This is a genomic window from Bacillus sp. FSL R9-9492 (assembly GCF_038007365.1).
Taxonomy (GTDB): domain Bacteria; phylum Bacillota; class Bacilli; order Bacillales; family Bacillaceae_G; genus Bacillus_A; species Bacillus_A mycoides.
The window spans coordinates 943,701-1,059,043 of sequence record NZ_JBBOXC010000001.1 but is presented as its reverse complement, the minus strand read 5'-3'; the positions used below and the strand labels follow the sequence as shown (position 1 = coordinate 1,059,043).

The 115,343-nt window shown below is 34.7% G+C and carries 121 protein-coding genes, 6 pseudogenes and 1 riboswitch (2 of these 128 cut by a window edge); of the genes and pseudogenes, 46 read left to right on the top strand and 81 right to left on the bottom strand.

The annotated features are described in order from the left end of the window. On the top strand, positions 1 to 262 hold the 3' end of the coding sequence (locus tag MKY70_RS05325; RefSeq protein WP_341023579.1) for a response regulator. 2,429 nt of this gene lie to the left of the window's left edge; the window shows 262 of its 2,691 coding nt (coding positions 2,430-2,691); the start codon falls outside the window, past its left edge; it ends in the stop codon at positions 260 to 262. A gap of 16 nt (positions 263 to 278) precedes the next feature. After that, positions 279 to 1,136 carry a CheR family methyltransferase gene (locus MKY70_RS05320; RefSeq protein WP_241875470.1) on the top strand — a complete coding sequence of 286 codons (858 nt, stop codon included), beginning with the start codon at positions 279 to 281 and terminating at the stop codon, positions 1,134 to 1,136. 39 nt (positions 1,137 to 1,175) lie between these two features. Here the strand turns inward: MKY70_RS05320 and MKY70_RS05315 are convergent, their stop codons facing one another. From MKY70_RS05315 to rsbV, 5 genes are all read right to left on the bottom strand, one after another. Then, positions 1,176 to 2,318 carry a fused response regulator/phosphatase gene (locus MKY70_RS05315; protein ID WP_341023577.1) on the bottom strand — a complete coding sequence of 381 codons (1,143 nt, stop codon included), beginning with the start codon at positions 2,316 to 2,318 and terminating at the stop codon, positions 1,176 to 1,178. A 173-nt stretch (positions 2,319 to 2,491) separates the two neighbouring features. Then, entirely contained in the window at positions 2,492 to 2,932 is a 441-nt protein-coding gene (locus MKY70_RS05310) for a ferritin-like domain-containing protein (RefSeq protein WP_000017756.1), read from the bottom strand. Between the two features lie 70 nt (positions 2,933 to 3,002). Then, positions 3,003 to 3,779, bottom strand: coding sequence for an RNA polymerase sigma factor SigB (gene sigB, locus MKY70_RS05305; RefSeq protein ID WP_341023576.1), 777 nt, complete (start codon positions 3,777 to 3,779; stop codon positions 3,003 to 3,005). After that, entirely contained in the window at positions 3,742 to 4,224 is a 483-nt protein-coding gene (gene rsbW / locus MKY70_RS05300) for an anti-sigma B factor RsbW (RefSeq protein WP_341023574.1), read from the bottom strand. The genes sigB and rsbW overlap by 38 nt, the downstream gene beginning before the upstream one ends. 6 nt (positions 4,225 to 4,230) lie before the next feature. Next, positions 4,231 to 4,569 carry an anti sigma b factor antagonist RsbV gene (rsbV, locus tag MKY70_RS05295; protein WP_002011067.1) on the bottom strand — a complete coding sequence of 113 codons (339 nt, stop codon included), beginning with the start codon at positions 4,567 to 4,569 and terminating at the stop codon, positions 4,231 to 4,233. A 196-nt stretch (positions 4,570 to 4,765) separates the two neighbouring features. Between rsbV and MKY70_RS05290 the strand changes: the two genes are divergently transcribed. Continuing rightward, positions 4,766 to 4,966 (top strand): methyltransferase, encoded by a 201-nt coding sequence (locus MKY70_RS05290; protein WP_107887136.1) that lies wholly within the window; start codon positions 4,766 to 4,768, stop codon positions 4,964 to 4,966. Positions 4,967 to 5,129: 163 nt separating this feature from the next. Here MKY70_RS05290 and MKY70_RS05285 read toward each other — a convergent pair whose 3' ends face one another. The 3 genes from MKY70_RS05285 to MKY70_RS05275 all read right to left on the bottom strand — a co-directional run bounded on the left by MKY70_RS05285 (position 5,130) and on the right by MKY70_RS05275 (position 6,096). Further along, positions 5,130 to 5,381, bottom strand: a complete 252-nt coding sequence (locus tag MKY70_RS05285) for a GlsB/YeaQ/YmgE family stress response membrane protein (protein ID WP_000522906.1) — start codon at positions 5,379 to 5,381, stop codon at positions 5,130 to 5,132. Positions 5,382 to 5,455: 74 nt separating this feature from the next. Next, on the bottom strand, positions 5,456 to 5,656 hold the full coding sequence (locus MKY70_RS05280) for a CsbD family protein (RefSeq protein WP_000004264.1): 201 nt from the start codon (positions 5,654 to 5,656) through the stop codon (positions 5,456 to 5,458). A gap of 50 nt (positions 5,657 to 5,706) precedes the next feature. Further along, a complete protein-coding gene (locus MKY70_RS05275; RefSeq protein ID WP_000448809.1) occupies positions 5,707 to 6,096 on the bottom strand; it encodes a general stress protein in 390 nt (129 codons plus the stop codon). Between the two features lie 273 nt (positions 6,097 to 6,369). Between MKY70_RS05275 and MKY70_RS05270 the strand changes: the two genes are divergently transcribed. Continuing rightward, positions 6,370 to 6,840 carry a hypothetical protein gene (locus tag MKY70_RS05270; RefSeq protein WP_341023570.1) on the top strand — a complete coding sequence of 157 codons (471 nt, stop codon included), beginning with the start codon at positions 6,370 to 6,372 and terminating at the stop codon, positions 6,838 to 6,840. A gap of 370 nt (positions 6,841 to 7,210) precedes the next feature. Here MKY70_RS05270 and MKY70_RS05265 read toward each other — a convergent pair whose 3' ends face one another. Then, positions 7,211 to 8,437, bottom strand: a complete 1,227-nt coding sequence (locus MKY70_RS05265) for a phospholipase D-like domain-containing protein (RefSeq protein ID WP_341023569.1) — start codon at positions 8,435 to 8,437, stop codon at positions 7,211 to 7,213. Positions 8,438 to 8,646: 209 nt separating this feature from the next. Between MKY70_RS05265 and MKY70_RS05260 the strand changes: the two genes are divergently transcribed. The 5 genes and pseudogenes from MKY70_RS05260 to MKY70_RS05240 all read left to right on the top strand — a co-directional run bounded on the left by MKY70_RS05260 (position 8,647) and on the right by MKY70_RS05240 (position 10,896). Next, positions 8,647 to 8,847 (top strand): DUF1657 domain-containing protein, encoded by a 201-nt coding sequence (locus MKY70_RS05260; protein WP_088030966.1) that lies wholly within the window; start codon positions 8,647 to 8,649, stop codon positions 8,845 to 8,847. Between the two features lie 114 nt (positions 8,848 to 8,961). Beyond that, positions 8,962 to 9,195, top strand: a pseudogene (locus MKY70_RS05255) (DDE-type integrase/transposase/recombinase); the annotation flags it as partial. Between the two features lie 92 nt (positions 9,196 to 9,287). Next, on the top strand, positions 9,288 to 9,497 hold the full coding sequence (locus tag MKY70_RS05250; RefSeq protein ID WP_000764047.1) for a glycine zipper domain-containing protein: 210 nt from the start codon (positions 9,288 to 9,290) through the stop codon (positions 9,495 to 9,497). A gap of 435 nt (positions 9,498 to 9,932) precedes the next feature. Beyond that, positions 9,933 to 10,142: pseudogene (locus tag MKY70_RS05245) on the top strand (hypothetical protein). Between the two features lie 478 nt (positions 10,143 to 10,620). Further along, positions 10,621 to 10,896 carry a hypothetical protein gene (locus tag MKY70_RS05240; RefSeq protein ID WP_113733930.1) on the top strand — a complete coding sequence of 92 codons (276 nt, stop codon included), beginning with the start codon at positions 10,621 to 10,623 and terminating at the stop codon, positions 10,894 to 10,896. A 67-nt stretch (positions 10,897 to 10,963) separates the two neighbouring features. Here the strand turns inward: MKY70_RS05240 and MKY70_RS05235 are convergent, their stop codons facing one another. The 5 genes from MKY70_RS05235 to MKY70_RS05215 form a co-directional block, all read right to left on the bottom strand. Further along, positions 10,964 to 11,197 (bottom strand): YuzF family protein, encoded by a 234-nt coding sequence (locus MKY70_RS05235; RefSeq protein ID WP_088031430.1) that lies wholly within the window; start codon positions 11,195 to 11,197, stop codon positions 10,964 to 10,966. 238 nt (positions 11,198 to 11,435) lie between these two features. Then, positions 11,436 to 11,669, bottom strand: coding sequence for a hypothetical protein (locus MKY70_RS05230; protein ID WP_088031431.1), 234 nt, complete (start codon positions 11,667 to 11,669; stop codon positions 11,436 to 11,438). Positions 11,670 to 11,966: 297 nt separating this feature from the next. Beyond that, positions 11,967 to 12,113, bottom strand: coding sequence for a BC1881 family protein (locus MKY70_RS05225; protein ID WP_000738551.1), 147 nt, complete (start codon positions 12,111 to 12,113; stop codon positions 11,967 to 11,969). 544 nt (positions 12,114 to 12,657) lie between these two features. Then, the gene (locus tag MKY70_RS05220) at positions 12,658 to 13,119 is read right to left on the bottom strand and encodes a CarD family transcriptional regulator (protein ID WP_002166152.1); all 462 of its coding nucleotides are present in this window, start codon (positions 13,117 to 13,119) and stop codon (positions 12,658 to 12,660) included. Positions 13,120 to 13,336: 217 nt separating this feature from the next. After that, entirely contained in the window at positions 13,337 to 14,245 is a 909-nt protein-coding gene (locus MKY70_RS05215; protein WP_088030760.1) for an acyl-ACP desaturase, read from the bottom strand. A 575-nt stretch (positions 14,246 to 14,820) separates the two neighbouring features. On the opposite strand from MKY70_RS05215, the gene MKY70_RS05210 reads away from it, so the two are divergent. From MKY70_RS05210 to MKY70_RS05190, 5 genes are all read left to right on the top strand, one after another. Then, on the top strand, positions 14,821 to 15,120 hold the full coding sequence (locus MKY70_RS05210; protein WP_341023564.1) for a hypothetical protein: 300 nt from the start codon (positions 14,821 to 14,823) through the stop codon (positions 15,118 to 15,120). Positions 15,121 to 15,762: 642 nt separating this feature from the next. Then, complete coding sequence (locus MKY70_RS05205; RefSeq protein ID WP_088032069.1) at positions 15,763 to 16,530, top strand: polysaccharide deacetylase family protein; 768 nt, start codon at positions 15,763 to 15,765, stop codon at positions 16,528 to 16,530. Positions 16,531 to 17,019: 489 nt separating this feature from the next. Further along, positions 17,020 to 17,496, top strand: coding sequence for a YsnF/AvaK domain-containing protein (locus MKY70_RS05200; protein WP_088035509.1), 477 nt, complete (start codon positions 17,020 to 17,022; stop codon positions 17,494 to 17,496). 78 nt (positions 17,497 to 17,574) lie between these two features. Next, complete coding sequence (locus MKY70_RS05195; protein ID WP_088035507.1) at positions 17,575 to 18,105, top strand: YsnF/AvaK domain-containing protein; 531 nt, start codon at positions 17,575 to 17,577, stop codon at positions 18,103 to 18,105. A gap of 427 nt (positions 18,106 to 18,532) precedes the next feature. Beyond that, positions 18,533 to 19,963 (top strand): IS4 family transposase, encoded by a 1,431-nt coding sequence (locus tag MKY70_RS05190; RefSeq protein ID WP_341023561.1) that lies wholly within the window; start codon positions 18,533 to 18,535, stop codon positions 19,961 to 19,963. Between the two features lie 222 nt (positions 19,964 to 20,185). Here MKY70_RS05190 and MKY70_RS05185 read toward each other — a convergent pair whose 3' ends face one another. The 4 genes from MKY70_RS05185 to MKY70_RS05170 form a co-directional block, all read right to left on the bottom strand. Continuing rightward, the gene (locus tag MKY70_RS05185) at positions 20,186 to 20,797 is read right to left on the bottom strand and encodes a DUF2812 domain-containing protein (RefSeq protein ID WP_341023559.1); all 612 of its coding nucleotides are present in this window, start codon (positions 20,795 to 20,797) and stop codon (positions 20,186 to 20,188) included. A 16-nt stretch (positions 20,798 to 20,813) separates the two neighbouring features. Continuing rightward, positions 20,814 to 21,128: a PadR family transcriptional regulator gene (locus tag MKY70_RS05180; protein ID WP_001078071.1), complete on the bottom strand. Its 315-nt coding sequence runs from the start codon at positions 21,126 to 21,128 to the stop codon at positions 20,814 to 20,816. 159 nt (positions 21,129 to 21,287) lie between these two features. Then, positions 21,288 to 21,932 carry a hypothetical protein gene (locus MKY70_RS05175; protein ID WP_341023557.1) on the bottom strand — a complete coding sequence of 215 codons (645 nt, stop codon included), beginning with the start codon at positions 21,930 to 21,932 and terminating at the stop codon, positions 21,288 to 21,290. Between the two features lie 122 nt (positions 21,933 to 22,054). Next, positions 22,055 to 23,794: an S-layer homology domain-containing protein gene (locus MKY70_RS05170; protein ID WP_341023555.1), complete on the bottom strand. Its 1,740-nt coding sequence runs from the start codon at positions 23,792 to 23,794 to the stop codon at positions 22,055 to 22,057. Positions 23,795 to 24,484: 690 nt separating this feature from the next. On the opposite strand from MKY70_RS05170, the pseudogene MKY70_RS30765 reads away from it, so the two are divergent. Both MKY70_RS30765 and MKY70_RS05160 read left to right on the top strand, forming a co-directional pair. Then, positions 24,485 to 24,688: pseudogene (locus MKY70_RS30765) on the top strand (hypothetical protein); the annotation flags it as partial. 88 nt (positions 24,689 to 24,776) lie between these two features. Further along, positions 24,777 to 25,607: a VanW family protein gene (locus MKY70_RS05160; protein ID WP_002087231.1), complete on the top strand. Its 831-nt coding sequence runs from the start codon at positions 24,777 to 24,779 to the stop codon at positions 25,605 to 25,607. A gap of 638 nt (positions 25,608 to 26,245) precedes the next feature. Here MKY70_RS05160 and MKY70_RS05155 read toward each other — a convergent pair. Next, a complete protein-coding gene (locus tag MKY70_RS05155) occupies positions 26,246 to 28,630 on the bottom strand; it encodes an immune inhibitor A domain-containing protein (RefSeq protein ID WP_341023553.1) in 2,385 nt (794 codons plus the stop codon). Positions 28,631 to 29,243: 613 nt separating this feature from the next. Between MKY70_RS05155 and MKY70_RS05150 the strand changes: the two genes are divergently transcribed. Both MKY70_RS05150 and MKY70_RS05145 read left to right on the top strand, forming a co-directional pair. Continuing rightward, positions 29,244 to 30,338 carry a response regulator aspartate phosphatase gene (locus tag MKY70_RS05150; RefSeq protein ID WP_341074472.1) on the top strand — a complete coding sequence of 365 codons (1,095 nt, stop codon included), beginning with the start codon at positions 29,244 to 29,246 and terminating at the stop codon, positions 30,336 to 30,338. Then, a complete protein-coding gene (locus tag MKY70_RS05145; protein ID WP_002087237.1) occupies positions 30,338 to 30,496 on the top strand; it encodes a hypothetical protein in 159 nt (52 codons plus the stop codon). The genes MKY70_RS05150 and MKY70_RS05145 overlap by 1 nt, the downstream gene beginning before the upstream one ends. Before the next feature lie 380 nt (positions 30,497 to 30,876). On the opposite strand, the gene MKY70_RS05140 is transcribed toward MKY70_RS05145, so the two are convergent. Next, positions 30,877 to 31,833, bottom strand: a complete 957-nt coding sequence (locus tag MKY70_RS05140) for an ATP-grasp domain-containing protein (protein WP_341023549.1) — start codon at positions 31,831 to 31,833, stop codon at positions 30,877 to 30,879. Continuing rightward, complete coding sequence (locus MKY70_RS05135) at positions 31,826 to 32,884, bottom strand: LLM class flavin-dependent oxidoreductase (protein WP_085309524.1); 1,059 nt, start codon at positions 32,882 to 32,884, stop codon at positions 31,826 to 31,828. The genes MKY70_RS05140 and MKY70_RS05135 overlap by 8 nt, the downstream gene beginning before the upstream one ends. Before the next feature lie 82 nt (positions 32,885 to 32,966). Continuing rightward, a riboswitch (SAM riboswitch) is annotated at positions 32,967 to 33,074 on the bottom strand. A 256-nt stretch (positions 33,075 to 33,330) separates the two neighbouring features. On the opposite strand from MKY70_RS05135, the gene MKY70_RS05130 reads away from it, so the two are divergent. Next, positions 33,331 to 33,537: a hypothetical protein gene (locus MKY70_RS05130; RefSeq protein ID WP_088031155.1), complete on the top strand. Its 207-nt coding sequence runs from the start codon at positions 33,331 to 33,333 to the stop codon at positions 33,535 to 33,537. 35 nt (positions 33,538 to 33,572) lie between these two features. Further along, positions 33,573 to 33,803: pseudogene (locus MKY70_RS05125) on the top strand (hypothetical protein); the annotation flags it as partial. Between the two features lie 137 nt (positions 33,804 to 33,940). Here the strand turns inward: MKY70_RS05125 and MKY70_RS05120 are convergent. After that, positions 33,941 to 34,330 carry a hypothetical protein gene (locus MKY70_RS05120; RefSeq protein WP_289403218.1) on the bottom strand — a complete coding sequence of 130 codons (390 nt, stop codon included), beginning with the start codon at positions 34,328 to 34,330 and terminating at the stop codon, positions 33,941 to 33,943. 292 nt (positions 34,331 to 34,622) lie between these two features. Between MKY70_RS05120 and MKY70_RS05115 the strand changes: the two genes are divergently transcribed. Further along, on the top strand, positions 34,623 to 35,174 hold the full coding sequence (locus MKY70_RS05115) for a DUF4352 domain-containing protein (protein WP_341023540.1): 552 nt from the start codon (positions 34,623 to 34,625) through the stop codon (positions 35,172 to 35,174). A 128-nt stretch (positions 35,175 to 35,302) separates the two neighbouring features. Here MKY70_RS05115 and dhaK read toward each other — a convergent pair whose 3' ends face one another. Next, positions 35,303 to 37,054 (bottom strand): dihydroxyacetone kinase subunit DhaK, encoded by a 1,752-nt coding sequence (dhaK, locus tag MKY70_RS05110; protein ID WP_341023539.1) that lies wholly within the window; start codon positions 37,052 to 37,054, stop codon positions 35,303 to 35,305. Between the two features lie 178 nt (positions 37,055 to 37,232). On the opposite strand from dhaK, the gene dhaS reads away from it, so the two are divergent. The 3 genes from dhaS (at position 37,233) to MKY70_RS05095 (ending at position 39,219) form a co-directional block, all read left to right on the top strand. Then, the gene (gene dhaS, locus MKY70_RS05105; RefSeq protein ID WP_002166228.1) at positions 37,233 to 37,799 is read left to right on the top strand and encodes a dihydroxyacetone kinase transcriptional activator DhaS; all 567 of its coding nucleotides are present in this window, start codon (positions 37,233 to 37,235) and stop codon (positions 37,797 to 37,799) included. Between the two features lie 19 nt (positions 37,800 to 37,818). Beyond that, complete coding sequence (gene dhaQ, locus MKY70_RS05100; RefSeq protein ID WP_341023537.1) at positions 37,819 to 38,817, top strand: DhaKLM operon coactivator DhaQ; 999 nt, start codon at positions 37,819 to 37,821, stop codon at positions 38,815 to 38,817. A 294-nt stretch (positions 38,818 to 39,111) separates the two neighbouring features. Next, the gene (locus MKY70_RS05095; protein ID WP_000505673.1) at positions 39,112 to 39,219 is read left to right on the top strand and encodes a YjcZ family sporulation protein; all 108 of its coding nucleotides are present in this window, start codon (positions 39,112 to 39,114) and stop codon (positions 39,217 to 39,219) included. 126 nt (positions 39,220 to 39,345) lie between these two features. Here the strand turns inward: MKY70_RS05095 and MKY70_RS05090 are convergent, their stop codons facing one another. The 10 genes from MKY70_RS05090 to MKY70_RS05045 all read right to left on the bottom strand — a co-directional run bounded on the left by MKY70_RS05090 (position 39,346) and on the right by MKY70_RS05045 (position 48,537). Then, the gene (locus MKY70_RS05090) at positions 39,346 to 39,474 is read right to left on the bottom strand and encodes a hypothetical protein (protein WP_265114235.1); all 129 of its coding nucleotides are present in this window, start codon (positions 39,472 to 39,474) and stop codon (positions 39,346 to 39,348) included. A gap of 132 nt (positions 39,475 to 39,606) precedes the next feature. Then, positions 39,607 to 40,245, bottom strand: coding sequence for a VanZ family protein (locus tag MKY70_RS05085; protein WP_341023536.1), 639 nt, complete (start codon positions 40,243 to 40,245; stop codon positions 39,607 to 39,609). A gap of 449 nt (positions 40,246 to 40,694) precedes the next feature. Further along, positions 40,695 to 41,066: an ATP synthase subunit I gene (locus tag MKY70_RS05080; RefSeq protein ID WP_088031149.1), complete on the bottom strand. Its 372-nt coding sequence runs from the start codon at positions 41,064 to 41,066 to the stop codon at positions 40,695 to 40,697. Between the two features lie 38 nt (positions 41,067 to 41,104). Further along, positions 41,105 to 41,689 (bottom strand): CDP-diacylglycerol--serine O-phosphatidyltransferase, encoded by a 585-nt coding sequence (gene pssA, locus MKY70_RS05075; RefSeq protein ID WP_060750942.1) that lies wholly within the window; start codon positions 41,687 to 41,689, stop codon positions 41,105 to 41,107. Beyond that, positions 41,682 to 42,140 (bottom strand): MarR family winged helix-turn-helix transcriptional regulator, encoded by a 459-nt coding sequence (locus MKY70_RS05070; protein WP_060750941.1) that lies wholly within the window; start codon positions 42,138 to 42,140, stop codon positions 41,682 to 41,684. Before MKY70_RS05070 ends, pssA begins: the two co-directional genes overlap by 8 nt. Positions 42,141 to 42,304: 164 nt before the next feature. Further along, positions 42,305 to 43,744 carry a 6-phospho-beta-glucosidase gene (locus MKY70_RS05065; protein ID WP_341023533.1) on the bottom strand — a complete coding sequence of 480 codons (1,440 nt, stop codon included), beginning with the start codon at positions 43,742 to 43,744 and terminating at the stop codon, positions 42,305 to 42,307. Between the two features lie 95 nt (positions 43,745 to 43,839). Beyond that, positions 43,840 to 45,732, bottom strand: coding sequence for a beta-glucoside-specific PTS transporter subunit IIABC (locus tag MKY70_RS05060; RefSeq protein WP_341074471.1), 1,893 nt, complete (start codon positions 45,730 to 45,732; stop codon positions 43,840 to 43,842). Positions 45,733 to 45,877: 145 nt separating this feature from the next. Beyond that, the gene (gene licT / locus MKY70_RS05055; RefSeq protein WP_341023531.1) at positions 45,878 to 46,726 is read right to left on the bottom strand and encodes a BglG family transcription antiterminator LicT; all 849 of its coding nucleotides are present in this window, start codon (positions 46,724 to 46,726) and stop codon (positions 45,878 to 45,880) included. Positions 46,727 to 47,240: 514 nt separating this feature from the next. Continuing rightward, positions 47,241 to 47,795: an HPP family protein gene (locus tag MKY70_RS05050; RefSeq protein ID WP_033709658.1), complete on the bottom strand. Its 555-nt coding sequence runs from the start codon at positions 47,793 to 47,795 to the stop codon at positions 47,241 to 47,243. 166 nt (positions 47,796 to 47,961) lie between these two features. Next, the gene (locus MKY70_RS05045) at positions 47,962 to 48,537 is read right to left on the bottom strand and encodes a CGNR zinc finger domain-containing protein (RefSeq protein ID WP_002140624.1); all 576 of its coding nucleotides are present in this window, start codon (positions 48,535 to 48,537) and stop codon (positions 47,962 to 47,964) included. A gap of 194 nt (positions 48,538 to 48,731) precedes the next feature. Between MKY70_RS05045 and MKY70_RS05040 the strand changes: the two genes are divergently transcribed. Together MKY70_RS05040 and MKY70_RS05035 are read left to right on the top strand one after the other, a co-directional pair. Then, the gene (locus MKY70_RS05040; protein WP_002087249.1) at positions 48,732 to 49,043 is read left to right on the top strand and encodes an ArsR/SmtB family transcription factor; all 312 of its coding nucleotides are present in this window, start codon (positions 48,732 to 48,734) and stop codon (positions 49,041 to 49,043) included. A gap of 288 nt (positions 49,044 to 49,331) precedes the next feature. Next, entirely contained in the window at positions 49,332 to 50,507 is a 1,176-nt protein-coding gene (locus MKY70_RS05035) for an MFS transporter (protein WP_341074470.1), read from the top strand. 1,113 nt (positions 50,508 to 51,620) lie between these two features. Here MKY70_RS05035 and MKY70_RS05030 read toward each other — a convergent pair. Next, the gene (locus tag MKY70_RS05030) at positions 51,621 to 51,884 is read right to left on the bottom strand and encodes a DUF3937 family protein (protein WP_341023526.1); all 264 of its coding nucleotides are present in this window, start codon (positions 51,882 to 51,884) and stop codon (positions 51,621 to 51,623) included. Positions 51,885 to 52,504: 620 nt separating this feature from the next. On the opposite strand from MKY70_RS05030, the gene MKY70_RS05025 reads away from it, so the two are divergent. Then, positions 52,505 to 52,828: a hypothetical protein gene (locus MKY70_RS05025; RefSeq protein WP_002064068.1), complete on the top strand. Its 324-nt coding sequence runs from the start codon at positions 52,505 to 52,507 to the stop codon at positions 52,826 to 52,828. Positions 52,829 to 52,947: 119 nt separating this feature from the next. Here MKY70_RS05025 and MKY70_RS05020 read toward each other — a convergent pair whose 3' ends face one another. Both MKY70_RS05020 and MKY70_RS05015 read right to left on the bottom strand, forming a co-directional pair. After that, entirely contained in the window at positions 52,948 to 53,406 is a 459-nt protein-coding gene (locus MKY70_RS05020; RefSeq protein WP_149190200.1) for a putative iron-sulfur cluster-binding metallochaperone, read from the bottom strand. A gap of 260 nt (positions 53,407 to 53,666) precedes the next feature. Beyond that, a complete protein-coding gene (locus MKY70_RS05015) occupies positions 53,667 to 53,867 on the bottom strand; it encodes a hypothetical protein (RefSeq protein ID WP_002087259.1) in 201 nt (66 codons plus the stop codon). A 329-nt stretch (positions 53,868 to 54,196) separates the two neighbouring features. Between MKY70_RS05015 and MKY70_RS05010 the strand changes: the two genes are divergently transcribed. Both MKY70_RS05010 and MKY70_RS05005 read left to right on the top strand, forming a co-directional pair. Continuing rightward, entirely contained in the window at positions 54,197 to 54,298 is a 102-nt protein-coding gene (locus MKY70_RS05010; protein ID WP_000505688.1) for a YjcZ family sporulation protein, read from the top strand. Positions 54,299 to 54,847: 549 nt separating this feature from the next. Next, positions 54,848 to 55,396, top strand: a complete 549-nt coding sequence (locus MKY70_RS05005) for a DUF4352 domain-containing protein (RefSeq protein ID WP_341023523.1) — start codon at positions 54,848 to 54,850, stop codon at positions 55,394 to 55,396. Positions 55,397 to 55,510: 114 nt separating this feature from the next. Here MKY70_RS05005 and MKY70_RS05000 read toward each other — a convergent pair whose 3' ends face one another. Continuing rightward, on the bottom strand, positions 55,511 to 55,747 hold the full coding sequence (locus tag MKY70_RS05000) for a preprotein translocase (RefSeq protein WP_113733434.1): 237 nt from the start codon (positions 55,745 to 55,747) through the stop codon (positions 55,511 to 55,513). Between the two features lie 200 nt (positions 55,748 to 55,947). Between MKY70_RS05000 and MKY70_RS04995 the strand changes: the two genes are divergently transcribed. The 6 genes from MKY70_RS04995 to MKY70_RS04970 all read left to right on the top strand — a co-directional run bounded on the left by MKY70_RS04995 (position 55,948) and on the right by MKY70_RS04970 (position 59,338). Further along, positions 55,948 to 56,094 carry a YjcZ family sporulation protein gene (locus MKY70_RS04995; protein ID WP_000540380.1) on the top strand — a complete coding sequence of 49 codons (147 nt, stop codon included), beginning with the start codon at positions 55,948 to 55,950 and terminating at the stop codon, positions 56,092 to 56,094. Positions 56,095 to 56,383: 289 nt separating this feature from the next. After that, the gene (locus tag MKY70_RS04990) at positions 56,384 to 56,725 is read left to right on the top strand and encodes a PadR family transcriptional regulator (protein ID WP_201032578.1); all 342 of its coding nucleotides are present in this window, start codon (positions 56,384 to 56,386) and stop codon (positions 56,723 to 56,725) included. Further along, on the top strand, positions 56,718 to 57,200 hold the full coding sequence (locus MKY70_RS04985; RefSeq protein WP_341023519.1) for a hypothetical protein: 483 nt from the start codon (positions 56,718 to 56,720) through the stop codon (positions 57,198 to 57,200). Before MKY70_RS04990 ends, MKY70_RS04985 begins: the two co-directional genes overlap by 8 nt. Beyond that, entirely contained in the window at positions 57,197 to 57,724 is a 528-nt protein-coding gene (locus tag MKY70_RS04980; protein ID WP_341023518.1) for a permease, read from the top strand. Before MKY70_RS04985 ends, MKY70_RS04980 begins: the two co-directional genes overlap by 4 nt. A gap of 344 nt (positions 57,725 to 58,068) precedes the next feature. Further along, the gene (locus tag MKY70_RS04975) at positions 58,069 to 58,635 is read left to right on the top strand and encodes an excalibur calcium-binding domain-containing protein (RefSeq protein ID WP_341023517.1); all 567 of its coding nucleotides are present in this window, start codon (positions 58,069 to 58,071) and stop codon (positions 58,633 to 58,635) included. Positions 58,636 to 58,690: 55 nt separating this feature from the next. Continuing rightward, positions 58,691 to 59,338 (top strand): class D sortase, encoded by a 648-nt coding sequence (locus MKY70_RS04970; protein WP_341023516.1) that lies wholly within the window; start codon positions 58,691 to 58,693, stop codon positions 59,336 to 59,338. A gap of 120 nt (positions 59,339 to 59,458) precedes the next feature. Here the strand turns inward: MKY70_RS04970 and MKY70_RS04965 are convergent, their stop codons facing one another. Continuing rightward, positions 59,459 to 60,934: an MDR family MFS transporter gene (locus MKY70_RS04965; protein ID WP_341023515.1), complete on the bottom strand. Its 1,476-nt coding sequence runs from the start codon at positions 60,932 to 60,934 to the stop codon at positions 59,459 to 59,461. Between the two features lie 142 nt (positions 60,935 to 61,076). Between MKY70_RS04965 and MKY70_RS04960 the strand changes: the two genes are divergently transcribed. Continuing rightward, positions 61,077 to 61,652 (top strand): TetR/AcrR family transcriptional regulator, encoded by a 576-nt coding sequence (locus MKY70_RS04960; RefSeq protein WP_341023514.1) that lies wholly within the window; start codon positions 61,077 to 61,079, stop codon positions 61,650 to 61,652. A 50-nt stretch (positions 61,653 to 61,702) separates the two neighbouring features. Here the strand turns inward: MKY70_RS04960 and MKY70_RS04955 are convergent, their stop codons facing one another. Continuing rightward, positions 61,703 to 62,167, bottom strand: a complete 465-nt coding sequence (locus tag MKY70_RS04955) for a hypothetical protein (RefSeq protein WP_341074469.1) — start codon at positions 62,165 to 62,167, stop codon at positions 61,703 to 61,705. Positions 62,168 to 62,216: 49 nt separating this feature from the next. On the opposite strand from MKY70_RS04955, the gene MKY70_RS04950 reads away from it, so the two are divergent. Further along, positions 62,217 to 63,104 carry a DMT family transporter gene (locus MKY70_RS04950; RefSeq protein ID WP_341023511.1) on the top strand — a complete coding sequence of 296 codons (888 nt, stop codon included), beginning with the start codon at positions 62,217 to 62,219 and terminating at the stop codon, positions 63,102 to 63,104. Positions 63,105 to 63,248: 144 nt separating this feature from the next. Here the strand turns inward: MKY70_RS04950 and MKY70_RS04945 are convergent, their stop codons facing one another. Then, entirely contained in the window at positions 63,249 to 64,016 is a 768-nt protein-coding gene (locus MKY70_RS04945) for a TSUP family transporter (protein ID WP_341023509.1), read from the bottom strand. 110 nt (positions 64,017 to 64,126) lie between these two features. On the opposite strand from MKY70_RS04945, the gene MKY70_RS04940 reads away from it, so the two are divergent. Continuing rightward, a complete protein-coding gene (locus tag MKY70_RS04940; protein ID WP_002087282.1) occupies positions 64,127 to 64,912 on the top strand; it encodes a TrmB family transcriptional regulator in 786 nt (261 codons plus the stop codon). Positions 64,913 to 65,075: 163 nt separating this feature from the next. On the opposite strand, the gene MKY70_RS04935 is transcribed toward MKY70_RS04940, so the two are convergent. The 4 genes from MKY70_RS04935 to MKY70_RS04920 form a co-directional block, all read right to left on the bottom strand. After that, positions 65,076 to 65,243, bottom strand: coding sequence for a hypothetical protein (locus tag MKY70_RS04935; RefSeq protein WP_000169779.1), 168 nt, complete (start codon positions 65,241 to 65,243; stop codon positions 65,076 to 65,078). 44 nt (positions 65,244 to 65,287) lie between these two features. After that, positions 65,288 to 66,574, bottom strand: a complete 1,287-nt coding sequence (dnaB, locus tag MKY70_RS04930; RefSeq protein ID WP_341023507.1) for a replicative DNA helicase — start codon at positions 66,572 to 66,574, stop codon at positions 65,288 to 65,290. After that, the gene (locus tag MKY70_RS04925) at positions 66,571 to 67,431 is read right to left on the bottom strand and encodes a DnaD domain-containing protein (protein ID WP_341023506.1); all 861 of its coding nucleotides are present in this window, start codon (positions 67,429 to 67,431) and stop codon (positions 66,571 to 66,573) included. The genes dnaB and MKY70_RS04925 overlap by 4 nt, the downstream gene beginning before the upstream one ends. Positions 67,432 to 67,590: 159 nt before the next feature. After that, the gene (locus MKY70_RS04920) at positions 67,591 to 67,953 is read right to left on the bottom strand and encodes a nucleoside triphosphate pyrophosphohydrolase (RefSeq protein ID WP_341023504.1); all 363 of its coding nucleotides are present in this window, start codon (positions 67,951 to 67,953) and stop codon (positions 67,591 to 67,593) included. An 88-nt stretch (positions 67,954 to 68,041) separates the two neighbouring features. On the opposite strand from MKY70_RS04920, the gene MKY70_RS04915 reads away from it, so the two are divergent. Together MKY70_RS04915 and MKY70_RS04910 are read left to right on the top strand one after the other, a co-directional pair. Then, positions 68,042 to 68,395: a tyrosine-type recombinase/integrase gene (locus MKY70_RS04915; protein ID WP_341074468.1), complete on the top strand. Its 354-nt coding sequence runs from the start codon at positions 68,042 to 68,044 to the stop codon at positions 68,393 to 68,395. Positions 68,396 to 69,482: 1,087 nt separating this feature from the next. Next, complete coding sequence (locus tag MKY70_RS04910) at positions 69,483 to 69,995, top strand: hypothetical protein (protein ID WP_341023501.1); 513 nt, start codon at positions 69,483 to 69,485, stop codon at positions 69,993 to 69,995. Between the two features lie 37 nt (positions 69,996 to 70,032). Here the strand turns inward: MKY70_RS04910 and MKY70_RS04905 are convergent, their stop codons facing one another. The 16 genes and pseudogenes from MKY70_RS04905 to MKY70_RS04830 form a co-directional block, all read right to left on the bottom strand. Then, on the bottom strand, positions 70,033 to 70,824 hold the full coding sequence (locus MKY70_RS04905; protein ID WP_341023500.1) for a toll/interleukin-1 receptor domain-containing protein: 792 nt from the start codon (positions 70,822 to 70,824) through the stop codon (positions 70,033 to 70,035). A gap of 9 nt (positions 70,825 to 70,833) precedes the next feature. After that, the gene (locus MKY70_RS04900) at positions 70,834 to 71,469 is read right to left on the bottom strand and encodes a hypothetical protein (protein WP_341023499.1); all 636 of its coding nucleotides are present in this window, start codon (positions 71,467 to 71,469) and stop codon (positions 70,834 to 70,836) included. A 5-nt stretch (positions 71,470 to 71,474) separates the two neighbouring features. Further along, on the bottom strand, positions 71,475 to 72,674 hold the full coding sequence (locus MKY70_RS04895) for a hypothetical protein (protein WP_341023498.1): 1,200 nt from the start codon (positions 72,672 to 72,674) through the stop codon (positions 71,475 to 71,477). 221 nt (positions 72,675 to 72,895) lie between these two features. Beyond that, positions 72,896 to 73,225 (bottom strand): annotated as a pseudogene (locus MKY70_RS30760) (recombinase family protein); the annotation flags it as partial. Positions 73,226 to 73,763: 538 nt separating this feature from the next. Continuing rightward, positions 73,764 to 74,603, bottom strand: a complete 840-nt coding sequence (locus tag MKY70_RS04885; protein WP_341023497.1) for a toll/interleukin-1 receptor domain-containing protein — start codon at positions 74,601 to 74,603, stop codon at positions 73,764 to 73,766. A 96-nt stretch (positions 74,604 to 74,699) separates the two neighbouring features. Continuing rightward, the gene (locus MKY70_RS04880; RefSeq protein WP_341023496.1) at positions 74,700 to 75,539 is read right to left on the bottom strand and encodes a toll/interleukin-1 receptor domain-containing protein; all 840 of its coding nucleotides are present in this window, start codon (positions 75,537 to 75,539) and stop codon (positions 74,700 to 74,702) included. A gap of 573 nt (positions 75,540 to 76,112) precedes the next feature. Next, positions 76,113 to 76,916 (bottom strand): toll/interleukin-1 receptor domain-containing protein, encoded by an 804-nt coding sequence (locus MKY70_RS04875; RefSeq protein WP_341023495.1) that lies wholly within the window; start codon positions 76,914 to 76,916, stop codon positions 76,113 to 76,115. Positions 76,917 to 77,959: 1,043 nt separating this feature from the next. After that, positions 77,960 to 80,404 (bottom strand): restriction endonuclease-like protein, encoded by a 2,445-nt coding sequence (locus MKY70_RS04870; protein ID WP_341026356.1) that lies wholly within the window; start codon positions 80,402 to 80,404, stop codon positions 77,960 to 77,962. Continuing rightward, on the bottom strand, positions 80,379 to 82,910 hold the full coding sequence (locus MKY70_RS04865) for an MrcB family domain-containing protein (RefSeq protein WP_341023493.1): 2,532 nt from the start codon (positions 82,908 to 82,910) through the stop codon (positions 80,379 to 80,381). Before MKY70_RS04865 ends, MKY70_RS04870 begins: the two co-directional genes overlap by 26 nt. 99 nt (positions 82,911 to 83,009) lie before the next feature. Continuing rightward, on the bottom strand, positions 83,010 to 84,215 hold the full coding sequence (locus MKY70_RS04860) for a TerD family protein (protein WP_341023491.1): 1,206 nt from the start codon (positions 84,213 to 84,215) through the stop codon (positions 83,010 to 83,012). Between the two features lie 79 nt (positions 84,216 to 84,294). Next, on the bottom strand, positions 84,295 to 86,061 hold the full coding sequence (locus tag MKY70_RS04855) for a UvrD-helicase domain-containing protein (RefSeq protein ID WP_341023489.1): 1,767 nt from the start codon (positions 86,059 to 86,061) through the stop codon (positions 84,295 to 84,297). Positions 86,062 to 86,317: 256 nt separating this feature from the next. Continuing rightward, on the bottom strand, positions 86,318 to 86,866 hold the full coding sequence (locus MKY70_RS04850) for a restriction endonuclease (RefSeq protein ID WP_341023487.1): 549 nt from the start codon (positions 86,864 to 86,866) through the stop codon (positions 86,318 to 86,320). 37 nt (positions 86,867 to 86,903) lie between these two features. Then, positions 86,904 to 87,101, bottom strand: coding sequence for a hypothetical protein (locus tag MKY70_RS04845; RefSeq protein ID WP_341023486.1), 198 nt, complete (start codon positions 87,099 to 87,101; stop codon positions 86,904 to 86,906). A gap of 125 nt (positions 87,102 to 87,226) precedes the next feature. Next, on the bottom strand, positions 87,227 to 88,204 hold the full coding sequence (locus MKY70_RS04840) for a tripartite tricarboxylate transporter substrate binding protein (protein ID WP_341023484.1): 978 nt from the start codon (positions 88,202 to 88,204) through the stop codon (positions 87,227 to 87,229). Next, positions 88,201 to 88,878 carry a response regulator gene (locus MKY70_RS04835; protein ID WP_088032105.1) on the bottom strand — a complete coding sequence of 226 codons (678 nt, stop codon included), beginning with the start codon at positions 88,876 to 88,878 and terminating at the stop codon, positions 88,201 to 88,203. Before MKY70_RS04835 ends, MKY70_RS04840 begins: the two co-directional genes overlap by 4 nt. A gap of 19 nt (positions 88,879 to 88,897) precedes the next feature. Further along, positions 88,898 to 90,487 (bottom strand): sensor histidine kinase, encoded by a 1,590-nt coding sequence (locus MKY70_RS04830; RefSeq protein ID WP_341023482.1) that lies wholly within the window; start codon positions 90,485 to 90,487, stop codon positions 88,898 to 88,900. Positions 90,488 to 90,711: 224 nt separating this feature from the next. Between MKY70_RS04830 and MKY70_RS04825 the strand changes: the two genes are divergently transcribed. Beyond that, complete coding sequence (locus MKY70_RS04825; RefSeq protein WP_341023481.1) at positions 90,712 to 92,034, top strand: MFS transporter; 1,323 nt, start codon at positions 90,712 to 90,714, stop codon at positions 92,032 to 92,034. A 717-nt stretch (positions 92,035 to 92,751) separates the two neighbouring features. Beyond that, the gene (gene blaIII, locus MKY70_RS04820; RefSeq protein ID WP_341074467.1) at positions 92,752 to 93,699 is read left to right on the top strand and encodes a class A beta-lactamase BlaIII; all 948 of its coding nucleotides are present in this window, start codon (positions 92,752 to 92,754) and stop codon (positions 93,697 to 93,699) included. A gap of 218 nt (positions 93,700 to 93,917) precedes the next feature. Here the strand turns inward: blaIII and MKY70_RS04815 are convergent, their stop codons facing one another. The 8 genes from MKY70_RS04815 to MKY70_RS04780 all read right to left on the bottom strand — a co-directional run bounded on the left by MKY70_RS04815 (position 93,918) and on the right by MKY70_RS04780 (position 101,317). Beyond that, complete coding sequence (locus tag MKY70_RS04815) at positions 93,918 to 94,076, bottom strand: hypothetical protein (protein WP_002087303.1); 159 nt, start codon at positions 94,074 to 94,076, stop codon at positions 93,918 to 93,920. A 150-nt stretch (positions 94,077 to 94,226) separates the two neighbouring features. After that, positions 94,227 to 94,388 carry a hypothetical protein gene (locus MKY70_RS04810; protein ID WP_002150223.1) on the bottom strand — a complete coding sequence of 54 codons (162 nt, stop codon included), beginning with the start codon at positions 94,386 to 94,388 and terminating at the stop codon, positions 94,227 to 94,229. A 288-nt stretch (positions 94,389 to 94,676) separates the two neighbouring features. Continuing rightward, positions 94,677 to 95,081 carry an alpha-ketoglutarate permease gene (locus MKY70_RS04805; RefSeq protein ID WP_341023478.1) on the bottom strand — a complete coding sequence of 135 codons (405 nt, stop codon included), beginning with the start codon at positions 95,079 to 95,081 and terminating at the stop codon, positions 94,677 to 94,679. 647 nt (positions 95,082 to 95,728) lie between these two features. Then, complete coding sequence (locus tag MKY70_RS04800) at positions 95,729 to 96,700, bottom strand: ABC transporter ATP-binding protein (protein WP_002087305.1); 972 nt, start codon at positions 96,698 to 96,700, stop codon at positions 95,729 to 95,731. Then, on the bottom strand, positions 96,693 to 97,685 hold the full coding sequence (locus MKY70_RS04795) for an ABC transporter ATP-binding protein (protein WP_341023475.1): 993 nt from the start codon (positions 97,683 to 97,685) through the stop codon (positions 96,693 to 96,695). The genes MKY70_RS04800 and MKY70_RS04795 overlap by 8 nt, the downstream gene beginning before the upstream one ends. Before the next feature lie 27 nt (positions 97,686 to 97,712). Then, positions 97,713 to 98,564, bottom strand: a complete 852-nt coding sequence (locus MKY70_RS04790) for an ABC transporter permease (protein ID WP_131246783.1) — start codon at positions 98,562 to 98,564, stop codon at positions 97,713 to 97,715. Between the two features lie 6 nt (positions 98,565 to 98,570). Then, positions 98,571 to 99,521: an ABC transporter permease gene (locus tag MKY70_RS04785; RefSeq protein ID WP_002035186.1), complete on the bottom strand. Its 951-nt coding sequence runs from the start codon at positions 99,519 to 99,521 to the stop codon at positions 98,571 to 98,573. A gap of 206 nt (positions 99,522 to 99,727) precedes the next feature. After that, the gene (locus tag MKY70_RS04780; RefSeq protein WP_060750911.1) at positions 99,728 to 101,317 is read right to left on the bottom strand and encodes an ABC transporter substrate-binding protein; all 1,590 of its coding nucleotides are present in this window, start codon (positions 101,315 to 101,317) and stop codon (positions 99,728 to 99,730) included. A 319-nt stretch (positions 101,318 to 101,636) separates the two neighbouring features. Here MKY70_RS04780 and MKY70_RS04775 point away from each other — a divergent pair, with 319 nt between their 5' ends. After that, the gene (locus MKY70_RS04775; RefSeq protein WP_341023470.1) at positions 101,637 to 101,975 is read left to right on the top strand and encodes a hypothetical protein; all 339 of its coding nucleotides are present in this window, start codon (positions 101,637 to 101,639) and stop codon (positions 101,973 to 101,975) included. A 195-nt stretch (positions 101,976 to 102,170) separates the two neighbouring features. Here MKY70_RS04775 and MKY70_RS04770 read toward each other — a convergent pair whose 3' ends face one another. The 8 genes from MKY70_RS04770 to MKY70_RS04735 form a co-directional block, all read right to left on the bottom strand. Beyond that, the gene (locus tag MKY70_RS04770; protein WP_341023469.1) at positions 102,171 to 102,683 is read right to left on the bottom strand and encodes a protein kinase; all 513 of its coding nucleotides are present in this window, start codon (positions 102,681 to 102,683) and stop codon (positions 102,171 to 102,173) included. Positions 102,684 to 102,829: 146 nt separating this feature from the next. After that, entirely contained in the window at positions 102,830 to 103,807 is a 978-nt protein-coding gene (locus MKY70_RS04765; RefSeq protein ID WP_341074466.1) for an ornithine cyclodeaminase family protein, read from the bottom strand. 19 nt (positions 103,808 to 103,826) lie between these two features. Continuing rightward, positions 103,827 to 104,879 (bottom strand): proline racemase family protein, encoded by a 1,053-nt coding sequence (locus tag MKY70_RS04760; RefSeq protein WP_341023466.1) that lies wholly within the window; start codon positions 104,877 to 104,879, stop codon positions 103,827 to 103,829. 254 nt (positions 104,880 to 105,133) lie between these two features. After that, on the bottom strand, positions 105,134 to 105,595 hold the full coding sequence (locus tag MKY70_RS04755) for a VOC family protein (protein WP_002125581.1): 462 nt from the start codon (positions 105,593 to 105,595) through the stop codon (positions 105,134 to 105,136). A 240-nt stretch (positions 105,596 to 105,835) separates the two neighbouring features. Then, positions 105,836 to 107,038 (bottom strand): L-2-hydroxyglutarate oxidase, encoded by a 1,203-nt coding sequence (gene lhgO / locus MKY70_RS04750; protein ID WP_341023463.1) that lies wholly within the window; start codon positions 107,036 to 107,038, stop codon positions 105,836 to 105,838. 58 nt (positions 107,039 to 107,096) lie between these two features. Next, positions 107,097 to 108,035 carry a glutarate dioxygenase GlaH gene (gene glaH / locus MKY70_RS04745; protein WP_341023461.1) on the bottom strand — a complete coding sequence of 313 codons (939 nt, stop codon included), beginning with the start codon at positions 108,033 to 108,035 and terminating at the stop codon, positions 107,097 to 107,099. A 310-nt stretch (positions 108,036 to 108,345) separates the two neighbouring features. Further along, entirely contained in the window at positions 108,346 to 108,474 is a 129-nt protein-coding gene (locus tag MKY70_RS04740) for a hypothetical protein (RefSeq protein ID WP_273539319.1), read from the bottom strand. Between the two features lie 90 nt (positions 108,475 to 108,564). Further along, positions 108,565 to 108,918 carry a DUF3870 domain-containing protein gene (locus tag MKY70_RS04735; protein WP_001225455.1) on the bottom strand — a complete coding sequence of 118 codons (354 nt, stop codon included), beginning with the start codon at positions 108,916 to 108,918 and terminating at the stop codon, positions 108,565 to 108,567. Positions 108,919 to 109,158: 240 nt separating this feature from the next. On the opposite strand from MKY70_RS04735, the gene MKY70_RS04730 reads away from it, so the two are divergent. Next, on the top strand, positions 109,159 to 109,374 hold the full coding sequence (locus MKY70_RS04730) for a YflJ family protein (protein ID WP_002030060.1): 216 nt from the start codon (positions 109,159 to 109,161) through the stop codon (positions 109,372 to 109,374). Positions 109,375 to 109,836: 462 nt separating this feature from the next. Next, positions 109,837 to 110,337, top strand: a complete 501-nt coding sequence (locus MKY70_RS04725) for a DinB family protein (RefSeq protein ID WP_001273686.1) — start codon at positions 109,837 to 109,839, stop codon at positions 110,335 to 110,337. 201 nt (positions 110,338 to 110,538) lie between these two features. Here the strand turns inward: MKY70_RS04725 and MKY70_RS04720 are convergent, their stop codons facing one another. The 4 genes and pseudogenes from MKY70_RS04720 to MKY70_RS04705 all read right to left on the bottom strand — a co-directional run bounded on the left by MKY70_RS04720 (position 110,539) and on the right by MKY70_RS04705 (position 114,843). Next, a complete protein-coding gene (locus MKY70_RS04720) occupies positions 110,539 to 111,492 on the bottom strand; it encodes a TRM11 family SAM-dependent methyltransferase (RefSeq protein WP_012260407.1) in 954 nt (317 codons plus the stop codon). A gap of 173 nt (positions 111,493 to 111,665) precedes the next feature. Then, positions 111,666 to 113,258 carry an N-acetylmuramoyl-L-alanine amidase gene (locus MKY70_RS04715; protein ID WP_113769002.1) on the bottom strand — a complete coding sequence of 531 codons (1,593 nt, stop codon included), beginning with the start codon at positions 113,256 to 113,258 and terminating at the stop codon, positions 111,666 to 111,668. 224 nt (positions 113,259 to 113,482) lie between these two features. Next, a pseudogene (locus tag MKY70_RS04710) lies at positions 113,483 to 113,735 on the bottom strand (hypothetical protein); the annotation flags it as partial. A gap of 58 nt (positions 113,736 to 113,793) precedes the next feature. Continuing rightward, positions 113,794 to 114,843, bottom strand: coding sequence for a M42 family metallopeptidase (locus tag MKY70_RS04705; protein ID WP_012260404.1), 1,050 nt, complete (start codon positions 114,841 to 114,843; stop codon positions 113,794 to 113,796). 127 nt (positions 114,844 to 114,970) lie between these two features. Between MKY70_RS04705 and MKY70_RS04700 the strand changes: the two genes are divergently transcribed. Beyond that, positions 114,971 to 115,150, top strand: coding sequence for a hypothetical protein (locus tag MKY70_RS04700; RefSeq protein WP_341023452.1), 180 nt, complete (start codon positions 114,971 to 114,973; stop codon positions 115,148 to 115,150). Between the two features lie 20 nt (positions 115,151 to 115,170). Here the strand turns inward: MKY70_RS04700 and MKY70_RS04695 are convergent, their stop codons facing one another. Next, positions 115,171 to 115,343, bottom strand: the 3' portion of a protein-coding gene (locus MKY70_RS04695) for a nucleoside triphosphate pyrophosphohydrolase (protein ID WP_002125566.1). 154 nt of this gene lie beyond the right edge of the window; 173 of the gene's 327 nt are visible here — the last part of the coding sequence; the start codon falls outside the window, past its right edge; its stop codon occupies positions 115,171 to 115,173.

Genomic DNA, 115,343 nt, shown 5'->3' with positions numbered 1-115,343 from the left:
GTGTTTAGAAATACTAAAAAGCAATACAAATATTGACCTTATTTTAATGGATATTATGATGCCGAATATGGACGGTTATGAAACGATGGAACATATCCGAATGAATTTAGGGTTACATGAAATACCTATTATCGCATTAACTGCTAAAGCAATGCCAAATGATAAGGAAAAATGTTTATCTGCTGGCGCTTCAGATTATATAAGTAAACCATTAAATTTACATCAACTCTATTCGGTAATGAGTGTATGGTTAATAAAATAAGTGAGGTTTAATTTAAGTGGAAAATAAGTATTATAATTTTGATCCATCCGTAGATATGGATAAGCGCACGAACTTAGAAATTGAATTACTATTGGAAGCGGTATTTAAACTATCTGGCTTCGATTTTCGCCAATATGCTCGCACATCTATTTATAGAAGAATTTGTAATCGAATGCAGCTCTCTAATATCCCAACCATTTCAAAAGTAATTGAAAAAGTAATTCATGAGGAAGGGTTTTTAGAACAGTTATTAAATGATTTCTCCATTAATGTAACTGAAATGTTCCGTAACCCTACTTTTTTTAAAGCGTTAAGAGAGCATGTTATTCCTGAATTAAAAAAGTATCCTGAAATTAGAATTTGGCATGCTGGATGCGCAACCGGTGAAGAAGTATTATCAATGTCCATCTTACTTCACGAAGAAGGATTAAGTGAAAAAGCTGTTATTTACGCAACAGATATGAATACAAATGTTTTAGAAAAAGCAAAACAAGGCATCCTTCCGTTAAATAAAATGCAAACTTATACGAAAAACTATTTACAAGCTGGCGGTACACAAGCATTTTCTAACTATTATTCAACGGATAATCGTTTTGCTTATTTTAATCCATCACTTTTACAAAACATTATTTTTGCACAGCATAATTTAGTAACCGATCAATCTTTTAACGAATTTCATATTATACTTTGTCGTAACGTTTTAATTTACTTTACAAGTAAACTTCAAAACCAAGTACAACAACTATTTTATGAAAGTTTAAGTAACAACGGATTCCTATCTTTAGGTAATAAGGAAACCCTCCGTTTCTCAGATATAATGCCGCATTATATCCAATTTAATCCTAACGAACAAATCTATCAAAAAATACATTAAAAAGGGTATGAAATCCTATGTTTGGATTTCATACCCTTTTTATTTCGCAGTAGTTTGTATCATGATTACACACATATCATCTGATTGTGTTTTTTTCTGTTCTTCCGTATAAAACCCTTCCATTTCCCCTTCTAAATTTCCCCATTTTCTTTCTGTAAAAGTACGCAACTTTTCTTCAGACTCAAATTCATCATTTGCAATTGATTCAAGGACACCATCTGTAAACAATAATATTTGAGCGTTTTTCTCAAAAGGTATGACTGTCTTCTCAACTTTTATTTCATCAAAAAATCCTACCGCACAACTCCCGCGATTTAGTTCCACTACATTCTCTTCATCAACTAAAACGTATCCAGAAGGATGTCCTGCATTTACATATTCAATTGTTCTATTTTCTGTATTCACTACTAAGTATATTGCTGTAAAATAATATGGAATATTATCATTGTCATTATGTAAAAGAGTCATATATTTATTTAAGTCTTTAATGACAAGTTCTGGATCGATTAAACATTTAATCGTTTCACGTAATACAGAAGAAATAAACATACAAACTAATGAAGCAGATATACCATGTCCCATCACATCTAATAATATAATACCGTAGCGGTTTTCATCGATTTTATACCAATAATACATATCTCCAGCTAGTTTGAATGAAGGTAAGTAACTTGCTTCAATTTTTATATGATCTTCTCTTAATGGGCTACTTAATAAGTTTCTTTGTACTTGTGTAGCTAAATCTAATTCATTACGAAGATTTTCCTCTTGTTCTTTATGCCAATTTAATTCCGATTTCAAGCGTAATGCCACACGCATACGAGCTAACAATTCAACTTTATTTATAGGTTTCGTAATATAATCCATTGCGCCTATATCAAGCGCTTCAGCTAATTTATTCGCATCTTCTAAAGCTGTTACAAAAATAATAGGTATATCTTTAAACTTCTCCTCTTTTTGTAATCGCCTACAAACTTCAAGTCCATCAATTTCAGGCATCATGATATCTAATAGGATTAAATCTATTTCATTATGCCTGGAAGAATCTTTTCCAAAATGGATGTATTCGAAAAGCTCTTGTGCAGAATTAAGCGATACAAGATCCTGATATCCGGCTTGTTTTAAAATTTTTTCAATTACAAAGATGTTAACCGGATTATCATCGACAATTAAAATGGACACAAGTTATTTCCCCTTTTCTTATTTAAAATGTAAATCTATTATCATTTTCTATTTTTCTAGTATTGCATACTCAGTTATAAAATAAAAATTTCCTACTCATACGTATTTATACAGCAAAAGAACAAACCCCCTAGAAATGAGAGTTTGTTCTTTCACTCTATAAATTTCCACTTTTAATTTAACACCATTGCTTTGTCATTTAAAAGGCGATCTAATTCTTCCATATGATTTGTTTCATCTGCGATCATATCTTCTAACTTTACAACTAACTCTGTCATATTTAATTTCGCTGCCTGTTCTTTTCTCGTTTCATAACGCTTAATTGTTTCATATTCTGATTGTCTAGCGTATTCTAACATTTCTCTAACATCTTCTACTTGTTTCACTGGTAAAGGGATCGTAGTAGGTGTACCACCTAGCGTCTTAATTTTCTCCGCTAAATATAGGGCATGTCCTTGTTCATCACTAATTTCAGATTCAAAGAAAGGTTTTAACACTTGTCTATATATACCAGAAACCGTAGCTGCATTATGGTTATACATAATAATTGCCGAGTATTCTCCTGCTAAATCTTCATTCAATCCTTCGATTAGTTCTTTCACATCGTGTGACATTTTAATATCTCCTCCTATACTTAATAACTACCCCTTTTCTCATGTTTTAAACATAATTATTTTAAATTTTTTATGTATCTAAAAACGCCGCTTGCTTCAATTTACTTATCGCTTGTCTTTTAATACGAGAAACGTGCATTTGTGAAATACCTAACCGCTCTCCTGTATCCTTTTGATTTAAATTTTCTCCAAATATATAATGAATAACACTCTTTTCCGTATCATTTAATACGTTAAAAATATCATCTAAAACGAGACGTCTTTCTGTCTGTTCATATCCTTGCTCTACTTCACCTACAGATTCAATTCTCGCTACCGAACTTCCATCAGATGAATTTTCAACTACATCATCTAAGGAAGATACTTGATAATTATTTTTAGCATCCATAATTTCTAGAACTTCCTCTTCGGATAGTCCTAAATGATTCGCAATCTCTATAATCTTCGGTGAACGTTTTAGGTGATCTGTTAGCTCCTCTATCGCAAGTTTAATTTTCCCGCCTAAATCTTTAATTCGCCTTGGAACATGAACGCCCCAAGTTTTATCACGTAAATACTTCTTTATTTCCCCTACTATCGTAGGTATTGCAAACGGTTCAAAAGCATTCCCTATCGAATAATCATACCTTCTTATTGCGCCTAAGAGCCCTAACATCCCTACTTGTATAATATCCTCATGCATCGGCCCACCTTTTGAATAGCGGTATGCAATGGAATATACGAGATTTTTATAGTGATTAACCAACCTTTCCTGCGCTTCATCACATTGGTTTTGTTGGAATTCTGCAATTAGTTTAATAACGTCTTCTTTAGTAAGATTTGTAGGTTGAGATTGGATTTCCATCATTCTCCACCTGCTCTCTTTGTATATATTTTGTCATTAAAACTGTCATGCCCTCATCATGCATAATTTGTATATCATCCATTAACGTATTTATTAAATATAAACCTAAACCATTTTCCGGCAAATGTTCTACTGGTTTATTAATATCATACGGACCAACTTTACTTTTTAAGTTATTAAAATTAAAGCTAACCCCATTATCCGCAACCATAATTTCTAATCGATTTTCATATAGACCAAAGACAATTATAATTTCTCCAACGTCTTCTTTATATGCATGTTGTACAATATTTGTACATGCTTCACTAATAGCAATTTTCATATCTTCTATATCGTCATAAGCAAAGCCCATTCGATTCGCAACACCAGCCATTGTTAAGCGAATAATAGCCACATATTCTGCTTTTGCAGGAATTTTCATTTCTATCGTTTCAAATTTCTCCATCATCCCTAGTCACCTTCTTTCTACTTTTTCAAAATCGGAATTCAAATTTAATATTTCTGTTAACCCTGTAATATCAAATAATCTTTTTAGTCTTTTAGATACACCAATAAACTCTAGTTTTCCATCATTTTTCTTAATTGCTTTTAATAGAGCTATAAAAACGCCTAACCCTGTACTATCCATATAATCTACCTTATTAAAATCTACTACTATATAAACCTCTTTCTCACTTGCAATAGGCATTACCTTATTTTTTAAATCTGATGCCGTATACGCATCAATCTCACCATTAAGTTGTACTGTATAACCTAAATCATTTTGCAAAATATTTATTGCCAAATTCATCATTTCCGCCCCCTTATCTCAAACTACTACTATTTAATTACCCATAAAAATTAGTTTTAAACATATTTTTTCATTTTAATTACAAAAAAATTTTCTACACCTTTCTCAGCTTAACACTAAAAAAATACTACCAAATGTTTAAACCTTATAAATTTGTGTATGTATAATGTATAAACATTATTTTTAGGGGGATCTATCTATGGAAGAGCACAACTTTAAAAAGGGAGATTTTGTTCAATTTTCTTATCGACACGATCATGCTACAAAATTAATTGGTTCCATTATTAATATACTAACGAATACAATTGTAGTTGATATAGGTAATAGCGAGGACTTATCTCATATAGAACCAAGGCAGGTCGTAAGAATAAATAATTGTAAAAAAGTAACGATAGCTTAATATGTAATCTCAATCAGTGGGGCCATCCTCACTGATTCCTATGTAAAATACATTAAAAAAGCATCCAAATTATTTTAATTGGATGCTTTTTTATGTATTTTTATCAGTTTATTAACTTTATAGCTACATATAATAAACTTAAGATTACTATTCATTATCATACTTACGCTTTCCGTAGCATTCTAGAAAAGAATGTAACGATTAAAATAAAGACGATTGCACCTAATAAAGCTGGAAGAATAAAGATGCCTCCCCATTCAGGGCCCCAGTGACCAAATAAGGCACTACCTACCCAAGATCCGATTAATCCAGCAATAACATTACCAACTATACCTAAAGGAAAGTCTTTTCCTGTAATCATTCCAGCTAACATACCAATAAGTCCACCTACAATACACGTAATAATAAGTCCCACAATTAGACCTCCTATATATTTTTATAATGGATTTATCAAGCTTTGGCGTTTAACCAAAGCTTGATAAACATGTATTATTCTTTGTTATCCAATCCATCACTTATCTTTTGTTTCACTTTTCCGACTTTTTCTTTTACAGTTCCCTTCGTCTTCTCCCACTTCCCTTCATTTTTCAACTCTCTATCTTCTGTAACTTCACCAATTCCTTCTTTTACTTGCCCCTTTTTCTTTTCAACTTTACCAGTAATTTGTTCTTTTAGCCCGCTCTCACTCATATTTCCAATCTCCTTTTCGTAATAGATTTGTAGATTTAAAGAGTATGAATTTAAATAGAATACGTGCATCTTCTTTCTTGTAACCATTCACCGACTCTTTCTAAATCCTTAACGAATAACAAGATTTTCCCTTCATCCAGTTTTTCTTCATAAAAGTTAGCTTCTTCCTCATTAAGTCCTAATTCTTGCATCTTATTTCTTAACTGATCTCCTGTTTTTTGAAAAACATTAATAATACTTGTCCCAAGTCCCTCTTCTTTTATTCCAATTGTATTCACGTCTGCATTGTCTGCGATTCTATCTGTCCTTTCTTTCTCATGTGTTAATACGTAAATATCTTTTTGGTCGATTCCTTTCTTCACTAGATCATTCGCCGCATTCATGACCTCTTTCTCCGTAATAAATTCATATACAAAAGGTTTACTATACTTCGTTTCCATCTTTAACTTCCTCCTCTAAAATGAATTATTTGTTATATTATATGTAATACACCCATTTTCGAAATGTTAAACATAAAATATGAAAAAAATTATGTGAATTTTGATTTTGATAGAGAATGAACCGCATATTTTTCATATATACGCTTCATATTATTCATACGAACATCATTAAAACTAGTAAACATGTCTCCCTATGATTTACAAAATTATCTCCTTACAATAACTACCTAAAATAACAGAAAATTGTTATAATTAAGCGTAAGGAGGGATACTATGAAAAAAATCATATCTATATGCGCTCTAAGTGTTCTATCTTTCACTTTAATAGGTTGTACAAGCACTTCTACTACAAACAATACTCCAACAACTAAGCAAGAAAATACGAAAAATACCATTCAATTAAACTCTGCAGACATTACCAACATTGAGATGCTTAGTACAACAAGTAATACTAGTTCCAAATCTCAAACAGATAACGAGGAAATGATACAATCAATCGCTTCAGCAGTCCAAAACGGAACACCAAAAACAATCACAATAGATCAAAAAAAGAGAGAATCTGCACATTCTACTATTACCGTTACATATAAAGATGACGCAAAAGAAGAGTTTCTTGTATGGGTTGATAATAAGGAGAAAATTACGATTGCTAAAGATGAGAAGAAAGATAAAGTAGAAGCTGTGACGGTGAATATTAAAGGCGCTAAGATAATGAAGGATTTTTTTAAAAATGATAAAACATAAAAGAATCCCCATCAACTTAAGGATTCAAAATTAGCACAAAATTTTGTTCAGAAACACTATAAAATTTCAGCCTAATAGGTAAGTGGCGAGACCGTATATTATTAAACTTAAAATGTTCCAAGTCGAAGGAAGACACCTTATAAGGTGTCTTTTCTTCATGAAAAAATCCCCGTGCTCAACAAAAAATACAATAAGCTGCCCATATGGACAGCTTATTGTATTTTTGCTTAGCGTGGTTTTTTTGATGCATGTTGATCGTTTTTATCGTTTTGGAGTAACTCGTCCTTGTTAGCTTGATGGATATGGGGTATTTGCATTTCTTATCTTGATGGCAATGTAAAAATATCCCTAATATAAAAATACTTTGTCTTTACAAATAATACTCAAACATTTTTGCAACCTTTTCTTTCATTTTTTCTTTTATAGATAATTGATTGACGTCAGAGGATGTTACTTGCTTTGAATTTTGTAAGTCTGCATTAATCACTGGTTTTATTCTCGAAATATAGATAGGGTCATGAATATAACAGTTCATTTCTTCATTTAAATGAAACGAGCGTGAATCAAAATTCACGGTCCCAACCATCAATACTTTTTCATCAATCAAAAATACTTTACCGTGTAACACCCCATTTTTATAACCATATACTTCCATCCCCTGTTTTAATGCTTTTCGGATATATGGATATGCTGCTTCTTTAACTAATAGTGCATCCGAATGAGGTGAGAATAGAATTTTGACACTGACTCCCCTCTTTCTTGCATCTACTAATGCGTTCCAAATAGTTCTGTCTTTTGGTATAAAATAAGGTGTTAATATAATGATGGATTCTTTTGCTTGTTGAAACAGCATTGCATAATCTTGCCCAAGTTTTTCTCCACTATAATATGCAGTAAATCGTTGCGAGGTTGCTCCCTTTTCCTTTAACGCATTGTGTATCGGAATCGGTTTCTCTGAGTTTTTATTCCAGTCTAATACAAATTGGTGTTCTAAATCTTGAACTCCTTCTCCTCGTATTTGAAGATGATAATCTCTCCAATAACCAAGTTTTTCTTTTTCTCCCAAATACTTCTTTCCGATGTTGAATCCGCCAATGTAACCAACCTTTCCATCAATAACTGAAATACGACGATGATTCCGATGATCCAAAGAAGAAAAAAGATAAGGGAAAACAGGTTTATTGTAATATGTAAAATGAACTCCTTTTTTAACTAATAATTCTCTTTCCTTTTTCTTTAGTAAAATTCCACCTAACCTGTCCACTGCATAGTATACTTCTACACCTTCCTGACTTTTTTTTCGCAATAGCTCTAGAAACTGATGACTTACTTTATCATCAGCAATAGAAAAAAAGTTAATATGCACGTAATGCTTTGCTTTCTCTATATCTGAGAATAATTGATTGTTTAACTGTTTCCCATCTGTATACATAGTAATATCACTTTGACGCATAGGGTATTGACTAGAATTCTGGCTAAATACCCCATTTTTTTCGGCTATTGTTCTGTCAATTTCCCCCCAACCAAACAGAACTAAACATCCACCGATAAATAAAAAGAGGAATACTCGGAAAATTCTTCCTATCTTTTTCAGCATATTTAATCTCCTTTATATATTATCGTTTTATTTCTGTTAGTTTTTGTTATTGGGACAAAACTATTCCATACATCTATTAGCTAAAAATTCTCCTTTGAATGATTAACTATAAAATTTCTCATTCGCACATCCCTAAAATTGGAAATCGTATTATGATAACAAAATAGGCATTCTATATTTTGAAGTACATTTACAAGGAGGAATACTACATGACAGTAAGTACTAAACTTAAACAAACTATCGCTGGATTAAAGGGTGCTCAAGCATGCCTAGAAGGATTTGTTCTTGATACTGATAACAAGCAAGCAAAACAATTATATAAAGGTGCAGCACAACAAACTCAAGAAATTATTGAATCTTTAAATCCTCGTCTTCAACAAATTGAACATGAAGAGCCTCAGTACAAGTAATAACATAATACCTTTCACATAGAATATCGTCCCCATGGAAGAGTGCCCAGCTTAAATAACGATTATCATAATGCTGATTACGATTAAAGGGTATCGCCATATGCCCATCAACTTAAGAAACGGAATACACAATCTGCGTATGCTTTTATGAAACGACTCGTTCAAACTTTTGGAGAACCAACGGTTCTGACAACAGATAAGGCCCTTTCTTTACTTTGTTCACTCAAAAAATTAAAGGTGAATGACTTTTATAAAAGTACTACTCATTCTACAATCAAACATTTCAATAATTACATAGAACAAGATCATCGCTATGTAAAGCGCCGGTTTGCTAAATCCTCAGGGTTCTAACACTTCGCATAAATCTGTCCTTATAGGTCAAAATATGTAAGGTATTGTGCTGGAATGCACTTGCCTATTCTAAATAAGGAGTGAGATGAGTGGCTGATAAAAACGAACGTAACCGTGTTGATAATGATACTGGCGAAGCGGTAGGAACTGGTGTCGGTGCTGTCGCTGGAGCTGCTTTGGGTTCTGTTCTTGGTCCACTTGGTACCGTTGCAGGAGCTGTTGCAGGAGGAGCGATGGGTAACAAAGTCGGCGAAGGTGCCGATGAGGCTAATGACAGTGTTGCGAACCGAGAAGATTAGACTTTAACCAAAGTGACACTAAATGAATTGGATTCCCAAAAAGGGAGTCCTTTTTTTTATTAAGTTAATTCAGCTTTTTTAGGTAAATTCCCAGTAAGATTTTGAATCAATTCACTTAAAGTAACGTGTGCGTTAGTTCAACAAGCTATAAGCAGCAATCATAATCATTTTCTTAGTCTTCCGCAATCGGGCGCTATTGCTGAATAAACCTTAGATTATCAATCGACTTTATTGTTATATTTTTGAGTACAGTGAAGTATCTTATATCGGAAATTAAACAACTATATTTTAACCCCGTCCTAAATTTAGAACGGGGTTATGCTTGTTTTAGCTTTTCAAATTTAATAGCACCACCTAAATGGAAGTTTTATCTCGAAACGAAGAGGTAACTCCAATTCTAAAAGAAGGGCCTGAAGTGTTTTGGAGTTTGTAGAGTTGATAGATGCTTTAAAATATGTTTCACCAAGTCGTGATAAACCTTTTAAAGCTTATAAGCATATTACTGAAAATTGGGATGATAACTGGGATAGTGTAAATTCACAGTGGAAAAATATAATTGGATGATTATCAATTTCTAGTGTCCAAGGTGAAGCATTCAAGGAAGTTACTAGTACCATAGAAGGTTTCTTTAAGGAACAGGAATGACTTAATAGTCATTCCTGTTTGTTTTTTTGCGGTATCAAGTTAAGAAGCACATTCTTCCCCAAAAATCATAAAAATGAACTTCGGTGCTATAAAAAAATTCCATTTAGGGGGTACTTTAAAATCTTAGCTTGATGGCAATGGGGTACCGCCACATCGCTATCAAGCTAACAAAATAAAATACCCCTTAAAATGAAAAAATACGCTTTCTTTCTGTAGACTTATAGGAAAGGATGGCGTTTTTTTTACACTTGGGGGTAAAGCAAATTCTTAAGTTGATGGGCATGGGGTCACCATATCAAAAAAAGAAAATTGTACGTTTAGACATAATTTAGACACATTTTATCCGGTTCCCTGTACGTTAAGGAATTAGTTTGTATATTTGAGGAGATGTACGAGACAGATGTGAATTTAGGGGAATCCAATATTTTCTATTCAAATATGATAGAATGGAAATATATACAAAATGGAGGAAAAACAAATGAACTCAAACACAAAACAGTTTATTAATGATATCCAGCAAAGAAAGAACAATTATTTAGAAAATGTATTAATAGCAATACAACACCCTAAAAAAGAACAATCTGAACAGGTCATTCAAAATATAGTAGAGAAGATGGATATGATGATTAGTCTAGTTACTACGTACATGAGGATTGAATCAGGATCTACGGAAGAATTAACAGAACTTCAGAAAGAAATTATTCATGCTCAAGCATATATTCAAAAACGAAAACTTGAAGAAACACAGAGATAAAACCCTGTGTTTTTATTGGGTCGTCTATGACGCCAATCTGTTATAAATTAAATTAGATGTAATTTAATTATTGTTTTGGCATAATCCATACAATTTGTTGAATGCGTACAATATATGGCACCGTATCTTCAATGAGTAAATGATCTGGTTTCACATCTTTTAACTTTCCTCTTACATTACCTCTTACAGTTTCAATAACCACCTGTTTACCAATTACTGATTGTAATGTCTGATATACGTAGGGATTGGGTGCACTTACCATATGTTGTTCACTCAAGTCATTTCCTTCCGAATAACTCATTCTATAAGACTCCTTTCTAACTTGCATTCTTTCTCCCAATATATGATATAAATCTTATAAATATGCTAGAAGGATAATTCATTATAGGAATGGAAATAACATTTTAATAAGGTACGGTTTCTATTTCTAAATTGCTAAAAAATTATTTATATAAAGTTACTTTTACTAGTTAATAGGTGATGATATATGGATATTTTGAATGTACATTCAGGTTGTTCTTTTCAAGATATGTGTCATTTTAAATACGCCCTTTGTTAGCATACTGCTCATACTTTTTCTGAGATTCTTTCGTAATACGTGCGTTAAGTAAAATTGCTAACAATAAAAACACTCCATATTTTCCTCCTGTAGCTCCTATGATAATCACACTACTACAAACAAGTATAATTAATAGGATAAACGAAACTAAATAAATACGATCATAATTCTTTGACATCTTCTCGTATTTTATGCGTTCTTTCCTTGCATCCATCTAAATTCCTCCTTTACATTATCCATTTCACTCTCAAATAAATCTTGCCCTTAAAAAGGCAACAATCTATCGTTTCAAATAATCAGTTTGTTTTTTTATCAACTAATGTATATAACGTAAAAAGAAATCCTACCAATATTAAGCTTTCCACCATGATAATCCCGACCCTCTCCTTCCTTTTAACCCCAACACATCAGATAAAAGTTATGTATATCCCATATTAGCTGTAGCAAACAAACAGGATCTTCCCTCCTCTTAAAGGTTGATCCTTTTCTTCTTTCATTCAACTATTTTTAGCTATTCTTGATTAATTAGAATAACAGCTGGTCCATCTACACGAATTCCACCAACTTCAATTTTTTCATAAGACTCAACTGTAATAGAAATGACGCCTTCTCGCTTCTTTAATTCATTACTTAATTCTTTTGTTAACATTTTTTTCATTTGTGCACTCCTTCTTACTGCTTAATTTACTATTGTTATGTAAATGAAATTAAAAATGGTTTCCTGGTCTAGAAACCATTTTTGTAGTTGACCATATGGTGTTACCAGTTCGTTTATTAATTTTACGTAAAGAAGATAAATAATTATTATTCACTGTCTCAGTAGATGTAAGGAACTCTTAAAGATAGCAGTGAGATTGATTGTTTTTTCTTCTAGAAATAATGACTTAGATAGTATATTACCTAAAACAATGAAAGCCCTACCTCTCTTTCATCCTTACGGCTCCTTGTCCGTGCCAGTGTGAATCAGGATTGCAAAATCAAGTGACTATTTAATCGAGTTATTTGATGAAACTTCGAACGTTCGTAAAAGAAATTTAAAAATAAAAATGGATTAGATTGAAGTAATAACAAAAGAGGTTCCTACTCTAAAAGTGAGTTAAAGAAGTTGAATGTCTTTGAAATGATTTACTTTTAATAATCATCATATTCCCGAAAAATTCAGGATATTTTCGGGGGATGTAATACATTATCTATAATGAATCTTAACAGAAACTTTTTATTTGATTTTCAGTGATTCCTTTAATTAATCCTAGTTCACTAATCAAAAATTCATGTGCGTTATCCAACATTTTTTTTTCGCTTGTATTAAGTGCCTTTTCTTTCTTCATACGCATTAAATCACGTACAACTTCAGCACCTTCTTGTATTTCACCCGTTTTTATTTTGTCCGTGTTCACTTTATACCTTTGTTTCCACGGCAATAATTTATCTGATTCTCCATGCTGAAAAATTTGTATAATGTGTTTTAATGCAAGTATATCAGTAACTGGGCGTATACTCGAACTTAATATTTTCCCCATAGGAATCATGACTTGCATATTACTGATCGACATTTTTATAACATAATACTGTTGTTTTTTTCCTGAGAATTCTTTTTCTTCTATGGCTTCAATTATACCTGCTCCGTGCATTGGATAAACAATGTTATCGCCAATTTGAAACATATAATCCACCTCCATATATGGTAACTTTCTTAACCTTAACATATATGTTATTTTTTATCAAACTTTTTATAATATCATAAAATCATTTTTATCGTCAACTACTTTTTTAAAAAAAATTAAATTCAGTAAAAAACACCCCAAAAACAATAGGGGGTGTTTCAGATTTCCCATAAAGGGCAGGGGAATTACCCCGCTTATATTCTGAAATCTCCACTCATTAACGTAGATCAGCTTTCCCTTGAAAACGACCAAATCGATCCCGTATTTTTTTCAATCTTGTGTGGTATTCCAAAATCTCAATTCTTGCTTTTTCAGCTAAAGGTGCAATTGGTCGTAAGTCTTTTAACCCCCAATAATCAACCACTACATCAAGTACTTGATCAAAATATTGTAGTGGTCCATAATTCGCTTCTTTTGCAATCACAGCCATCCTATTTTCAAAATCAGGCATGACGGCACCTGGCATTTTAAAATTCTTAATCACATTGGCAATATGATAGCAATAATTGGGTTCCAATTCCAAATGTATTCGAATCACGTCTCGATAAAACGCATAATGAAGAGTTTCATCTTTTGCAAGACGGCGTAATAATGTAGCAAGATCTGGATCATGCTTACTTGCAACCTTAGCAACATTATTGTAAAACACCATCGTTGCAAGCTCTTGTAGCGTCGTATACGTCATGGCTTCGATTGGTGTATGAAAATCTGGCTCAAATCCACCCTCAACGACTGACTTTCTTAATTCATGTATTCGTTTAGGATTCACACTTCGAGTGAGTAGTAAATATGTCTCCAATAAATTCGAATGTTGATCCTCTTCTGAAGTCCATGTGTGAATAAAGTCCGTAATAACAGAAAGGGATCCTTTAAAAGTTGCAGATAAATACGTTGTAAACCATGGTAAATTCACTTCTGTTAATAAAGCTGTTTCAATGGCTGTAATTACACCAGAAGGAAGAGTAACTTGACTTTCATCCCAAGGAACTCTTTTAAAGTCCATTCCCTTATCCCATGGTAAAAACTCATGATAACCCCAGTCTATCTTCTGCGCTCTTATTTTATGTTGTTCATACAGTTCTTTTAAACGTGGTTCTAATCGGAAATCTAAATCATTTGTTAGCATCTATAAGTGCCCCCTTTTCTTATCATATAAATAGTCATTCTATTTTTACTCTTAAAATTTTCTACAAATAAATATTACGTTCCTTTTTTAAAGTCAAACATAATAAATTTGTAACAAAATTCTTTAAGAGCGCTTTATTTCTATATGATTTTTTCATATCAAAAGGGTTTTGAGGCATACGATATGTTGCTTATTAGCCTAAATAAAAAAACTATCCTCAGTAAATAGAGAATAACATTCATGGATGAAGATACTCGTCATGTTGTAAATCTTGGTGATTGTAAAAAGATGCATGCCCATAATGAATCGTTTTATAATAAAGATTGATAAACAATTAATCTTTCATGCATTTTCGCTACTTTCTAATTTTGTTATTTTTAGTAAAAACTGAAAAGAGTAATGATATTTTGTACACACTAACAACTTATTTAGATGTAAAATCCAAGATGTTAGATTAACCGCTTGAAAAATATATACAGTTGATGAGATAGCCCTAACAAGATCACTGTACATTGGCTATGATGGGGTTATTTACACGGTTAGACCGTGCACAAAGGGAAGAGGAGGCGATAAATATGCAGTCAACGGAAGCGCATATGAAGGAAAAACAGCGTAGAGAAAAAATAGAAATAATATTTAGTCACAGGGTAAAAGGAGAAAGTTATTTTCACGGTTCCTCCTATCGATGGAAAAACATTGTATACCAAAATTATAATAGGATACAACAAAAAGAGTTGAAAATTGAACAACTCATTTTAAAAATGGAAAAAGAAGGGATTCATTTTACGCAGCACCGTTCACTCATACACTATCCCGTCATTGATTTTGTAAAATATATAGCTAAGGTTTATAAGGAAACCCTCGAACTACAATAATCATGATTATATGTTCAAAATAAATAATCATATTCAAAGGAAACCTTTATAAAAAGTTTATTTTCGAAACTTTGTTAACAAAAAGCTCAAAACTCATTATAATATTCTTTTTATTCTCAATACTCTTCACCTTTGTTATAATAACCATAACGTATTTTAGTCGTTTGTATATCTTCAGATTTTGTGAATTTTATTACACAAAAAGACAACTCTTAATTAGAGTTGTCTTTTATTTTTTCTCGATATACATAATACTATTCTGGTGCAAAAACTCCAAGATTCTTACAACCAGATAAAAAGTAGGATTTCTCATAGGGGTCACCATATCAAAAAAAGAAAATTGTACGTTTAGACACAATTTTAGATAATCCCCCTGTACGTTAAGTTGTGGCAACCGAGATATGATAAAATGTTTAATCAAAAATGTAGAGGATTTACAATATGAGAAGTGTGCCATTAAAGGAGAGTGTATACGATGAATATCGTCAATATAAAATTGAACCCTCAACTGAGGAGACCATGATATTTCTAACCTTCAACCCATGTCACTTTCCTCTCTCCACTTTTTTAATTTCTTATTAAATAATTTGATAATAACTCCATAAACTAAACGTACTTGTATCTCATAGGAGTGTATTATTCGTGAAAAAAAATTGGATAGTCCTCATTCTTTTAATCATTTCCTTTTGTTCCACACAAACACCCATATATGCTTTTACAGATAGTCGTAAGGCATATGAAAAAACAGGGAAGGTAATTTGGGAAGTAAACACAAAGGAAAAAATAGTTGCAATAACATTTGATGATGGGCCTCATCCTATTTTCACCCCTCAAATACTTGATATTTTAGCTAAATACAATGCGAAAGCAACCTTTTTCGTAGCAGGTAATAAAGTTAAAAGGTTTCCTGCTATTTTAAAAAGGCAAGTAAAAGAAGGACACGAAATTGCTAATCATACTTATAATCATATTTATGACAAAAATATTACCGCCGCTAAATTAACTGCCGAATTAGATCAAACGGATAAAATTATCAAGCAAATCACTGGCTATAAACCAACTCTCTATCGTCCAGTTGGAGGCCTTCACAATGATTTAATTATTAATACAGCTATACAGAATGGGAAACTTGTTATTCTATGGTCATGGCATCAGGATCCTCAGGATTGGAGAAATCCAGCAGCTAGCAAAATTTCTAGATATATAACAAAAGGGGTTAAACCCGGAAATATCATTCTACTCCATGATTGGAATGGGAGCGAATTTTCTCAGACATCTCAGACAGTTGAAGCATTAGAACGTATCATGAGATATTTATACAGAAACGATTATGAATGTGTAACAGTATCTGAAATGCTCTATCGTTCCATAAAAATAATTCCCTCCCCCTTTGATCCTTTTTATCAGTGAATCTAGGCTTATTTACGGAAATTTATGAGAATTTTCTAGAGGGGGTATCGCCACATGCCCATCAAGCTAAGAAAACAAGTCACCCCCAAAACGATAAATAAGCTTTTTCATTACAGGAAAGCCTAAAAATTTCGTTCTGATGGTGTAATAAAACCTTAGCTTGATAGCGATGTGACGGTACCCCTATAGGTAGTTACTTTGAGAAGTCAGCTCATTTTTTTCGTTTTAGGGCGTTTATTTTTCTTAAGTTGATGGGCATGTATGGTGACCCCTTATAGTACGATAGGGCACGTTAATCGAGGATGAAGGCATGAAGGCTAACGACTCTGATTTTTTTTAAATATCCCTAATAAAAAAATTGGATGTAAATACCAAATGGCTAAGTAAAGCCTTTTTAGAAACAAGCACCAAATCAAGCGCATATTTTCACTCACACAGGTAACATTAGTACTTGTAAGATCCAAACACATCCCTTAGGAGGTTTTCATCATGGGCTTTTTTGATTTATTTAACGAAGAAGGAACTCAAAAGGAAACTCGAAAAAAGGTACGTGAAATAGATCGCTCTGCCGATACAGAATTTGCAGCAGAAGACGTACATCTTGATCTTCGTGCTGAAGAATTGGAGATCGACAAACACCGTGTGGAGACTGGTGATGTGACGCTTCATAAGGACATTGTTGAGGAAGAACAATCAGTGAATGTCCCTGTTTTACATGATCAAGTCGTTATTGAACAAAGAGCCGTTGATCACGAACCAACAGATGAACCAATTACAGAAGAAGAAACGATTCACATTCCAGTAACTGCTGAAAAAATTGATGTAGAAAAGCATACGGTCGTCACTGGTGAAGTCTCTGCTCATAAACGTTCGGTTCAAGAAATAGAACAAGTACGCGACGTACTTCGTAAAGAAGTTGCAGATGTTGAATCGCATGGTAATACAGATATTATCAAAGAGGACTAATTGTGCCTACCTACTTAACTTCTAGTTAAGTAGGTTTCTTTCCATCCTCATATATAAAAAAGAACTTCAGGAGGTCCTATGGGAAAGTATATTACTATTGGTGTGATAATCGGTAGCATAATCGGTTGGGTAACAGGTTTTACAATCGTAACAGGACTCGTTATAGGAGCACTCGTAGGCGGTATTAGTTATACAATGAATTCGAGAAGGAACATCGACAAACCGACTAAAAAAACAAATGAAATTAAAGAAAAAACGCTTCAATTACGAGAAGAGCAACTGGAAATAAAAAAAAAACGAGTACAAATAGGGGAGGTAAAGGTTCATAAAGAAGTCGTCGAAGAACAGAAAACGTTCACTGTTCCTATTAAGCGTGAAGTATTAGTAATAGAAGCAGGAAATGAGGAGGAACTTCGAATTCCTCTGAAAGAAGAAGAAATTGAAATAAACAAACACCCCGTGCAAGTAAATAAAGTATTGGTTACAAAACGTCAAATAGAAGAAATAAAACAAATAAAGGAAAAGCTAAAAAAAGAAACAGCACAAGTTTACGTTACAGGTGATGATGCGGATGTCATAAAAAAGCCGCCTTCTGTAACAAAGGACTAAACCATTTCCCGCCTTATTCGGGTAGGATAGGTGAAGGCGCTAACCAATCCCTACTCCTTTTACGTAACCTTCGAGACCACCTTCGCCTCCAACAATCAACAGCGCTGCATTTGATAACACTATTGCAGTCAACTGCATCACAATCGAATGAGGAGGTAACTCATCAAACACAATCGAATGAACTTTTTCATGTTCTAGAGCCTCATCAGCCTACATAAGACCTCAAGATTTTCTGTTTTTTCTCTTTCAAAGAAGTGGTACCGTCTCCCCAATAGGAAGACAAAGATAATTTGTGGTGAAAATTCGCTAAATATCGCTTGATATGAGGTCTCGCCACATCACCATCAAGCTAAAGAGAAATTGTATCCATAAAACGAAAAAACGTTATTCTTTCTGTAGAATCATAGGAAAGGATGGCGTTTTTGATATGAACTTATCTATTTCTAATGAACTAGAATTGTTTTCTAAAGAGTTGCAGCGATATATGTCACCTGATGCTTTAGAGCAATTAGCTAAAAATGTAGGATTTGTGAAACGAAAAAGTAAATACCGCGCACAAGATTTAGTGGCCCTATGTATTTGGTTAAGTCGAAACATAGCCCATACTTCATTGACACAATTATGTAGTCAGTTAGAAGCTAACACAGGCATTTCTATGAGTCCAGAAGGACTCAATCAACGTTTTAATTCCCAGGCTGTTCTGTTTTTACAACAGCTCTTAGCATATTTACTTCACCAACAAGTTGGTTCTTCTAGCAAGATTCCAACTTTGTATACAAACTATTTTCGACGTATTCGTGTATTGGATTCTACACATTTTCAGATTCCAGATAAATTCACTTCTACATATCAAGGTTCAGGTGGTAGTGGTCAAAATGCTGGCGTGAAAATTCAACTAGAGTATGATTTACTAAGTGGTCAGTTTCTACATGTTCATGTAGGATCAGGAAAGCACAATGATAAAACGTATGGTTCTACTTGTTTAACGTCCCTTCAACCGAACGATGTATGTATACGTGATTTAGGATACTTCGATTTAAAAGACTTACATACGATAAAAGAGTGTAATGCTTATTTTATTTCAAGATTAAAGCTCAATACACGTATATATCAGAAGAATAAAGAGCCTGAATACTTTCAAAATGGAACAATAAAAAAGCACTCTGAGTACATCCAATTAGATATGGAGCAATTCATTGACCAATTACAGTCAGGTGAAACATATGAAATTCCTGAGATTTATATTGGAATGTATCAAAAGCTTCCTGCAAGACTAATTTTGTATAAATTAACTGAAACGCAAATGAAACGTAGACAAAAGGATTTAGCATCTAAAGAACACAAAAAGCAAATTACCTATAAAGAACGCAGTAAACTGCTTAGTGCGATTAACTTTTACATTACAAATATCCCTTCGGAATACCTACCAAAAGAACAAGTATACGATTTTTACTCTTTACGGTGGCAAATTGAACTTATCTTTAAAACATGGAAATCATTTTTTCGTATTCATCACTGTAATTCTGTAAAATTAGAACGATTAGAGTGTCATTTATACGGACAGTTAATTAGTATCCTCCTTTGTTCCTCCACTATGTTTCAAATGCGCCAATTACTCCTCACCAAGAAGAAACGAGAGTTGAGTGAATATAAAGCGATTTATATCATCAAAGATTATTTTCCACTTCTTTATCAAGCTTTACAAAAAGACACTCAAGAGATATCAAAGATACTACTTCGTTTGTTCAATCTTCTACAGAAAAATGGGCGAAAATCCCATAGGTATGAGAAGAAAACAGTCTTTGATATATTAGGTGTCGTTTACAATTGTACCATGTCTGATAATCAAGCGGCTTAATTCAAAAAAATGAAACCCGTTAGGGTTTATTTCGTATGCAAATCTTTAAATTCCTTACACATAACCTTTAGAAAAAAGAAACACTCTCTACTATAATTGACGTTGTATGAGCTTAGCTTGATAGCGATGGGGTAGTACCACATCCGCCATCAAGCTAACCAAGTACACCATTTACAAATTCAAAAGAATCCCCCTCAAAGCATCGGCTTTAAGGGGATCCTCTTAGTATTTTCTCTCTTCATACAATCGATTTGCTTTATATGAGAAAAAGAAAAACATACCAATCATAACTGGGATAAATAGCCCTGCAATTCCTCTCATTAATGCAAATGGCGTTTCAAATAAGAATGATCCTAAAAATGCTGCGCCTTGCTTATCCCATAACCCCGGTGTAAAGTACAGTTCTCTTGGATTTATAATCGCTCCTATATTAACCGTATTATTAAACATAAATAGGATTAACAGCGGCAAATAACATATCGCCAATTCTAAAAATGTCTTAGATAGACGCTTGTACTTCCCTGCTCGTGACATTTGATCTGAAAAAATGTCATCTTCACTTTCCTCATCTACCTTTTTAAAATATTGCGTGCCTGACCACCAATTACCGGCTATATGCTTCCAGCCACTATCTTCAAATAACGTACAGTAATTAATAAAATCTTTTCTTCTATTAAATATTCTATGATCTATTTTAATTGTCGCATCTTCCGGTTCTGCGATTCTAAATTTATAACCGAATGTATTACTTTTTAGTTGATGGCCTTTCCAAGCCATCTCTTCTAACCATTTTTCCTCTTTCTCAAAGTCTAAAAAGAATTTCAATCTCCACATCTTCGCTTCCCCCTAACTATACATTTAATAAGCTTTTTGTAACCCCAATAATGTGCTGCATTCTCATAAAGTCTAAATGTAATACTTCTTTCCCGCGTTCAGTAATGACATACACTTTTCTTCGTTTATCTTCACTTTTTACGGATTCTATTAATTGTTGCTTTAATAAATTTTCAACCGCACCATATAATGTACCCGCCGCGATTTTCACTTGATGATTACTCAGTTCCTCCACCTTTTGCATAATTAAATATCCGTGTGCTGGCTCTAATAAAGCTAAAAGAACGTAATACGTTGTTTCCGTTAATGGTAAATTTTTATCTCTATTCATAAAGACCTCCAGTGTAACGATAAATATATAGCCAAACTATATAGTTCAACTGTATAGTTTCATTTTATACAGTTAGACTGTATATGTCAAATGTAGGTAAGTTATTTGATCCACAATAAATAAAAAACGCTACCTTTTTAAAAGATAGCGTTTTTAGTATTACCCCTGCTTATTCTTCGCCTTCATTTGCTCTTCATAAACAAACTTCACTGTCATAAAATCGTTAGGAAAATCTTTCAATGCCTTCTTCATCACATTTAATTCTTCTTGTGATTTGATTTCTACTCCATTTAAGAAGTCAAATGCTTTTGATTGCTCCTCAGCAACAAAGTTTTGCGTCATATAGTCATCTTGGAAGTCTTGCTTCGCCTTTTCTTTCACTTTATTCATTGCCTCTGTTTTATTTATACTTTTCACAGGATTTGCGAATGCATCCGTAGGCTGTTCTGTTTTAGGCTCTTCTTTCGTTTCCGGCTGTGGAGTTGGTGCTGGTTGCTCTGGTTGTTGTTTTGGCTGTTCTTGTTGAACTGGCTGCTGCGCTACTTGTTGCTCTTTTTTCGCTAATTCATCTTTTAACTTCTTAACTTGTGCATCAAGAGATTTATTTTCAGTTTCTAATGCACTCTTATCACCTTTTAACTTTTGCGTTTCTTCAAAATGCTCATCTACTAATTTATTATATTCTTTCTCAGTGTACATTCTTTCACTAGTTGATGCCGTCTTCCCTTTCGTAACAACTACATTAATAATTACAATTAAAACTACGATTCCTATTAACACAGCAAAAATCTTCTTTTTGCCCATTACTAATCCTCCAAAATGTAAAATTTTCAAAGTTATCATAACAGATGCAATTATGTTCCTTTGTCATATTATGTCGAATAAAAATAATAAAAAAGCATCTGAAATAGATGCTTTTTTCACTATCAATACATAAACGTAATCGTCACTAAAGAATATCCTTCTTTCGCATTATACGGCTCAGCTTTATAAGAAACACGGTTCGCTCCTTGCGGATAACCGATTTCTCCAATTACTTTTTTCACATCTTGCAATGCGCCATCCATTGATTGTTTATAAAGAATTTCAATCTTTGCTGACTTTGTGCTATAACGTTGCTGCATTTTATTTTTGAATTCATTATAGTTATTTGCGATATATTCATTTCCTAAATAATTTAACTTTGTATCTTTTAATATTTGCTGATATGCAGGTGTTTTCGTACCACCTGTCGCAATTTTATTTGTTAATGTACTATAATAGTTTGTAGTAGCCTGCGGATAGTCCACGCGGTTCCACTCATGATTTCTTGCGATTTGCTCATCTGATAAGTTGAAATATGAATACGTTACGCGGCCTTGTACATCTGGCACTGGATCATCAAATGTTGTATCAAGATGGTACCATTTGTTATCGATTTTCACTAAATTCCAAGCATGAGGCTGACCGTCTCCAGTTCCTACTACAAAATGATTCTCAATTCCAGCTTCTTTTAATAATTGATAGGTTAATAGTGTGTAACCTTGGCAAACGGCAGAACGATTCGCGAGTGCCTCATATGCTGTATACGCTTTATAAGACGTATCGTAAGAAACATGTTTTACAACATAATCATGAATCGCCTTCACTTTTTCATGATCATCCATCCCGACTTGAATAATAGAAGAAACGATCGCTTTCGCTTGTTTCATCACATATTCTGTTTGTTCTTTCGTTTCACGATATGTAATATTTAGCGTAAACGTATAATTCCCTGGCGATCCAGATAGTGAGTATGAAACATTCGATCTATTATAATTTGTATACTCATTTTTACTTGCGACTTCTTTATATGCGGTGAAAAGTGTATTCATCACTTCTTTTGTATTACTGTTTTTCGTTTTATATGGAAGTGTAATATTCGTTTCATACGTATTAATACGCGTTTGTACTTCATTTTTGAATGCTGCTAATAATGCCGCATCTCCTGTATCTTGCACCGCAACCTCAGGCTTTTTATATTTCAATGCATTATATAAAAACTGTGCATACTGTTCACGCGTTACCGTTTTAGCTGGTTCAAATTTCCCGTCTCCTGTACCAGATGCAATCCCGTTTGACTGCACCGCACTAATCGCATTTTCTGCCCAAAATCCATTTGGAACATCATTAAATGTATGTTTTTGTTTAGCTGAAACTTGGAACGCATTTTTAATAATTTGCGCCATTTCTGCGCGGCTAACAGAATCTTTCGGTCTAAAACCGCCATTTCCATCACCTTTAAAAATCCCCAATTTCGTTAACGTTAAAACCTCTTCCGGAAACATTGTAGAACCTGAGCGAATATCTCCATACGGATTATTTAAAGTAGACCCATCTTGTAATACATAACGAGCACCATGATTACTAAACGTACCGCCTTGCTTATTCGGTACTAACACACGATAAATTAAAGCTGCAACTTGCTCCCTCGTCGCAACATCACCAAAACCAAACTTTCCATTTCCATAGCCTGAAATAATATTTTTGCTCGCTAAGTCTTTAATCGCAGGATAGGACCAGTGCGATGTTGGTACATCAGAAAAAACGCCCGCTTCAGCAGCTTTCACATCACTGCCATTTGTATATAATAAAGCACCTCCAATAAGTGATAATGATGTAATTGATTTTAATAGTTTTATGTACATAATGCATTCTCCCAATACGTCTTCTATTTTTGTTATTTTTTGTCGAAAAATCTAAAAGAATATGACAAAACACATTATACAATTAAAACTTTTCGGAGGATATACTGAATTTCAAAATATGCAAAAATTCATATCACTATAGGGATTCATACTGATATTATGCTATTTTACTTGCGAATATATAAAGTGAAACTTTAATCAGTGGGGGTTTTGTTCATCCCCCACTGATTATTAGCCTTCACCAATCAGGCGTTTACGGGCAGTTGATCTCCCACCTAACTTCTTTGCTCCAGCCGCATTTTAAGGTGGGAGTTTTACTGCCCGTTAATGCGGGATAAATAAAAAGAAAAACACTAATGTAACATTGTAAATATACATATCGCTTTTTGAGCTTTTATTTCGCTAAAATGTAGCCTAAAAAACAATGCTATCTCCATTAAAATCACAATATAATCCTGAGAACATACCTTTTAACATGATTCATTGTAATTAACTTAACTTTTTATTTGCTAAGAAACTTTGCAACAGAACCTAGTAAAGTCTCAAAAAACAACTTATTATCAATCAATATTTAGTAAAAATATATTAATTCTTTAGAATTCCTTTAATTTTCATTATTCTTTGTTTAAGGTTATCCTTTATATTTATAATGTGTTTATTTGAATTTATCATATTGAGGCAGAGTTTCACATGACTATAAGCAATTCGAAAAATGGAAAAAACAAGGTCCCCATTAGATTAATTATACTGTTTTTTTGCGTCTTTTATCTATTTATGTTAATTACTATGCAGCTAAGAAAAGTACATTTCATTGATGGATATACATATAAGAATGTAGTTAAAAAACGAGAGAATGCGACAATTAATATTACAGTTCTGTGCGGGAAAACTTGGGTAAATTCAAAGGCATTAATACGACAATTGATTGGGATCGTAATTACGGAAATGGTAACATATGAAAACGATGGAGAGAGGAAATAAAATGAATTTAGTGAACTTACGTCCTAAACAGCGGTCTAAGTATCGCATTCTACTAGGGACATGGTATTACTCTACAAAGAGGTACATTCAGTGGTTAGCAGATGGAAAAACATATGCAAAAACGTTTCAACAAGAAAAGTTACCCTATACAGCGATTCAGCATCGAACGATACTACTTCGTAAGCTCAAAGATGTAGATATGTGGTATCAACAGAATAAAGTTGTTAATTTGAAGATTGCTATTAAACAACTAAATGGTATCGTCATTAGACCGGGAGAAACATTCTCTTACTGGCGTTTAATAGGTAAGCCTACGAGGAGAAAAGGGTATGTAGAGGGCATGATACTACACTATGGATCTTTTCAAGCAGGCATTGGAGGAGGGCTTTGTCAGCTTTCAAATTTAATATATTGGATGACCTTACATACACCATTGACAGTAACAGAGCGATATCGTCATAGTTTTGATGTCTTTCCTGATTCCAAGCGGACCCAACCATTTGGAAGTGGAGCGACTTGTTCTTATAATTATTTGGATTTACAAATCAAAAATGAAACGGACCAATCGTATCAACTTCACCTTTATATTACAGATAAGCATTTAGTCGGTGAGTGGAGAATTGCCCATCCGCAGCTTTATCAATATGAAGTATATGAAAAAGAACACTCAATCCAATCTGCATACTGGGGTGGTTATATACGACATAATGTTATTCAACGTAAAGTATATACTCAACAGAAACAGTTTATAGAAGACCAATATGTAACGGAGAATCACGCTATAATGATGTACGAACCACTATTAGCTTATAATAATGAGGAGGGTGAGTGAAGGTAACATTGGTGTATCAAGTATTTTTGTCTAGTAACACACTACATGCCTCTCTTCATATAATTAATAGGCACAACCCTTTTTGCAACATAACTTTTTCTTGTTAAAAAACTTTGTAACAGAACCTCTTTTTAGGTTCTAGTGTGAAAATAAAGGGATGTGATAATTAATTTTTTCTGTACATCATAAAAAATCAATTATACTTATCATTTCTTACAATCAAATCTGATAAGTATTTTGTAATTTAATAAAAATTTCGTATGAGAATGTATTTTTGCTCATGCATTTCAATTAATTTGAATCATGCTACATTGTAATTTGCTGATTTATTTCTACTTTTAAAACTAAAGCGACATGCTACATAAATCTATTTTGATTTCTCGATATATAAATCGCTGCTATGCAGAATATAACAGGACCGCTACTGACTTTCTCCCTTTGTTTTATACCTCTCATGTGGAAGGAAAAGGAAATCATCTAACGATATCATTTCTCGTTTTTATTGAAAATGAATTTTATATCTTCCTTTCCAATGAACTGGTTCCTAAACTAAACTGCCACGTTTCTAGAATAAGAAAAGAGCTGTCCATAAGTCAGTTTCACCAACTTATGGACAGCTCTCATAGTTTCACCTTATTCTATCGATGAATCCAAACTGCACCTGCAGATTTGTCTTCAGCTTGACCTACTACCTCAAACTTCAATCCTAGTTTCGGCAACTTACGTCCTGCATCTGGAATAGCGCTGTTGATGTACTGCTTAGAGTCATCAAATTTTGCAACGCCTGGTAATCCTTTATAGTCAAAGATACCGCGAGTTGGCGAATCTACTCTCCATGCTGGCGTTTGATCAAATGAGAATGCCGCATCGGCAATTTGATAACGCGTACTGCTCTTCACAGTCGGTTGTCCGTTTAATGTACCTACGATTGCCTCTGGATGAGAATCTACTACTCCTAAGAATCCTTCACCTGGATGAACACCTACCCAGTTATCTGTAAAGCTTTGATCCGCATACCATACAACCATTCCTGTATTAAAGACTGGACCACGCGCATGTTGTAACGCCGTGTCAGAACCAGCGTAATTTCTCCACTCTACATAGTAGTTATTTTTTTTCTGTTCCAATCCGTTAGATACAGTAAATCCTTTTAACGTCATTGCTGGCCCGCCTTCTGCATCATCTGAGAAAACAACTTTTCCATCTACAGTTAATGCAGCATTATCTAACGCAAATCCTTTATAAGCTACTGCAATATCTGTTAAATACTCAAATTGCAGTTTTACTTTTTTCCCTTTAAATTGGCTTAAATCGTATGATTTATCAACCCACTTACCATCAGTTGTATCCACGCCGCCTTTTACATCTTTTTCGCCCATTCTATCAATACGTGTCTTCGTTCCATCTTCTGCAATCGCATATACGTCAAGGAAATCATACTTCGCTTCAAGTTCGTAGAATGCCTTATAATCGAACTTAGCATCCTTTGCATTTGTTAAGTCAAATACTGGTGTCTCAAGTGTTGTATGAATGTCATTTCCTTTTGTACTGTAATAAAACTTCTTACCAAATGCTGACTCGATATTTTTAATATCTTTGTCTGGTAAGTTAACACGAACGATTCCTGGTCGTTTTGATTTTGTAACACTTTGATCTAAATATGTTGCAACACCGACTCCCGTGCGAAGTTTATCATAATCTACCTCAACGATATTCGCCCAGTTACCCTTCATATTCTTTTGGAAAAACTCTTTATTTTGTGGTGAGAAACTTGTTGGCTCTGTTCCTGCAATTTTTCCAGCCCAGCTGCCGCCGCTCATAATAGACCATGACTCAACAGGTTCACCTTGTCCTGAATACTTTGTATCGTACTCATCTGGTAAGCCTAAATCATGACCATACTCATGCGCAAACACACCAACCGCTCCATCTTCAGGCTCGATTGTATAATCGTATGCAGCCATCTTTCCGCCCCAATTCGAAACAGAAGATTTTGTGCCATCAATCGCATATGGTTTTGATCCAAGTTTTGAACGATGAGACCAAATCGCATCATCTTTCAATTTACCGCCGCCAGCTTCTTGACCAACGCCAGCATGTACAACCATTAAATGATCAATAATGCCATCTGGCTCGTTTTTATTTCCATCACCATTTTGATCGTATTGATCAAATTGATCATAATCAGCTAAGTTAATTCCTTTTGCTACCGCTGCTTTTAATGCTTCTTTCACAAGATCACGCGGCCCTAAAGGACCTTTGTTATCATGGCCAGTTCCCGCATCCGCACCATAATCCGAAGCTTTCCCTGGAACAGTAAGCCATTCCGTTACAGTTCCATCAACTGTGTAGCTGCCGCCAGATTGTTCTTCATAATATTGTTTAAATGTATTAATCTTCGATCCATCAAATAACGTAAATGGTTCATTACCAAATAACATTTTTTGATAATGTTCACGATTGAAGTCCTTAGAATACATGTATCCTGGCTCTTGATCAATATTGTTATGCTTAAAATCGCTAAATTCTACAAGTAAAACAAGTACTTTATCTTTTCGAACAGCACCGTTGTACTCTTCTTGCTTCGCTGGTGCAGTAGGTACTTTTCCATTTAATTTACTAGAATTCAATCCTGCACCTTGTCCAGCTACTGGCCCTACTGTTGGCTGCTGCGCCTGTTCATTTTCCTTCATTTTTGCATCTTTTACTTTTTTCATAAAATCAGAAGCTTCTTGCGTAAGACTATCTCCTGTCAAGATTTCTTTACCAGGGTTTTCCCCTTTCTTTTTCTCAACATATTTCTCGACAGCCTTTGACGTCTCAGCTTGTGATGCAGATTGATCAATTACGCCCCGTTGTTTTAGCGCTTCTGCCAAACGCTCCTCCGGTATTAAATGCTCATCTATTGGTAGAGATGATGGCGAATCAGCATACGCCGCATGACTTCCAAAAGCAAAACTACTACTTAGTACTGCCGCTGTTGCTAAAACTGATAATGGTTTTAACTTCTTATTCTTTTTCAATGCATTTCCTCCCCAGTGTCTGCGAATTATCGTTTTTTTTGCCGATAGCAACATAATATTCTCTTTATAGAGAATATTCAATGTTTTTCAACAATTAAATATTGAGAAATATTTTTTTGTGCAGGGTGGGATGCGTAGGATAAAAAAATACAAAACTTCTACTAGTTTATGTTTTGCACATAACCATAAAGTCGGATCACTCGTTCTTTTGTTTTGATGGCGATAGAGTAGTGCTAGGAAAGGAAATAACAAACAGCCCAAGTTCCTCATTGGAACTTGGGCTGTTTGTTACTTGAATGAATACTTTCCATATGGATTCTTATTAGATTCTGAATCGGTTTATGTAGACTCACTTTACAAAAAGGTTGTTATTTATTTTAAGTGCAATAGTCATATTCGCTCGATTCACTTATTTTTTGGCAATAAATAAATGATCATCACCTAAGGAATCCTATTAAATTCCTTTTCTATTTATATTCTAATTACCTTTTAAATTATCAGAAAATTATTGAAAAAGTTTTTTTCTTGCAATACATCCCTCTATCACACTTAATTTCTTGCTAGTATATACATACCAATATACAAATAAACATAGTAGAAAGCGGGGAGAATTATGGTAAGTCATCTAAAAACAAAAGATATGATCACACAACTTTTAAATAATTGGTATCAAGAGATACGTGCCCAGCACCTAAAAGAAGCAAAATATTTAAAAACAGAGATTGATACACACATAAAAAGTATTAATGAAGATCCAAATTTACTATTCCATTACTCACTTCTTACTTTTCGCTTTAAAGTTCTGCTTGATCATTTAAGCATCACACCAACAAGCTTCCAGACAATTGATTCACTGGATATACCCAAAAATGAATCGTTGTCTTATTATTATCACTTTTTCAAAGGGATTCACGCCACACTAATTTCAAACAACAATGAAGCCTGGGAATACTACGAAAAAGCCGAAACGCTATTACAACATATTCATGACGATCTTGAAATAGGCGAGTTTAGCTATCGTTTTGCTAACTTCTATCTTCATACCTATCAACCTCTATTAGCAATTCAACATGTGACTAAAGCTAAAGAGATTTTCTCCAAACATAATGGTTATGAAAATAATGTTGCCGCTTGTGAGAACTTATACGGTTTAGCATGTATTGATATAAAACAATTCCCTGTAGCAGAAGAAAAATTTAATTCTGCAATAGATATTTTACGTAAAAATAATGAGGATTCCCTAATATTAAGAGTCCGCAATAATTTAGGTTTTTTATATAGTAACCAAAACTTATCCACTTTAGCAATTCGACACTTATCAGAAGTAACAACTAAAACTCCGGAGCATTTTAAAGCCCTTTTCCTTCAAGCTAGAGAACATTTCAAACTCGGTGAAGTTAATCAATCGGCCGAGTTGATCGAACGAGGGTTGGCGATTTGTGAGCAATTAGACAATAAAGAATACCTATATCATTTCAAAATTTTAGATTGTATGAATAAAGGTGTTCCAGCTACTATTCTCGAAGAATTATCTTGGGAAGCTATCTCATTTTTTGATAAGCAACAACTATTTAATTACACACAAGAATACACTGAAAAATTAGCAATCAAGTTTTACGAAGAAAACGACACTGTAAAAGCTAGTAAATACTTTTATATTAGTCATCAAGCTAAAGAAAAAACTTTCGAAAAAGGAGCGTTAAAATAATGAAAAAACTTTTTGGAACGATTTTAGGCTTAGCACTTTCAGCTGCTTTATCTATAGGGTTAGCATTCCCTTCACAATCAGATTCTAAAGAACAGGTTAATTCGACTAAATCTAGTACAATTATGTACATGCAATCCAGCCACGGTGACTCCTGGTAATATAAAGAGATTCTATATCATGAATTACGAAAAGGGCACTCCCTCAATGGAGTGCCCTTTCTTAAACATCATATAGCAGACTACTTATTAACTTCAGCCCATTTAACCTTGAACTCCGCACCGAAATCATTTGCTTCTAAGCCACATTAATATACCATTTCACTAAATTTAAAAACCCCTCCACCTTAAGGTAGAGGGGTTCTTCTAATTTCTATTTCAAACTACCCGAAATCTCCGTAAAGATAACCCCAACCTGCATCAGGGTATCCTAAACTTTTCCCAGCAACTACAGCTCCTCTAACGAACGATCTTTCACCGATAAAATGTGCTATCTCTTCTTTTTCCTATATTTGCACCAAAACCTTATTTTTTAATCAACATTATTTAACTGACTCTACTTGTTTCTCTAATTCTCTTCCAAGGAATTTAGCAAGCTCAAGCATACCAAATTGATTCGCTACAGACTCTGCGTCAGAATTATAGTTTGTGTTTGTATTAATATCATACGTATAAATTGTTCCATCCGAACTGCGAATAAATTCAATACCAGCAACGGTAATTTTATTTTCTTTCAAAAACTCTTTGTACTTTTCAATAATTGGCTCTTGGAAGTCCGATATAATTTCAAATTTTGTTGACGACTCTTTCTTACTCTCTTCTCCTACTGGGCAAAAAGCATCTTGAATAGAGCATACATCTGCCGGGCAAAGCTCAAATCCTTCTGATGTATCTACTTTAACTGCATATACAAACTGACCGCCTACAAACTCACAACGTGTAATATATGGTTCTGGCGCTTCAATATATTGCTGGATTAAAGTAATTCCATCAATAGGTTCTTCAAATGTCGGACCATCCAAATATTGTTCTAAAGCATCAATGGAATGAAACAGTTGAACACCAAGGCCTTTACCTGCACGGTTATGCTTTGTAATGAACGGTACTTCCCCTAACTCCCTTGCTGCTTTTACTATATTATCACGGCCAACAGCACCAATTGTTTTCGGTACTTGTATCCCAAAATTTCTTAATGCTGCATATTGATTCAATTTACTTACTTCAAGGCGTAATGCACGAGACCCATTAAATACTGTTCGTTCGTATCCCTCTAGCCAAGCAAGAACCCCTTCAGTCAATTCAGGTGCATATCGATGCCCTCTCGTATGTGAAGAGGCACTCATACGGCTATAAAAAACACCTTGGGGAGGTTCTTGTTCTAACGAAACAGTTCCTTCATCTAAAAACCACTCCTCATAAGGTAACTCCAGTTCTTCCAATCTTTTCACTAAATGATCCGTCCATTCCTTATTCTCATGTAATATGTAAATTTTACTCATTTGTAATCAATTCCTTTCTTTTTGCTTCAACTAACGGCATCACTTTTTCAGAAAATCGTTTCATCTCTTCAAGCTGTGGCGAAAATTGTAAAAGTAATAACGTAACACCCACTTTTTCAAAAGCAAGTATCCTTTCTGCAATTTGTTCTGGTGTTCCGATTAAATTAGGACGTAACCCGCGATTAGATACGGAATAATCATTGAGCTTCACTTGCTGTTCCAAATGCGATTTACTAATAAAGTCTTGATAACCCGCGTAACCTAAAGCATCGTCTTTCACATCCGTTATACGTCTCCATTCTTCTAACGCCTCTTCTTCTGTATCACGACAAATGACATAAGCCGCGAGCCCGAATGACTGCAATGGCTCCTCTGTGACTTTCTTTCTACGATTCTTCATATCTTCTATTTTCACAAATACTTCTTCCACTGTTCCGCCATGCATTACATATGCATCCGCGTGATTTACAATGACCTCTTTTCCTCGCTCACTCTCACCACCTGCATAGATCTTAATGCCTTGTTTCTGCACAGGTTTTGGACTTAAATGTGTATGATGAAGCTCATAAAAGTTCCCTTTATAAGAAAACTCTTCTTCTTTCCAAAGCTCCTTCAAAATTGTTACAAATTCCTCTGTACGATCATACCGTTCATCATGTGCGGTAAATACCCCGCCGTACTGCCTCGCTTCTTCTTCCCACCATGCTGAAACTACATTCAATGTAAAACGGCCATTACTTAATTGATCGATATTTGCTGCCATTTTCGCTGTAACTGCTGGATTATGGAATCCAGGTCTTACAGCTGTCATAATCTCTAATCGATCCGTTACTGCAGCAAGTGCTGCCGCAGTTGTCCACGCTTCTAAACTTGGTGCCGAAACACCTTTTATATCATTTAAATTTAATTCTGCTATAAGTGTTGTTGAAAAACCTAATTGTTCTGCCGCTTGCGCTGTTTGTTTTGCATACTCAAACGTAGGGGGCATAGATTCATCATCTACATTTCGAAGCCATCCCCCAAAAATCGGCAACCAAAAACCATACTCCACTACCTATTCCCCCTTTATCTTTTAGCCATAAAAAAAGCTACTCTTATCGAAATAAGAGTAGCCTTCTTGACTAAGTGAACTGCTCTTATCTTTCAGGTGTTTTTTTCACCTGCAGGATTTGGCACCTTTCGTCTAAAACGAGGTTGCCGAAGTTTCATAGGGCCCGTCCCTCCACTTCTCAACATAAGAATTGTTTGTTTTTTATTTATTATAATCATCAGAATAATAAAACTCAATACTTTAATACTTATTTTTCCGATAAACATTAAATGATATATGGAAAATCATATTGTTATAGAGATTTATAGGGTATTATGTTGTTTTACTTGCGGATATATAAAGGGGTATGTTGTATCATGTCGAAAACATCATTTATAACTAAGTTACTTTACTTCTATCTTAAAAACACAGCAAAATAAATACCAATCAAATGAGGTGTTAATAGCATGAAAAATAAACGATGCGAGAATTGTGGTTCTACTACATTTAAAGAAGGCAGAGTTGGATCTGCTTATCATGCATATGTTTGTGAGGATGAATCTAGTAGATTCTTTTCAGGAGGGAAGCGTTCCAAACTATTAACCACATTTTGTTTAGAGTGCGGTGAGGTGCAATCATTTAGAGTGGAGAAGCCGGAACTATTTAAAGAATAAAATAGTACTAATTACATATTATGCAGATGTTTATTAATGATACAGTAGGAATGATAACAACGGACGATTTCACTACAACTAGAGTAAATACACCAATCATATTAATAAAAAAACAATGATGGTAGCATTCAAGCATTTCGCCTACCTTTAGAATTGGAATATTGGGTACTTTCATCTATAGGTGCTGCTTCACTAGGAAAAATCCGTTCCTCTGTAAAGTTGTTTTCGGAATAATAGACACTAAATTTCATGTTAAATACAAATAAACAAGGAACCTATTAGTTGGTTCCTTGTTTATTTAGCTAAAGCAGACTTCTTTGGAGAACCCAAATAAAAGTTAAATCGACTCCTATTTAACATTTCCCTTCAGATATATGACAGTAAAGAATACATCATCACGGTGTCAGCAAGCAAAAGTGTATTCTGCATTTCTGAAAACAGTAGATGGCAGATTGTGACCTGCTGAATCTGCTAAGAAAGAATATACAAGAACATCCTTAACATCATCTTTATTTCCACTAACGATGACATCAAGAAAATCTTCTATTTCGAATTCTGGCGTAAACAACACAATCTTAGTTGTTCTGTTTGGTTCTAAAGAAACAAACGTACGAGAGATTTCAACTAATTCATTTTGAGTTGGGAAAAAAGTGTTTCGACTTCTCTTAACAGTTACCGTTACATTACTAGTATGGCAGCGTGAATCATTGTTTAACATAATGTTGAGAGCAGTTGGAATAATCCCATTTTCAGAAACTGGAACTCGAAACACTCCAGTAGATTTATGAGCCATATAATCACATCCTTTCAAAATAAAATATATTTACAATATATTAGATGCAAGAAACGTTCATTTTGATATGGACAAATTATATGATTAATATATCTATAATAACCCTTGGTATTACTAAGACAATGATTTAAAAGATTAAAAAATATCGTGAGAACCAATCGAATGTATATTAAAAGGAAAAAGAATAAGGTGTCTAAAAGATTTCCTATTTTGAGCCAATAATGAGACATTATGTTAATCTTATATGTATAGTTGCACAAAATTGAGAAACTTAAGGAGACAGATCAATTTTATGAGAAAATCATTCATATTACTTACTTTAATTCTAGTATTAGTCAGTGTTACGGCTGCTTGCACACAAGATAAAAAAGATAGTGCCGTTGAAAATGGTCCAATAGAAGAACCAACCGCAAAAAATGAAAATGAAGAATTAATAAATTTTGAAGAAAAAGAAGATATTAGCCGCTTGGAACAAGGTATTTTATTAGTTGGTGAGAGTGTTAAGGGAGGCTATTACTTGGCCACCGTTCAAAGTGCATATTTAAATGCTAACAACGATTCCGTCGTTGTTAATGTCTCTGTAAAAAATGTACGAGGTCAAACGATTGGACTATCAGAATTAAAATATAACTTAAAAGATGAAAAAGACGGAAAGGCCTATGAAGGAAAGGTGCTTGATCAAAACCTTTCTGATATACAAGTTAAACCAAATGAAACGGTAGAATTAAAAATAGCTTTTGAAGTAACAAGTACCGCAGATGAATATATGTTTTATATTGAAAGCTCTTTAGATCCTCTAGGAGCACACTGGAAAATTGATAAGCTGCAATCACAAAAAAACTAAGTCTCAAATACAATTTGATTGAAGAAATCTCTCAAATAAGCAAAAAGCACTGAAAGAAGTCTTCTACATATAATCAACTAACTATATACAAGTCCCTCCGCCTTAAGGCAGAGGGGATCTTTTAATTCCTATTTCAAACTACCCGCAATCTCCGTAAAGATAACCCCAAGCGCATGCGCACCTGCATCAGGATAGCCTAAACTTCTTTCACCAACTGTACCGGCGCGGCCCATGCGAGCTACGATTTCTTTCGTATACTCTGCGCCTTTAACCGCTGCTTCTGCTCCTTTTTCAAAGGCAGTTTTCACGTCTACTTCGTTTGAAGCGCTAGCTAACCAAGAATCTACACATGGAGCAAGTGCATCAACAAGTGTTTTATCACCAACTACCGCTCCTCTACCGAACGATCTTTCACCGATAGATTGTATGCCTTGAAGTGCCGCTTGCAATATTTCAGCGAACTCTTTGGCTGTTAACTCACGTTTTTCGCCTGCTGCTTTACTAGCTGAGCGGAATGCTCCGCCCCAAATTGGACCAGAAGCGCCGCCGCAATGTTCCATAATAATCATTGAACAACCGTCAAGGAATGATCCGATCGTTACATTCTCTTGTCCTAAAATAGAATGCCACTCACGCTTTAATTGCTTAAATCCTTTTGCAACACTCATTCCGAAGTCGCCATCACCAGCATGTGTATCTAACTCACAGAACGGTACTTCATTTTTAATAATAATGTCACTCATTTTATCAACGAGATAAATCATGTTATTTAATGTAATGACACTATCTTTAATAACAGCGTGCTCTTCCGCTGTTTCTATTTCGAAGGAAACTTCCTTCTCTTCTACATCTTCAAGCACATTCACGTACTCTACACTTTCAACTGGTCCATCTACTTTAAACGCTGGTGTATTACACTCTTTCGATAACAACGTTTTTAACTCGTCATCTAACTTCATTACTGTTAAAGACATACCTGCCATATCAATACTCGTCATATAGTTACCGACGAATACTCTATTAATTTTAATGTTTCTATCAGCTAATTCTCTCGTAACTGCATTATTAAATAGATATAGTTCTTGCAGTGGTGTTCCGCCAAAACCATTTACTAGAAGTGCGATTTCCTCACCATCTTTTACTCCTAAATCTTTTATTAAATCATTTGTCATACGGTTAGCTAATTCATCTGCTGACATCGTTTTTTCACGTTTAATACCTGGTTCACCGTGAATACCTACGCCGTATTCCATTTCATCTTCTTCAAGTGTAAAAGTAGGTGATCCGCTTGCTGGTACTGTACAAGAAGTTAACGCTAAACCGATTGTGCGCACGTTAGCCGCTGCTTTTTCCGCTACAGCTTTAACCGCTCCTAAATCCATTCCTGCTTCCGCAGCTGCACCGGCAATTTTATGAACTAAAATAACTCCCGCAACGCCGCGGCGTCCTACTGTATACAGGCTATCTTCTACCGCAATATCATCGTCTACTTTTACGTAGTCGACTTCAATTCCATCTTCAGTCGCTAAATGTGCACCGTTTTTGAAATTCATAATATCGCCGCTATAATTTTTAATAATTAATAACGTACCTTTTTTACTAGCTGTCTCTTTAATCGCCTGATATACCTGAATTTGTGAAGGAGAAGCAAACACATCTCCGCACACTGCCGCATCTAACATTCCTTTTCCGACTAGACCTGCATGCGCTGGCTCATGACCACTACCGCCGCCACTAATTAACGTTACTTTATTTTCATTCATATCTTTCTTCTTAATAACTTTATATTTTTTCAAAAACTCAAGCTCTGGATGAGCCATCACCATTCCGTTGCACATTTCCATTACTAATGTTTCTGGTTTGTTTATAATCTTTTTCATTGTGATTCTCCCTCAATTCCTTTAATATATTGTGATATATTTGAAATCTTCTTCTTACTACTCATGTTAAAATGAAAGCGTTTTATAGTAAACGGACAAAATGGACAATCTGTCTAAAGACGCTTCTTTCGTTTATAGATAGAATTTTTATATTAATAACATTCTAGGGATGATTTAGATGACCTCTTCTATAATTTCTAAAAAGATAATCGCGAATTCATTGAAATATTTAATGGAAACAGAGTCGTTTCATAAAATATCAGTAAGCGATATTATGTTACACTGTCAAATGCGCAGGCAAACTTTTTATTATCATTTTAAAGATAAATTCGAACTATTAAGCTGGATTTATAAAGAAGAAACGAAAGAAAATATTATAGACTTTCTTGATTATGAAACATGGGAAAACATTTTCGATTTATTATTTGATTACTTTTATGAAAATCAAAAATTTTACCGAAATGCCTTTAAAGTCATTGAGCAAAACTCGTTTAATCACTATTTATTTGAGCATACGAAAAACTTATATATGAAGATTATTGATGAATTATCTATGAGCTGTGGATTCAGCCTTTCTGATGAGACAAAAAATACGATTGCCTCTTTTTATAGTCACGGCTTCGTCGGAACGATAAAAGATTGGATTGAAAGCAAATGCGAAGTAGATCCTTCCATTATGTCTTCTCTCATGAAAAATATGATAAACAATCAATTACTACTATTACTGGAGCAATCAGCAAAGTAATTAAAGGGTGGAAAAAGCAATGAAAAAGATTATGAATGATGTAGAAAATATTGTTCAAGATATGCTGCATGGCTTTTATTTTGAACATAACGACAAAGTGAATTACGACGAAACAAATAACATCATTTATGTAAAAGATATCGCAGAAATGGAGCAAAACGTTGTCATTATAAGCGGCGGTGGTAGCGGACATGAACCAGCTGATATTGGTTATGTAGGAAACGGTATGCTTACAGCGGCAGTAAACGGCAGTATCTTCACTCCCCCTACAGTCGAACAAATTGTGGCGGCAACTCGCTTAATGCCAAAAGATAAAAGTATTTTATTCATCATAAAAAACTTTAAAGATGACGTAGAAAACTTTTTAGCGGCAGAACAAATCGCAAAAGAAGAAGGAAGACAAATTGACCACATCATCGTAAATGACGACGTTTCAATTGAAGATGATGCTTCGTTTAATAAAAGAAGACGCGGCGTCGCTGGTACTGTTTTCATTCAAAAAATAGTAGGCGCGGCCGCTGAGAGCGGTCATTCTTTAGAAGAACTAACAGCACTTGGCCATTCTGTCATCCAAAACTTACACACATTAGGAGTCGCTCTTTCACCTGCAAATGATCCAGTGAAAGGAAAAGCTTCATTCACATTAAACGACGATGAAGTCTTTTACGGCGTCGGCATTCACGGAGAAAAAGGATACCGTAAAGAAGCGCTATCCTCTTCTGAAATATTAGCAATCGAACTAATGAACAAACTAAAAAGCATTTATCGCTGGAGAAAAGGTGACAACTTCGCCATTCTCATTAATGGACTCGGTGCAACACCATTAATGGAACAATACATTTTCGCAAATGATATTCGCCGTTTATGTGAGCTAGAAGGCTTACAAATTACATTCGTAAAAGTTGGTACGCTGCTAACTTCTTTAGATATGAAAGGTGTTTCACTGAGTTTGCTTAAGGTGGAGGATTTGGATTGGGTGAAGTGGTTGAAGACGGATGTTGGAGCGAGTGGTTGGTAACAATAAACTAAACATTATGATGATTGAACGTTTAGTAATCAAAAGTACTGACTTATATAAAGAATGTATAAATCTTAGGTATCTGTAAATAAATCGAAGCATACATACTATTTGCAAGTTATCCACCAGTTTCGAAATGCGGTTATCCAGTCGGAGAAAGGCACCTTAATGTGTCTTTTTTTTATTTTCAAAAGGACCTGCTCAATTATTGCGTAAAAAACATAAAGTAAATTGAATCCGTTAAAATACATGAGTGACCCCTTGTTTTCCCCTCTTATTAAAGGAGGAACTATTATGGGATTTGGTGGTAGTTGTGGCGGCTGTGGATTTTCTGGCGGCTTTGCTTTATTAGTAGTATTGTTTATTTTATTAATCATAGTTGGAGCTTCTTGCTTCTGCTAAACAAACTATCGGAAAAGACACTCTTATATGGGTGTCTTTTCTTTGTAATAAAAAAATCTCCATAAAGGAAAGTTTTTAAGTTTATACATTCAAGTCATCCAAATTAGTTATTTACACAACACTTTATCACTTTCGGTCTTTAGTGTGAAATACAAATAATCCTTCATCATTTAACATATACACTCGTTTTCCATCTGTATGAAGAGCAGGTTGAGACTCTTTTAGTAAGTATTGAGATAATTGAACACTTAACACATTTACACCTACCTATCATTTAATACATAAACTGTTTCTATTAAGTTAGAAAAGGAGGATGCGCCATTCACATTTTACCGTGTTTGAGCTTGGAGAACTAGAATCATTTTATCATACAAGGACATAATCACCTCACTGAAGGATTACAGGTCTTCCAAATAAAGCTGGATAATAAATTAACATCGCACCTACAAATGAACACACTAAACAAAAAATAGCCTCGTATTTTATGACTAGAGAAGAATTGTTATCAAGCTTTTCTTCCTCTCTTTTAAATATCATTTTAAATAAAACTCTATATAATAAATACCCAACAATCGCCCCGAGGGTATTCGTAAATAAATCATCAATATCTGTAATTCTATTATTTAGTAATTGATTTAACTCAATTGCCAATGAAAAAAAGAATCCCACACATACGGTGTTTTTCATTTTTCTAAAATGCGGCCAAATAGTCGGTAATAAAAAACCTAACGGCATAAACAGTAAAATGTTCAAAAGATACGTAGTACTACCTGCAGTATCAAATAGAGTCAAGTTGATTTGACTTACACGAATCCACGTTTCATATCTACTTATATCCCATACAGTCGCGATTTGCGTCACCTTATACACTAGCGAAAGGTAGAACAGAAAAACATATACCCATAGAAAATGCCCAATAGATATAGTTCTTTTCGCTTTAAAATAAAATCCAATTTGAAACACAATACAAAAAATAATAGTAAAAAAATAAGTATACAAATAACCCATCAAAACTTCTGTATGCATGCAGAATCCCCTAACTTTACATTTTCATCTATGACTTTTTCGTTTTTAGTCTTCTTCTTGATGTAACTCATTTATAGGATAGGAACAACTTTTAAAATAAAGAGCGGGGTAAACATTAAATTTTTCTTAAATCTTCACATGCAAATCTTGTAGTATTTTCATCAATACAGTATATATAATCATGTGAATCGTTTGTTCAGTTAAAGTCTGACTCATTCAGATATACTTATTCTGACCAGAGGAAAGCAGTAAGCATGAATGAAAAGGTACTTGATGAAATTAGATGCTTCTAATAAAATCGCGAAAGAAACGATTAATGAATTATATTAATTAAGGGATTGCCATATGGCAATCCCTTAATTTTTTTCATACAACACAAAAGCGAGGAAAGTAGCTACTTTCCTCGCTTTTAAAAACGCCGATTGATGTGCGCTGATTAAAGTTTCACTTTATTCCTTCTCATCTCTCATACTGTAATACCCTAAATTAATAATAACTAAGAAATACCCACCCATAATTCCAGCAGCAAATGTCCACATGAAATCATGATGTTCAATTTCATACATAATAATCGCGCCGAGTATTGCAGCTGCAAACCGATTCATCATTCCAAGCATCGGTGCTTTTTCTTTTTTTACAATGCTATCTCCGAACTTTTCAATACGCCTTCCTAAAATCCAGGCGCAGTACATACTCACTAAAAGGCCAATGCTTATCCCTACAAACTGGGCTGAAAAAGGTGTCAGCAACCACCCTAATAACATCACGCCTAGCAAACAATATATTTGTATGTTAAATGATCTTAATGCCATACGAATCATGTTATGCTCCTTATCTTTCTCGTTATATTTCCGTATCATCAATCCCATCTTTCGGACTTCAAACTTTCCGATATATCTTTTTTAAAATGGGGGAATTTGATTTTGCTCACCATTAAATAAGCAAGTACGCATGTGCCAAACGCCACGGAAACTGGATTATTCATGAGGCATAAAATGAGGAGGCACATTGCCGCGAATGGAATTGGCATGCCTATAAATGTCGGGAGTTTGCTTTGCTGCGTGTTAAATCTCGCAAGCCGCAGCATTCCACAAACACTGTAAGCAAGCGCACATATCATCCCGATAGACTGCAAATCTTTTAACACGATACTATATGCAAGAATAGAAGGTGCCACACCAAAGGTAACTAAATCCGCAAATGAATCTAGCTCTCCACCCATTTCCGAAACAGAATCAAGTTTCCGAGCGACCATGCCATCAAAAAAATCAAATAACATACCTGTAATAATAAAAACTGCCCCCAAATACATATCGTGAACGAGGACAGCGTAAATAGCCAAAAGCCCACATACAAAATTTGCTATCGTAATCATATTTGGTATGTAACTCATAACAGGCTTCTCCTCCTTTCTACTAATTGCTTCATCAAGGTTCTTACTCATTACAATCAAGATCCTTCTGTTTTTCTTCCAATATCACTTTATTTATTTTCGTTAGCGTATCGGTCATTTGCTCTAAAGCATTTATGTCGATTTTAGAAAAGTATTTCTCAATTAATACATCATCTAACTCAGACAACCGCTCTATATACTTACTACCGTTTGGACCAAGTGTAAGGAAATACTCCCGTTTATTATTAGGGTTTACTTGTTTCGAAATCATCTTCTGTTTTTCCAATTTCGATAAAACTTGGCTCACAGCACTTTTCGATATATTAAAAGTAGTCGCAATGTGATTTGCTGTCGTATTTTCATTTAAATTAATATGAAATAGCATGCTCTCTTGCTGTCCTGTAAGGCCGTACTCATCTTTCAACTCCTGAAATAGTAAAATGTAGAATTCATTATAGGCTCGGTTCATTTCATTAATTACTTCTTTATATGATCTAGTCATAGTATTCTTCCTCCAGTTATGCTGTTATTTCGTTTCGTTAAATAGTTAAGTTTACTTAACTTAACTATATTATACTGTTATGTTCGTGTAAAGGAAAATATAGCTCCATACTTTATTCACAATGAAAAAAAGAAGACATCTTAATTGATGTCTTCTTTTTTTACTTAAGATTTCAAACTCTCACCATTCGTCTCAATTACTTCTTTATACCAATTGAAACTGTTCTTCTTCGATCTTTTTAATGAGCCTTTTCCTTCATTATCTTTATCAACGTATATATATCCGTAGCGTTTTTTCATTTCTCCAGTAGAGGCACTTACAAGGTCAATTGGGCCCCAGCTTGTATATCCGATAATATCTACTCCATCTTGGATTGCTTCGGACATTTCAATCATATGCTTTTGCAAATAATCAATACGGTATTCATCATTCACTTCGTCTTCACCATTTAATTGATCGATTGCACCGAGACCATTTTCAACAACAAATAAAGGTTTTTGGTAACGATCGTAAAGTTGGTTCGCTGTAATACGGAAGCCTTTCGGATCAATCGTCCATCCCCATTCTGATTTTTCCAGATATGGATTTTCAACAGAACCGAATACATTCCCGCTCGTTATGCTTTTTAATACTTCCGAATCTGTACTTGTTGCTCGGCTTGAATAGTAGCTAAATCCGATATAATCAACTGTATTATCTCTCAAGATTGACTCATCGTCTTTTTCCATTTCAATCGTCAAATTGTTGTCTTTAAAGAAACGTTTCGCATACCCAGGATATGCTCCTCTTGCTTGCACATCAATGAAGAAGAATGATTCACGGTCTTGTTCCATCGCGCGTAAAACATCATCCGGATTGCATGTATATGGATACGTTGCACCAGCAGCAAGCATACAACCGATTTTTGCATCTGGAATAATTTCATGACACGCTTTCACAGCTAACGCACTTGCGACAAGCTGGTGATGCGCTGCTTGATACTGAATTTGTTTTTTATTCTCACCTTCTTTAAATGCTAACCCTGCTCCCATGAAAGGTAAATGTAAAAGCATATTAATTTCGTTAAACGTCATCCAATATTTCACTTTATCTTTATATCTATTAAAAATCGTTTTTGCATACGTCTCAAAGAAATTGACAAGCTTTCTACTTCTCCAGCTTCCGTACTTTTCAACTAAATGAACAGGAACATCAAAATGAGCCATCGTAACTACCGGTTCAATGCCATGCTTCAACAGTTCATCAAATAAATTATCATAAAACTGTAACCCTGCTTCATTCGCCTTTTCATCATCACCATTTGGGAAAATACGTGTCCAAGCAATAGATACGCGTAACGCTTTAAATCCCATTTCTGCAAAAAGAGTAATATCCTCTTTATAACGATGATAAAAATCAATTGCTTCGTGTGATGGATAAAACTCCCCTTCTACCGGTGTAAAGGAATGAATATTCCCCTTCATAATATCCCAACGCTTTTCACCAGTTGGCAATAGATCAACTATCGTCAATCCTTTTCCATCTTCTAAATATGCTCCTTCAGCTTGATTGGCAGCAATCGCGCCGCCCCATAAAAATCCTTTAGGAAAAATAACTTTAGACATATAGAAAAACTCCTTTATATAAGAATTAACGAGGAAAGGCATTACAATTTTTAAAGAATACCTTTCTTCGTTTGAACCTGTATGAAATGTAACTACTATTTAACTGCTAACTCTAGTAATGAATCTCCTGCTTGAATCTTTTCTACTTCCGTTTTTTTAATGCTATATTTATCATAATTTGTAACAACAACTGGTGTTGTCACAATATAACCCGCCTTTTGAATTTCAAATATATTAAACTCCATAAGTAATTGCCCTTTTTCTACTCTCGCTCCTTGTTCAATATGAGAAGAGAAAAATTCGCCATTTAGTTTCACAGTATCCATCCCAATATGGATTAAAATTTCAGCGCCTGAATCCGCCGTAATTCCTACTGCATGATTCGTCGGGAAAAGCGCAGAAATCGTACCTGATACTGGTGAAAACAACTTTCCTTCTGAAGGCTCAATCGCAACTCCTTCACCTAACGCACCTGATGCAAATGCAGCATCATCAATATGTTCGAGAGGCTTAACTACACCATGAAAAGGACTTAAGATTACTTCATCATCGTTTGATGCAGCAATTTTATTAATTGTTTCAACTGTTTCTGTAGAAGCTTTCTTTTTAGTAAAACCAAATAAGTAAGTAAGAACAAAACCTAATATTAAGGAGACAACCATCGCAATAATCGCTCCCCAAAATCCAGCCGTGATGCCTTCTTTCGGACTAATAAATGTTGGAATCGCAAATATCCCAAGACCACCTGTCATATAAGCTTGCGTACCGAATACGCCAAGTATTCCGCCGCCAATTCCTCCCGCAATACAGCTCATAATAAACGGCTTTTTAAGAGGAAGTGTAATACCATAAATCGCTGGTTCTGTAACCCCGAAAATACCCGAAATAAAAGCTGGAATACTAAGTGTTTTTAATTTCTGGTCTTTCGTTTTCATCCAAACTCCAAGAACAGCCCCAATTTGAGCAAATGAAGTAGCGAATATGAGCGCTAATATAGGATCAATACCGTGCACTGCTAAATTATTATAGCCAATCGGGACAATTCCCCAATGAAGTCCGAAAATAACGAGCACTTGCCAGAAAGCACCAAGTACTATCCCTGCTACTAATGGACTTAAATTATAAACCCAAAGTGTAGCCTGTCCTAAAAATTGACCTGCCCACGTCGCAATCGGGCCAATCACAAGAAATGTAACTGGTACAACGATAAGTAATGTGAAAAATGGTACTACAAATGTTTTAACAACATCTGGAATTACTTTCTTTAAATTTCTTTCTACTTTCGATCCAAAATAAGTAGCGAGAATAATTGGAATAACTGATGACGCATAATTCATTAAAATAACTGGTATTCCTAAAAACGTAATATGAATTGGTGATTCAAACATCGTTCCCGCAAATAGCGTATATAATGGCTCGCTTGCTTTTAAACCTGATAAAGCCGGATAAACTAAAGCCCCCCCAATTGCCATACCAATGAATGGTGATCCTCCAAATTTCTTACTTGCTGTATATCCTAGGAAGATTGGGAAGAAATAAAATAACGAATCCCCAACCGCGTTTAATATTTGATACGTCCCTGACTGAGTACTTAACCAACCTAACGCTACAAATAGTGCATTAAATCCTTTAATCATCCCTGTTGCAGCTAACACCCCTAAAATAGGAGTAAAAATGCTAGAAAGAATATCTATAAGACTACTCTTTTTCTTCTCACTCGTAGCTTCCTCTTCTGTTTCTTGAAATCCTCCGGCAACAATAACCGCTTTATACACGTCGGATACATGGTTACCAATAACAACTTGATACTGTCCACCGCTTTTCATAACAGTCACAATATCTTCCATACTTTTCAGTATTTCCGTATTTGCTTTCCCCTCATCCTTTAATTGAAATCTTAAGCGAGTCACACAGTGAACAACACTATGTACATTTTCTTTTCCACCTACGTTTTTCAAAATATCCTTTGCTAATTTTTCATATTTCATAATAGGTTCCCCTCCTTATAATCATCCCATTTATCATTTATAAAAGAAAAAACCTAAACTAACTCTAATGACGTGATACATACGAATCACTCCATTAAAAGTCAATTTAGGTTTTGCCTGCCAACCAGTAACAATCCCGATTTATTCAATTAGATAACTCATTACGCTTCGTTACACGATGAATGTGCAACGTTACATACACTTTTTCATCTTTTGAAAGATGACTATTATGCGCTTTTCGTAAGTATGCTTCAATTTTTTCTGTACAACAATATGCTTCATGATACTTACTTTTCACTTGCTCATATAAAAAATCATCATCTGCCGAATTTAATTCCTTCTGCATTAAACGTTGAGCAAAATATCGTAAATGCGTTACAAACCGACTATAATTAAATGAATTTTCATCTAAGTTCATCTTATAGTGGTACTTAACAACATTTAAAATATCTTGGACGATTTTCGTCATCGCCACCGTTTGCTGCATCGCCGGCTCTCCTTGCTGCGCATTAACGAAATGTAGTGCAATTGACCCTGCTTCATCTTCAGAAAGTCTAAACCCAGTCTCTTCTTCAATAATATGTAAAGCTTGTAGACCGATTTCAAACTCTTTCTGATAGAATCTCTTAACTTCCCAAAGCAAAGTATTTTTGAGATCCATTCCTTCTTTATGCCTAGTTAAGGCGAAACTTAAGTGATCTGTTAATGTAAGATAAATATAATCACTTAACTCCCCCGGCAAAACTGTCTTAGCGAATCGAATAATTCTCTCTGTAATTTCTAAATTCTGCACAGGAATTTCAGTTAACAATCTAGCAAGTTTCTCTAATAATTCTTTTGTTTCTAGCACAAAGGTCTTTTCTATCTTAGATTCATCAATGGTATCGCCTACTTTTTTCTGAAATCCTAAACCTCTGCCCATAAGTACAACTTCTGTCTCATTATCCTTCATCGTACAAACAACATTATTATTTAAGATTTTATGGATTCTCATATTGTTCCGCCTTCTTTTTCTACTAAAGTCACAAAGGGTAATAAAAAAACCTAAACTGATTCCAAAAGCCACACTACACCCGTAGCCTCTAGATCAATTTAGGTTTTGCCTGCCGAACAGTAACAATCCTTTTAATTATTAACTTACCTTTATTATACACAAGCGGTAAGCGTTTGCAACAACGAATTATTGAACATTTTTTTACAAGGAAAAACAAAGGCATAATAATCTTTCAGTTTTTTCAAATTCCATATAGACCCATTATTAGTTAAAATGTTGTAATTAAATTACCCTACATAGTTACTCATAGTCAGACTGAGAAACTAGCGTCTTATTAAGCAATGCGCATAACTCAAATAAAAAAGACACTCTTATATGGGTGTCTTTTCTTTATCAATTAAAAAGGATGCGAACCCAAGCCTTTAGCCATAATTACAACTAAGGCTTTTTCTATATAAAAAATAAAACATAGTAAAAATAGAATACTCACTTAAATTGTCTTTCACTTTACAAATTATATCCAAAAAGTTGGATAGCTTCTTTTACTACTCATATTATTAATGAATAAAGCAATAACCACAATAACCACGGAACCAACTAAAACTGGTGTTACTAAATAACTCCAACTGTTTGCCCCTAAAATAACGATAATTGGATCGGCCCCTGCCGGAGGATGCGTTGTTCTCGTTAACATCATAACGGCTATTGCCATCCCCACTGCTAAAGCAATTGTCCAATATTCATTCCCAAACAAATGATATATTGATAGACCAATGAAAGTTGAAATTAAATGTCCTCCAATAATATTACGCGGCTGAGATAGCGGTGCATTCCAAACTCCAAACGCTAATACACAACTCGCTCCAAATGGAGCCATTAGCAATTCTGTAGAGGTTATACTCGTTAAATATGTTAAGGTGAGAATTGTTAAAAATCCCCCCAGTAGTCCCGTTAAAGAATCCTTTATATTTACTTGTAATGGACTTCTCCCTTTCCCTTTCATTTTTGAAAAATATCGTACACTTATTGGCTGAGCCTCTTTCTGCTTAGCTGCTGTTATATTATCCATCGTTTCCTCCTTTATCCCGCTATTCGCGGGGATGGACACCCCACTAATTAAAGTTTCACTTTATTTACCTACAATTATAACCCGAATTAACTAACCTGTAAATATCAATTTTAGAGGTTAGTTTAAAGGTCAAAAAAAAAAGAATCAACTGTTATAAGTTGATTCCCTAAACCTCTTCAGATTTTCGATCCTGAAATTTTGCCACCTTTTTCCGGTTTCCACATATTTTCATAGAACACCATTTTCGTTTTCCACTTTTATCTATAAATAATAAAACACAGTCGGGGTTTGAACATCTTTTAAGAGAAATAAGCTTATTCTCTGCTATTAACGTTAAAGTATCAAATGCAATTAACGATACGAGAACATCCTCAATTTCTCCAACTGGGATGGGTACGAGACGCTGTTCAATGACTTTATATGTAAATGGCGCCTTCTCAATTTGTTTTTCTAAATACACAATAAAATCATTAGAAATTTCGTGCTGATCAGCAATTGCTTCGAACTGTTTTCTCAGTACCTCTCTTATTTCTAATATGCTAGATGTAACTTGATTCATGCGCTCTTGGAGCACCTTTTCATTGTCAAAAGGAATATTCTCCTTTACTACATGTAGCCATTCTAATACATCTTCATCTGTTATTAATAAATCATAACGTTGTCCACGCCTAACTAACTCTGTATTCACTAAATCTAATGAGAGATTTCCAGATATAAGCGGGAATTGTTTTGTTTCCTGCATGTACTCATCACCTACTCTTTAACCAATCATATTCTAAAGCAATATGACGGTGCAACTTTTTATAAATTCACATCCAGAAAGAAAGCCCCATGGCTAAAGCACCCCATTCACATTTAAAAGGATCACGTATACCTTCTCCCCCTAAAATAACCAAAACCCATTTACAAATCTATAAAAGTAGATATAATATCCTTATGGAACCTTTATTAATTTATAAAGCATTGTCAAATGAAACAAGATGTCAAATTTTATCATGGTTGAAAAATCCAGAAAACCATTTCGATGAAAAACCTTATCTAGAGCAAGGCCTTAGCTTTCAAGTTGGAGTGTGCGTAGGAGATATCCAGCTTAAAACTGGCTTAGCCCAATCGGTTATTTCTAGTTATTTATTAACAATGAAAAAGGCAGGATTACTAGACTCTGACCGAATTGGAAAATGGACATACTATCGCCGAAATGAAAAAACAATACGAGAGTTTTCTGAATACGTTCAAAACGAATTATAAAATGAAAGCTAATAATCAATCTACATATCAATTGATTATTAGCTTTCACACATTCTGCTTTTTTACAGGTATCCAATTACTTTTTTATAAAATTGCACTACCTATAAAAGCAAGAAACATAGAAAGGAGAAAATTTTTTAATATATCATATCTAGTTATTTAGATATCTGTTATTGTATTTAAAATTACATAGTCCAGATAAGATTGGCATCCAATCATACTTGTAATAATGCTTCTTTGTTAATGAATTTACTTTCAAAATACTGATACGAATGGAGAGTTTTATAAATGAAAAAAGTAAATCCTTTACTTATTCTGACACTCGCAATAGGTGTGTTCGGAATTATTACTACCGAGATGGGTATTGTCGGCGTATTACCACAAATCACTCAAAAATTCGGAATTTCAACTACACAAGCTGGATTTTTAGTAAGTATATTTGCACTAGTTGTTGCTATTTCTGGTCCGTTTTTAATTCTGCTCGTCTCTAGTATTGATCGCAAAATAATTTTATTAACAGCAATTTTTGCATTTGTTATTTCAAATATAATCTACGCTTATACAACACAATTTGAAATCATGCTTATTTTTCGTATTTTACCGGCAGCACTTCACCCACTCTTCTTTTCAATTGCTCTTGTAACAGCTGCTAAACTTGTCCCTCCAGAAAAGAGCGGTCAAGCGGTTACAAAAGTTTTCATGGGAATTACTGTTGGCTTTGCTTTAGGTGTACCACTAACCTCTTACCTTGCAGACCAATTTTCACTCGAAATTGCTTTCTTATTCGGAGCGCTTGTTAACACTCTTGCATTCATTGGAATACTAATCCTACTTCCTTCTATGCCTGTTAAAGAAAAAATGTCTTTCGGCAAACAAATTCGTATACTCGGCAAACCAGGATTATGGTTGAATATTTTAACCGTCACATTCCTTTTTGCAGCCATGTTTTCCGTATACAGCTACTTCGCTGAGTACCTTGCCAAAGTAACTTCCATGAATGGATCTCTCATCAGTATCATGCTATTCATATTTGGCATAGTTATGATTTTAGGCAATCATTTATTTGGTAGTCTCCTGCAAAAAAGTATAGTAAATACAGTAATATTATTCCCTATCCTATATTCTATTGTTTACATATTGGTTTATTATTTAGGTTCCTACCTTGTTCCAATGATTTTTATCGTATTCATTTGGGGAATCGTACATGCTGGTGGATTAATTGTTGGTCAAACATGGTTAATAAGCGAAGCAAAGGAAGCGCCTGAATTCGGTAATAGCCTATTCGTTTCATTCTCAAATCTCGGAATTACTTTAGGAACAACTATTGGAGGCTGGTTCATTTCAAACTTAGGTATTCACCAGCTTATTTGGAGCGGATTCATTTTCACACTACTCTCATTTCTGTTAATTATAATAAAACTAAAATTTTTCAATTCTAATAGCCAAGCTTCATTATCAAGCTAGTACATTTTCAGTTTCAAATTTTATAAACTAAAAAGTATAATGATCAAAGCCTTTAGCCATAATTACGACTAAAGGCTTTTTTGTATATAAAGTGAAACTTTACTCAGTGGGGGGTTTTGTTCATCCCCCACTGAGTATTAGCCTTCACCAATCGGGCGTTTACGGGCAGCAGGGCTCCCACCTAACTTCTTTGCTCCAGCTGAGTTTTGAGGTGGGAGTTTTACTGCCCACAAATAGCGGGATAAAAATAAATCTAAAAGGAGCTAATTTTATGGAACATAATCAAAATGGAGTACTTGCTTTAATTGTTTTGTTTTTAGGATTAGTGTTTTTTGTTAGTGGAATGGTTTATCATTTATGGGGTTCTTATTAATTTCAACTTTTAGAAAGATAAATAATTTAAAAACTAAAACGTATATTGTAATTATCGATATGGCATATTTCCAAAAACAACTTAACATGGTAAAATAATATTTGGACGGGAGTCCAATATTATTAAAATTAAGATGGTTCAAGTCGGAGAAAGGCACCTTAGGGTGTCTTTTCTTTTTTGTTAATTAATAGCTTGTTCTCTTCTAGGTAACTCTTTAAAATATAAATTTTAATAAAAAAGACGCTCATGCAGGCGTCTTTTTTCAATAAGTCATAAATATGTTTTTTCTAAAACACTCGTTAATCGTCCATACAGCAAAGCTTCATCTATTAACACCGGTTATGTACTAAACTTTTTATTATTTCGGCATTCTAGACAATCTTATGAATACTCCCAAACCTGCAAAAAAGAAGCCTAAACAGAGCAAACTACCTGGACTTCCCCAAACTATTTCATTAATCATATTATATACCCCCTATAATTTATAAATACTGTACTATTTTACCACATAAATATAAATACAGATAATTGAATTTTCTTTTTAAAGACAGTCATTAATCAACCATATAATGTCTCCTGATACTCATACAAATATCTAAACATCGTAAATCTACATTTCACTGACAAGAATTAAAAGACTGATTTTTCTGCAAAATACCTTGATTAGGGCTTCCTATTCTGCCTTTGCAGCAAGACTCTCCATGAAATTGCTAATTGAAGAAAATTGAAAAAAGACGCATTTAGATTGATACGTCTTTTGGCGATGTCTCTTTTGTGAAATCATATAAAGCTATTGCACCTAAAATAACAAGTATGCTTTCAGGAGCATCTATCAAAATAGTTTTCCAAATTCCTGGTATTATCCATTTAATATCTGCTGCTGTTTCAAGATATGTTTGAAAATAACCGATTGTAAAATCAATTACAGATAAACATACAAATAATGTTAGACAAAATCGAATTAATTTCTTATTTTTAAACATGTAACACCTCTCAAAATTCATTGGATATTCCTACTTTTGGTTTATTATATATTTACATCCTTATATTTGATTTTAACATACAAAAAACCCAAATAAATACAATATGCATATTTACATATCATATTGACAGTATTCAATTAAATAAGAATTCGCTTTTCCATTCAGGATCCTTTCTATCCTCGGAGTTTTACTGCTAATAAAGGAATTTTTTATCAATCATATAACATAGACCCCTGAATAAAATTCAATATTCCGTCAATACTGAAGACAACCGATTAAGTTACTTTCTCCTTGTTCCCCCTTGGAGAACCGAGCAGTTAGCTTTTGCTGACTGTTCTTTTGTTTGAAATTAAAATAGCGTTTTTGTTCCAAATGATGCCCTTATTCATTTGGACACATTTACCATTATTTTTACCGAAAAATTCATGATATCGTTAATTAGTCGAGTACGTCATTACTTGACGATTACCCTTAGGAGCCCCGCAGACAATCGGGGTTTCTTTTATTTAAAGCCATTTTCTCTTTTAGGGTGATATAGTCCTTAAGATCTTGTTAAACCAGTGTAATTACGGTTGGAACTTCATTCTGTTTGACACATATCCCCAGGCTATCTGGACATGATAAAAGATGAGGTGACTGACATGAAGGATAAAATATTAGAATTAGTACCAGGATCGGTAAAAAAATTACTCCAGAAAAAAGTTAAAGATGGAAACCGATGCATCATTGATTTGGTTGTGGATGATGCAACTGCTTATGGATTTGAACCGGAGCAAGTAATCCCCTGTATCATGGCGGGTTATTATGTTTATGAATCTACCACCTATCCCAGTGAAATGGAGGAAGAATTGAAGCTAAACTTGGTTTTTCATGCGGCCAATCGCTCGGCAATGAAGCTTCTGTCTTATGGGAAGTATAAAGCGAAACAATCTGAAAGTGGATGGATGAGATATACAAATCCATAAGGTTTACTTAACATACCCTAACTAGCTTGGTGAGCATGAGGCAACGCCACATGCCCATCGACTTGAGATTTTGAAATACCCCAAAGTATTTTGGTGAAAAAAAGCAACATTTAAGTTCCTTATGACATTTTTCTAATATAAGTTGTAACATTGCCTAAACAACAACTACCTTGTGGATTGTTTACTTCACAACCACATCGATTTTCTCTTATGTTTTCGCGAATATGCTCTACTGGATTAGGAGTAAGTCCATTTTTCACATATTGTTTGATTTTTTCTTTTGTCCAATCAAAACAATAACAAATTGGTGTAGTTGCTGAGTCATCTTTTTGATTTACAGCTACCTTTATGTCAGATACAAAGTATTTTTTATTATTCGTATCAAAATAGACTACATCACAATCTTCGTTTGAACAAAAATAGTGATTTTCTTTAGCATTTAATGTTTCTAATGCCGATGGTTTAAGCAATGATTTTAGTGTAATCAAATTTACATTCTTAGCTTTATTTTTACATGATGGACAATGACCATTATTTTCAATTTTTATTCCTTTAAGGTTACTACAACAATCTTCCATTATTCTCCCACCTTTACAATTTATTATTTTTATAAATATTCTTCTACTTTCTTTTCTGAATCTATTAAAGTTTCGATAATAAGATATTGCATCTGTCTCACCTCATATAAAGTATAAACCCTGTGCCATAGTACAGGGTCAAGGAAAGTATTATTTACTATATTATCGATTTACTTTCTTAAAATAAACTGTCATTATTCAATAAGCCTTTTTCAACAATATACTCCGATTGCGAAATTCTAAAACTACATTTAGGGCGATTAACCTTTATCACCTCGTAACTCTTTACTACAACGTTTTACAAAAAATACTGTTATTAAAATAATAATTCCTATACTCAAAACAAGTAATTGATCGAGTGCAATCACATCACGAAAAATCCAACGAGAAACAAAACCGAAGCTAGACATACACACACATATAAAACCAAAATAATTTAACCATCTATGTACATTTTTCATTCTTCCCCCTCCTTAAACTTGCATTTTATCATTCCCTCCTGTTTTTAGGTGTGAGTGCTGGCTAGTCGTGTGGTGATACCTCTATATAGGGCTTTTTCTTTTTTTCTCAATGACCAATATTACTTAACATGGTAAAATAATATTCGGACGGGAGTCCAATATTATTAAAATTAAGATGGTTCAAGTCGGAGAAAGGCACCTTAGGGTGTCTTTTCTTTATTTTCAAAAGGACCTGCTCAATTATTGCGTAAAAAACATAAAGTAAATTGAATCCGTTAAAATACATGAGTGACCCCTTGTTTTCCCCTCTTATTAAAGGAGGAACTATTATGGGATTTGGTGGTAGTTGTAGTAGTTGTGGCGGCGGCTTTGCTTTACTAGTTGTATTGTTTATTTTATTAATCATTGTTGGAGCTTCTTGCTTCTGCTAAAAAACTATCGGAAAAGACACTCTTATATGGGTGTCTTTTCTTTGTAATAAAAAGCTCTTCATCACTTTCGGTCTTTAGTGTGACATACAAATAATCCAGTTCCCCAAGCGCCCATATTCCACAGCCCCTTCTTTGTGCTTTTCTTTTCATTTATATTTCAATTTCAAATATAGTAGAAACTCATTACAAGGCTAGTTATATATACAATTATTATAGATAATATATACCTTTCACCACATGTATCATTCTGAATAATTAAAAACAACTATTGAGAATTCCATATAGACCCATTACTGGTTAAAATGTTATAATTAAACCATCCTACATAGTTACTCATGTTCAGGATGAGAAACTAACGTCTTATTAAGTAATGCGCATAACTTAAATAAACAAGACACTGCAAAGTGTCTTGTTTATTTGCATCAAGTTTCCTTTTTATTCCAAAAACAATATAATAAGATGTAGCATTTAATACATATAAAGAAAAATATAGATGTACTAAATCATTACAGCACCCATGAAAGTACTTCTATTTTGGAGGAACAAACTATGAACAAAAAGTTATTAACATCATTATTATGTAGCACATTCTTATTTGGATTATCAGCTTGCAGTTCACATGATACATCTAGTAATAACACGAAAAACGAGCATAAGGCGCCTAAAGAAACAAAGAATACTGAACTTAGTAACAAGGATTCGCAAGAAAAGCTTTCCACTCAGGGAGTTTCTTCTGATGTATACATATCAATACCCTATGCAGAGTCATTAGATGCTATAGGTAGTGGAGAGGTTACAGCACAAGGTGTATTTAAAGTATTAGACGTCTCAGTTTATAATAGCCAAAAGGAACCCATTACACTACATAGTAACAACTTTAAATTAATTGACGGACTAGGAAGAGAATATTACATTTCTAATGAGTCTCAATTAGTACTTAAAGCTGCAAATACCTCTACATTTAAATTTGGTGTTCTTAATCCTAATGAAAATTCGGAAGGGAAAATTGTATTCGATGTACCGAAAAACACACAAGGATTAACTTTGAAAATTAATGGAGATATGCTGGATAAAGGGATCGAGTTAAAGGTGGAATAGTCAAAGAAAATATAAACCACCTATCACAACTTATACTAACATAACAAAAAGTACAGCCTCTGTATTAACTACAACAGTAGACTGTACTTGTATAACTCACTATAACAGGATTCCTTAGTTCTTTTGAGAAGATGCTCTCCAATCACGAAAAGATGTTGGAAACCCAGAATGTCCACGTTGCTTTGTAACAACTGGTTTCTCTTGAAGAATAGTTGATTTCTCTTCAGGAATAGTTGGTTTTTCTTCAAGAATACTCAAAGCTGTTTGCATTTTCTCCAGCTGTTCTTTTAAAGCTTGCTGCTCAATCTTTAAATCCGTAAGTAAACGTAATATCATCTCAGAATTAGCCATAACGATCTCCTTTCCCCCAATGCACAGAATAAAATACCATATGTAATAAGCGGAATACTCGTGACAAAAATAAGTTCGTCAACTCTTTTAAAATACCGAGTACTTTTATTTTTTCAAAAGGACCTGCTCAAGTTTATCCGTAAAAACATAAAGTGATATAAATCCATTAATATATGGACTTTATGGAAGGAGGAGTTAATATGGGCTATGGTGGTAGTTGTGGAGGCTATGGTGGTAGTTGTGGTGGAGGCTGTGGTTTTGGCGGTGGATTCGCCTTACTTGTTGTGCTCTTTATCTTATTAATCATCGTTGGAGCTAGCTGTTGGGGCGGCGGATTCGGCTGCTAATAAGAGGCACTCTTGAGAGTGTCTTTTTTTTATTTCTCAATATAGGGCTAACATATATGTGTTACTATCAAAAGGCGAGATTCCCTAAGCGTAATATAGTAGTTTACCAACTATGAAAGCCACTGTCACAAGAAAACAGTAGGCTTTTATTTTGTTATTTAACAAGATTAAAACATGAATTGCCATTTCCCCTCAGTACCATTTTAAAATTGACATAGCACTTCATGCACCATATACTGTTAACAACAGTATACTGTCATTAACAGTATATATTCTAGGAGGTATATTCATGAAACATACAGGAAGACATACAGGTGCATTTCTTTTGTTATTTTTAGCAGAAGGTGATAACTATGGTGGGCAGCTACTTCAGAAATGCGTGGAAGAACTTCCGGTCAATCCAATTGATAGTGCCATCCTTTACCGCACGCTGAAGAAATTAGAAAATGAAGGCGCTATTGAATCTTATGTAAGTACATCAGTTCCAGATAAGCCGAGAAAGATGTACAAAATTACTACAGCCGGAAAAGAACAATTAGCGGATTTTCAAATGGATATTGAGGAAAAAATGAAAAACTTATCATTTTTCTTAGACAAATATAAAGACTTAAAGGAATCTAATCATGATTAATGGCGCTATCCTTTACACTTTGGCCATTATTCTTACGGGGATTTCTTTTATGAAGGATCGGAATAAAACGAAAGCTGCCCTATTAAAATCATGGAAAATATTTCAAAGTCTTCTCCCTGCCATGCTCTCCATTATGCTTTTCGTTGGACTATCACTTTCTATCTTAACGCCGTCCTTCATCTCTTCCATCATTGGAGAACAGTCTGGATTTTTAGGTATTATTTATTCAGCACTACTCGGATCTGTGGCACTTATCCCAAGCTTTGTCGTGTTTCCTCTTGGTAATACGTTAGTACAGCACGGCGCAGGTCTTCCTCAAGTTGCGGCACTCATGTCTACACTAATGTCAGTAGGAATTACAACCTTGCCTATGGAACAAAAGATATTCGGACGAAGCTTTGCTTACGCTCGTAATGCATCTGCATTACTCATGTCACTCCTATTCTCATATATCATTTGGGTGGTGATGGTATGAATGAACTAAAAAGATATCGCTTCTTTTTCATTTTGCTGATTGGACTTATCATACTAACTTTTATAAACCAATCTTTAGGATGGAGCGCATTACAATTAACTGGGAATAGCATTTTAGATATGTTGTTTCTACTCCCCCCTGTCCTAATATTTGTAGGGTTACTTGATCAGTGGGTGAAGAAAGAAACGCTAATGAAATACATGGGAGAAAAGTCCGGCATATATGGAATATTATTCTCCCTATTATTAGGCGGCATTGCAGCTGGTCCCCTCTATGTTGCCTTTCCAATTGCAGCACTACTATTAAAAAAAGGCGCCAGCATTAGGTACATCGTATTTTTCTTAGGCGTTTGGACAACTGCAAAATTACCAATTATCGTGTATGAATTTTCTTCATTTGGGGCTATCTTTACGCTCATTCATATTTGCTTCGGTCTAGTATTCTTCTATGTAATGGGGCTTATTTTCGAGAGATTTTATGATCAGAGGCAGTTGTTGCAGTATGATATAACGAAAGAAATGTAGAAAGGCATCTTTAATCGTAAAGATGTCTTTTTACTATGAACCTACAACTTCTTAAAAAAGCATAAACCCCATTGCTTTTTTAAGAATAACGATAACGATTAATCCTAGTGTAAATGACCCTTGAAAACCGGATGCTAAACCGTTCAACTTCTCTACTGGATTGCTGAACTTTCCGTATAGTTAGTTGTTCCCGGCGGCTAGAGACAATTGTTACCGTATGACGTTACAAAATATAATTTTTTCAAAAAAATCTTACATTTCTTGATTTTCCCTATTGTATTTTCGAATATTAGAATGTAAAATATTTCAATGTACTACATAATATTGGGAAAAGGGAGAAATTCATGAAAAAATTATTAGTTTCAGCAACAGCGTTCACACTTTTAACTGTGGGGTACAGTTCTTCTGCATTTGCAGCAAAAAATCCAAACGATAAGAACTGCGGTCACTTCAACAACAAACAAGAAGTTATGGAGTTCTGGCATAGCAATGGATATAGCGCAACAAATGATCCTCATGATCTAGATCGTGACAACGATGGTTTACCTTGTGAGGTAAAAAAAGGGGATTACGATCAATTTGTAGCTAGTAAACAAGCTACTAAACAAGAAGAAAACAAACCACAAGAACAAACTAAAGAAGAAAATACTAAGCAAGAACCTGCTAAACAGGAGAATACTAAACAGGAACCTGCTAAACAAGAAAACAAAAAACAAGAACAAACTAAGCCTCAAACAACTGCAAAAGAAACAAAGAAAGACACAAATACAGCTGTAAAAACAGACAATAAAAAACAAGGCGAAAAATTGCCAAACACAGCATCAAATGGTGTTACAATGATGTTAGCAAGCTTAGGTTTAGCTGCAATCGGATCTGTATTAATGTTCCGTCGTAAAAAAACAAACGCATAAAATAATTCCTTTAAAGGACAGGTTTCCCCTGTCCTTTTAAAATGGAGTGATATAAATGAAAATAAACCAATGGATAGGCTTATGTTTATTTATAGTTGGAATTTCAATCTTTTCTTATTGTTTTATAGAATGGTATAGTGCTAGAAGCTCAGCGGAATCTTTAGCATCTAATGAAATAAAGAAATACGAGACTCAAACGCCAATCACAACACCTCCTGAAGACAATGACGCTAAAATAGAAACTCCTCAAAACCATGAAGAAATTGTGCAAATTCCGTCTTCAGAAGTAAATCATCAATTAGGTCAAAAAGTAGCGTATTTAATCATTCCTAAAATACAAAAGAAATACTCCATATATTGGGGAGCTGATGATAAAGTACTAAAAAAAGGTGTGGGCATGTTTGTGAGTGAATTAACGACTACCCCATCCGGAAACGGTCATACAGTTTTAAGTGGACATCGAGATACTGTATTTACCGAACTAGGTCAGCTAAAAGAAAATGACCAACTGATTGTAGAATATGAAAATAAAACATACACATACAGCATTGACAAACATTGGATAACAGATGCAGAAGATCGGACTGTTATTGTAGAAACAAACGAACCTACATTAACATTAACAACATGTTATCCTTTCAACTACATCGGCGATGCTCCAGATCGATACATCATTGAAGCATCTTTAGTTGCTAAAACTTAAAAGGAGCTGTCTCATAATTCGATTTTTTTGGACTAGGTGACGGCTCCTTTTTAAAAACAGTACCAATAAAAAAACATCTTCCACTCGTGAAGATGTCTTTTTACATGAACCTACAACTTCTTAATTCTCGTTCTGTAAAACCCTCGCTGCCTTTACTTCCTTTTTCTCTTCTTTTAAGAACAACGATACGATAAAAGCAATAATGATAAAGATTAACCCTAGTGTAAATGCACCTTGGAATCCAGATGTTAAACCATTTAACTTCTCTACTGAATCCATTGGATTTGCTGAGCTTTCCATATACTTAGTTGTTCCTGAAGACATTTTCGAAATAAATATAGCTGTACCAATTGCGCCAGCTACTTGCTGTAACGTATTAAACAGTGCTGTTCCGTGCGGATATAAATCTGGTGTTAATTGATTTAATCCATATGTTTGTGCTGTCATTACAAACATGAGCCCGACCATTAATACGCTATGCATGACAATAATTTGTACCATTGATGTATCAGGAGTAATGCCTTTAAATAAGAACATTGCAATACCTACTAACACAATACCGGGAACGATAACAACTTTCGGACTAAATTTATCAAATAGTTTACCTGCGATTGGTCCCATTATGGCGCTAATAATACTTCCCGGAAGCATTATTAGTCCTGATTTAAATGCTGTAACTAGTAAAACTGTTTGCAGGAACATCGGTAATAAAGTCATCGTTGAAAATAACGACATCATAACAATGACGATTAATCCAACTGATATTGTAAACATCGGAACTTTAAATGTACGTAATTCTAAAATTGGATTCTCGATTTTTAATTGTCGCACTACAAAAATACATAGTGATATAAGCCCAACAATTAAGGCGCCATACACTTTCGGATCGGGCCACCCTAAATCACCTGATGCACTAAAGCTATACACAAGCCCGCCAAATCCTAATGTCGATAAAAGGATAGATGGATAATCTACTTTCGGTCTTGTTAACTCTGTAACATTTTGGATGTATTTCATTCCAATTACAATTGAAATGATCACGATAGGAATAACAATGTAGAATAACCAGCGCCAATTTAATGAATCAACGATTACTCCAGATAATGTAGGACCAATTGCTGGAGCTGACATCATCACAAGTGCGATTAATCCCATCGTGGCACCGCGCTTTTCAGGTGGACAAATAATTAAAATCGTATTCATTAATAACGGTGAAATTAACCCCGTCGCTACTGCTTGGACGATACGGCCGACTAATAAAACAGAAAATGTCGGTGCAAATCCCGCAATTAATGTACCGACTAAAAACGTTACCATAGCGATCAAAAACATTTGTCTCGTTGTGAGCCATTGCTGAAGTAACGCTGTAATCGGGACTAAAACCCCAACCACCAACATGTAAGCTGTAGAAAGCCATTGAATAGTTGAAGCTGTTACGTCAAATTCTTTCATTAATACAGTTAACGCATTACCAAGTAATGTTTCGTTTAATAATGCAACCATTGCCCCTAAAAGTAATGCAATTAAAATCGGGGTATGTTTCATATTAGAAGTATCAACTTTGCCACTTGCAGGGCTCTTAGTTGTTATATTCATTTGCAAATTCTCCTCCTGTTTCTTACTTAAAAAGCTTTAAATACAACGGAACACATGTAATATAATATACATATGTAGATTAAAAAGGGAGAATCAATTTTCAGCCATTGTATATTTAATCTACAAAAAAGGAGAATTGTAGATGAATGATAATGAAAAACAACTTGATTTACGTATTAGACGTACACATAAATTACTATGGGATTCCTTATTTGAATTAATGACGCAATCAAAACAGAAATATAGTACCATCACGATTAACCAAATTTGTGATCGTGCAATGGTACACCGAACAACTTTTTATAAACACTTTGAAGATAAAGATGATTTATTAACATTTGGATTTAAACGATATGGCAAGATGATTGCTGAAATACCGGTTTCAGATCGATTAAGTAAACCATTTCAAGTAATGGAACAATTTCTACACCATGAAGAAATCGGTAAAATATTAGAGACACAAATGTCTGATGAACAATTTATTAGCCGTACACAGTATTTAAGTCACGAAACAAGAAAACAAGAAATAGAAGCGTTAAATCAACTGTGTAAAAATCATACGATGCCGAATGATTTAACCATTGAATTTTATTCAGGGGCAATCACCTCATTAAGTGCGTGGTGGTTTAAAAATGAAAGAAGCGTTTCTGCTGCTGAAATGGACCAATATCTTCACCAACTTATTAACCGGGATATTTTTCAGTTTGAGGAAGAATAACTTCACCATCAAAAAAACGCCTATATGAAATAGGCGTTTTTTACATACTATTACTTACCGATTTTTTTCAAATCCGAACTTTCTATAATTGAACGAGAATATCCATCTTTCCCAACTCGTACCATAGCTCTTCCCAATTGCTCAGAAGTTATCACACTGCCGAATCGCTTCAACAGAGGGTTAAACGGCTTCATCACATCGTACATCAATTGATACGATTTCGTTTTTGATTTCACACCATTTGTCGGGATAATTAATCCTGGTCTAAACATATACGCAGATTTGAAAGGTAAACGTAATAACTCATTTTCCGTTCTTCCCTTCACTCTCGCCCACATCGTACGTCCTGATTCTGTACTATCTGTGCCGCTACCAGATACGTAAATGAACGTCATGTTTGGATTTAACTTCGCTAATGTTTTTGCGGTAGATAACGTTAATTCGTACGTAACTATAGAATAAAACGTCGATAAATTTTCGTTCCAAATATTCAGAATTAATATTAAAATAAACAATGGGGATAGGGGTATGGAATCATAAATTATACATAACGAGGGACTAGAAATGAAAATACAATTAAAAGCTGATTTAATGCTACTACTAGTTACATTTTTTTGGGGTGCATCCATCCTACTTACAAAGCTTGGACTTGATGGCATAGAAGAATATAATTTAATCGCATTACGATTTATTATCGCCTTTCTTTTATCAGGTTTAATATTTTACAAACATTTATTCAAAGTCGATTTTAAAACTGTAAAATATGCCTTTATACTCGCTTCTGTTTTATTTATCGTTTACATTTTCGCGACTTTCGGCACAAAGTATACGAGTGTTTCTAATGCTGGTTTCTTACTATGTCTCACAGTCATTTTCATTCCGATATTATCAGCTATATTTTTAAAACACATTCCTGAAAAGAAAGTTATAGTAGGAATCATTTTAACGATAATAGGAATTGGTTTATTAACATTAACTAGCGAATTCAAGATCGGTAATGGCGATATATTTTGTATACTGTCAGCCTTATTTTATGCCATTCACGTCATCATTACTGGAAGCGTAACAAAACATGTGAACTCCATTGCACTTGGAGTCATACAACTCGGTTTCGTCGGTCTATTTAGTCTTATTTTTTCATTCATTATAGAAACGCCAAAACTTCCTAGCACAATCAACTCATGGCTAATCATCTTAGCCTTAAGCATATTTTGCACTGCAGTCGCATTCATCGTGCAAGTGATTGCCCAGCAATACACAACGCCCACACATACAGGGCTTATCTTCTCATTAGAACCTGTCTTTTCCGCAGGATTTGCTTTCGTTTTCACAGGCGAAACGCTCACAGGGAAAGGCTACTTAGGGGCGACGCTTATATTGTTAAGTGTGTTGATTGCTGAGGTGGATTTTAAGGGGTTGTTGCGGGTTAATTATAAGAAGAATGTGGAGTAAGGCTTTTATTAAGATAGATAAACATACCCCGAAAATAGTCGTTTGTATTATTTTCATTCTCTTAACTTAAATTTCCTTTTAAATGAGCCTTTTTTTAGATGCTATCTTCGAATAAGGTAGCATCTAAAAAATGTTCAAAATTACTTAATGAATATAATCATAAAGATTTTTCGCTAACAATAAACAAGTTACTGTAATGAAAAGAGCACGAACATACCCGCTTCCTTTTTTTATAGCAAATTTGGAGCCAACAATCCCTCCAGCAATTTGAGCAATCCCCATTATAAAACCATACACATAGTTTACTTGCCCTACATACATAAACATCAACAATGCACCAACATTACTTCCTAAATTAAGAAGCTTCGCATTACCTGCTGCTTTTAAAAAATCATACCCAATAAATAAAAGAGAAAACATTAAAAACGAACCTGTACCAGGGCCTAGAAACCCATCATAAAAACCAATAATAAAAATAAAAAAAGTAAAAATAATGAAGTGTCGACCAGACAATTTTTTATGAGTGGAAATACTACCCCAATCCTTTTTGAATATCGTATAAATAGCAACCGCACCAAGCATGATCAGCATCAATGGCTTCAGTACTTCTGGGTTCATTAAATGAACGGTCCATGCTCCTATTATGGAACCTATGAAAGTGAGTGGAAATAATTTAAACGCCGATTTCAAATCAAGATTACCAGAACGATAAAACACAATATTACTAGTTGCACACCCCATTGTCGACGCTAGTTTATTCGTAGCTACTGCACTTGCTGGATTCAGTCCTGTAAATAATAAAGCGGGTAAGGCAATGAGTCCTCCACCACCTACAACTGAATCAATAAATGCAGCTGAAAATCCAAAAGCAATCAAAATAATTAATACTGATGGGTCTAAATAAAAATCCATACTATTAACCTCCCGTTTAGTCACTATCAGAATAGTAACTAATAATTTGCTAAATGTAAACAGTTATTGTAACGTTGAAATATAAAAGCAAACATCGGAGGACGAAAAAAGTGGACTACATAGTGCAACAGCTTAAAAAAATTGGTTTTAATGAATATGAAGCTAAATCTTATGTATCTCTTGTTAAACAGGGGCCTGTCACAGCCTACCAAGTGAGTAAGGATTCGGGTATCCCAAGAGCGCGAATTTATGAGATTTTGGGTAACCTTGTAGAAAAAGGAATTGTCATGAAGGAAGAAATAAATGACACCACTCGCTATTCACCTCTACCTGTTGAAATCTTTTTACAAAAGGCGCAATCAGAATGGCAGTCTACTTATGAAGTAATCAGTGATTCATTAAAAAAACTAGAAACTTTCGAGGAAAAAACAGATAATCGAGTGATTACTTTAAAAGACAATAAAACAATAATTAGCTACTGTCAGGCATTAATAAAAAAAGCCCAAAAACGTATTGTTATTTCAATGTGGGATGAGATGTATGAAGCGTTAAAAGAGGAACTATCTGAGGTAGCTGATAAAGTTACAGTACAAGGTATTACCCTGCATGTTGAAAATCCCATTAAAAATCTAGAAGCCCATCGTATAACACCTTATACAGAAACTCTGTCTACAGAACATTGGTTTATTTTATCGATAGATTCTAAAGAGATGATTTATGGACCATCCCTTGAGGAGCGTAATATTGCTTTTTATACAGATGATCCCGTTCATATATACCTATTAGAGGATTATGTATGGCATGATGTTTTAGTGAATCGACTTGTACAACGTAGCCAAGATGATTTGGAGCAATGGATTACTACAGAGAGAAAATCCTTTTTTATGGAAAAATAAGAAATATATTCAAGAGAAAATCAAAAAATTTCCCTATTAAACCTAACAACTTCTCCGTACAAAAATAGCCGACTATTATATAGTAAATAGTCGGCTATTTTTATATAAATTTATACAGACGCTGCCATTTTCCCTTTGCGGAATATTCCCATTAACCCAGCGATTAATGAGATAAACGCTTCTCCCACTCTTTCACCTTCTCAATTGTTACATCTAATTTCTTAGCCACTTCCTCTATACTCATTCCCTTAAAGAGCATTCCAGCTGCCGAAAGTGCTTTATCTATTTCTTCTTGCTTCTCTTGCTCATATAAACGACCTACTTTCGTCAACCGTAACCACTCCTTTACCTTTTTATATGCCTTCTTCTATTTTATCATCCAATCTCCACAAACCGCCCAAACTCCTTCAAAAATCTCAGCTTAAAACTCCCAACAGGTCCATTCCGATGCTTCGCCACATGAATCTCCGTCATCTCTTTCTGCATCGTTTCCTTATCGTAATAATCCTCTCGATACATAAGCATAATGACATCCGCATCTTGCTCAATTTGTCCTGTCTCTCTTAAATCAGATAAAAGCGGACGCTTATCTTGACGTGACTCTACGGAACGAGACAATTGTGACAACGCTACTACACAAACATTCAAATCACGCGCTAATAACTTAAGCTTACGAGAAATTTCACTAATCTCTTGAAATCGATTACCCTTATGCTTTGGATCACCTGTAATGAGCTGCAAATAATCTACAATAACTAAAAGCTTTTTATCCCCATGCTTCCTCTTTAACTTACGAGTCTGCATCCAAATATCCTGCATTGTAACACCGGCCTTATCATAAATCTCAAGTGGCAACTCACCAATCTCCGCAAACGCCTTACTCACCTTTTCCCAGTCCTCTATCGTAAAACGATGCTTCGGATTTTTCAGTCTACCTCCTGACACTTCGCCCGCACAAGACGCCATCCTTTTTAACAATTGCTTACTACTCATCTCTAATGAAAACAACCCAATCGCCGCTCCAGACTTCGCCGCATGCAGTGCAATATTTAGCGCAAACGCCGTTTTCCCCATAGAAGGACGCGCTCCAAGAACGACAAAATCACCTTCCTGCAATCCGCACGTCATCTTATTTAGCGATGTATAACCAGTCTCAATACCAGTATTCTCTTTCGTATCTTGATGAAGCTCCTCATATAGCCCAACTAAAGCATCCTTCAAATCAAACTCACATACATAGTCCTTTTCCTCTAACTCACAAAGTTCCGTAATCGTCTCACCAATAATTTTCTCATTCTTCTCCGCAATAAGACGCTCTCCCATCTTACGCCCAAGAACGCCAGCCTGATACATTTTCCATGCACCTCGAACAAGCCCCTCATAATAAGAGAAGTTGGCAGTTGTAGGCACACCCTCTATTAATGCTATAAAATACTCCATTCCCCCGATATTCTCCAAAAAATTCGGATTCATCCGAGAAACGAGCGTCACAAGATCAATTGGTTGCCCTTCATCTTCAATTTTTCGCATTAACCGAAATATAGACTTATGCACCGGCATAGAAAAATAATGCTCCGTCAAACGGCACTCCTTAATAAGCTCTCCATCAATTAAAAGAGAACCTAACACCGTCTTTTCTGCCTCCACATTTTGAATACTCATGGACGCCACCCACGTTCAGTTAAGAATCGCTGCAACTCTTCCTCTGACAGCGCATTCTTCTCCCACTCCTCGCACCTCGTCAAAAACTCCTCCGTCTCCCCAGTACTAACAGACGACTCCTTCTTCCGAAACTTCGACGTATCCGCCTCAACCTCAGACACTTTCGTAAATCCTTTCCCGTGCCACCCCCTCAAAATCCCCTTCACATAAGCAACCGTTCGCTTATTATTCTCAAACGCAATTTGAAGAGCCTTCAGCACAAGCTCCTCTGACAAATCAACCATCCATGCACTCAGTTCCTCTACCGCAAACGGAGACAAACTACCAAAATGTTGCTCGTAAAAAGAAAACACGCGACTTCCCGTCTCTTCCTCTATAACCTCTTCTTCCGCCTCTTCACAAACCGGATCTGGATCCACATCAACAGCCAAATCACTCGGCATACCGAAATGCGCTAAAAGCATCGGAACATTCAGCTCCTCCTCTACACACTTCTGAAGAAACATATGTACAAACTCCTTATTCTTCACACCCTTCAGCTCACGAAGCACACACTTCTCCACATTCGTATTCGTCACCGGATTATAACGAAGCCAATTTAAAATAAATAACTCCCTCGTCTCCGCATCATAAAGAATCTTTCCATAATCAATGAAGCGCTGCACTAACTTATCAACAGTCCCCCTGTTATAACCCGTCTCCATCTCAGCTAACCGCTTCGGAAACGGAAAAATCCCGCACTGCGTCGTCTTCGAACAAGTTAACAAATAAACATAAAAATACCGCTCTTCCGGCGTCAAATCCAAAACAAAATCATCCTGCCAAAAATTCACCTGCACTGTACGATACACCGCCATCCCAATTCCTCCCGTCCTCATTCAAAAGTAAAAATTCTTCTTTGTACTATATATAGGAAGGAGGAACGGGTTTTTGGCGTGTTATTTCAAATTTTTTTTGACTACTACTACGGTGTTTGTTGGTGTTTTTGTTTTGTTGTGTTTTTTCTTAGTGATTTATTACTTGGTAGGGGCTTGCAAGGGGTATAGGAGGTGCTTGGTGTCGGTTACTTCGATTAGGAAGACTCGATCTGAGAAGCCGCCTCGTTCTTCTGCTTTCTTTTTACGGATTGTATCGATTTCTTCTAGTGTTGTGCCTTCGTGTTCGGCTAGGGCGTTGATTAGTTCTAAGAGGTCGGATAGTTCTTCTAGTTTATCGGGTTTTGTTTTCGCTTCGATGTATTCTGTTAGTTCTTCTTGTGTTTTCTTGCATAGTTCTTTTATGTATTCATCTTCGGATAGGATTCTTGTTGTTGGTGTTTTTCCGTTAGCTTTTATTATTTGTGGGATTTTGTTTCGGATTAGTTTGTTGTAGGTTGGCATGGGGGTTTCCTCCGTTTGGTTTTTCTTCTATCACGTTAAGGAAAAATACAAATTCGTTGGTGTTTCAGTTTCTTATATAAACACGATCATGAAACATATGAAAGCATTCTACAATTTCCTCATTGAAGAGGAATATGTACAATTAAATCGTTTTACAAAAATTAAGTCATTAAAAGAAGCACAAGATAATATAGAAGCATTATCCGTTAATCAATTAAAAACTTTACTTATAACAGCCAAACTAACAACATACGCAGGATTTAGGGACTGTGTATTAATGAGGTTACTTGCTGATACAGGTATGCGAATTAGTGAAGCGTTAAACCCTCAACAAGAGGATATTGATTTTAAAACGAATGTAATTGAGTTAAAAGGTACTAACACCAAAAAACGTAAAACTCGATATGTACCTATTTGCTACTGTTTATGGGAATACCGTTGATCCTGCACGTTTTAGACAGAGGTTAAAATGTATGGTGATAATGCAGGAATTAAGGGTGTGAGAATCTCTCCTCACACTTTTAGACATACATTTAGTATTATTTACTTAACAATGGCGATGTGATGAACCTTCAAAAAATATTAGGACATTCGTCAATTGAGATGGTTAAAAAATATATTAATATGATAAGTAAAGATATTGTTGCTCAACATAATAAATATAGTCCAATTAATAATTTATAAACAAAAAGTTAGCTGATCGTTCAACCTTTTCAATACATAAATGAGATAATCTTATTTCATTTCTCCCATTATTCAAAATTTGAAAATACGTCTATTAACGCTATTTCCCCCCTATTATATTGTATATATAATAAAGACTTGTATTTATGTTTTCTTGTCTAGAAAGCAAATAAATAGAAACATTACACATTATCTCATATAATGAGGTTATCCATCCGAAAATTGGTAAATAAAAGGCGAGGGAATATTTCGTGAGATATATTGATAAAAATTTAGCACATCCTTGTAACAAATCTATTTTAGAATCGTTCCAAAAATCTGCCTCCTATCAAAAAAACTTGCATTTTTCTTTTACATATAACTGAAAATAAAACAGCAGTTAGCGAGATAAGAAAATATATTCCAAATGCAGGTTTTAATATATACTTAGATATTTACGATGATGAATTACAGAGAGCTATCACAAATGGAAATAATGAAGCCATCACAAAATGTATTGAAAACGGAATAAACGCTTCAACCGATATGTTATTTGTAGTTTCAGAAAAAACAAAAAATATCAGTGGGTCCCTTATGAAATAAGTTCTGGTAAGAGGGCTGAAAATTCAGTCTCTACACATCTTTTAAAAGATGTTAGGGATATTCCATCTTATCTAAACATAGGAAATGTAATAAGTGGAATAAAGAGTCTGAATATCTATATAGCATCCTTACAAAAAAAAGAAAATGATACTATATTATTAGAAAAGTCAGCGATTCTCACAAATTACATACTAGAACATAGCACCCCTTCTCATTCATTAATCCATTATTTAGATTGGAAAAAATAAAAGGAGCTGAAAATTATGTCACTTAAAGATATAACTGTAAGTCTTAATTTACCAATTGGAAGTATAAAAGGTTCTTGGCAACCCAGTACAGCTGAACGAGATGCCTCTTGGGAAATGTATGTTGAATTAATTACTCGTATTACTACAAATGAGTTAAATGATGAGGAAGGAATTTTAAGAGAAGCACTTTCCTCATTTTATTCACTTTTTGACATTACCAGACAAATATTAAAAAAATATGGTCCCAATGTAGCTATATCTAAAACAGGGAATATTTCTTTTGGATATTTGGCAGTTTCTATTTTAAACTCAAGTTTACGTCCCCTTCTTGCTAAGTGGCATCCAATGTTACTCGAGTATGAAAATAAACGAAATGAATCTGTATCTATAGTTGAACATGAAAAACCTTGGGATAAACATGATGAATTAAGAAAAGAAATAGAATTTGTTCATCAGATCCTACTACAGTATGCTCATATTTTAGGACAAGTCGCTGGGGTTCCATCCTTAATAATCAAACCTCTATAAAGAAATAGAAAGCACTGCATGTTCAGTGCTTTCTATTTTATTTCCAATCAACAGTTCCTACTTTAATAGGTAATCCTCTTAAAATATACTTAAGAGCTTCCATATTATTTTTAGGCACTTTCCATAGGGATATTTGAAGTATATCTGGAACTACACCTTTTTTTCCTTCTTCATTTGTAAACTGAAGAGTAATAATACTAAATTTTTCTCCTTTATTCATTTTTTGCTTTTGAGCACAATCAATTTCAAAAGTTAAATAGCGTTCATCTTTAAACTCAGGTGTTATAAAAAAAATACATGCACATGATTCTTGTAGCCCTTTCAAAATCCCTCTATTAGGATCCATACCTGCTGGCATATCCTCATCATCTAGCCAAGGGTCAAAACCTAATTCTTTTAACACTTCATAAAATTTTTTAACAAATTCTTTGTTACTTCCCTTATGACTTAAAAATATCTTCTTAGGGAACGTCAGCTCGATTTGTTCCTTGGTCATTTGATATGTAACAATAGGAACCTCAGTTCTAAGTTCTACATCAAATTGAGGATCCACTTTTACTACACCTTTCATCCAATCACAATTGTAGAATAAATCTTGAAACGCCTCTTTCATTTTACTAAGATCTAGAAATAAGCTTTCGGCATTCCATTTAATCCAGTGAATATCCGATGTAAATGTTCTTACAATTGGTAGCAGTTCTTTTTGAGGTACATTCTGTTTATTAATAAAAAAATCTAGACAAAAGCCATCATCAGTATGTCCTTCCTCTAGGGGCATACAATGAATATGACTTGTATTATTGACTATAGTAATGGATATTTTTCTCATAATCCCCCCCTACTTTGAATCATTCAATAAGTGAGATAAAAATAAAACAAATTCTATTTTCTCTTCATTTGAAGTATTTCTATTGAACTCCACTTGATTCCCATCTCTAATTGTAATAACCGATTGATCAAATAATTGAAATTTGATTTGTTTGATTTCTAATTCTTCATTTTGCATTATTTCATCAAACTCTGATGAAAATTGGATACTACTTCCATATAAAATATAACTATCCAAGTAGTTAAAGTAATTATCCTTAGAAATCTTTATTTCCATAATATTATTTGTAACAGATGTTAATATTTTTTGTATATACAATTTTCTTGTTAGATTTATTTTCGAAAGTATTCTATATAAATCAGTCTTAGAACTTATCCATTGATTATTCTCTTCCTCACTATGAGAGAATACACAAAAAATATTCTTACCTATAATTAACTGCTCTTGTTGATTCATATAAATTAACAAATGATATGGGTTGCTCGTAGATGTATGCTCCCTTTCCATATAGTTAATTTTAGAAATAAACTCATCTTTTTTAAATTGAGTTAAATCATAATTTGTTTTGAATAAAGAAAAGAAATCACTAAAATCTTCATAATAGTATACTCGACATTTGTTTAAATTATTATTTAGTATATTCACATAAATCATAATCCTAATAATTTTTTTATTTTATCTTCATTTCTTAAAGTTGTACTTGAGTTATGTTCAACAAATATAGTTTTTAATTCTTCATAAGCCTTATTAATTACTCGCTTTAAGTTGAAATTGTTATTATGTATATATATTCTTATATAATTATTCGCTTTATTATCTATACCAGCTATAAGGATATGCTTTCTTTCTCTTTCTTCATCTATTTTTTCATTATAGACTAAGCTAAGTTCAACTTTAAGTATTATTCTATTCTGTAGAATATGATTCTTAATATCCTCTTTTTGTAGCAAGTCCCCCCCACCAAATCCTTGCCTCTCAATTTTAGCCTTTAGATCTTCTTTTTTAGAATCCTCATGATCAAAAGTAATATCTATACATTCTAAATCATCAAAATTAAATTTAGTACCATTCATTTCCAGCATTAAGTCTAGCAATTTAATAGTGTTTGGGCTGATATTTTCATAAAGGACTGCCGTATGACCATCATCTTCAAGAGTGAAGGTTAATTTTTGAGACATTTTTGGTGGAAATAACTTAAATTTATCATTTTCAAAAAATATTGACAGTAGCAATTTAATTACTGTTTGTATCTCTCTATACTTTTTAGAGTTAGAAGTTTGAAAGAAAATAATCTTTTTCGAAAAATTTATCTCAACTAACGCTTTTGATTCATCGACAAATCTTGTACTAAACATACTGCGTTTATCATAAGCATATCTTTCATTAAGTCTCGTTACTAATAATTTACACAATCCATTCCTAAAACTTATTATTTCTACATTACTATTTATTCCATTTTCTTGAGACTTAATTTTATTCCAATTATCTACTGTACCCTGAACACACGATCTTGTTATATTTAATTTTTCGTCTAAAAAAGAAAGAAAAAAGCCATCAGATACATCCAATTCTGGATTAAATGCTTTTTCTCTAATATCCTCATATATTTCTCTTTGCAGTAACCCCTGTTCAAATTGTTGAATTAATAATTCTATTAAATCTCCAACCTTTTTTATATTCTTACCAATTTGATATTCATTTTGAGACAGAACATCTATAATTTGTAATTGATTTAAAACCTTAAGAGCATGTCTAAGGGTTACTATTTCTTGTTTACTAGGTATTTGTAATCTTTCAATTCCTTCACCTTGACCACTTTCAATTTTCATTACAGTTTCTTGTCTTATCACGTAAAATCCCCCTTGTCCGATCTTTCAGCTATTATTTCCATATTACCAGTTAATTACAAACATTGTCGATAATTAATATAATTTCTGTCCTCAAGCACAGTGATAAGATTTTAGAAAAGAGTGCAGTAACAGCACACCTCTTATACAAATACCAAATTGAATCAATTCATATGGTGATATGCCTCCCTTTTTCTTCCTACAATACTTTACCCTGTATATAATTATTTCACTCCAGCTTCCTGCTCCCGTACTGCCCTATAAAGAGTATCCTTGCTTACTTTAGTTATTTTTCCATTTTTTAATAGCCAGATTATTAATTGTCCTATTACGGCATAATTCAAGGGCATACTGTAAACCTCTGTTATTCTTTATATACTTCTTAGGTCTTCCCTCTTATTTTCACCCATGTTCAAGACAATAAGAGAAACACCCTTGCTGTTTAAGTATTCATTGATGTTTAAAGCATCTTTTGTACTTCTAGCAAACTTATCTAACTTCGTAGCTTATAGTATCACCTTTTGTACTTTCTCAAGGACCAGGTTGACCTGCTGATGGCAACGTAAGGAATCTTTGGAAATGTATATTAAATTAGTAACTCTTATTTCAGTAAAGGTATCAAAAGAAGAGGATGAAGTTTCAAGGGAATCCTTAACATCGCTACACACTCTCTTTAAAACTATACGTAAAATATTAAAAAAGTATGGGCCTGAAATAGCTATACCAACCAGAAAACGTATATCATTCTGATATTTAGCAATATCTACCTTAAATACCCCCTTACACCTTTACTAGTAAAATGACATCCATTCAAAAATAAACATATCGAGTCTATTGCGATTGCAGAACATGAAAAAATCTGGGAGAAATTCAAGGAATTAAAAAGGACATTAGAAAAATCTTAAATCTCAGCAAATTTCAGTTATTCCTCCATTGATCCTTGAATATTTTGAGGATTAATTCTACTAAAAGCATTTATTATAAATAAAAAGAAGCCAGTATCCTAGAATTAGCTTCTTTTTATCAATTTAATTCATTTACAAATACCTATATCAACTGCAACACACAGGTTTTAAGCAGAGCTTGTTTAGTTTATGTATATTGTAAAGAAATTACCCTTCTTTCCTCATGCCATTCAATCCATTCATCCCATGCACTCTGCCCCTTATCTCCAAATTCAGTCCATTGTCCTGGGTAACTATCACTCGGCAAAGAATACTTTGCTTTTATAGAGTCTATTACATCATCTCGTTCGGAGTCAAAATATACATATTCTTCTAAATGCTCAATATCTTTAAGTTTTTTTCCTTCTACTCTAAATATTTCGTCTAGTTTAACGATATGTGTGGGTTTTGTCCGATATGAATATAGTGAAAACATCCCATTCTCACCATCCACTTTCAGATAATCAATGCCACTCAAATCTTCATAAAATTTTATTTGTGCTTTCTTCGGTTTAAAATACTCCTCTATCTTGTTATGAAAATCCTTTTGTATTAAACAGGTTTCTCCACTTGTCCTTCTATCATCCTGTTCATCGACCTCAAGTGCATTTAGCAATTTAATAAATGCTTCTTCAAATTTCTTTTTCGTTGTAAAATCTGCATAAAACTTTCCACTTAGAAATCCAGGAATTTCGCATTTTTTGTATAACAAAGGAAGTACTTTAACCTTTCTCCCCTGTATCTCACCATTCATTGCCATATCTACTTCCCTATTAACCCAATCTGATTTAATTGAATTTTGGGATAAGATGACTCCCAGATATTCCATTTCATTAATACCCGTTTCTATTTTTTTAATCAGAGATTCGCCTACTTTAATCTCCGCTTCATCTACCCAAACCTTCACCCCATAACTTTCCAAGCGATTTGCTAACCTACGGACAAATTCTTTGTCCTTACTATTATGACTAAGAAATATACTTGACATTATACCTCGTCCCCCAAAGATTAATCTTGTTAACATTACATTACGATACTAAATTATCTCCTATAATACTCACTTTCCCTTGTGGAAACAATGGCTTCATTTTATGCTGTCCATATACCTTTTTAGTGTAGGAATTATCTCTTTAGCTATTATTTCTAAATCTTCATTTGTACGTTTTAAATACTTAATATCATCAAATAAAAAATCTATTTCTTCTATATCAACATCTTGATGAACTACAGCAATAGTTAATATATCCCTTTTTGAAGCATATCTATTTGCAAATTTAGTTAACTCTAAATCACACCAATTAGAATTAATAAAATCATTTGTAATCCAAAAAATAACTCCTGCCGACTGTTTAATTCCTTTTTGAATTGCCTTGACAATCGATTCACCATAATCAATATTTACTTTATCAAACCACACAGGTAATCCAGCCCCATTGATGTAAGGAATCAAATCTTCAACTTCACTCTTATTTTTAGAAGAGTGACTTAAGAAAATAGGCATTTGATTTCCAAGTGGTTTATCTATAATATAACCTAACTTCTCTATTTCACTTTTCTCACTAAACTGGAATAGAAATCCACTTTCCATTGCCCTTTCTACATCACAATCCCTAACTAAAGTTTGACTATTAAACCTTCTATTACCTATCTCTTGTTGTAATTCATGAAATGTAATATCTGGACGATAACGTAAACCTTCTCCTAGCATCAACCTTTTCATAACATCAATATGGTCTTCCTTAGGGTTATCGTAACTTAATACAATATAAAATTCTAAATTATATGGAATTGAATTGGTCAACAAATTCACCATCTGAAGAGATGTCGCATCTTGTTCACTTAACAACTCTTTCAAAGCTGGGATTAATGGTTTTCTTATACCATAATCACATTCCCAAACATAATCTTTGTCTAATTTCTTCATATTCTTCACCCCAATTTTATATAAATTACAGAATTAGTTATTAGCAAATATATTATCAAGTAATTCCGATCTTAGCTTATTATCCTTACAACCACCTGCTACATCAAAATATCTATCATACCTGTTTATTTTATACGCATAAATTAAATTCGAACGGTCATCAGTACCTATAATATAGACTTTTACACATTTACTTGCTAAAATATCCCCTAAGTTTCAGCATTATCATTTGGTGAAGTAATAGCAATTCTCTCCTTTTGGAAATATATTCTTGGCTCAGCATTCTTACCATCAATTCTTGGACGAATCTCAATGTCAACTGATGTAGAAATAATTTTTAGTCTTTCTTCATTATGTCCAGTGTAAATTTCGGATCTAACTTCTTTAATAAGTAAATTAGTGAACAATTATAGAGTCGGATTCACTATGATAACTCTTTAAGCACTCAATCAAAATATACTGAATCCCCTTTATCTCGCATATTTAGTAAAATTAACAAGTAATAAGTCGCCCATTAAATATGAGGACGACTTATTCTTGACTGGCCATATTAGAAATCTAAATTTGTATTATTTATAATAAAGGTTTCCCTAATTTTAATGGTAACGCCTTAATAATCTCTCTTAAAGCCTCTAAATCATTTTTAGGCTCTTTCCAAACATATGATTCTAAGAGCTCTGGAACATTACCTTTTCGCCCATTTGCCTCAAATACTAGGGTAATTATTGAAAATTGCCCCTTTTTCTTTCTCTTTTCTGCTATTGCATAATTTACCTCGGTTCCTAAATAATCTTCATCAACAAAATTAGGCGTGACAAAAAATATAGCAGCACACGATTCATTAAACCCTTGTTTAATACCCCTTTCTAATTCTACTCCGGCATGCATCGCATCCTCATCTAACCATGGATCAAAACCTAGTAATTCTAACGTATTTTTATAATTTCGTACTATCTCTTTATCAATACCTTTGTGACTTAAGAATATTTTCATACCAACAACCCCCATAACTACCTCATGCCGCTTTAATAAATTTTCTAATTCCGATGACAAATTTTCTCCATTCATTTTTAGAATTACAACTGAATCTCTAGGCACAAGCTGAAAATCATTTCGAATCTTTTCTCTCACTTTTTCTATATTTTCATAATTTAACTCTTCAACGCCTAAAGTTATCGGTGTAAAATCTACAACCGATGAAGAAACTAACCCCTTAGTTCCGTTATCTTTAAATATAACAATTATGTGATTTTTATGTTGTCCATTGATAATGTTGTATCCAGATAAAATAGGCCAGTTATGTATATAATTTGGATATTTGGCACGAATAATTCCCTCGTACTTCTCTTGAATAATCTCACTTGCTGTTTTAGACAACTCTCCAACCTCCTTCAAATTCTATACATCTAATTAATATAAATTTTACCATATAAGAACAAGATTTTAATACTTATTTACTTTAACAATTTAACTATTCGTTACTCTGATATATTTTTCTCAATAAATAAAAGGTAGTTATACCAAGAAATTTGTTTGTTTTGTAAAATTATATTATTCAGTATATAAAAAGGGGAAGAATTTTGGATTTCCAAAGTAGCATAGGCAATCTTGTCACTAGTGTAATTTATACTCTACTCGATATTATTGTAGCATGTGCATTTAAAATACGTCCTAGAAGGGACAAAGTAGCTGCCACCACAATAAATCCCATTACAAACATTCAAATTATTAATCCTACCCTAGTAATAATGCAAATGCCAAGTAAAATAATAAATAGTAACACATCAAGCGAATGAATTCCTCTTCCTATAATAGCTGCTATTATTTTAGTTTACTTATATCTAGTTTATAAAACTCAAATAATAGTATTTGATCATGTAACATTTTCTTTCGGTATTATCATATCAGCTTTAATTATTTATGGAGTACAAAATACAATACCAATAACTATCCTAGCCTGATAGAAAACTGTTTTTCAAGTGCAAAACCATTAAAAAACCGGTCAAGATTTTGGTCAAGAATTTTCATTTTCCTACGTTACAGGATTAGCATAAGAAAATATAGGATACCGTTCAAATCATTGATACAACTACCTTTCCGCTCGATATTCCTGAAACATAAAATATATGCTTCTTATCTTGACAGGATGGAGGTCATCATTGAAACTTTCATATCCACTTTATTTACAAATAAAAAGAAGAGCATATACCTAATATGCTCTTCTTCCCATAGCTAACAATACACTTTATCCAACTAATATTTATCTAATATATTTTACAATTGCATCTATAATTTAATAGCATCAACTATTGAACATCCATCATTTTTAACCATTTCTATACTTCGCTTAAGCTCACTTGTTCCATGCAAAAATAAATTTAGTCTCTTATCCATTACTTAATCCCCTTTGTATCTATACACTATTCACCCGCACTTAATACTTCTAGTACTACCTTAAACAACACCGATCCTCTCCCAACAACCAACTCCAAATCAACCTCTTTAACTCGCCCATCTCTCCCCACCATAACAACCCCATTCTCATAATCAACCCAAATCTGAACATCCTGCACATAATAACTCTTAACAGCCGAAGCCTCATCTAAATTACGGTGATCCAGCTCAACCTTAACTTGCTTCGTAAAACGGCGCAGCGTTTTCCAAAGAATTCGTTCTTCTTTTGATTTCATAAATAGTTCTGGGAGTTCTTGTACTTCTTTTAATAACGACATAGTTGTTATTGTGTATGTTTGGATGCCATATCCTACTGGGCGGATGAGGTGGTCTAGTTTTTTCCATGGTTCTAGTTCGAAATGTACATAATCATCGTTTTGTTGCATTTGAATATGCTTGATTTTGGCGACGTATTCAATTCCGCCTTTTTCTCCGTGCCATTTTTTCGGTGCATATAATGCTATGTACTTTGCTTCTTGCCATCCTGGTTTTAGCTGTTTGATTGGTAATTGATATACGCCATTCTTTCGATACGTTTCATAGTCGTTTTCAGTTTTCACGCTGCCCACTAATACTTTTTCTTCTAGCGAAGAGTGCCATTCTTCTTTTGTTCCTCTTGGAAGAATGCCTTCTCTTATAATTTCTTCAGGGCTCTTTTCAATAAGGTGATCTAAAAATTGTTCGACTAGTCTTGTTGCGTTTGGTAAGAACGGGAATCCACCGATATTTACTTTTTCGATACTTTTATAAAATGGATGGTTTTCGTACGCTTCCTCTTGGTTCCATGGGAATAATACGTACGCTCCGTAAGCTGTCCGCTCAAAAGGTCCCTCTTGTTCCACTACTAATGCATCTCTGTAACGGTGCATTGTATTAATGTCTTCTTCCATTGGACCAGGGGTGCCATACTTCCTTTTGTAATGAGCCTTTTCAGCAAAATCAATTCGGTATTTCGCATCAAAAATGTACTGATATTGATAGTTCTTTCCCTTTTTCTCTATAGCGAGCATCGTATCTGGCTTTTGTGTAACTGTTGGCAGTCTACCGTTTCTTTTTTGGAAATAAAGCTCTATTACTTCATCAGTAACTGGATGCTTGAAGGCTCTTTTTGCAGTTTTACTTTCATCAAGCGTTACGTATAAACCATCTTGTTTAACTTGAATAACGTCTTGATGGAGCGGTATATATTTTTTAGATAGAATTTGTCCAAGTTTTAAATACGTCCAGTATTCGTATAACCTTGCGACATCTTTTACCGACATTTTGAAAATTTGTCCTCGTAATGTTAAACCAAGCGATAGCATTAAGAAAATTTGATACGCATCTCTATAGCCAGCCGCCATTTGGATAACGAGTGAAAAAACTGATCGATCTAATTTTCCGATTGCTCTCCAAAATGGATCGTTCAATTCATTTTTCATTCGATACTTCATATTTTTTACACGTTCCAGCAAATCTTCATCAGTTTCACCACGTGTATATCTAGACTTTTTCTCTAGCACCTTAAGTAAATCATCTATTTTATGTACGACTCTTTGAATCATCCATTTAACAAATCGATTTTCCAGCGTATCATATGACACTTCCTTATAAGCTGTAATCCCTTTAGTCGGTATACTAGTTTCTCCTTGCAGTAAGTGTGGTCGCTTTCGCAAATAGTTCATTCCGACAGAATCCAATTTACGAATTTTTTCTCCTCTTACAAGTTGATGCCTAGTCATAAGCGTATGATGCGGTTGTCTTTTAATATGAGAGATCGACTTCATAAATCGCTCAAAGGAATCATTTAAAATACGATAAAATTCACTCTTCGATGGATTTGTAGCGTAAATTGCGGATGCTCCTAAGTAAGTTCTCTTTAGTAAATGAAATGCTAAATTATAAATTTCATCATTTACTTCATCTAATAAGGCTCTATAATCATCCTTATAATCAAGTTTTGCCGGGAAAACTTCAAATGTAACAGTTAATAAAGTATCTTGCTCGTTTTTAATTTCAAACGTTGTATTTCCTACTTCATTTGGAAACGAAAGATTCCCCATTAACACATGAAGTGACCCCATTTGAATAGAACTAACTTGTTTTCGAAAACCCGGATGTTCATGATAAAAGGAAAGCTGTTGGTTCTTTTTCGGAACAACAACAAGCTGATAACTTCTATTTTCAAAAAAGATTGGCGGGTGTTCGTTCCATTCGTCTAACCTCTGCAATCTCGCATCAAATACAGAAACGGACTCCGCCTTCCCATCTACATGAAAATACATCATCTCATCCGCGTTCATAGCGTGATATTCTTTTAAACTCTCGTATTTTTCATGATAAGGATTTCCCTTAATCGTCAATGATAGCTCCTCTGTTTCAATCTTAACTAGCTCTATCTCATTATTAGATCCAGAAAGAGGTGAAACCATCATACTCGAACCTCCTTAACATATGAGACAGCTTGTTAGCAGAACGAGGATACTTAGCATATGAAGCGTCATTATTGCTACTATCATATTCTTCATTTGCACATAATACATACAACTGCTTTAATACCTCTTCTGTTCTTCCATCACTCCCTGCAAGACGCGGTAAAATCTTTTGATATATTTGATAATCAAGCGCTTCATCAAACGATAATAACTTTCCTTGTTCGTTATATGCCATATAGAAACAAATTTCATCTCGTATACGATACCCAACTTGAGCTCCAACTGATTCAAGTATTTTATTTATTTCTATTAAAATAGTTGAGATATTTCTCACAAGATCCTCATTTTCTTTAAAACATTCTTTTAAATGAAGATACTCGGTTTCTAAAGAACGGTTTGAAGCAACTTCAGCTTCCTCCTCTTCCATATCCATTAAGAAATTAAAATAATCTAAGTTAACAGTATTAAACTCAATTGTATTCGCACGATCCAATACTTTCTTACTTAATGGATGTGTCGTTTCATCCATATTTACCGTTCCGATAATATATACATTTGATGGGATCGTAATGTGCTTATTTGTAATTGATTCTGGAAGCACTGGTGACGTAACAATTTTTCCATCTTTCCATTTACGACTCTCAATTACACTTAAGAAATCACTAAAGTAGTATTCCACTCGAGCTAAATTCATTTCATCCAACACTACAAAATAAGGTCTGTTTGGATTTGAATCTGCAGCTTCAAGCACCTTAATTAACGGTCTTTCTTGAAACTCCCCTTGAAGGTTCACATAACCAAGTAAATCAGAGCTATCACTCCAATCAGGTCGAACCGGAATAAGCGTAAATTGTCCATTCTCTTCCGTAGCCCCTAAACTCTCTGCAAACCACTGCACAATTTTCGTTTTTCCTGTACCTGAAATACCTGATAAAATCACAAACGGCTTTGTTTTTAATGAAAGGAAGAAATTAATAAGATCCTTTTTCTCATAATAGAAACCTTTACTTTGAATATAAGAAGACACATGATCGATAATGGATTGCTGATCTAAATACACTTCTTTCCTCTCATAAATCATTTCATATTTCGTTCCTTTCTCTTTATAAGCCATGAATCCCTCATAATAGCAAAGCATTTCTTCTAGATCCTCTACTAACTCTTTTTCACTTGGCATTTTATTAGCATCATACGCAATATAAGCCGCTGTTGAATTCGCATATCCTTTTGCTTTTGAACTTGTTCCTAGGAAAATCTCATCATCTTTTTTCACCTTTTGGGACATATGTATTTGTTCACGAATCTCTTCTTTAATTTTTTGCATCTCTTCTTTAGTCGTTTCTGTTACACCTTGTCCAATGGTCAAATACAATCGTTGCATATCTTCACTAAATAAATAGACGATATAATACCCTCTCTGTGTCGATGTTGTAATATCTCTATGCATTAGCGCAATCCATGGAACTGTTGCCCAATTCCCTTTCCCAACCGACCCTATCACACTGTACTGCTTCTCATTTATAAATGGTAAACGAATGATCTCTGTTGCTATATCATTTCGGACTGTTAATCCTAATTTATGTCCTGCAAATTTTTCTGTTTTTGCATCCAAATATTCTTTCATTATCTTTAAAAAGCCTTCACGTAAACTACTACTCATATTACCGCCCTTTTCTTCACTCTTTTTCATGTATTGTTCGGATGGAATCCATTCAGCATTAATTATTTCCAATTTCTCAGACCACATCAAGAGATTATGCGTACGTTCTTTTGCTAATGATTCTAGCATTAAATTATCCCCTCTAGAGTTCCGGACAATCGTCATCGCTAAATGTACTAAAGCTTCTTTCTTTTCCCTTCTCGAATACGCTCTTAAAAGATTAAGTACAAACATAACAATGTGAAAGTATTCCTGCTTTAAAACTAACTTTCGAATAACATCATTCTTGCTTTTCGCCTCAATATATTCAGTTAATAAAGACGTATTAATATTATGATTATCCTTTAAAAATCCCAGTAATCTTAAATCTTGTCTTCCTTTAGATTTAACCCTATACAAATTACCATTGGTTTGATCACTTAAATTTTTCGGATCGTATGTATTGTTTATTACCTCTTCCAAAAATCCAACAACTTTATGATACTGCTCACATGGCAAATTATCAGTTTGGAACTCTCTAAATGTAATAGCCCCTGATTCCGTTACATTCACAAATGGAAGCTGTGCAAAGAAAACTATCAAGAAATCATTACATTCACTTGCTTGTCCAAAATCCTCACTTTTTATCGTACGCATAGCGATAAACTTTTCCCAAATATTTTTAAGAAGTTCAAAGTTCACTTTAAAATAAGACGCTTTTTCTTCATATTGTCCACGTGAAATTTTCATTTCAACGTCTAATCCTTCATCATCCTTGTTTATAATTAAATAAATTTTATCACCATTTATATCTTCAACCTGCTTCATTGATTTAGCCAATTCAATTATGAGTTGCTCTAACATTTTCATCCCCACCGTTACAATTAATTACAATTACTACTATTTTACCAAACTATGTATAAAAGAAAAATCATACAATATGATGTATGATTTTATACTCTATTATTTAAAATACTTCTGATAATCCTCTTCATTTTTAAATTCAATCGGTCCGACATCCATTTGAAACTTCCCGTTCTCGTACAAGAGTGGTGAAGCCTCTGAATGGTCTTTTGAGTAGCTTTCTACATGTGAAATTTTCATCTCATTTGAATTAGTGAAATCAATATGAGCAATGCACACCCAATAAGCATGGTCATTTATTTCTAATAACGGTGCTGTTACAACGCTTCCCATATGATTATCGACAACAGCTTTAGCCTTCATAGAATAGAAACTACCTATTCCATTTCCGACAGCACTATATGTAGCAAATAAAACATATTTTAAAGCTTCTGGTCGGTAAATACGAATTATTTCTTTTCCTGGCTCTTGTGAATCACCGTCCAACACAATATACGGCGACACTTTAGACGAACCTAGATTTTTATAATAAATCTTTCCTATCTCTCCATTAGTCGTTACGTAAAAACAATATAAGTCTAAATCTTTATTTGTTTCCCACTCTAAAGTAGCTGTTACCATTTTAGATTTTTGTATATTTATAGATTGTTTTTTCTTCAATTCAATCTTCACTACATTAATAGTTTTTTGTACTGGAGGTGGAGTAGGAACTATTTTCTTCTCTACAGGAGGAGCAGTTTGTTTTTCATCATCTGCGATTTCTATCCCAAAATTTTTACACAATGCAGCTAACCCACCAAAATAGCCAGCTCCAATAGGATTGAACTTCCATCCTCCCCCATGTCGATACAGTTCTCCAACAATAATGGCACTCTCATCTGTAAATGGATGTGTGATAGGAAAATGAATAATTTCTAATCCTGATTGTGCGTTGCTTATTTTTAATTGAATATGTGAAACATCTCGTAGCGCCTGTTTCTTCTCTTCGGCATTATGAATTGTAATCGAAAATACAATCTTTTGTACGTCATCTTTTATATGAGTAAAATCTATCGAAAATCTTTGTTTATTTCCATTTGTTTCATTTTGGTCCAATTGAACAGATTGACAACTAGAATAAGGTTGTCCATAGAAAACGAAATCCTCTTCTTTAGTAATTTCCCCATTAAAACCTACTAAAAAAGCTGATGCATCTACATCCATATTCATCGGGGCATTCCAAGTTAAATCTACCAGTAATCCTTTCATCTCTGGATGATTCTTTGTAACATCTATCTTTTGTCCCCTTACTAAAGTATGTATCATCATAATTCCCCCGTCCTACACCTTTAATGTTTTATCATTCAGTTCAATTATACTCCTCTTTAGATTTTCAAGGATACCCTCAAGATATTTCGTTCCTTAATACTTGTCCAAAGGAAGGTTTATCATAACTTCCAGCATGAATGTATAAATGCTCAGATGATCTTGTCATGCCTACATATAATAGCTTACGTAGTTTAATATCATTTTGTTCGAGCTGCATTCTCTCAAACTTGTCTACATCAACTAAAAATACAATTGGTGCCTCAAGACCTTTTGATGAATGATATGTCGTTATAATTAAATGTCCTTCAGTAATATTTTTTGTAACTTTTACTTTTTGACGTATCTCATAATTTAATTTCATCTGTATACTCTCACAATCTTTTCGCTCTCTACACAAAATTAATATATCTTCTGGCTTATAGCCCTTGCGCTTAATAAGTTCGTATACTCTATTACTAATATCTTCATATGATCCTTCAATAAAACTAACTCCATCTTTCATTTCATTCTCAAAAGATAGCTCACTCATTGGACAATAAAATTTATTTACCTCCTCTTCCAATTTCTTTTCTTGCTTCAAGAAATTAAGGGCTAAATCTATATGTTGACTACCGGCACGATATGATTTCTTTAGTAAAGAACTTCGTCCACGCATATCAATACCTAAGCTCTTCCAACTATGATCCGAGTTATTATAAATGCTCTGTAGTCTATCTCCTGCTAAAAATAAATTTATCCCAGTAACAGTTTCCTTTTGATTATTAACATACGTATGCTCTTTACAAGACTTCACACATAATCGAATCCAATCATCTAGAAAGTCTTGATATTCATCCACTAAAACGGCATCATATGACGATTGCGCTCGCTGTATAGCAATTTCGGGCAACTCTTCATTCCACCATTTCACATTAGATTTCTTTGGTACACATATACTCGCTGTATCTAGCGCAAATTTATGAAAAGTGCTAACATCTATATTTTCTAAACGTACATTCATAAAAGTAAGATCAGCTGCTAAGGAATTCAATTTGTTTTCAATTTTCGTTTGTAACGACTTATTATACGTTAATATTTTTATTTTCCATTCTGGATGTTCACGTACCAGATGAATCGCACGAGCTAGCAATAAAACTGTTTTTCCACTACCCGGAACCCCAGTTACCATATAGTGACCGTACGGTACACGCTTTGCGAAACGCTCTTGCTCTGCATCTAGTGCTGTAATTAATTCTTTTGTACTGATTTGATTATCGCTACAACTAACTTTAATTTCCGGGAATAATAGAGTTCGTATTGCAATAATTTCATCTTCTTCTACGAAACTAAATTCATTTTTGAATAATTGATTTATATTTACTTTACTTAACATGTCAGATGAAATATACTGCGCTGGTGGCTGATTAAATACTTGCTCTAATCCACTATCTTCAATCTTATTAGAATGAAGATATGGAAATATAACATTAGTATGTAATTTAAACTTTAATTCGTTCCTTTCACTTTTTAAAATATCTTGCAACCTAAATAACCTCTGTGCTGCAGTATGGTATAAGTTAGCTTTACAAAATGGATTATCTACCTGTTTTCCATCTGCTAAATCTACCTTTCTTCTATCCGCTCTACTAATATAAGAAAGTTCCCAATCTTTCACTTCAAAGATTGTTACACCTCTTTGTGAATCAATTAAAATAAAATCAGGTTCTAAATGTCTAATTCTTGGCTGAATATATAAATACGCTTCTCTTTGCACATCTTTATATAAAGACCGAACCTTTTCCAGTACTTTTCTCTCACCTGGAGTCAAGCTCGGCAAATCATTCGGTATAATATGTAAACCCACAAGAATCCCCTCTTTTTTCATATTATGCGTGTTTTTCATTTATATAAATCGAATATAAATATATATAAATAAATAAATAAGTTACAATAATAAAAATGATCAAAAGTTCTCTTTTACTATTAAAAATATTATTACACGCCATTCTCATTTTAAATTATATACTAAAATATAAGTTTTCTGGATTATTTTTCTATATCCAAAACAAAAAGACACTTTTCATAGTGCCTTTTTCATAAGTCTAGAACCTTTTATATCCCTAATTTCTCTTTTCTCTTTTCCCCTGATTAATTAGCTTAATAAGTTTCTCTCGATTAATTAATACAACCCGATTCACTTTAGCAAGTTTGTATGCAGCGGCTGTAAATTCACTATTTGTAACAACCCATGTTTCATTAGCTTTATAAAATTCTTTTGCACCAACAATCTCCTGAACAGATTTAATTCCAACGTTATTCTTATAGCGTTTTGCCTGTACAATAATTCTTTTATCATTTTTTCTCAAAATTAAATCTGCACCAAAATCGTTAGACGCTTTAGTAACCTCTGTTTTATAACCCAAAGCCTGAAATAGACTTCCTAAATATTTTTCAAACTGGTGTCCGCTCATTTTATCAATATCATAAATTCCTGATTGCCGAAATTCTCGTAGTTTTTTTACATTCACATACATATATAATAATATGATTGCTGCTGATAGCATTACTATCGGTACTAAAAATTCCGGTTTCCACAACACTCCGACAAACGTCATAACTAGTAAAGATCCCAATATTGATTCATCTTGCTTCTTCTTTCGCTTAGCCATCTTAACTCCTTTTCACTCATAAACCATAATAATTACTTTAATAACCTATATAAAATATCCCACCTAAAATAACTAATGCTATAGCACCTTTAATGATAGGTAGCATATCATCTGGTATATAAGATCTAATAATTACTAGCAAGGTACATACAACCAATATGACACCAAGGAGTATCCACCCGTCCCAAAGTACTTCTTTTAGTGATTCTGGTAACTCTACATTATTAACATCCATTTTAGTTCCCTTTCTATCTTAATTTATAGAATTATAATAACGCATTATTTTTATAAAAGGAAACATTTATATAAATGTATATACTAAGAATGATATCGATATTTTATAAATACAAAGCACTAAAATTACTTATCTCCTCTATCTCCACCAACCATCTCTCCATACTTCTCATCACTCTCCTCAAAAACCCCCCTACTCTCCCCACTCCCCTTATAAAAACTCTCCCAACCCCGCTCCCTCAAAATCCCCTTCCAACTATCACTCTCCACCATCCGCTTAATAATGCTATCCCAATAAGCAACCTCTTTCTCCGTCATATCTTTCGGCCCCATAATCCCTTTCCAGTGCTGGAAGACAACGTCGATTCCTTGTTCTTTCCACGTCGGGATTTCTGGTAATCTGTCTAGCCGTTTTTCTGAGGATACGGCTAGTATTTTTATTTTGCCGGCTTTGTATTGTTTTTCGGCTTCGGATAGGGTCATGGTTGCGGCGTTGATTTGTTTGTTCGTTAGGGCGTTTATGATTTTTTCTTTGTTTTCGTAGACGAAGAATTGTAGTTCGGCTGGGTTTATGCCGAATGCTTTGCTTACTTGTACGAAGGATAGGTGATCGTCGTTTCCTAGGCCTGGGGCAACGCCGATTTTGAAGTTTTTCTTGTCTTGTTTTAATTGTTCCATTAGTTCGTTTGCGTTTTCTATGTTTGATTCTTTTGAGACGACAACGACTTCCCAGTCCGATGCGAGTGTCGCGAGCGGAGTAAAGTCTTTATATGTTAGTTTACTGTGGCCTAGTAGGTTGTTCGTTATGAGTAAGCTTGAGTTGATCGCCAGTACGTGACCGCCTTTTTGTTTCGTATATTTCCATCCGACGTCACCGCTGCCACCTACTTTGTTTGTGACAGTGATTGGTTTTGTGAAGATTTTTTCTTCTGTCAGCGTTTTTTGCATCGCCCGTGCTGTTAAGTCCCACCCTGCTCCTTGAACGTTCGGCGCAACGATTTCTACTTTTTCTATGTTTACTGTATTCGTTTGAGATTTTTCTGAAGAACAACCAGCTATTACTCCTGTCATGATCCATATACATAGTAATAATCGTTTTTTCATAGTCCTCGTCCTATTCGATATTTTCGTTCTGGTCGTCCGATAATGCCGTATGTGTACTCTACTGTGCATTCGTTTGTCGCTACTAAATATTCTAAATATCTTCTTGCGGTTGTTCTGGAGGCCCCCATTTGTTCTCCCATCTCTTCTATTGTAATGCCCTCTTCGAATCCTTTTATAATCCCTTTTACCTTTTGCAGTGTTAGCGGATCTACACCTGTCGGTAAGTTTTTTACGTCTTGTGTTTGTGAAATGCCGAAAAAGTTATCGATAAGTGCTTGATTTACTTCATTGTTACTATGTAATAATTGCTTCTTTCTTTTATAGTCTTCAATGGTTCGAACAAATTTTTCTAACGTGACCGGTTTTATAAGGTAGTTGCTTACGCCGTTTCGAATTGCTTTTTCTAGCATATGGTTTTCATTTGCCGCTGTAACCATAATGACGTCAACGTTTGGAAAGTCAGCATGAATTTTCGGCAATAAGTCTGTACCAATTCCATCTGGTAAATAATTATCTAATAGAAGTAAATCGATTTCTTCCTTTTGTAGTAGTTCCATCGTTTCTTTTGCGTTCAATGCTTTTCCGATTACTTTTACGTCCTTTATTTTTGATAAAAACTCCTCTTGAATTTGCGCTACGCGGAAATCATCTTCTGCAATTGCAACCTTCAACATATGCCCATCCCCCTGTTTGTCATGTACTTTCTCTCAATGTTTTCGGAAGGTAAATTGTAAAAATAGCTCCCCCATTTTTCTCGTTTTGAATTTCAATTGTTCCTTCTAGTAGATCTACCATTTCTTTCACGTTTGCTAGTCCGTAACCACGATCATTTCCTTTCGTTGAAAACCCTTTTTGAAAAATTGTCGTGATTTTTTCAGCTGGTATCCCTGTTCCACTATCTATCACTTCAAATACAATGTCATGTCCAATATCCGTAACAAAGAAGGAAACACTCTTTCCCTCTCGTTCACTCACCGCATCAAATGCATTGTCGATTATGTTTCCAAGGATCGTAATAAGGTGCGAAACTTTTATATGGTCTGGTAACGGTTGAAGTGCACTATCTCCTTCAATATGAAAATTGATTTTCTTCTCAGACGCTGTTCCGAGTTTCCCTAATAAAATAGCTTGTACTTTCGCATCATGAATCTGATGAAATAAAATATGGTTTTGGCTTTGATGAACATTAGATTCTTGCTGTATAAATTCAATTGCTTCTTTGTAATGTCCTAACTGAAGTAATCCTGATAAGACGAACAGCTTATTTGTAAATTCATGCGTTTGAGCGCGTAAATCCTCGGAATACTTTCTTACCTCAGATATTGTATTCACTAAGTTTTGTAATTCTGTTTTATCTCTAAAACTACATACAACGCCTACCGTACTTTTATTTTCGAGTATTGGTGTCCTATTTAAAATAAACACTTTATCTTGAAACGCGATTTCTTGATCGTTTTCTAGCACTCTTTCCATATTAAAATCAGGTAAAACTTTTGAAATGTGCTGCTGCATATAGTCATCACTTACATGCAACATTTTTTCTGCCGACGTGTTCATCATTGTAATAAAACCATTTTGATCAATGGCGATAATCCCTTCTTTTATGGATAGTAGTATCGCACTTCGTTCCCGGTATAACGCTGCAATTTCATTCGGTTCTAAACCGAGTGTATCTTTACGAATACTACGCGCTAAAAGAATGCCGCCAACAATTCCAACTAGTAACACCGCTAAAGAAAAGAGTATGATTTCTTTCGTTCTACTCAGTATGTTAGATTCAATACCTTTTATTAAAAACTCTACTGTCACAACGCCTACTACTTGATCGTAGTCTCCGTTATGAACAATAATAGGCGCCTTCGCCATTAAAGCCGGGCCACTTGCACCATTTCCTTCGAGTGTATAATAGCCACCAAAAGTGAGTGCTTCATAGTTATATGGATTGTTACTCTTTGTACCAATCAACTCCGAATTAGAATGTGAATACATAACGCCATAACGATCTTCTATAATTACATAATCTGCACCAGCTTGCTCACGAACTTGTTCCGCAATGGATTGAATGGTACTTTTATGCTCGTTATATTGAAAAGCATCTTTTATAGCTGGCATAAAAGAAAGAGATTTAGCTGTTTGCAGTGCTAACTGCTCCACTTGCCGCTTCGTATCAACGGACTGAATGTAAACAAATATTCCTGCTAACAGAAGAACGACAAATAAAATTAATGTAATAATTAAGCTTACTATTTTCGTTTGTAATGACACTTTGCGTGATTTCTTCATACTCCATATCCTTTGATAAAATATTCAAAACTATCAATCTCCTTTTTCTATTATTATGACAAAACTGAAAATGAATCAACTATAAAAACCTCCATGTACATAAAGTACAAAAAGAATAAAATTGTCATAATATTGAGATTTCATTCTATAGACAGTACAATTCAACTACATTGAACACGCTTTCATAATTATCATTTTATTTATAAGTAAGAGGAGGAATTAATATGGCTCAAGCAAAATCAAGCCGAGTCGCCGGCAATATCTTCAAAGGTTCCGTCGGCAATTTAATTGAATGGTACGACTGGTACGTTTACTCTGCTTTCGCTGTTTACTTCTCAGCAGAGTTCTTTCCTAAAGGAGATCCAACGAGTCAATTACTGAACACAGCCGCTATTTTCGCAGTTGGATTTTTAATGCGCCCTATCGGAAGTTTATTAATGGGACGCTATGCAGATCGGCACGGACGCCGGGCAGCATTAACACTTTCTATTACGGTTATGGCCGGTGGTTCTTTAATTATCGCCTGTACACCTAGTTACGAAAGCATCGGTATTATGGCACCAATTATTTTAGTTCTTGCCCGTTTACTTCAAGGATTATCACTCGGCGGAGAGTATGGAACTTCCGCAACATATTTATCTGAAATGGCTAGTAGTGGACGCCGTGGTTTTTATTCAAGTTTTCAATATGTAACGCTCGTTGCTGGACAGATGGTTGCGTTAGGTGTTCAAATTGTTCTTCAGCAATTACTAAGCGAACCAGATATGAAAGCTTGGGGATGGCGTATTCCATTCATTATTGGAGCAATGGGAGCAGTAGCTGTATTATGGCTTCGACGTACAATGGATGAATCAGAGCAATTCTCAAAAATGGAATCTAAAAACCGTGAAAGCGCAGGAACCGTTCGTGCTCTTATGAAACATCCGAAAGCAGTATTAACAGTAGTCGGCCTAACACTAGGAGGCACTGTTGCATTCTATACGTACACAACATATTTACAAAAGTTCATGGTAAACACAGTCGGTCTCCCAAAAGAAGTTGTAAGCTGGATTAACTTTGTCGCACTACTTATATTCGTTGTACTTCAACCAATTGCTGGACTATTATCCGATAAAATTGGACGCCGCCCACTATTAATGGCTTTCGGTATTCTCGGAACGTTACTAACAGCACCGATCTTCTTCTTTATGGAAAAAACGACAGAACCAATCGTAGCATTTTTACTCATGATGGTCGGCCTTATTATCGTTACTGGTTACACTTCCATTAACGCAATTGTAAAAGCAGAACTCTTCCCAACTGAAATTCGCGCACTAGGCGTAGGTTTACCATATGCTCTAACCGTTGCGATATTCGGCGGAACAGCGGAATTTATCGCATTATGGCTAAAGAGTATCGGGATGGAATCACTATTCTATTTTTACGTAGCTGGATGTATCGCAATAAGCTTTATTACGTATTGGCGTATGGATGAGTCATCGAAGACTTCGCAGATTGAGGCGGAGCTTAATGGTGGAGATAAACTAGCTAATAATAAATCTAGTTAAAATTACGTATTCTATGTTCTTCGTTTACCTGAACTCGATTTTCTTTATCTAAAAAAGCATAATTCATTAATATACAATTTAAAAACCTCTACTTATATGTAGAGGTTTTTGTATGACGAAAAAACACGTAGTTCCATTGTTATTTTACAAACCCCAAATTCTTCCTCATCTTAAAGTGGAACAAATTTATTACTTAGAGTGTCTAATAAGTGTATTTCTAACATTAGTTGTCCAGATTGGATACAACATATCTCGTTTGACATCTATTTTTATGTATTACAAAAAAATGAAAGGACTTATTATTCCCAAAAGTAAAAAATATGTATTGTAAGACTACGGTTAAGTATTACAAGTTTAATACTTTCACAGGTGAAGCATTACAAGTGGAAACAAAAAAGAAACAGCCCAAACCGTGACTTATCAATCATATAAAGTGAAACTTTAATCAGTGGGGTTTTTGTTCATCCCCCGCTGATTATCAGCCCTCACCAATCGGGCTTTTACGGGCAGCCCGCCCCCCACCTAACTTCTTTGCTTCCGCTGAATTTTGAGGTGGGGGTCTTACTGCCCACAAATAGCGGGATAAACGTTTTGGATGTCCTTTAACCTGTGAAATTTTAGCTACAGTAGTATTGTTACCCTATGCCATCTTTAATTGCATTGGTATTTAGAATACCTAGACAAAATCCATATATTCTTGAAAGAGGTTGAAAATTTATGTTCGTTTTAAACAAGTTCTTTAACATTTTACATTACAAAAAGATTGTGCCTGTAGTATTACTTTCATGTGTATCACTTATAGGATGTTCCAATAGTAACACTCAATCTGAACCACCTAAACAAACGAATCAAGCTAATCAAATTAAACAAGAAAATACAGATAACCAATCTTTCGCTAAACTTGAAAAAGAATATGATGCTAAGCTTGGTATTTATGCACTGGACACAGGTACGAATCAAACTGTTGCTTATCATTCAGATGATCGTTTTGCATTTGCATCTACATCTAAATCATTAGCTGTGGGCGCTCTTTTACGCAAGAACTCATTAGAAGCTCTTGATCAAAAGATTACGTATACTCATGAAGATCTTTCTAATTATAATCCAATTACTGAAAAGCATGTTGATACAGGAATGACGTTAAAAGAACTTGCAGATGCTTCTGTTCGATATAGTGACAGCACAGCACATAATTTGATTCTTAAACAGTTAGGGGGGCCCTCTGAATTTGAAAAAATCTTGAGAGAAATGGGAGATACTGTTACTACTTCAGAACGATTTGAACCTGAATTAAATGAAGTGCATCCAGGAGAAACACATGATACCAGTACACCAGAAGCGATAGCTAAGACACTTCAATCATTTACATTAGGAACTGCACTTCCAATAGAAAAACGTGAGCTATTAGTAGATTGGATGAAGAGAAATACAACTGGAGATAATTTGATTCGCGCTGGCGTACCAAAAGGATGGGAAGTAGCTGATAAAACAGGCGCGGGATCTTACGGAACAAGAAATGATATCGCAATTATTTGGCCACCAAATAAAAAGCCGATTGTTCTTGCTATACTTTCTAATCATGATAAAGAAGATGCTAAATACGATGATAAACTTATTGCAGACGCAACCAAAGTCGTGTTAAATACCTTAAAAGCTACGGAATAAATGATAATAGGTTAAAAGTTTTCTATTTTAGGCGGGTGTTTTCATTAACTAAAAATTTAATAGTGTCCCAAAAACGAAATTTGGTGCTAACTTGTAATAAAAAGCTCATTTTTATTGTTTGGGGATAAATCGTTCTTTAAGCTTGATGGCGATTTAGTGCTATCCCTAAAACATCTGAACTTTAATAGCCAATTAAAAAAATGCAAACAAAAAGACCTTTAATCAGTCGTTTTGTTTGCATTTCCTTTTTCTAAAACTACAGAAAAGATAAGTACTATAGTTAACACCATAATAAACCTTACTTCACTTCCATCACTTACAAAAAATGAATACAAAGTATAAATTAAAATTAATATTCCATAAATAACTTTGTGCAATGAACTCCCCCCTTTTTGCCGTATAAATTTTAGTGTAAAAATTTAATTCAAGCCCTATATCAAAGTGAAAATAAAAAGCACCTGTGATATACACAAAGTGCTTTTCTCTTGTCAATTTATCTATTTTCACTATATTTATCTATTTTCTTTTTATAACTCAAATTTCTTCGAATCGTACTTTTCTAGAGTTTGCTGCAATTCATTTTGTTCATATGGAATATGTTTATCTGTCTGTACATCTTCAACATTTTCTCCACCTGTTAATAATCTCCTGTACTTAAAAGAGTGCCCTGTTAATACTGTTGTAATCATTTTGTATTGCCCTCCTTTTGTTTGATTACTTGTATCATAAAACAAGTATCTAAAGTTGATATGTAGTCTATCTAGAGTGTATGTAAATTTAAAAAATCTCTAATAAAATGTTTATGTTGTAACGTTACCACCAAAACTAGTGCTTCAAACACCATGATTTGAAGAGATAGTCCCTCATGTTCTAGCCTCAATTCCTCCTACAGTTCTATATTCAGTAAAACTAGTTAATCCCTATAATATAAAAAGAGCACCACTTTTTGGATGCTCTTCGTTATAACTATATATTATTTAATTTCCTTCTTTTGTTGGTACCATTTTTCCTTCTTGAGAGTCTGTGCCCTCTGTTCTTTCAACAGTTTTTGCATGCTCTGGTTTTTCAGGGGCTCCCATTTCAAATCCAGATTGAGAATCTGCACCTTCTTTTGCTGGTACCATTTTTCCTTCCTGAGAACCTGTACCTTCTGTTCTTTCAACAGTTTTTACGTCTCCTTTAGGAGTTGCTGGCACTGCATCTTTAGGTAAATCAAAGTTTTGTGAGAAAGACGTTGTTCCATCTGCACTCTGTGTAATTACTTGATTGGAACTATTTTCATTTGACTTTAAATTGTCCATTTTCGCATCATCTGCACCTACTGCACCTCCCGCTACCAATCCTGTACTTAAAAGTGCTCCTGCTAATAATGTTTTAATCATTTTTCATTACCTCCTGTTTATTTGTAATATTCATCAAAAAAGTATCTAGAGTTAATGTTTTAGTCATTATCTTTATCTACTTGCTTTTTGATTACATTTAGCATAAGACAAGAATCTATAGTTGATATGGACTGTATCTGGAGATTATGTAAAGAAAAATAGATGATCAATTGTATATCCTAATGGATGCTTAGACAAGATTGAAACTTTATATGAGTTTGAACAATTGAGCTCCCCTTTGTTTTTTGGTGTGAGGTTTTTAGCTGGAGTGAGGTGAGGGACTAACCTTTTCTAATTTGAAAGCAAACTTTTTATTATTACATTCAAAACACTGTAAATAAAGATGTTAAAAATCCGTGAACAAAAAACCACATCTCATTGATGTCCACCCCATCAGAAGTATGGAAGGGAATTAAATATAATCCTTCCTTGTCTTTATGCATTAAGATAGAAAAAATTATAAATATAGACTTAAATATTTTTTTGAAAGGATATTGTTTAACAAACATAAAAAAGAGCTACGGCTGTATGAGAACCTTAGCTCTTTTTTATGTTTATTGTTTATTATATAAATTATTTAACGCTACAAGCGCTATCATATTACCAACTGAAATACCACCAGGTCCCCCCGATGCTTTTCCTCAAATCTAAAACAAATGACAAGCCACCTCATGTCCCTTCGCAATCTCAACCATCTTCGGTACTTCCTGTGCGCATTTTTCAGTGGCGAATTTGCAGCGCGTTCTGAATTTGCAGCCGGATGGTGAGTTGAGTGGGCTTGGTACTTCCCCTTGCAGAATGATCCGTTCTTTGCCTGTGTTTGTTGGATCTGGTTCTGGCATGGATGAGAGTAGTGCTTGTGTGTATGGATGTGCCGGTTTTGTGTATAGGTCTTCGCTGTCGGCAATTTCTACTATGTTTCCTAAGTACATGACTCCGATTCTATCTGATATGTGTCTTACCATGGATAGATCATGTGCGATGAATAAGTATGTGACGCCTGTTTCTTCTTGAATATCTTGCAGCATGTTTACGACTTGTGCTTGGACTGAGACGTCTAGTGCTGAGATTGGTTCGTCACATAGGATGAAGTCTGGTTTTACAGATAGTGCGCGCGCTATGCTAATGCGCTGGCGCTGGCCTCCGCTAAATTCGTGCGGGTAGCGATATAGGTGTTCTTCTTTTAGTCCTACTTTTTTGAGCAGGTCTAGAATGATTTCTTTTCTTTCTTCGGCTGTGTAAGAGCCATGAATGTTCATCGGTTCGCTAATAATTTGGAATACGTTCATTGTCGGGTTTAATGATGCGTATGGGTCTTGGAAAATGATTTGCATTCGTTTTCTGTATTCTTTTAGTTCACTTTCCTTTAGATCCGCAATATCTTTTCCATCGAATAGGATGTTACCTGAAGTCACGTCGTGTAAACGAATGATGCTTCTTCCTGTCGTTGATTTCCCGCAGCCGGATTCCCCTACTAGTCCGAATGTTTCACCCTTTTTAATTGTGAAGCTTAGGTCATCGACTGCTTTTAATTGCTCTGTTTTTCTGCCGAATAGTCCTTTTTTGATAGGAAAATACTTTTTTAAGTTCCGAACTTCAATTAAGTTTTCTTCATGCATGTGAATCACCTACCGCCCTATCGTTTAGCCAGCACATGGAGCGTCTTCCGTTTCCGATTTCAAAATATGGTGGACGTTCTTTTTCACAAATGTCCATTTTATGTGGGCAACGCTCTGCGAATGGGCAACCTTTCGGCGGGTGTAGTAAGTTGGGCGTTACACCTTGAATTGGTGCTAGTCTTTCTTTTACTCCGTTCGATATTTTTGGCAGAGAGTTTAATAGCCCTTTCGTATATGGATGGTTCGGCGATTGGAATATATCAAGTACATGCCCTTCTTCCATAATAAGCCCGCCGTACATAACGATGACGCGTGTACAGTTTTGCGCAACAATTCCAAGATCGTGCGTAATAAGAAGTAACGACATATTCGTTTCGTTTTTTAAGTTTTTCATTAAATCTAGTATTTGCGCTTGTATCGTTACATCAAGTGCTGTCGTCGGTTCGTCCGCAATGAGAAGGTCTAGGTTACAAGACATTGCCATTGCGATCATAACCCGCTGCTTCATACCGCCGCTTAGTTCATGTGGATATTGTTTTACCCTTTCTTCCGGTGAAGAAAGACCCACTTGTTTTAACAAGTTGACCGCAATATTTTGCGCTTCTCTCTTTTTCACTTTTTGATGCCGTATAATTACTTCCGTCATTTGCTTCCCAATTTTCACAACTGGATTTAATGCCGACATTGGATCTTGAGATATGAGTGAAATTTGATTTCCTCTAATAGAACGCAATTCTTTCTCCGATTTAGAAAGCACGTTTTCGTTTTGAAAAAGAATCTCTCCTTCTTTCACTTTCCCTGGCGACGTAACGAGGGCCATAACGGATTTCGCCATAACGCTCTTTCCGCTTCCCGATTCGCCAACAATCCCAACAACTTCACCCTTTTTCAAGCTAAATGAAACGCCGCGAACCGCTTCTACTTCGCCGTCTTCTATGAAAAAAGAAGTCTTTAAGTTTTTCACTTCTAATAGTTTTTCAGACACGCTTTTCACTCCCCCTCACTTAAAGCATTAGTTCTCATGATGAGCCCCTTTTGGTGCGAAAGCTTTTTTCAACGCTTCACCGATTACGTTAAAACTTAGTACAGTTAATAAAATAAGGAACCCCGGGAAGAGTGTTAAATACCAGGCTTCACCTATGTATCCTTGCGCATTATTTAGCATGCTGCCCCAAGAAGAATCTGGTTCTCTAATACCTAATCCTAAGAAGCTAAGTGATGATTCCATTAAAATCGATGTCGCAATCGTTAATGTCGCTGCGATTATAATGGTCGATAAAATGTTAGGGATGATGTGTCTTACAATAATCATCAATGATTTTTGTCCGGATACTTTTGCATATAAAACGTACTCACGCTCTTTTACAGATAACGTTTCTGCCCTTACGATACGCGCGGTATCCATCCACGTTAGTAATCCGATAATAAGAACAAGCGTTGTAATGCCTGGTTTTAAATACGCATTTAATAACAGCATTAAAAAGAATGATGGAATTGACATTAAAACTTCAACAATTCGCATTAAGAAGTTGTCTAACTTTCCGCCAAAATATCCGCTAATTGTTCCTACTGCGGTTCCGATTGTAATGGAAACAACCATCGCTAGAAAACCAACAGCAAGGGAAACTCGTCCGCCATATAACGCTCTCGTTAAGTAATCCCTTCCGTAATCATCTGTGCCGAACGGATGACTCATACTCGGTTCTTGTAAACGATCTGGAATAGACATTTTGCTAGGATCATACGGTGATACGAATGCGAAAAGAGACGCGATTGTTAAAACACCCAGTATAATAACTCCCATTAGTACAAACTTATTTTTTGTAAAACTATTTTTTATCGTTTGAAATCTCCTATTGTTCATTCCAAATCACCCCCTCATTCGAATGCGTGGATCTACTACGCCATATAAAATATCAGCAATTAAATTACCGAGAATTAACATGAACGATGATAATAATGTGATTGCCATAATAATTGGATAATCAAATCTAAAAATAGCATTTACCCCGAGTGAACCAAGTCCCGGCCATGAGAATACTGTTTCCGTAATGAACGCTCCGCCTACTAAACTTGGAATGGATAATCCGAAGATTGTAATGATCGGTATTAATACGTTTCGAAGTACGTGATTAAATAAAACTGTTTTCTGTGAAGCACCGTACGCATATTGAATTTGTACGTAATCTTCCTCTAATTGCTGAATTGTACTTGAGCGAATATATCTCATATAGACAGAGATGTTTTGGAACGCTAGCACCATGCAAGGTAAAATACCGTGCTGGACAATATCCCAGAAGGAATCTTGACCGACTGTGCGCATACCCATACTCGGAAGCATGTTCAACTTTAAAGAGAATAAGTAGATTAATAGTAACGCGAACCAAAAGACTGGCATTGAGATTCCCACATAGGAGATGAAGTTCACAATGCGGTCAAAGAACGAGTTCTTTTTCACACCTGTAAATAGTCCAAGCGGTATTGCGATTACAAATGAGACGAGTAAAGATGATCCCATTAACCCGATTGTTGCAGGTAATCTTTCTGTAATAAGTTCTAAAACAGGACGATGGTTTTGAAGTGAGTATCCAAAATTCCCTGTTAAAATATTTTTTAACCATAAAAAATATTGCACGTAAATCGGCTGATCTAGTCCTAAACTTTTGCGAATACGCTCAACGTCAATCGGACTCATATTCGGCGTTACAAAGTTTCGAACGGGATCGCCCGGCGCTAGTTTTATTAATAGAAAAGAAATAATAGAAATAACAAATAAAAGCGGAATTGCATTTAAAAGCCTCTTTGCAATTACTTTATACACAAACTTCCCCCCTCAAGATAAAGTGAAACTTTAATCCGTGGGGGTTTTGTCCATCCCCACGGATTATTAGTTGAACCAATCGGGCATTTACAGGCAGTTGATCTCCCACCTCACTTCTTTGCCTCAGTTGACTTTCGAGGTGGGAGTCTTACTGCCCATTAAAGCGGGATAAAGAAGCTGATTTTCACCAGCTTCTTTACAGTTTCTTATTTCACTTCATAAATCTTCGATAGATCTTCAAACATTGTAACTGGAATTGCTTTTGCTTCTTTTAATCCATCAAACTTTTTATCTACTGCAATAACTGCTTTCGGATATGCGATTGGAAGATAAGGTAAGTCTTCTCTCGCTGTATCTTGGATTTTATGGTATAGCTCTGCGCGTTTTGTTTTATCTGTTTCAACCGCAGCTTCTTCCCATAGCTTATCAAAGTCAGCATTTTTATAACGTGCATAATTGTATTCTGCATTACTTAAGAATAAGCTCTTATATGAATCAGGCTCTGGTCCCATTATGTAACCACCGAATGTAATGTCATATTCTTTATTTTCTTTATCTAAGCCTTTTTCACTTGCCGCACTAGCATCTAATGCATTCAGTTCAACTTGTAAGCCAACTTCTTGTAATTTTTGTTGTGTATAAAGTGCTAGACTTTCCATGATTTTATTATTCGTTACATACATAACGCGGATTTTTTCTTTATCTTTCACACCAGCTTTTGCTAATAAATCTTTCGCTTCTTTTTGATCATACTTATACTCTTTAATATCTTTCGCATAATACATAGCGTCTGGCGTTAAGATTGAATTTGCCGGTTCTGCAAATTGACTAGAAACGAACGCTGAGTTAATCATTTCTTTCTTATCTAATGCATGCGCAATTGCTTGGCGCACTTCTTTTTTCTTCATAAGGTCTGTATTAAAGTTATAAGCTAAGTAGAATAATCTACCTTCAGGGAATGTGACCATTGAGAAGTTCCCAGTGCTATCTAATTTCTTAAAGTCTTGCGGTTCGATCATCTTCATATTAATTTGACCATTTTGAAGTGAAACGTTTGCTGTATTACGGTCTTTTACAACGCGGTACACGACAGAATCTAATTTCGCTTTACCAGCAAAATAATCATCGAATCGCTCTAACGCAACATATTCATCTGATTTAAACTCTTTTAACTTAAATGGACCTGATCCTACAGGTTGTAGGTTTTTCTTACTCTTCACTAAATCTGCTTCACCTTCAAATACATGTTTCGGAATTGGGAAGAAGTCGTTCATAACCCCTTCGAAAGATGCACTTACTTGTGGTAATACAAATTGAGTCGTTAGCTCATCCACTTTTTTCACCTCAAGCGGCTTTCCTTTAAAAATAAAGTTTTCACGGCTTGAACTATTTTGCTTCTCATCTAGAATAGATTTGAATGTAAATACAATATCATCTGATGTAATTTTCTTACCATCATGCCATTTCAAATTATCCTTTAATTTTAAAGTCCATGTTAATTGATCCTCTGAAGGCGTAAAGCTCTCAGCAAGAACAAACTTTTTCTTACCGTCTTCCATATGATACAGCGGTGCATATAAAGCTTGCTGTATCGTTAATGACACTCGATCATTCGCATAAAGCGGGTTCATCGTATCTGGATTATCACTAACACCAACTGTTAACGTTCCTCCATCTTTCGGAGTCCCTGATTTACTAGTGTTCGCTTGCTTCGAAGAATCTTTCTCCCCTGAGCAAGCCGCTAATGCAATAAGTAATAGTAGGACAAATGGTAATGCAAACAACTTCTTCTTCATATTTCGACCCCTCTCGACTATTTACACCTATAAGAAAACTCGGAATTAATACCGAGTTTTCTTATAGGTTTTAAATTACCACTACCCGTATGTATTGTCAAACTTTTTCGCAAAGATAGACAGTTTGAAATCTATTAATGAATTCTTGCGATAAACTATATTTATGCGGGGGGTAAAATAAAAAGACCACGAATAGGTGGCCTCGTAAAATGAGTTAGAAAACTAGCAGCCTACAGGAAATTTCTCTGAAATGGTTGTTATATATAATTGAAAATGTAGAATGAGATTAAAGATAAAAAAACATTTTTAGGAGGTTATCATGACATTTGATGAATTGAAAAAAAACAAACCAACAACCCCATGGATCGAGCATGATGAAGATGGGGAATTTTTCACTGAAGAAAATATAAGTGCAACAAATAAAGTTCTCGACACTTACATTAACAATTTACAGCAATTAGGCGAGAATCCAACCGAAGTCGAAGTAATGCAAGTTGTTAAAGAGGTAGTTATAAAAATAAATGAACTAAATATCGAACATGACCATTTTATCGAAACAATGGAAAGAGAGGATCTCTATGAATTTATCGATACAGCAGCACGAATAGCTGGCTTAGAATCCGAAGAAGACATAACAGAAGAATGGCGAGAATGGTAAAAAAGCTGCATACTTGGTGTCTAAATTGACTCCTTCATAAAACTTTGTCCCTTATTCTCCAATTGGAAAATAAGGGACAAACAAAGACAACTCCAATAGAATCCAATACTGATATATATTAAAATTTTCACTCATATTAATACTGTGATTACGGACAAGCCCTCTTGTTACTAAATAATGTTTCTTCAACTCTTTTTATCTATCCCACTCATTTCCCATTACTTTAAAATACAGCTTTTCAAATCCCCTAAAATACTTACTGTAAATACCTAACATTTCAATATATGTATGAATAACTTCGCTTAAATCAAAATGAATACCATCTTTAGCTAAGGCATAGCTATCATCTAGACTATATAATTCAAAATATTCAGTTTCCCAATACACCCCCCTGTTGACTAAAAGTCTGGTGGTGCATTTAATTGATTCTTCAATGGTCAGTTCATGTTCTTTTAGTTTTTCATGGATGACGGAAAGAGTTAACTTAACAGTGTATTCTTCATCAACTGTGCTACTAAACTCAAATAACTTCCCTTCAATATCATCTATCTTTGCTTTAGACATTAAGGATATCTCAATTATTTCATATGGCGGACTGTCACTTGCTTCAATCAATTTATCACACCATTGAATTACTTCAGCTTTACTCCACAACCCACAGCAAAGCCCTAGGCCATAAATACGAGTTAATTTTCGAACTAAATCCAAGGTTTCTCACCTGCAATTTCTTATATGCATTTTTGTTTAATTTTAACAGAATATATGATACATCACATAATTTCTTTGCAAACACTACACATTACAATTGAGATGCATACGCGCATTATAAACAAAAAGACCACCAAAAGGCAGCCTCACAACTGAATCATAGTACCCACTCCACACTCCTCCGCTTTTTCATACAAATACTTCGCAACAATTATATCTACTACTGCTAAACCTACTGATTTGAAAATAGTAATCTCTTCATCATTCTCCCTACCAGCTTTTTCTCCGCTTATAATTTGACCAAGTTCGGCGTGGATGTCGCTCGCCTCAAATAACCCTTCTTTTATCGGGACTTGAAGGTCACCCGTTTCTTCTAGTGCTGCTTCTTTTGATTCGACTACTACTTTGTTTGCGTTAGCGATGGCGTGAGATGGTAGTTCTTGCATGCTCGGTCTGAATGAACCGACGGCGTTTATGTGGACGCCTTTTTGTAGTTTTTCTGAGAAGACTGGTGTGGATGCATTCGTTGTTGTGACGATGATGTCCGCTTCGCTTATTGCTTCATTTGGATCCCTGTAGACGTAAGCTGGTTTGTTAAATGTCTCCTGGATATATTGCGCGAATGCATACGCTTTTTCTTCCGTTCGGTTATATAGGATGACTTTTTCGATGTCTCTAACTGCAAGTACAGCTTCTGCAATTCCTTTCGCTTGTTCACCAGTACCGATAATGCATAAGGTTTTTGCATTATGACGAGCTAAATGTTTTGTCGCTACTCCTGATAAGGCACCTGTTCGAATCATCGTTAAGTACGATCCTTCTAAAAGCGCAAGCGGTTCTCCCGTTTGAAAGTCTGATAGCATAACGATCCCGTTTATCGTTTTCTTTCCTATCTTTTTATTATGCGGAGCTACCGTTACTACTTTTAAACCGAGCGCTTCGAGTCCTTCCGCTACTGAAGGCATAATTAATGCGGTATTTTGCCCGTTCGCAAATGGTAATGAGCCGCGAATTGGTGTGATCGTTCTTTCTGCTGAAAATTCTTTTAAAGCAAGCGCCGCGTATTCAATGACTTCGTTCATATTTACTAAGTTTCTTTGTTCGTTTGTGCTTATGACTAGCATATCTTTCCACCTCCTCCTCTTATCCTAACAAAAATCCCCGATTCAAATCATCCCTCGGATCTACAACGAACTGATGAAATCCTGTAATAAATGCATTCCCCGTTACTTTCGGAACGACAGCTTCATATGTATCTACCGCTGTTACCGACAATACTTCTCCCTCAAATTGGCCGTCAGTAATGCATTCGTGAATGAACGTTTCTCCCTTTTGTAACGCATCTTTTTCAAAAAGAGTTGCGATTCTTGCGGATGTTCCTGTACCGCAAGGGGAACGGTCTACTTGCCCATCAGCAAAGATCGTTACATTTCGTAAAGTAGCGTCTTTTCCTTTCGGTTCATCTGAGAAAATAACTCCGTATATTCCTTTTAAATCTTCTTCAAGTGGATGTTTTACTTCCATTTGACTTTCAATGTAGTGTTTAATTTTACCGCCCCACGTTTGAATTGCAGCTAAATCTTTAAAATCGACTTTCAAACCAAACTCTTTACTATCCACTACAGCGTAGAATGCTCCGCCAAACGCGATATCTACTTGAAATTCATAGTCATCTATTTTGATAGGAACGTCTTTCTTGTATACAAACGAAGGAACGTTTTCAAATGATACTGCCTCTACTTCGCTCCCGTTAAATTTTGCATACGCAATAACTTCCCCGGCAGGGCTATCAATAATGAATTTTTGTTTTTCCCCTGTCACTTCAAACATACCTGTTTCAATTCCAACTGTAATAACAGCGATAATTCCGTGACCACACATCGTACTCCAGCCTTCATTGTGCATAAATAATACGCCAAAATCAGCATGAGGACTTGCGGGCGGAGTAATGATACAACCGTACATGCCGTGATGTCCTCTCGGTTCATACATAAGAACCTCGCGAAGATGATCCAGATGTTCCATGCAGTATGCGCGTCTTTCTAATTGCGTTTCTCCCTTTACCTCTGGCACTCCGCCCGTAATAATTCGAAGCGGTTCCCCAGCTACGTGAGCATCAATTGTTGTGTATATTTTACTAACCTTCATTTCTATCTCTCCCCTATATGTTAATACTATTTTCATTGCAAGTATCATGCCAACGCATAGAGTATAAAGTGAAACTTTAATCAGTGGGGATCTTCATCCCCCACCGATTATTAGCCCACACCAATCGGGCTTTTACGGGCAGTTAATGCGGGATAAATCTGTATACATTTTTTGAAAAATACACACTACTGTCTACTTTTTTATACAGTAGGTGATTATTAGCCCCAAAACAAAAAGATCCCCCGAAAACTCAGGGGGTGATTTAAGCCATAGTTTTGCGGGATTTGAGTTGAAAATCGAATTTATTCTTCACTCTCCAAGCTTTCCCACTCACTCAAATACATGACGTCTTGTTTTACTTTTTTCTTTTCAGGAAGTAAACATAGAAATTCTAAAGAATTGCCGTCAGGATCATAAAAATAAAGATTTGCACTAGGTGTCCAAGTTTGAACCATAGGCTCGGAAGGTTCAAGACCGAAAGCAGCCCTTGGGTTTATTCCTTTATTAAGAAGCCATTCTCTTGCATGAATGATTTCTTCATAGTTAACCTTGAATGCAAAGTGACTTGTATGGAATGCTTCTTCCGATACTTCCCAAATGCCCAGCATTTGTTCCTTCTTATTTTCTTTATCAAACCAAAAGAAAGCTACACGGCGTTCTTCAATAGTGCGAGCATGAAATAATCCAAGTTTAGTATAAAACTCTTTTGCCACTTCTAAATTTTTTGTTTTAACATGTGTTTCATATAAAGTACCTGGAAACAAAGTATATCCCTCCTTTATATTTTTAGAAATCCTTACTATAAAGCCTACTTTAATAAACTAGAAATAGAAGTGATATCGTATTTTCTTTAAATATTTTTCAATTTCGCAGTCCTAATGCTGAGGAAAAACTACCACTGATTAAAGCTTCACTTTGTGAGAAGGGATTCTTCAAATTCATGATTCACGGTAATATTACGCTTCAAAGCGAGGCGGATTTATGACTCAAATCACCCTGACCCATCAAACCCTAACCGCCACCACATCCGGCACTTGCTTAGCAATCTCCTCACCAATCTTTATACTAGCCGTTGCGGCCGGGGATGGTGCGTTGCAAATGTGCAGAGAATTGATGCCGGGGATAATGCAGAAGTCATCAACCATATTTCCGTTTGATAAAATGGCTTGTGCCCTTACACCTGCATGGGTTGGCACGATATCTTTCTCTGTAAGCTCTGGTATTAAGCGCTGCAAGCTTTTTAGGAATGATTGTTTACTGAATGAGCGCACCATTTCTTTTATGCCTTCTTTCATATTTGGCATCGCCATTTTCCAAAATCCTGTGTATGTCATTGTTTCCATGAAGTCTTTTATGTTGAAGTCTGTTTTCGTATAGCCTTCTCGCTTAAAGCTTAATACTGCGTTTGGTCCTGCATGTACGTCTCCGTTTATCATTCTTGTGAAATGAACACCTAGAAACGGGAATGCTGGATTTGGAACTGGATAAATTAAATGTTTTACAAGATGGCGTTTTTCTGGGACAAGTTCGTAATATTCACCGCGGAACGGAACAATTTTCATATCTGTTAATATACCTGTCTTTTTCGCAATACGATCACTATGTAATCCAGCGCAGTTAATGAGAAATTTCGTTTTAAATACACCTTGATTCGTCTCAATTGTTACGGCGTCTTTCTTCTCAGTAATACGCTCTGCGGCTGTTCCTAAATGTACTTCTCCCCCGCTTTCTTGAATTAAGCGAGCGAATGCATAGCTTACTCCTCTATAATCAGCAATTCCGCAAGATGGAACACGAATTGCCCCAAGTCCCTTTACATGAGGTTCAATTTCAGCTAATTCTTCCTTACCTATTTTTTCAATATGTAAATCGTTTTGTAAGCCTCTTTCATATAAGTTATGTAAAAGAGGAAGTTCGTCCTTTTCTGTAGCGACAATTACTTTTCCGCACATGTCATAAGCGATGTCATTTTCTTTACAAAATTGAACCATAGCTGCGTTTCCTTCTTTGGCAAACTTCGCTTTATAACTCCCTGGTTTATAATAAATTCCAGAATGAATTACTCCGCTATTATGTCCAGTTTGATGATGTGCAAGTTCCTTTTCTTTTTCAATGATCGCGATTTTCGCACGAGGGAATTTTTTCGTTAACGCCATTCCAGTTGAAAGGCCAACAATTCCTCCGCCAATAATTATAAAGTTATACATCCTACTTCCCCCTTAATATGATGAAAGGCAGGTCTTTTTTAAGACCCGCCGTACAAACTTATTTAGAAAAACAACCACGTTGACGCATTAGTTCTCTATATAAATCTTTATTTTTCTCAAATGCAGCTCTTCCGTGCATCCAAAATAAGTTGTTTAAAAGAACTAAGTCACCAATTGGTAATTTCAATGCATGCGTTGCTGGTGAGTTTTCAACAGAATATGATAAGTCTTTCAAATAGTTTGCTTGTTCAATATTATCTGGATAGGCAAACTGATCAATAAAACAAATACATGGTGCGTTATTCACATCAAAAAATGTTTCACGATAGACGATTTCTTGCGCATTTTTACTTGGTGGTGCTTTATACGTAACCTTAACAGATGCGAGCGAATGATTTCTAAATTTCTGAAGATCTTCCCAATCGTCTAAATGTAGTAAACGGGATTCTCCTCCTACTGCATTTTGCTCTTCAATTTTCATCATAAGAAGCCAATCTGTCGGCTCATCAACGAATGTACCGTCTGTATGAAGTGTAAACAATCGGTACGCTTGACGAAGGTAAGAATCACTACTATCCGTATCTTTCACATTAAATCTAGCATAATACGTTCCTGTCATTGCATCAAAGTTTGGCTCCCCGATTAAATGTGTTAATGCTGTTGCAAATTTCACGTAGTCTGCTGGATCTGACGTTTCACCTTGTACCCCAATTGTAAATCCGCCCGTTTCACGGTCATGAACAATGCCGCGAATGTTATCCATAAATGATTGCCCAAAAATCTTTCTCATTCCATCCGCAAGATTAAACCGAGAATAAGGAATGTATTGTAATGACTGCTCTGAATGCTCTTTTACCTCTTCAAAAAACTGCTTAAGCAATTGCTGGTTTAGCGTAATATGATATAAACGTTTATGCTCTGGATGAGGAGCAATTTCATACCCCTCATATTTCTTTGCAAATTTCATCTTCGTACTTTGTTCTGTAATAATCGACATTTCAATTCCTCCCTAATTTAAATATGAAGAACTTATTGACGTTTTTTACAGACAGTTATCCTTATCTTCTTATGCTGAGATTCGGTCTTACTGTCCTAACAACGAAAAAGCCAGTTATACGCATACCACGACATAAAATCGTAGAAACGTACAACTGGCTCATAATTACGAGTGTTCTTTAATCTCTTAAAGTACAATAATAATAGACAGTTTGTATGAAAATATTTGTAAAACAGGAAAGCAAGATCGAATATAGAGAAGGCTAATTCCTCGTATGGATCTTATTAATTAAATAATAATTCAAAATATTCTAACTGTCAATTCGTTTTTTATTATTTTCTCTACATACTTTATACGTTTTAAAAATCCCCTTACTTTCTACGCACCCTCTTTTTTTCATCTCTTGTTTTACAACTTGAACTTCATTTAACTTTTTCATAGTTCTTGCCTCCTCAATAAAATAAGCCAGTCGTATCTCTTTAAAAGAAATACAACTGGCTCTCGTTTATGGTTGTAAACTAGATAGTTTTTATGGTGTTGTTTCCTCGTACTCTCCCCTGGGCTGTTCATCATTTAAATAACTTACATATTGGCGATGTAAATCTTTCACCGCACTGACGATAGCATTTTGCGCTTTTCCTTGATAATGGTCCGTAATATCTTGAACGATTTCCTCAATACCATCTTGCAAACTATGTCCTCTCAACATTTGAGCGACGAAGTCTCTACCATGCTCTGTCGCAAGCGTACATGACGCTTCAATAATGACATGATATTTATGATCTGCCTCAATTGTAATTGTTAATGTTTCATACATACTGCGAACAGCCATACCTTTCGGAAGTCTCGAATGTCCTGCCATAAAAAAAGTCCCTTTACGCATATTTCATCCTCCGTTACTATGTTAAGAGCCAGAAAAACAATGTACACATTTGCATTGAATTTTACTACCCTTATCCTTATAGCTCGTACTTCTGCTAAAGAAGCTCAAGTGGAAAGAAATTACTCTCTTCATTTTCAAACATAAATCTGGGCTTACAGCGAGGCTAATCACTGTCATCCGATAATAAGTTAATCATAATAAAAATAAACTGAATATTCAATATTAAACTCCGCGAATTTCATGAATAAAAAAAGAAAATTCTCTCACCCAGGCACATATACTGTTCAAAAGAAAAAAGGAAGTGGTCTCATGTATTACGGAACAAAAGGCTGGTACGTAGCTGAGCTAAAAAAATTAGGTGTTCGCTATCATGAAGGACGAAAACTAGAAAGTTACCGCGCACACGTATTACGCAATTTATTAATCGCACAACAAGAGACAACGAAAGAAGAGTAATTCACTAACAAAACAACTCTCGAGATATATCGTCTATTCAACAAATCCCGTCAAATCTCCCATCTAAACTACCAACTAATCACACATTGATACAAACCAAAAAAAGATCACCTACACAGGCATGCCCATCAACTTAAGAATTCAGAATCACCACAAAATGAAAAAATAAGCTTTTTTGTCACAAGTGTAGCTTTGTAAAAAAGATTGATTAAAAACATCAAACCTCTATAGATTTCTTAGAGGTTTGATGTTTTCTTGTTGGATATTTATGTTAATCTAACGATAAACATTGTGAAGAAATGTACTTCAACTAACGGGGCAGGTTAATTGAAGATTGCTTTGACCTTTGTTCAACAATTGGGCCATTTAGTTGAAGATCTCATCAAATAAGTAATGATATTTAAAGGAATAATTCATTCTGATAAAGAACATTAAAAAACGTGATGATAAGGAGGCGATTGTATGGCAAATCATGTAGAAAATCTATATAACTATCATGTATGGGCAAATCAACGGATTATTGATCATCTTAAGACACTTTCTCCTGAGAAATATCAAAAGGAAATGAAAAGTGTCTTTTCTTCTGTTTCAAAGGTTTTATCTCATCTCTATTTGGTGGAATATGGATGGCTTCATACCCTTGAGGGTCAGAGTATGAATGAAGCAATGCAATCTTCATTTCAAATTCAAGAAAAGATTGAGAAACTGCCCATTGAAGACTTAGAAACGGAATTTCACACTTTAACATCCCGGTTTAAAACCTTTTTGAACAGACAGGAAGATATGGAAAAGAGAATAATGTTGGATAATCCATGGGCAGGATTAAGAGAAACAAGTATATCTGAAATGGTCTTACACGTTGTGAATCATGGAACCTATCATAGAGGGAATATTTCAGCTATGTTACATCAGTTGGGTGATTCTTCAGTTATGACTGATTATGCTTTTTATTGGTATTCTTGAAATGTTATTCATTAAGGCTCAGTAAAATAATCAAACTTTTTTATAAAAATCTCATACTTAGCTAAAAAGGGTAACTCCATTTTGATCAATCTTTATTCAAAATGGAGTTTTTGTATTTGTTGTTAAATAAAAAAGGATAATCAGCCTCATAATGGACTAACTATCCTGTAATTTATTAATTTAATAAACGGGTGACCTTTCCTATTCACAAACAAGAATTTGTCTAGAAAATGATCCTTTTCTTGTGATACAGCGGTCTGTAATTTCAAATCCCGCTTCATGAATCATGTCGTCCATTGTTTCCATCGTGACAACGACTACTTTTTTTGCAATGCGGCGCGCACTTGAAAGAATTGAGAACTGGTCTTCTGGTGTTGCATGCGTAAATAAGTCGTACGGCATATCGATAATTGCAACGTCGTAGTTCTCAGTAATTTCCTCGATTGGACCTTTTGTTACTGTTCCTTCAAACCCAAAATGTGCGATGTTTTTCCTCGTTCCAAGAACCACAAGTGGATTTATATCTCTACCAACAATGTTAATTCCCATAGAAAGTGCTTCTACTACTACTGTTCCAATGCCGCAGCACGGATCAATAGCTCGTACTCCCTCTGGATTTGGTACAGCGATATTTGCAACTGATCTCGCAACACGTGTGCTAAGAGATGTCGAATAGCTATGCGGTTTTTTTATGTGATGATACCAAACTGGCTCACTTTCTACATAGTGTCCGAAGTACCAGCGTCCTCCAAGAGGAACAATACCAAATACACGCTCTGGATTACGAACATCCGCTTCTCCTTCAATATGCATACCGAGGTCGCGTTCAATGAGACGTCTTTCCCCATATTCAATTTTATTTTCTTTCCCAAGATCATTGATTTTAACGAAGATAACTTTAAATGACGCCCCCGCCAAATCAATTTGTTCTACTTGTTTTAAAATACTTTCTAAGTCGTCTCCTTCATACATAACCTCAACGCGCTCTTTCATAAACGCACTTCTACTCGGATCAATTTTGACATCACTTTTCAAAATATTAACGTGAGACTCCATTCCAAAGAACGAGCGCATTTCCAAGTAACATAAAGCACGCTCCTCTTCGCGAAATGCATACGTATATATACATGCAGGTGTTTTACTATGATTACTCAATCTATTATCATCCTTTATCGTTTAAAATTGTTATGATCAAAATTACTCAAATACTTTTTTCATATAAAATTAAATGATATCATATGCCCGAAATAAAGAGAAACCTTTATAATTTGTTTTATAAATAAAAAGAGACTGCCTCTCGGCAATCTCTTCCATAATTTTTTCTATTATTAACGATAAGAAGATACATCGTTACCTTGCCATTCATAGTAATCTAGAATACCAGAATAAATTGCTTCTGCTGCACGTTGTCTCCATTGTTCAGTAGCTAGTTTTTCACCTTCGCCTTTAGCATCGATGAAACCTAGTTCAGCTAAAATAGCAGGCATTGTATTGTATTTCACTACATAGAAGTCTTCTGTTTTTACACCTCTATCATTTGATTGAAGTGCTTGTACTAAACGTTTTTGTACTTTTTCTGCTAGTACACGGCTCTCTTCTGAATTTGGATTTGATGCTGATCTGTAGTAGAACGTTTCTGTTCCTTCTACTTGTTCATTAAACCCGTTTGCATGAACACTCACAAAAATATCACCTTTATTTTCTTGCGCAAATTCTATACGTTTTTTCAAAGATTCACCAGAGGTATTTCCTGGACGTGTATCATCATTACGTGTTAATAAAACAGTAAATGGTGTCTTTTGTTCAAATAGTTTTTGTACGCGTAAAGATGTATCTAATACGATAGCACTTTCATCCATTTTCACACCAGAATGCCCTGGATCAACCCCGCCATGCCCCGGATCAATAATAATCGCTTTTCCTTCTAAGAAGTTCCCTTGTTTCGCTGGGTTCAATTGGTTTTTATCAACCCATTGGAAACCACTAGTTGTACGGATGCGAATCCAGCTGCCGCTTTCTTCAATAACAGTTACTTGTTGTGCTCCATATGTACCTAGTACTTTAGAAGTATGGGTAGTCCCTGCATATGTAGTGAATCCTTCCTTAATAGCTTCTGTTTTCTCTACTAAAGGTGTCCATTTATCACCGTTACTTGTTGCAATTTTGATCCATCCATCTCGCTCTTCTTTTACTTCAACCATTTGTGGATCATGCTGATTTGCACTAATCCCAGATGTTAATGATGGTCCGTGATATGTAATGAATTTTCTATCCATATATATTTTCTTTGTTTCTACTGGACGATTACTATTCTTTCCAAATTTATCTGTTTGAGCAGTAAGCTGAGCTGCCTGTTCACGTGTAATAGAATTATCTGGTTTCCAGCCGTCACCTGTACCTAAAGAAAGTTTTAATTCTACTAAAATATTTACTTCTTCTTTACCCCAATGATTTTCTAAATCAGCAAATTTTGTAGGCGCTGTTCCGGTTACTTGGCTTTTCAATTCATATGCCCTTACAAGCATAGCCGCCATTTCAGCACGAGTTACTTGTCCTTCAGGATCAAATACTCCCGGTCCTCGTCCTTTAATAATATCCTTTTTTTCAATCGCTGCAATATATTGAGCTGCCCAATGATTTTTTGAATCATTAAAAGATGGCTTCGCGTTTGGATCCACTTTAACGCCAATTGCTGTTGCGATAATCTTTGCCGCCTGAGCACGTGTTAAATTTCCTTGTGGCATAAAGTTACCATCTGGCATACCATTAATTACATTTCTCTCTACTAAATAATAAATCGCGTCTTTCGACCACGCATCGTCTGAAACATCAGGAAATTTCTTCGTTTCTGCTAAACTACTAATTGGATGTGCTAGTAAATTTGCTGCTAATATACCTGCGGCTATTGCTTTGTACTTCATGAAAAATAAATCTCCTCTCGAAACTTCATATTTATACAATTTCTCCCATTAAACTAACTATAAAGTATTAACTAATAATTAATCCTTTCATAGTTTATAACATTATATATCTATAGTAAATACGTTTTCCCTTCACATAACAAAAATCGTATATATATAACTGATAATGAATGTATATAAAAAAGCGATTAGTACATAGTACTCTAATCGCTTTTCCTAATGTATTATTTAAAATTTTCTTTAATATATATTCCCTTCCTCCAAAGAAAGCTTTACCTGATCGATCCTTTCTGCTTTTCCCGTCTCAAGATTTGTTTGGAAAGTCGAGAAATACCATATTCCTTCTCCATTATCATAATTCCCTATAAGGAACTTCCCTTTATCTAAAGCTTTAAAACAAGTTCCTGCAATACCTAGGTCACCTTCGCCAATTTTCACTTCGAGTACTTTTCCTTTATGAATATAAAAAACTTGCGCTAATGAAAAGCTGATTAAAAATAATATTTTCAATCAGCCCTCTCTATTTGCTATGAAATTATTCTTCAATTAAATTAGACATTACATATGCATACACTAATGCTTCTGTATACATAATAGAACTCTCATGCGTTCGCTCAAATGCGTGAGAAGAATCAATACCAGCTCCAATTAACGCATGTTTCACATCAAATCCGGCGCGAATCGCAGCTGATGCGTCTGATCCGTAGTATGGATAAATATCCACTTTATATTCAATAGCATTCGCTTTCGCCAGTTCAACTAAATGTTTACGTAAAGCGTAATGGTATGGACCGCTAGAGTCTTTCGCACAAATGGATACTGTATATTCATCAGATGTTTGTCCATCACCTAACGCTCCCATATCAACTGCTAAATATTCTACCGTTTCCTCTGGAATATTCGAGTTTCCACCGTACCCAATTTCTTCATTATTAGAAATTAAGAAATGTGTTGTATATGGTAATGTTACCTTTTCATCTTGTAATCTTTTAATTAATTTCAATAGAATTGCTACACTTACTTTATCGTCTAAATGGCGTGATTTTATGTATCCACTCTTCGTAATTTGAACGCGTGGATCAAATGAAACGAAGTCTCCTACTTCAATTCCTAACTCACGTACTTCATCTGCTGAAAAGACACGCTCATCAATACGCACTTCAATATTTTTCTCATCGCGCTTCGCTTCCCCTGCATCTTTGTACACATGGACAGAAGTTTGATGCATTAAAATTGTACCTGTATACGTCTTACCGCTTGACGTTTCAATTTCGCAATATTCCCCTTCTACAGAGTTCCAGCGAAATCCACCAATCATAGATAGTCGAAGACGACCGTCTGGCTTAATTTCTTTCACCATTGCGCCTAACGTATCAACATGTGCAGTTAATAAACGGTGCTGCTCATCATTCTTCCCTTTAACCGTTAAAATAAGAGCGCCTTTATTATTACGCTTCGTCTCTACATTCCACTCACTTACATAGTTTTCAATAAAATTAATAATTTTCGCCGTGTTTCCAGATGGACTTGGAATAGAGACAAGCTCCTTGATTAATTCCATCGTTTCTTTCGCATGATGTGCCATTGTCGTTTCCCCCTCGTTTTTTCTACTATTTAGTATAGCGAAATTACAATAAAACCTCTACTCATATAGTCTAATTTTCTAAATTATAGTAAAATTTAGTTTAGTAAGTGAAAAGGAGATAACAAAAATGAATGTAACGAAAAAACATGTACATATTGCAATTATTTGGTTTTTATCATCATTACTATGTTTACAAGTCTCTTATGTCGTTCACACTACTACCTCAATTACAATTGGCTGGGCATTAACTATTATCTTCTTAATCATTAGCCTAATTGTAGGAAAAAAGCACAGCGCTACTGAGTAAGCTGTGCTTTTTCTATAAAACTACTCTTCCGAAACGTCCATCAAATAAATCCCTCTTGTAAATCCGCCGCGCTCTTCTTCTTTCTGCTTACGAATAAGCTCTACATCTTCCATTGTTGCACCTTCTGCACGCGCTAATGAAATAATAATTTCAAGTGCATCTGCAAGTGAATCTAGCGCATGTTCACGCTCTT

Coding starts and splice junctions, on each gene's coding strand:
- MKY70_RS05310 (WP_000017756.1), bottom strand. CDS start 2,932: ATGTCACACGATGTGAAAGAACTAATCGAAGGATTGAATGAAGATTTA.
- sigB (WP_341023576.1), bottom strand. CDS start 3,779: ATGATGGAAATCCAATCTCAACCTACAAATCTTACTAAAGAAGACGTT.
- rsbW (WP_341023574.1), bottom strand. CDS start 4,224: ATGATGGAGAAATTTGAAACGATAGAAATGAAAATTCCTGCAAAAGCA.
- rsbV (WP_002011067.1), bottom strand. CDS start 4,569: ATGATGAATTTGGCAATAAATATTTTGCAAAATGATTTAGGTTATACA.
- MKY70_RS05290 (WP_107887136.1), top strand. CDS start 4,766: ATGGAAGAGCACAACTTTAAAAAGGGAGATTTTGTTCAATTTTCTTAT.
- MKY70_RS05280 (WP_000004264.1), bottom strand. CDS start 5,656: ATGAGTGAGAGCGGGCTAAAAGAACAAATTACTGGTAAAGTTGAAAAG.
- MKY70_RS05275 (WP_000448809.1), bottom strand. CDS start 6,096: ATGGAAACGAAGTATAGTAAACCTTTTGTATATGAATTTATTACGGAG.
- MKY70_RS05270 (WP_341023570.1), top strand. CDS start 6,370: ATGAAAAAAATCATATCTATATGCGCTCTAAGTGTTCTATCTTTCACT.
- MKY70_RS05265 (WP_341023569.1), bottom strand. CDS start 8,437: ATGCTGAAAAAGATAGGAAGAATTTTCCGAGTATTCCTCTTTTTATTT.
- MKY70_RS05260 (WP_088030966.1), top strand. CDS start 8,647: ATGACAGTAAGTACTAAACTTAAACAAACTATCGCTGGATTAAAGGGT.
- MKY70_RS05240 (WP_113733930.1), top strand. CDS start 10,621: ATGAACTCAAACACAAAACAGTTTATTAATGATATCCAGCAAAGAAAG.
- MKY70_RS05235 (WP_088031430.1), bottom strand. CDS start 11,197: ATGAGTTATTCGGAAGGAAATGACTTGAGTGAACAACATATGGTAAGT.
- MKY70_RS05230 (WP_088031431.1), bottom strand. CDS start 11,669: ATGGATGCAAGGAAAGAACGCATAAAATACGAGAAGATGTCAAAGAAT.
- MKY70_RS05225 (WP_000738551.1), bottom strand. CDS start 12,113: ATGAAAAAAATGTTAACAAAAGAATTAAGTAATGAATTAAAGAAGCGA.
- MKY70_RS05220 (WP_002166152.1), bottom strand. CDS start 13,119: ATGTTTCAAATTGGCGATAACATTGTTTATCCAATGCACGGAGCAGGT.
- MKY70_RS05215 (WP_088030760.1), bottom strand. CDS start 14,245: ATGCTAACAAATGATTTAGATTTCCGATTAGAACCACGTTTAAAAGAA.
- MKY70_RS05210 (WP_341023564.1), top strand. CDS start 14,821: ATGCAGTCAACGGAAGCGCATATGAAGGAAAAACAGCGTAGAGAAAAA.
- MKY70_RS05200 (WP_088035509.1), top strand. CDS start 17,020: ATGGGCTTTTTTGATTTATTTAACGAAGAAGGAACTCAAAAGGAAACT.
- MKY70_RS05195 (WP_088035507.1), top strand. CDS start 17,575: ATGGGAAAGTATATTACTATTGGTGTGATAATCGGTAGCATAATCGGT.
- MKY70_RS05190 (WP_341023561.1), top strand. CDS start 18,533: ATGAACTTATCTATTTCTAATGAACTAGAATTGTTTTCTAAAGAGTTG.
- MKY70_RS05185 (WP_341023559.1), bottom strand. CDS start 20,797: ATGTGGAGATTGAAATTCTTTTTAGACTTTGAGAAAGAGGAAAAATGG.
- MKY70_RS05180 (WP_001078071.1), bottom strand. CDS start 21,128: ATGAATAGAGATAAAAATTTACCATTAACGGAAACAACGTATTACGTT.
- MKY70_RS05175 (WP_341023557.1), bottom strand. CDS start 21,932: ATGGGCAAAAAGAAGATTTTTGCTGTGTTAATAGGAATCGTAGTTTTA.
- MKY70_RS05170 (WP_341023555.1), bottom strand. CDS start 23,794: ATGTACATAAAACTATTAAAATCAATTACATCATTATCACTTATTGGA.
- MKY70_RS05160 (WP_002087231.1), top strand. CDS start 24,777: ATGAATTTAGTGAACTTACGTCCTAAACAGCGGTCTAAGTATCGCATT.
- MKY70_RS05150 (WP_341074472.1), top strand. CDS start 29,244: ATGGTAAGTCATCTAAAAACAAAAGATATGATCACACAACTTTTAAAT.
- MKY70_RS05145 (WP_002087237.1), top strand. CDS start 30,338: ATGAAAAAACTTTTTGGAACGATTTTAGGCTTAGCACTTTCAGCTGCT.
- MKY70_RS05140 (WP_341023549.1), bottom strand. CDS start 31,833: ATGAGTAAAATTTACATATTACATGAGAATAAGGAATGGACGGATCAT.
- MKY70_RS05130 (WP_088031155.1), top strand. CDS start 33,331: ATGAAAAATAAACGATGCGAGAATTGTGGTTCTACTACATTTAAAGAA.
- MKY70_RS05120 (WP_289403218.1), bottom strand. CDS start 34,330: ATGGCTCATAAATCTACTGGAGTGTTTCGAGTTCCAGTTTCTGAAAAT.
- MKY70_RS05115 (WP_341023540.1), top strand. CDS start 34,623: ATGAGAAAATCATTCATATTACTTACTTTAATTCTAGTATTAGTCAGT.
- dhaK (WP_341023539.1), bottom strand. CDS start 37,054: ATGAAAAAGATTATAAACAAACCAGAAACATTAGTAATGGAAATGTGC.
- dhaS (WP_002166228.1), top strand. CDS start 37,233: ATGACCTCTTCTATAATTTCTAAAAAGATAATCGCGAATTCATTGAAA.
- dhaQ (WP_341023537.1), top strand. CDS start 37,819: ATGAAAAAGATTATGAATGATGTAGAAAATATTGTTCAAGATATGCTG.
- MKY70_RS05095 (WP_000505673.1), top strand. CDS start 39,112: ATGGGATTTGGTGGTAGTTGTGGCGGCTGTGGATTTTCTGGCGGCTTT.
- MKY70_RS05085 (WP_341023536.1), bottom strand. CDS start 40,245: ATGCATACAGAAGTTTTGATGGGTTATTTGTATACTTATTTTTTTACT.
- MKY70_RS05080 (WP_088031149.1), bottom strand. CDS start 41,066: ATGATTCGTATGGCATTAAGATCATTTAACATACAAATATATTGTTTG.
- pssA (WP_060750942.1), bottom strand. CDS start 41,689: ATGAGTAAGAACCTTGATGAAGCAATTAGTAGAAAGGAGGAGAAGCCT.
- MKY70_RS05070 (WP_060750941.1), bottom strand. CDS start 42,140: ATGACTAGATCATATAAAGAAGTAATTAATGAAATGAACCGAGCCTAT.
- MKY70_RS05065 (WP_341023533.1), bottom strand. CDS start 43,744: ATGTCTAAAGTTATTTTTCCTAAAGGATTTTTATGGGGCGGCGCGATT.
- MKY70_RS05060 (WP_341074471.1), bottom strand. CDS start 45,732: ATGAAATATGAAAAATTAGCAAAGGATATTTTGAAAAACGTAGGTGGA.
- licT (WP_341023531.1), bottom strand. CDS start 46,726: ATGAGAATCCATAAAATCTTAAATAATAATGTTGTTTGTACGATGAAG.
- MKY70_RS05050 (WP_033709658.1), bottom strand. CDS start 47,795: ATGGATAATATAACAGCAGCTAAGCAGAAAGAGGCTCAGCCAATAAGT.
- MKY70_RS05045 (WP_002140624.1), bottom strand. CDS start 48,537: ATGCAGGAAACAAAACAATTCCCGCTTATATCTGGAAATCTCTCATTA.
- MKY70_RS05040 (WP_002087249.1), top strand. CDS start 48,732: ATGGAACCTTTATTAATTTATAAAGCATTGTCAAATGAAACAAGATGT.
- MKY70_RS05035 (WP_341074470.1), top strand. CDS start 49,332: ATGAAAAAAGTAAATCCTTTACTTATTCTGACACTCGCAATAGGTGTG.
- MKY70_RS05030 (WP_341023526.1), bottom strand. CDS start 51,884: ATGAATTTTGAGAGGTGTTACATGTTTAAAAATAAGAAATTAATTCGA.
- MKY70_RS05025 (WP_002064068.1), top strand. CDS start 52,505: ATGAAGGATAAAATATTAGAATTAGTACCAGGATCGGTAAAAAAATTA.
- MKY70_RS05020 (WP_149190200.1), bottom strand. CDS start 53,406: ATGGAAGATTGTTGTAGTAACCTTAAAGGAATAAAAATTGAAAATAAT.
- MKY70_RS05015 (WP_002087259.1), bottom strand. CDS start 53,867: ATGAAAAATGTACATAGATGGTTAAATTATTTTGGTTTTATATGTGTG.
- MKY70_RS05010 (WP_000505688.1), top strand. CDS start 54,197: ATGGGATTTGGTGGTAGTTGTAGTAGTTGTGGCGGCGGCTTTGCTTTA.
- MKY70_RS05005 (WP_341023523.1), top strand. CDS start 54,848: ATGAACAAAAAGTTATTAACATCATTATTATGTAGCACATTCTTATTT.
- MKY70_RS05000 (WP_113733434.1), bottom strand. CDS start 55,747: ATGGCTAATTCTGAGATGATATTACGTTTACTTACGGATTTAAAGATT.
- MKY70_RS04995 (WP_000540380.1), top strand. CDS start 55,948: ATGGGCTATGGTGGTAGTTGTGGAGGCTATGGTGGTAGTTGTGGTGGA.
- MKY70_RS04990 (WP_201032578.1), top strand. CDS start 56,384: ATGAAACATACAGGAAGACATACAGGTGCATTTCTTTTGTTATTTTTA.
- MKY70_RS04985 (WP_341023519.1), top strand. CDS start 56,718: ATGATTAATGGCGCTATCCTTTACACTTTGGCCATTATTCTTACGGGG.
- MKY70_RS04980 (WP_341023518.1), top strand. CDS start 57,197: ATGAATGAACTAAAAAGATATCGCTTCTTTTTCATTTTGCTGATTGGA.
- MKY70_RS04975 (WP_341023517.1), top strand. CDS start 58,069: ATGAAAAAATTATTAGTTTCAGCAACAGCGTTCACACTTTTAACTGTG.
- MKY70_RS04970 (WP_341023516.1), top strand. CDS start 58,691: ATGAAAATAAACCAATGGATAGGCTTATGTTTATTTATAGTTGGAATT.
- MKY70_RS04965 (WP_341023515.1), bottom strand. CDS start 60,934: ATGAATATAACAACTAAGAGCCCTGCAAGTGGCAAAGTTGATACTTCT.
- MKY70_RS04960 (WP_341023514.1), top strand. CDS start 61,077: ATGAATGATAATGAAAAACAACTTGATTTACGTATTAGACGTACACAT.
- MKY70_RS04950 (WP_341023511.1), top strand. CDS start 62,217: ATGAAAATACAATTAAAAGCTGATTTAATGCTACTACTAGTTACATTT.
- MKY70_RS04945 (WP_341023509.1), bottom strand. CDS start 64,016: ATGGATTTTTATTTAGACCCATCAGTATTAATTATTTTGATTGCTTTT.
- dnaB (WP_341023507.1), bottom strand. CDS start 66,574: ATGAGTATTCAAAATGTGGAGGCAGAAAAGACGGTGTTAGGTTCTCTT.
- MKY70_RS04925 (WP_341023506.1), bottom strand. CDS start 67,431: ATGGCGGTGTATCGTACAGTGCAGGTGAATTTTTGGCAGGATGATTTT.
- MKY70_RS04920 (WP_341023504.1), bottom strand. CDS start 67,953: ATGCCAACCTACAACAAACTAATCCGAAACAAAATCCCACAAATAATA.
- MKY70_RS04915 (WP_341074468.1), top strand. CDS start 68,042: ATGAAACATATGAAAGCATTCTACAATTTCCTCATTGAAGAGGAATAT.
- MKY70_RS04910 (WP_341023501.1), top strand. CDS start 69,483: ATGTCACTTAAAGATATAACTGTAAGTCTTAATTTACCAATTGGAAGT.
- MKY70_RS04905 (WP_341023500.1), bottom strand. CDS start 70,824: ATGAGAAAAATATCCATTACTATAGTCAATAATACAAGTCATATTCAT.
- MKY70_RS04885 (WP_341023497.1), bottom strand. CDS start 74,603: ATGTCAAGTATATTTCTTAGTCATAATAGTAAGGACAAAGAATTTGTC.
- MKY70_RS04880 (WP_341023496.1), bottom strand. CDS start 75,539: ATGAAGAAATTAGACAAAGATTATGTTTGGGAATGTGATTATGGTATA.
- MKY70_RS04870 (WP_341026356.1), bottom strand. CDS start 80,404: ATGGTTTCACCTCTTTCTGGATCTAATAATGAGATAGAGCTAGTTAAG.
- MKY70_RS04865 (WP_341023493.1), bottom strand. CDS start 82,910: ATGTTAGAGCAACTCATAATTGAATTGGCTAAATCAATGAAGCAGGTT.
- MKY70_RS04860 (WP_341023491.1), bottom strand. CDS start 84,215: ATGATACATACTTTAGTAAGGGGACAAAAGATAGATGTTACAAAGAAT.
- MKY70_RS04850 (WP_341023487.1), bottom strand. CDS start 86,866: ATGGCTAAGCGAAAGAAGAAGCAAGATGAATCAATATTGGGATCTTTA.
- MKY70_RS04845 (WP_341023486.1), bottom strand. CDS start 87,101: ATGGATGTTAATAATGTAGAGTTACCAGAATCACTAAAAGAAGTACTT.
- MKY70_RS04840 (WP_341023484.1), bottom strand. CDS start 88,204: ATGAAAAAACGATTATTACTATGTATATGGATCATGACAGGAGTAATA.
- MKY70_RS04835 (WP_088032105.1), bottom strand. CDS start 88,878: ATGTTGAAGGTTGCAATTGCAGAAGATGATTTCCGCGTAGCGCAAATT.
- MKY70_RS04830 (WP_341023482.1), bottom strand. CDS start 90,487: ATGAAGAAATCACGCAAAGTGTCATTACAAACGAAAATAGTAAGCTTA.
- MKY70_RS04825 (WP_341023481.1), top strand. CDS start 90,712: ATGGCTCAAGCAAAATCAAGCCGAGTCGCCGGCAATATCTTCAAAGGT.
- blaIII (WP_341074467.1), top strand. CDS start 92,752: ATGTTCGTTTTAAACAAGTTCTTTAACATTTTACATTACAAAAAGATT.
- MKY70_RS04810 (WP_002150223.1), bottom strand. CDS start 94,388: ATGATTACAACAGTATTAACAGGGCACTCTTTTAAGTACAGGAGATTA.
- MKY70_RS04805 (WP_341023478.1), bottom strand. CDS start 95,081: ATGATTAAAACATTATTAGCAGGAGCACTTTTAAGTACAGGATTGGTA.
- MKY70_RS04800 (WP_002087305.1), bottom strand. CDS start 96,700: ATGCATGAAGAAAACTTAATTGAAGTTCGGAACTTAAAAAAGTATTTT.
- MKY70_RS04790 (WP_131246783.1), bottom strand. CDS start 98,564: ATGAACAATAGGAGATTTCAAACGATAAAAAATAGTTTTACAAAAAAT.
- MKY70_RS04780 (WP_060750911.1), bottom strand. CDS start 101,317: ATGAAGAAGAAGTTGTTTGCATTACCATTTGTCCTACTATTACTTATT.
- MKY70_RS04775 (WP_341023470.1), top strand. CDS start 101,637: ATGACATTTGATGAATTGAAAAAAAACAAACCAACAACCCCATGGATC.
- MKY70_RS04765 (WP_341074466.1), bottom strand. CDS start 103,807: ATGCTAGTCATAAGCACAAACGAACAAAGAAACTTAGTAAATATGAAC.
- MKY70_RS04760 (WP_341023466.1), bottom strand. CDS start 104,879: ATGATACTTGCAATGAAAATAGTATTAACATATAGGGGAGAGATAGAA.
- lhgO (WP_341023463.1), bottom strand. CDS start 107,038: ATGTATAACTTTATAATTATTGGCGGAGGAATTGTTGGCCTTTCAACT.
- glaH (WP_341023461.1), bottom strand. CDS start 108,035: ATGTCGATTATTACAGAACAAAGTACGAAGATGAAATTTGCAAAGAAA.
- MKY70_RS04740 (WP_273539319.1), bottom strand. CDS start 108,474: ATGAAAAAGTTAAATGAAGTTCAAGTTGTAAAACAAGAGATGAAAAAA.
- MKY70_RS04735 (WP_001225455.1), bottom strand. CDS start 108,918: ATGCGTAAAGGGACTTTTTTTATGGCAGGACATTCGAGACTTCCGAAA.
- MKY70_RS04730 (WP_002030060.1), top strand. CDS start 109,159: ATGAATAAAAAAAGAAAATTCTCTCACCCAGGCACATATACTGTTCAA.
- MKY70_RS04725 (WP_001273686.1), top strand. CDS start 109,837: ATGGCAAATCATGTAGAAAATCTATATAACTATCATGTATGGGCAAAT.
- MKY70_RS04715 (WP_113769002.1), bottom strand. CDS start 113,258: ATGAAGTACAAAGCAATAGCCGCAGGTATATTAGCAGCAAATTTACTA.
- MKY70_RS04705 (WP_012260404.1), bottom strand. CDS start 114,843: ATGGCACATCATGCGAAAGAAACGATGGAATTAATCAAGGAGCTTGTC.
- MKY70_RS04700 (WP_341023452.1), top strand. CDS start 114,971: ATGAATGTAACGAAAAAACATGTACATATTGCAATTATTTGGTTTTTA.